This window comes from Pseudomonas salomonii, from assembly GCF_900107155.1.
Lineage (GTDB): Bacteria > Pseudomonadota > Gammaproteobacteria > Pseudomonadales > Pseudomonadaceae > Aquipseudomonas > Aquipseudomonas salomonii.
In genome coordinates, this window is the sequence record NZ_FNOX01000014.1 from 57,672 (window position 1) to 173,014 (window position 115,343).

Genomic DNA, 115,343 nt, shown 5'->3' on the forward strand with positions numbered 1-115,343 from the left:
GCAGCTGGAAACGCCACACCATCAAGTACGAAGTCACCCTCCTCCAGCACCTCACCGTTGCGCATCGGCACGTGGGCGATGATTCGTTTCTGTATATTGGCCTGCCATATACGGACAACGGCGATGCCATCACGAGGAGCATCCACCAAGCCTTCAGAGATCGCATACGGGCCAACAGCCGAACTCAGGTTGCCGCAGTTACCTGACCAGTCAATAACCGGTGTCTCGATGGCCGGAGCCCCGAACAGATAATCAACGTCGCAATCTTCACGACTTGCTTGACCGATGATCACAACCTTGCTGGTACTGGAGGTAGCACCACCCATTCCGTCGATCTGCTTGCCGTACACATCTGGACTGCCGATCACACGAAGAAGGATGGCATCCCGCTCTTGGCCAGCAGGCGGCAGATCCTTGTCGAGAAAGAACACGCCCTTACTGGAGCCGCCACGCATGTAAACAGCTGGGATACGTCTTTGAGTCATTTGATATCTCCTACGACAAATCAGCGGCGCATCAGTTGGCGGATGCGTTCTTCATGCTTTCGATCAGCAACTGCGGCAACAAACCACCGCTGCGCAAGTAACGAACGTCCTCGAAGGTATCCAGACGGCTCACGACGCTGACGCGCTCGGTTTCGCCGTTTTCGCGTTCAATCACCAGAGTGACCTTGGCGCCTGGCTGGAAGTCATCAGTGATGCCCTCTACGCTAAAGATTTCGCGGCCGTTCAGACCGAGGCTTTGACGCGAGACACCTTGCTCGAACTGCAGCGGAAGGATGCCGAGCCCTGCCAGGTTCGTGCGGTGGATACGCTCGAAGCTCTCTGCGACCACAACACGAACACCCAGCAGCCGTGGGCCTTTGGCTGCCCAGTCGCGAGAGGAACCGCTTCCATATTCCTTACCGGCAACGACGATCAGCGACTGCTTGCGATCCGCGTAGACCTCAGCAGCCTTGAAAATCGTTGTGACTTCTTTCTCGGGCAGCAGCAGTGTCCATGGGCCTTCGCGACCATCTTCGAGCAGCTCGTTCTTCAGGCGTGGACTTGCGAAGGTCGCACGCTGTGCAGCCTCATGGTTGCCCCGACGAGTGCCGTAGGAGTTGAACTCAGGCACAGCGATACCGTGGGACTGCAGGTATTGACCCGCATCACTTTCCGGCAGGATCGCACCCGATGGAGAAATGTGGTCGGTGGTGATGTTGTCTGACAGCATGGCGAGGACACGCATATTGCTGAGATCTTTGCGGGTATCCGTAGCCGTGACCGCGTCGCTCCAGTACGGGGGTTTGCGGATGTACGTACTGCTGGCCTGCCAGGCATATTGGTCGCTGACGCCTGCACGCAAGTCACTGGCAATCAAACCTGCTTCACGAGGGATATCTTCGTACGCCTTGTCGAAGAGGTCTGCGGTCAGGTTGTCCGCTTCGATCCGTGTTAGTTCTTCGTCACTTGGCCACAGCTCGTGCAGGTAAACAGGCACACCGTTGTCATCCAGGCCGAGAGCATCTTTCTCCGGATCGATCAAATAGGTGCCGGAGATGGCATAAGCAACAATCAGCGGCGGCGACATGATGAAGACTTCGCGAGCCAGTGGGTGAACCCGACCTTCGAAATTACGATTGCCGGAGGTCGCTGCCACGGTTTCCAGCTTGCGGCTACGGATCTCTGCTTCGATCTCAGGGCTCAGCAGTGGCCCCGACATACCGTTACAGGTGGTGCAGCCGTAACCGACCAGGTTGAAGCCCAATGCGTCGAGATCTTCGTTGAGCCCGGAACGTTCGAGGTAATCAGAAACGACCATCGAGCCAGGTGCAAAGGACGTCTTGACCCAAGGAGCACGCTTCAAGCCACGTTTACGTGCGTTTCGCGCGACCAACCCGGCGGCGATCACGCCGCGTGGGTTAGAAGTGTTAGTGCAGCTGGTGATAGCCGCGAGGACGACCGAGCCGTTGTCCAAGCCAACTGGAAGGTTGGTCGCTGGTGCTTTTTGACCCAATACAATTCGTTGGTGTGGTTGCTTTGGCCCCGCAATTGAACGCGCAACAGAGCTGAGATTCAGCGTTACGACGCGGTTGTACTCAGCCTCACCCAGGCTGTCATGCCACAGGCCTTGAGCGCGAGCATAAGCCTCAGTCAGGCCGGAAATCTGACCGCCACGACCCGTCATGCGCAAATAATGCAGAGTACGATCATCAATCGCGAACATCGCCGCGGTTGCGCCGAACTCAGGCGCCATGTTGGACAAAGTGCCACGATCAGCCAGCGACAGTTGTGGTACGCCAGGGCCGAAGAATTCCAGGAATGAACCGATCACGCCAGCCTTGCGCAGTTGCTCAGTGAGCGCCAGTGCGATGTCCGTTGCCAAGTAGCCTTGAGGCAACGTGCCTTCCAGACGTACGCCGACAATCTCCGGTAAACGCAGCATCAACGATTTACCCAGCATTGCCGCTTCAGCTTCGATACCGCCTACACCCCAGCCCAACACGCCAATGGCATTGATCATAGTGGTGTGGCTGTCGGTGCCGACCAATGTATCCGGGAATGCCCACAGCTCGCCGTCACGACGCTGAGTCCCCACGACCGTAGTCAGGCGCTCCAAGTTGATCTGGTGAAGGATGCCCTTGCCCGAAGGAATAATCGACAAATTGCTGAACGCCTTGTTGCACCAGTCCAGGAACTGAAAACGTTCGGCATTGCGTTCACGCTCGATGGCTTCGTTATCGGCAAGTGCGCTGGCATCCCCCCAACGCTCGACGTTGAGCGAGTGATCCACGACGAGGTGAGTTGGAGTGACAGGGTTGACCAGGCGTGGATTGCCACCTTTCTCGGCAACAGCATCACGCAGCCCGGCGAGGTCGACCAACGCAGGCGTACCGAGCAGATCCTGCAGGACAACACGGGCTGGTCGGAAAGGGATATCGAATTCTTTGGAGCGGGCGCAGATGACTTTGAGCGCGGCTTCAGGGTCAGCCTCCCCGCGCAAAACGTTCTCGGCAAGGATTCGCAGACTGTAGGGCAGCTTTGCGTAATCACCGCCCAGGTCAGTCACGACCCCACGAATGTCGCTGACACGGTACTCGATCCCGTTGGCGGAAACGATTTGACCCTTTGACTCAGGCATTGGCTAATCCTCACAGGCTGTACAAGCAATGTTTTTGTGAGGGCAATATTGCACTTTGTAATGATATAGGTCAATGTTGATTCATCCGATTCACCCCACCACCGAAATCGGACGTACCTCTTCGCGCTCAGCCAGGCAGGTACGGTTCAAAAAAATAAACATAAGAAAATGAGGCCCACCATGATCCAGCTTGCGCACACCCGATCCGTTCAACCTCCCTTGCGCATCGAGCCTGTCTCGACCTGAATCACGCCGGCTACCTTGCAGCTGTCAGGCTGCCAGGTGCCCTACAAATACAAGAAAAAAGGGAGTTCGACCGTGCTGACAATCCTTGGCTTTTCGATGGTCATCTGTTTTATGTACCTGATCATGACCAAGCGCCTTTCGGCGTTGATCGCTCTGATCCTGATCCCCATCCTGTTCGCCCTGATTGGCGGGCACTACGCAGGTTTGGGCGGGATGATGCTCGACGGCGTGAAAACGCTGGCCCCTACCGGCGTCATGCTGACGTTCTCGATCCTGTACTTCGGGATCATGATTGACGCAGGGCTTTTCGATGGGTTGGTGCGCTTCATCCTGAAGCTGGTGAAAGGCGACCCTTTGAAGGTTCTGGTCGGTACTGCCGTGCTAACCATGCTGGTGTCGCTGGACGGTGATAGCTCAACGACCTACATGATTGCGTGTGCAGCATTTCTGCCGCTTTATCAGCGACTGGGGATGAGCGTTCTGGGGATGACGTGCCTGGTCAACATCGCCAGCGGCATCATGAACATCTCCCCGTGGGGTGGCCCTACCGCGCGCGCAGCCGCTGCCTTGCATGTTGATGCCATGGACATCTTTGTTCCGATGATCCCTGGGATGCTGATCGGTGCTGCCTGCCTGGTGTTCACCGCCGTGATTCTGGGAAGAAAGGAGCGTGCGCGTCTTGGCATCATTCACCTGGACGATTTCCACGACGGATCGATGGCGCTGGGTACCGGTTCTGCTGAAGAGTGTGACGGTAACCGACGTCCGAAAATGTTCTGGCCGAACCTCATCCTGACGCTGACCCTCATCACATGCCTAGTGCTGGGCACTATGCCGATCCAGATACTGTTCATGGTCGGCTTTGCCATCGCGATCACGCTCAACTACCCAACAATCGAGGATCAAAAAGCCCGCATTGCAGCTCACGCAGCCAACGTACTGGCGGTAACGGCTGTCATCTTCGCTGCAGGTATCTTCACTGGAATCCTGTCCGGCACCGGCATGGTGGACTCAATGGCCAAAAGCCTGCTGTACGTGATTCCGCCGAGCTTCGGGCCATTTCTTGCAGTATTCACTGCCGTGGTGAGCCTGCCGTTCACCTTTTTCATGTCGAACGATGCGTTCTACTTCGGGATCCTGCCAGTCATTGCTCAGACCGCTGCCCAGTACGGCATTACACCACTGGAAATTGCGCGCGCGTCCGTTGTTGGCCAGCCGGTTCACTTATTGAGTCCTCTCGTGCCCTCGCTTTATTTGCTGGTCGCCTTGGCCAAGGTCGACCTGGGCGATCACCAGCGATTCGCGCTGAAGTGGGCGATTCTAGCAAGCTTTGGATTGTTCCTAGGGGGCGTACTGTTCGGCGCTTTCCCGTTCTATCAGGTTCGCTGAACAGATATTGCGCGTTCAAAACACATCGGCGGAGATCAGAAGAGTGGTCTCTGCCGCTGCATGGCACGACGCGCTAGAATGGCAGCTCTGTGGTTCAGCTCTTTCTGGTTCCCGATCCTATGCCTCTAAGCCCACTGCAAGCACGCATTGCGCGTGACATCGTCTCCCACGTACGTCGTGAACGCTTCCCTGTTGGTCATCACCTGGTCGAGTCCCAGCTGGCTACGACGCTCAATGTGTCGCGCACGCCGGTCAAGTTCGCCATGGGCCATCTGGTCGAAAAAGGCATGCTGACCTATGACCGCAACAGAGGTTTTTTCCTAGCCCGCGCGAGCGATGATCTGGGTGATCTCGTCTCTGAGGTCATGGGAAACAGCGACGATCCTCTTTACCTGAAACTTGCAGAGCTGCGACTGAGCAGACAGCTTCCTGAGCTGTTTACTGAGATCGAATTTATGCGCCAGTTTGACGTTTCCAGGGCAGCGCTGCGAGCCGTACTGTCCCGTATCCAGCAAGAAGGCTGGGTCGAACAGCGTGCGGGTCAGGGATGGCGTCTGCTGCCGATGATCGACTCTGTCGAAGCCTATGAAGAAAGCTACTCCTTTCGCGCCACCATTGAGCCTTCCGGCCTTCTGTCACCGACATTTCAGCTTGATCGCGAAACCCTGGCGGCCTGTCGTCGGCAGCAGGAATTCATTGCCAATGGTGGGTATCTGACGATGACGGCACAGGAGTTGTTTGAGGCCAACTCTCTGTTCCACGAGACTCTGGCGGCATGTTCAGGCAACCGCTTCCTACAGCAGACCGTACGTCGCCTCGACCAACTACGCCGGCTCGTTGAATACCGGCAGGCAAGCGCACGTACACCCCGTAAAGGCCAAGCCGAAGAACACCTGGCGATTCTGGAGTGCCTGGAACGGGGCGACCGACTGGCAGCCGCTGATCAAATGCGACGCCATCTGGAACAGGCAAGACGCCACAAAGTCGACCCCGCTCTCTTCGAATAAGCCCAACGCCTGCCCTGGAGTTGTCACGCGACCTGTCTAGGTCACGTGCGCTCTTTCCTGCCCGCCGATCGCCATCGACGCCTCACGTCAGTCGTCTGGTCCCATCTGTTTTTCAGAAAACACAGATTGACTTATATCATTACAAAGTACACTTTGAGCCCTGCAAAGAAACGAGCTCTCGCATACGTGTCCGCCTGAACACAACGCCATGCCTGAAGCTCGGTTACGCACACACCACAATCAGAATAATGGTGAACACATGTCATACCGTAGAGGCTGGATAGCCGTCTTCCTATTCTCCTTGGCCATGGTCAATTACATGGATCGCATCGCGCTTTCCATTGCGGCCAAACCCATCGCAGAAGAGTTTCATCTCACATCAGTCGGGATGGGCTACCTATTCTCGTCCTTCATCTGGAGCTATGCGCTCTTCCTGATTCCGGTCGGCCTGCTGATTGATAGGTACGGCGTGAAACGCGTCGGCGGCTTAGGTATTTTCATCTGGTCTCTGGCAACGGCACTCACAGGTGCAGCATCCAGCTTTGCCAGTCTGTTGGCTGCACGGCTAGTCATGGGCGCCGGCGAATCGGTTAGCAACCCGGTGGGTGCCAAGGTCATTCGTGAATGGATTCCGAGCACGGAGCGCGGCACCATCACCGCTATCTTCAACAGCGGCTCTTATGCGGGCCCAGCGATCTGTTCAGTGGTGCTCGCTGCATTGGTTGCAGCATTCGGCTGGCGTTTGTCTTTCGTGATAGCGGGCGCCATCGGGTTTAGTTGGCTAGTGGTGTGGTACTTCTTCTACGACAAGCCTGAGCAGGTGAAGTGGCTTGCGAAAGACGAGCGCGAACACATCGTTGCCACTCGCGCCACCACTTCAACCGGCAATACCGCAACGGCGGCCTATGGCCTCAAAAAACTGCTGAAAACTCCGACCCTTTGGGGCCTGGCTATCACTCAAGGCTGCAACGTCTACACGCAGTATCTGTTCCTGACATGGCTACCGAGCTACCTGCAAGAAGTAAAACACCTGACCATTGCCAAGAGCGGTCTGTTCACAGCCATTCCTTACGCAGCCGCCGTGGTGCTGTGCATTGTGATCGGCAAGTTGAGCGACCAGTATCTCAAGAACGGCGGTGGTGCCGCCTCTGGCAAACGTCGTAACGTCATCGCCCTGACCATGCTGATCGCAAGCTGCATTTTGCTGATCCCGTTTGCCGACAACATCGCCCTCCTGGTGTTGATTTTCTCCCTCACCTTGGCAGGCATCGCTTCGACCACATCGTTGAACTTCTCTTTGCTCAACGACATGCTCCCAAGCTCGGGCGATGTGGGCCGGGCGATGGCATTTGTCGTGGTGGGCGGTAACATTTTCGGCATGTTGGCGCCCGTTGTGACTGGCTATGTCATCAACGAAACCGGAAGCTACAACTGGGCGTTCGCCATTGCAGGTGGACTGCTAGTAACTGGTGCAATTGTGACGCTGAGCATGACCAGGACGCCGATGATTCCTGAGAACCAGCGGGCTACCGAGCTTCTAACTCCACAAATCGCTTAAGATTTCGATCTATCAGTTCTCGCACCGTTCTCATACAGCGCCTGAAGGGCGCTGGTGATGAACATCCTCCATGCCTGGATGAGCGCCCAGCGCGATCTGCTGCCCGAAGGCTCAGCCATCAGTAGAGCACTCGATTACAGCCTGAAACGCTGGGCAGCGCTATCACGCTACATCGATGACGGGGCAGTCAGTATTCCTGTCGCTATAGCATCTCTGTACGAGTTAAACAGCCGGAGAGTGACGGGGAGTACGATGACAATTCAGACACCACACGACACCGGTGACCAGAAGCGCAATCGCCGCAATTTCATGTGAGTCGGGCAGCCGATGCTCCCATAGAAATCCAAAAACCAGCGCCGCTAACGTCTCAATCACGAGCACTTGTCCGCTTAGTGCCAGTGGTAGAAGTCGGCTCGCCTGATTCCAGCACGCATTACCCACAACCGAAGATAAAAACGCTACGCCACCGGCTACCATGACAAAGTGTAGCCATTCGGAGTTGTCATGCGTTCCGACCTGCCTGCCCAGGACAGGTACCGCCAAAAGCAGTGACTGAGCGCCAGTCATGACCCCTGTCAGCAGTGCCCAGTCATGGGCGGAAACACTGGCTACCTGAACCAGCCGCCGAGCGTTGCTCACTGCGAACCAACTCCATGTCACTAACGCGCCCGCTGCGCATAGAATTCCGGCGAGGTTTGTCAGTATATCTGGCTTGTCGCCGTTGATCAGTGCGTGCCAGCTGATGAGTACGACCCCGCCCACAGCGCAGAACAGCGAGGGAGTGAGCTTGCGCAAAGAAATAGCGTTGACGTCATGACGACCTGCCAGCGTGACGAACACCGGAATGAGTCCGACGATCAGAGACGTTGTGGCAATGCCAACCAACTGCACACCGGTGCCCACCAGCGTGTAGTAAATGAGGTTTCCAATCAGGCTAAGCCAGAAGAGTGACTTCCAGTCGGCGATGGTGAGATTGGCGCAAACGCGCCTCCAGCGGGGCATAAGCAAGGCCACCGAAATCGCGCCGTAGCAGAGAAATCTCAGAACGGCGAATTGCAGGCCGCTCAGCCCCGGGGTGAGCTGGGGGCCGAGGAAGATCACTCCCCAACACAGGCCCGCGCAAACTCCGTAGACAATGCCCTTTAGCAGTAATCGGTCAGCAAACATTTCATCCGCGCTCCAAAGCGTTATGGGTAAAGTCTGGAGCAACTGATTCGGGGAGTATTGTCGGTAACTACGGGATTTTTTACCCAGACTGTTTTTGCGTTTTACGATAAACCGCCGGGGTCGTGGCCCTCACGCGCTGCATGGCACGGGTCAGCGATGCCTGGTCGCAAAAGCCGGCACGCAAGGCAATCTCGGATATGGTCAATGAGGTTCCACGCAACCATCGTTGAGCTTCTTGCAGGCGTAAATCAGTCAACCAAGCTTGCGGACTCATCTCGAACATTAGCCGGAAACGTTGGTGCATCTGGCTCATGCTCATTTTTGCTACTTGAGCCATGCTTTCATTGCTCCAGTTCGCTCCAGGATCCGCCTGAACACGAGCGATCAACTGCTTCATGGGGTCTGGAAAGCGGGAGATATCCGGATTTAGAGACGACAAAAGCAGAGGCCCCAATTGGGCGGCCGCGATGGACAATTGCGCATTGCCGATTAGCTCAGCGAACTCTATAAGCCGACGAGTAGCGGGGGAAATGGGCACATATATTTTCTGAGCAAGACGCTCGATCTGGAGCGTTTCCATAATTGTCGGCGCACAGTCCAAAACTAAGAAACGGCTATCGAGGTGAGTTTGCTGCGAATGGATCGAGCCAGGTGTCACAAGCGCTGCCAGTGACTGATCAATGCAGCCGCCGCGACCGTTTACGTCAATTTCCATTTCGCCACGAATCGGCAGTACCAATTGAGCATGCTCGTGGTAGTGGTGACGGTCTTCCCTCTCATAGCTGCGAACTTCAAGACTAAGAAACATTAGTGCACCTTCCGGCCCGTCTGGTTATCCAAGGTTGACGTCCCAAAACGCCCAATGCGCGCCCGCGTCAGGTCAGACTTGCCACTGATTCTAACATCTACGGATCAGACCGTTGATCGCACAGGCTGTATTGGCCATACGCTTACGTTTTCCCTTCGATTCACCTTAGCTTCGATTGCACTGCCAGGATATGCCTATCTGCTTGCCCCCCGAACTTTCCGCAGATGATCTTGGTTTCCGTCGAGCCTATGACCCGTACTCATAGGATAACAACACTCCTTGTTGGGATTTTTGAGCCTACCTAGAGTGGCATCCATCGCAGCGCAATAAGCGCTTGACGATCGACACACGAGCCTCGAACGCGGTCTGGTTATCGACTTCCCAATTACTCGTGGCGCTCCTGGCGCTGGCGATAGTGCTCAAGAAACCAACGACGCTCAGTTTGACGACTCAATGCTGACCCTAATCAAACTTGCACAAGGAATAAAAAGATGAAATCCAAAACGAGAATTGCCGCTCTCATCTCATCTCTGACGCTGGCTGCGCTTAGCACTGCGGCTGCTGCACAGGAAAATCCCGCCGCTGTACAGGCCGCCAAAACGGTCGTACTCGTACACGGCGCGTTCGCTGACGGTTCATCGTGGAACAAAGTGATTCCATTACTTGAGAAAGCTGGACTGAAGGTGGTCGCGGTGCAGAATTCGCTGGACTCACTGGACAGCGACGTCGCCGCTACCAACCGCGCGATCACCGATGCGCAAGGGCCTGTGGTTCTGGTTGGGCACTCATGGGCGGGCGCTGTTATCAGCGACGCCGGCGTCAACGACAAGGTCAAATCCTTGGTGTATGTGGCGGCTTACGCACCCGATGACGGCCAATCTGTGTACGACTCAGCTAAAGGCTACCCGCAAATGCCAGGGCTGGCGTCTTTCGTAAAAGATCACGATGGCTACCTAAAGGTCAGCGACGCAGGCGTCGCCAAGTTTTTCGCACCTGACCTTTCGCCTTCGGAACAAAAACTGATTGCAGCAACTCAAGGCGCGTTGAACAGCAAAGCACTGGGTCAACCAGTTCCCCATGCTGCCTGGCACAAGGTGCCTTCGTTCGCAGTTGTAGCCGCTAATGACCTGATCATTTCGCCGCAGCAGCAACGCGATCAGGCAAAGCGCATGCACGCCACTTCTATAGAAGTGCCTTCGAGCCACGTCGCAATGCTCGCTTATCCGAAAGCAGTCGCGGATCTGATTATCAAAGCCGCGCAATGATTCGAAGGTGGACGATCATTGTAATGCCGCAATTTCTCTATCAACTCTGGCACGTGAGATGACTGTCATGAACTGGTAAATAACTGAATATGCTCCACCAGGCCCGACTTAATGTCGGGCTTTTCCGTTGATGCCAGCAAGTTTTTAGCGAACTGTAGCCGACCGGAGAATTTCGCTCGCCCTGAAACACTACGGGATCCGTCCGGCGTTTAAGCGAGTCGGCGAAACAGCGTGACTTGCATTTTCGCCTGCTGCACAGGAGCACGCTAAACCTAGGTCAGGTTCAACCCCCCGTCTGACAGGAGCACCTCGCCGGTCAAATAGTCCGACTCGACCAGCATGGCGACAGCTTTTGCGATGTCGTCCGGGCTGGCGGCCCTGCGCATAGGAGCGCGAGTTCGCCACAGCTCCTGGGCCTCTGTCCACTCTGCTGTCAATGGCGTATCGACCAAGCCAGGCGCCACAGCGTTTACGCGAATTTCTGGCCCAAGCGATACCGCGAGCAAGCGGGTCATGTGATTCAGCGCAGCTTTGCTTACCGCATAGGGAATCGATGCGCCTTTAGGACGGATACCGGCATGCGAACTGATGTTCACGACGCAGCCTGCTCGACGGTAACGGGCAGCATCGCGCAATGCCGACTCGGTCAAAACGACCAGGTGAAACGGCGCCACGACATTGACCTCGTTAAGTTCGTGCCACACCGCCGAACTTGCAGACGCAAGGTCGCCGTGCGCAATGACTCTGCTAATACCAGCGTTATTGACCAATACGTCGAGCTGCCCCCACGCGGCAATAGCCTCGTCAACAAGCCTGACCCTGTCAGCTTCGACAGCAAGATCAGCTTGCACGTAAACAGTCTGCTTCATTTCGGCAACCATGGCGCGTCCCGTCTCTGCAGAATTTCGCGAATGAAGCACCACCGCATAGCCTGCACGGCTGAGTACACGTGCAATGGCTGCGCCGATACCGGAAGTCGATCCTGTCACCAATGCGACGCGTAATCCGTTGTCGATTGTCGGATTGGGTTTCATAGGGATATCTCGAATGAGTTTCCAGAGCGTAAGCAGCCAGCGTACACAACTTGCGCAGATCAGTCAGGCATTCACCGATGCGCAAGCAGAGGCTTGATCTCACTGGCTCGCTGCGCAGCGACCTGACGAATAACTCGTTCGAACCCAAGCGCGCGGCTGGGCATGTCGCTCGACTTCGTACAGCCCGACAATAGAGTGGAGCGCCTGCTTCGCTAACGGGTTTGGCTACATGCAGGCAGAACAACGGGCGGCGCGCATGGGCCACGGCACGACTCGGTACGTCACGCCCCGACGCCCTATAGACGTGAATCAGCTCTAAGCTGTGCCAATCCTTGGGAACGAAGTCTTTATATTCGGGCATGGAAAAGCCGTCGACTGGCGACGGCTTTGAGGGGGGACTTCAGCTCGACGAAGGGTTTATCCCATTGCAGGCCAGTCCGAGTAACCCGTCGAATCGCCACCGTACCAATAGACCTTAGGCGCTTGCGCCAAAGGCGCTCCGCTGCCCAAGCGATAAATCAGGTCGGGGTTGGCGATAAACGGGCGGCCAATGCTAAAGAAGTCCGCTTCCCCTGCCGCCAGAGTCTGCTCGGCCAGATCCAGCGTGTACTGGTTGTTGGCGATATAGGCTCCGCTGAAGCGCTGCCGCAATTGTTTAAAGTCAACGCCGTTGACCTCTTCGCGACTTAACTGAGTGACGCCCTCGATCTCATGGATATACAGCACCCCCAAGTCCGACAGCGCGGCAACATAGGCACCGAAGGTGGCCATGGTATTGCTGTCCAGTGGCGTTTCGCCGGGCGTTGTAGTCACTGGAGAGATGCGGATGCCAACACGGTCGGGGCCCCACACGCCAATGACGGCCTTGACCACATCCAGAGGAAAGCGCAGGCGATTTTCCAGCGAACCGCCGTAACGGTCTGTGCGAACATTGGTGCTGTCGCGAATGAACTGCTCAAGCAGATAGTTGTTCGCAGAATGCACTTCTACACCGTCAAAACCGGCAATCCGGGCGCTTTGGGCGGCCCGGCGATAATCCTCTACGATCAGGGGAATCTCATCGGTTTCAAGTGCCCGCGGCGTAACGAAATCTTTCATTCCTTCATGAACCCGGATCTGCCCATGAGGCTTGATCGCCGATGGCGCTACAGTAAGGCCGCCGTTGTGCATGTCAGGGTGCGACATGCGTCCTGTGTGCCAGAGTTGCAGGAAGATTTTGCCGTCATGACGGTGCACTGCCTCGGTCACACGCTTCCACGCAACGATTTGCGCCTCAGTCCAGATCCCCGGGGTTCGCGAGTAGCCCCGGGCCTGGGCCGAAATATTGGTCGCTTCAGTCACAATCAATCCGGTGCTTGCCCGCTGGCCGTAATAATCAGCTACGTAGTCAGGTTGAACACCGACATCGTCCGCGCGGCTGCGGGTCATCGGCGCCATCACAATACGGTTCTTCAGTTGCAGCTCGCCCAGTTTGGCGGGCTGCAGGACAGGGCTTGCGAAACGATCACTCATGATGTTTTTCTCTCTGCAAGTCAGGGCAATTGCGGATGCGCTCAGCCAATGGTCTTGGCCCATACGGCCTGCGCATTGGTGAATTCCCGCAAGCCGAAATGCGAGAGCTCGCGGCCGTAACCGCTCTTTTTCACGCCACCCACCGGAATACGCGCATTGGTTGCAGGGAAGCCATTGATGAAGACCCCACCGGTTTCCAGGCGACGAGAGATGCGTTGCGCCCGCGCCATGTCCTGTGTCCACAGGCTGCCGCCCAATCCGTAGTCACTGGTGTTGGTCAGGACGATGGCATGCTCGACATTGCTGGCGATGGTAATGGCGGCGACGGGGCCAAACGTTTCTTCATCGAACGCGGCCATGCCGGGCTGGACGTTGGCCAGCACAGTTGGCGCGTAGAAATTGCCTGGGCCTTCGATCTTCTTGCCACCGAGCAGCAACGTCGCGCCGGCTGCAAGGGTGCGTTGGACTTGGCCATCAAGCTCTTCGCGCAGATCGCCGCGTGCCATGGGCCCGACGTTGTTGGCGCTATCCAGGGGGTTGCCGACCTTCAATTGTTTTACTGCGGCCACGAACTTTCGGGTGAACTCTTCGGCAATCGGTTGCTCGAGGATAAAGCGCTTGGCCGCGAGACATACCTGACCTGCGTTCTGGAAACGGGCCTCGACAGCGGCCTTGACCGCCAGGTCGATATCGGCATCGGCCAGCACGATGAAAGCGTCGGAGCCGCCCAGCTCAAGAAGGCTCTTTTTCAGTGCCTTGCCAGCGGTGGCCGCCACTGCCGAACCTGCGCGCATGCTGCCCGTCAGGGTCACTGCGGCGATGCGTGGGTCTTCGATGGTGCGAGCCACGGTTTCATTGTCGGCGATGAGATTGACGAACAATCCTTTCGGGAAGCCCGCTGCTTCATAGGCGTCCTGCAGCGCGTAGGCAGAGCCCATGACATTCGGGGCATGTTTGAGCATGAACCCGTTGCCCGACAGCATGATCGGCCCTGACGCGCGAATCACCTGCCACAGGGGAAAGTTCCAGGGCATCACCGCGAGGATGGTGCCGATGGGCAAGAAGGAAACGTGAACCTGATCGTCTCCCTCTACGTTGACTGGCTCATCAGCCAGGATCGCCGGGCCATTGTCAGCAATCCAGTCGATGGTCGCGGCACACTTCTCCACCTCTGCGCGGGCTGAAGCCAGGGTCTTGCCCATTTCGGCGGTGATCAGCCCAGCAATGATTTGCGCACGCTCGCGCAGGATTGCGGACAGACGACGATAGGCCGTGACACGTTCGCGCATTGGTGTGGCACGCCACAAGCGGAAGGCAGCGGCGTTTACGTCCAGCAGTTGCTCGACTTCGCTCTGGGTCTGAAACGGGTAAGTCGCGATCAGTTCGCCGGTCGCCGGGTTACGCGAAGTGGCGAAAGCAGGGGCGGTCGAAATAGCGTTCAGGTTGGTCATCGGTATCACCTCGTTGGCGGTGGTGCAGCGCGTTGTGCGCTGCGATGGCCGTCACATTAGGTAAGCCCGAGAGAGCCAGGAAGGCGTGTTGTTATCCTATGACTGCGGGTCATAGGCAGTGTGTCGAGGGATATAGGTCACCATCGAAAGATCCGGGCGTCCCTCTGGCGTCAGGGCCACATAGGTGAAATCGATATAGCCACTGACCGGGTGCAGCAGACGCTTGCGCCCTTCGTCGAAGCCTTTGACTTCTGTGTCCTGCCACCACTCGCGGAATTCCGGGCTCAGGGCGGACAGCTCCTCGATCAGGCTGTCGAAAGGCGCCTTATCCTGCGCCAACGCACGGGAAGCGCGAAAAGCGCTGATCATCCCGCGCGCCATCTGCTCCCAATCCAGGATCAAGGTTCGATAGGGGATGTACAGGAACAGCAGGCGCAGGGTGTTGCGCTCATGGGGCTCTAACGAACCGTAGTCGACGAACAGCTCGGCGATTGCATCGTTCCAGGCCAGAATGTCCAGTCGTGAATTACGCACGTAGGCCGGAATGGGATTGATCGCACGCACGAGCATTTCCAGCCCTGCGCTGACGCCGCCGCCAGCTTCAACCGCGGGTGCTTCAAGCGCAGACAATGCAAACAGGTGGGCGGACTCGATACGGTCGAGTTTGAGCACTTTGGCGATGCGGCGCAGTGCGTCTGGTGAAGGCTGGATATCGCGGCCCTGCTCCAGCCAGGTGTACCAGCTGACGCTGACTCCGGCGAGCACTGCGACCTCCTCGCGGCGCAGCCCTTGCGTGCGACGCGGCCCTTCCGGCAGGCCGAACTCTTTGGGCTCAAGACGCGCACGTCGGCTAGAGAGAAATTTCCCGAATTCCCGGCGCTGTTCCATGGAAGGTCTTTTCGCCATAATCTTTATCTCTCCAGTCCAGTGATCGATACCGGTCGTTGAATAAGCGAGGTGCCCAGTGCCTTGTCAGCTGCTCACTGGCACCGAGGGGTGCTCCAAACAGCGTGGCGCACTGCCTTGCGACCAATCGGCAAGTCCCGCTAACGCATGCGCCTCCCACACCGGTAAATCCTGATACTACAGATAATTGAACAACGTGATGAAATCCCGTTCGACTCGCTTCATATATTTCCTTGATGGCTCGGACACATCACCGCTCTTCCGGCTCAGATGACCCACAGATTGCTCTGGAAACAGCCCGCGATACACAATTCGACTTGATCATTTCTGACATTGGGATGCCGAAAGTGAACGGCCATGAGCATCCAGCCATGCGTTCGCAAGTAAAATGACGTTTCATTAGATCGCCATGAAAATTAAACACCTTGTATAGGCAAGTTCTGTTTTCAGCCCGCCGACCTTACACTTAAAAAAACCAGTTCCTTCCGCATATCAGGACTTGTGCCGACAGACACCCGCGCCCGAAGCAGAAATTCTGCATACCTATTTGCACGCTCCGCAGGCTGAGCGGGACGCATTGCGCGTACAGCTCAACGAATTGCAAACCATCCTCCAATCTCTGAAGAGTGAATCACTGGCGAAGAGAGGACGAACGTAGTCGGCCTCTCTTCGTTTCGCACTAAACGCCTAAATGACCCGTGATGGTATCCACTGTGCCTGCGACGTTTGTTCTTGAACGTACGACCTTCCACCAGCCCAAGGCCAGCGCAGTCGCCACCAACGGAATGGAAAGAACTGTGTAAGTTCCGTTGGGATAATCCAACCCCACCAGTACCAACACCACCGCCAAGAACAGGAGGGTCAGCCATGCGGTAAATGGAGCACCGGGCATTTTAAATGAAACCATTGCCACCTCACCTCTCTTTACCGCGCGTCGGTAGTTGATCTGAGACAAGACGATAAAAGCCCACGTCGAGAGAATCCCAAGTGTCACCAAGTTTAATAACAATTCGAACAGTTGAGACGGGATCAGAAAGTTGAGTACGACACCTATGATATTAATACCCATAGTGACCAAGATCCCCATATAGGGAACGCCCTGGCTACTCATCCGTTTAAACAGCGAGGGTGCAGAGCCGCCCATTGCAAGTGATCGCAGGACGCGACCGGTAGCGTACAACCCAGAATTAAGGCTTGAGAGCGCGGCGGTCATGACGACGATGTTCATCGCAGATCCAATTCCCGGAACCCCGAGCGCCTCGAAAAATGTGACAAAAGGGCTGACGTTGGCGCTATAGGCTGTCCACGGCAAAACTGTCACCAGCAAAAACACGGAACCCACGTAGAACAGCCCGATTCTCCAGATCACGCCGTTGATGGCCTTAGGAATAACGCTTTTTGCATCCGCCGTTTCGCCGGCGGCTGTCCCCACCAACTCTATGCTTGCGTAAGCAAATATCACCCCCTGTACGATGATAATGGCCGGCAGCAGCCCGTGCGGGAATATCCCGCCGTTGTCTGAGACTAAATGGAGACCCGGAACAGTGCCGCCTACCGCGTGCCCGGTAGCGAAAAAGAACGAACCAATCACTAAAAACACACTGATCGCGGTGACTTTTATAACCGCAAACCAGAACTCCATTTCACCAAACCATTTAACGCCTGCCATGTTCATGACGGTGACGACACCCAGCGCACTCAGGGCAAATACCCACTGCGGAAAGTCTGAGAAGATATTCCAGTACTTCATGTAAATCGCGATGGCGGTTATATCTACAACACCGGTTAACGCCCACACCAGAAAATACATCCAACCGGCAACAAATGAAGCCCCCTCCCCCATAAACTCTCTGGTATAAGAAACAAAACTGCCGCTGCTTGGGCGGTGCATCACCAGTTCACCCAGCGCGCGCAAGATAAAGAACGCAAACACACCACACACCAAATACACAATCGCAAGTGACGGCCCGGCGATTTGTAACCTCGCACCTGCCCCCAAAAACAAGCCTGTACCAATTGCTCCGCCCAACGCCATCATCTGCACGTGGCGTCTTTTCAAATGTTTTGAATAGCCGTTTTCATGAGAATCGAGCCAGTCTGTTCGGGCTACCGATCTGTCATATGATGTCAGGGTATTATTCTTTTTCATATTTCACCCATGCTGTTAATGTGCTGTTCGTTATTTCTCGCACGCCACAGTATCTCGCCCACTTCCGGAAACGGGTTCGAAACAAACGCTTACCTATCTGTCGCCCATACGCCAAAACCTCCTTAGAGGATACGTTTGGTGAGACGCTCTTATTTTACGACTTAATCCCGTGAAACGTTCGAACACAAAAAAATTACCATCCACATGATTGCCTTTCAATGCTTATTTTCAACAATCAACTATTTAATTGATTTATATAGACATTTTTAAATACGCCATCCACATGGTAGACAAATAAATATTTTGATAGCTTAATCAGCCACAGCGGCTGAAATGCGCAGCCAGCCCCTCAGTACACCCTTTGGAAGGCCACATGAAAAAATACAAAACCGTACAAACCCTGCTCGCTCATGCGTCGATCGAGCCTGAGCAGCATCATGGCTTTGTGAATACACCCGTTTACCGTGGTTCAACGGTCGCGTTCCCAACGTGTGAATCCATGCGTGAAGGTCGCCAGAAATATATCTATGGGCGCTGGAATAACCCTTCGACTGAGGCACTCACCCAGGCCTTGCAGCAACTGGAGGGCGCTCAAGGCACGGTACTTTGTCCATCGGGGCTTTCAGCGTGTACGACCGCCATCCTCAGTGTGGTAGGTACCGGGGACCACCTGCTGATTGCCGATAATGTGTACGCGCCCATCAGAGCGTTTGCTGAACACGTTGGCAGCCGCCTGGGCATCGAGGTCACGTTTTATGACCCAACAATCGGTGCTGGCATCGCTGACTTTATCCTGCCTAACACAAAAGCCATTTACGCCGAGTCTCCCGGCTCTTTAACCCTGGAAATACCTGACATTCGTGCAATCGCAGAGGTTGCCCGTGACCATGACATTCTGGTTATTGCAGACAATACCTGGGGTACTCCACTCTACTTTCCGTCGCTGGAGCTTGGCGTGGATCTTTCAATCATGGCGGCAACCAAGTACATCGTGGGACACTCCGATGCAGTCCTGGGAACCGTCTCGGCTTCAGAACGAGCCTGGGAAAGCCTCAAGAAATATCACTTCAACATGGGCTTGTTTGCCAGTCCGGACGACGTGTCGCTGGCCCTTCGGGGCATGCGAACGCTTGATGTGAGGCTTGAGCGCCATTACCGAAACGCGACCCGTGTGGCCAGGTGGCTGGAAACCCGGGACGAAGTGGAAGCTGTTTATTATCCGGCCCTGGAATCTCACCCTCAGCACGACCTTTGGAAAAGAGACTTCAAGGGCGCCTCAGGCCTGCTTTCGTTCCTGACTAAGCCGTCTTCACAGGCGGCGGCAGATGCGCTTCTGGACAACTTGTCGCTGTTCTCGATTGGTTATTCCTGGGGAGGTTTTGAAAGCCTGGCAATGATTGCAGAACCCAAGGCCGTCAGAAGTGCAACGACGTGGGCAGCCGATGGGCACTTGGTCCGACTTCATATTGGCCTTGAGGACCCGGACGATCTGATTGCAGATCTGAAACAAGGATTCGAGAGGTTCAACCGCTTGCGTGAGTGATGCTCACCCGTTCATTGGCTGAGTAGCCACAGAGGCGACCAAGGATTTGCACAGAATTATTTTTCTGGCGACAACCCCCGACGACGGTACATACCTTCGATGTCGTCAATAGTGAATATCAGCAGAACAGCATTGAAAGCCTACCAACTGAATGGTAGCTTATATTAAAATTAAGCAACGCCCCCCCGCTCCTACTCATTCTGTGAGAATCGCCATGCAAGATTGGAAGCAAACCCGTAAAGACATCAACACCCGTTTGATGGAACTCAATGCGCTGACCCCGGAAACCATGAAAGGCATGGCCGCGCTCGGTGGTGCCGGTGCCAAGACCAATCATCTGGATGCCAAGACCCGTGAGCTGATCTCGCTTGCGGTCGCAGTGACCACTCGTTGTGATGGTTGCATCGCTTTCCATGCTGCCGAGGCCAAAAAAGTCGGTGTCACCAGTGAGGAAGTTGCAGAAGCATTGGGAGTCGCTATCAACATGAACGCTGGCGCCGCGTTGGTTTACAGCACCCACGTGCTGGACGCGTTCGACAAGTCATAACCCCGCCAGCCATAACCCTTACAACGACTTCGAGATGACTCATGACTAAGCTATTTGCTCCTTACGACTTACCTGGGTTGGCACTGGCCAACCGTGTGGTGATGGCACCGATGACTCGGACGCGCACCCCAGAGAACATGCCCAGCGAACTGACCGTACTGTATTACGCGCAACGCGCTTCGGCCGGCTTGATTATCACTGAAGGCCTGCCCGTCTCGGACGAGGGCCGCGGCTACCTGTATACGCCTGGCCTATACACCGATGAGCAAACCGCAGGCTGGCGCAAAGTCACTGATGCCGTGCATGCAAAAGGCGGCAAGATTTTCGCCCAACTGTGGCACGTCGGCCGGCTGTCCCACGTCTCGCTCCAGCCGGGCAATGCGGCACCTGTTTCGTCCGGGACTGTTCCCGCGACCACCACCATGGTTTATGCCTGGGTCGAGCCCGGCAAAGAAGGCCCGGTACTTCCGAGCAGCCCACGTGCGCTGACGACCAATGAAGTCCAACGCGTTATCCGGGACTTCGTGGCTTCCGCTCGTCGGGCAATGGAAGCGGGGTTCGATGGCGTCGAGTTGATGGCGGCTAACGCGTTCCTTTTCGATCAGTTCCTGAGCAGCAAGTTGAATACTCGCACTGACCAATATGGCGGCTCCATCGCCAATCGCGAGCGCCTGCTGCTTGAAACGGTTGATGCAATCGCGGCCGAGATCGGTGCAGAAAAGGTCGGCGTACGAGTCTCGCCATTCGGTCGAATCTACGACATGGAGGCCTTTGACGGTGAAGCAGAGGCCTGGATGAGCGTGGCGTCGGCACTCAACGAGCGCAACCTGGCGTATGTACACCTAAACTACCAGACCACTATCTCCGCGGCTGGCACGCCGGAGGGCTTCGGCGCAGCATTCCGTCAGGCTTATCGCGGCACCCTGATCGGCGCCGGCGGCTTCACTCAGGCGCTTGCCGATCAGGAATTGGAGAAGGGTGAACTCGACCTGATCGCGTTCGGTACCGCCTTCATCTCCAACCCGGACTTGGTAGCGCGCATGCAAAACGGCTGGCCGTTGGCCGAACCGGACTTCTCCACGTTCTACGGCGTCATCGGGGCCAGAGGCTATACGGACTACCCGGAATACGCTGCAACCTACGCTTGATATCACTTCGCAAATAAGGAGCACACCATGCCACTCGTGACCATCAAAGGCATTGAAGGCGTTTTCACCGATGAGCAAAAAGCCGAGGTTATTCGCAAAGTAACCGACGCCATGGTCTCAGTGGAAGGTGAGAACATGCGCGCCCTCACGTGGGTCATCTTCGAAGAGGTCAAGAGCGGAGATTGGGGGATTGCCGGTAAACCTATAACGGCTGAGGAGGTTTTGAAGCTGCAAGCCGGTCAGTAAACCGTTGCAGCTTTACATTCAGCGACTCTCGGCTGTTGAGCACTTGCCTGCTCAACGGCCGGGAGTTTTACCGTTCTGAAGGTCCACCTGGTTTGCTGGAGAACGCCTCCATGATTTTGATCATTTACGCCCATCCCTACCCTGAAAAATCCAAGGTCAATGCGTTGATGCTCACGTTGGCGTCCAACAATCCGAACGTCATCATCCGTTCGCTTTACGACCTGTATCCCGACTTCAACATTGATGTCGAAGCGGAGCAGCAAGCCGTCGAACAGGCGCAATTGCTGGTGCTGCAACACCCCCTCTACTGGTACAGCTACCCACCTCTGCTAAAACTTTGGATTGACAAGGTCTTCACTCAAGGATGGGCCTATGGCACAGACGCTACGGCCCTCAAAGGCAAGCGCATAATGTGGGCCGTGACCACTGGCGGTGATCACGACCATTTCAACATCGGCGGGCATCCAGGCTTTGACGTGCTGGCCCAACCCCTGCACGCAACTGCCAGCTACTGCCAGATGCGCTGGTTACCTCCCGTTGCTGTACATGGTTCATACGGCGACGACGAGAGCGCTCTACTCCCTCAAGTACGTCAATACAGCGCCCGTTTGGCCTCTTGGAAGGAAGATTGATATGGAGACGCATAGCCTGATTGCAATGCTCATTTACCTGGGCTCGGCAGCCTTGATTGTGCCGCTCGCCGTGCGCTTGGGGTTGGGGCCGGTGCTGGGTTATCTGCTGGCCGGCTGCATCATTGGTCCCTGGGGCCTGAAGCTGGTCACGGACGTGGAATCCATCCTGCACTTTGCTGAAATTGGCGTGGTGCTGATGCTGTTCATCATTGGATTGGAGCTCGATGCGAAGCGCCTTTGGGCGATGCGTCGAATGGTGTTCGGCGGGGGGGCATTGCAGATGCTGGTATGCGGGGTGGCGATTGCCGGATTTTGCGCCGCCCTGGGATTGAACTGGACCGCTGCATTGTTGGTGGGTTTGACATTAAGTCTGTCATCCACTGCGATCGCCATGCAGGCCATGAACGAACGCAACATGACATCCACCGCCGTCGGCCGCAGCAGCTTTGCCGTGCTGTTGTTTCAAGACATCGCCGCGATTCCCCTGGTGGCAATGATCCCGCTATTGGCCGCCAATGGCGGCACGCCCTCCGGTACCGAGTTGGCCCTGTCCATTGCAAAAATCGTCGGTGCGATTGGTGCGGTGGTGCTTCTGGGGCAGTACGTTTCGCGCCCGGTGCTGCGTTTCGTGGCACGCTCGGGGTTGCGTGAAATCTTCAGTGCGGTGGCATTGTTTCTGGTGTTCGGGTTCGGGTTGCTGCTTGAAGAGGCTGGTTTGTCCATGGCCATGGGCGCCTTTCTCGCCGGCGTACTGCTGGCCAGTTCGGAATACCGGCATGCCTTGGAAAGTGACATTGAGCCGTTCAAGGGTTTATTGCTCGGGTTATTCTTCATAGGTGTGGGCATGTCGATCGACTTCGGCACGCTGATCAATGCACCTTTGACCGTCATTACGCTGACCCTGGGTTTTATTCTAATCAAACTGCTGGCGATCAGACTCCTCGCCCGTTTCCTGAATGTCCCGGCAGAGCAGCGCTCATGGCAAGCGGTATTTCTCGGCCAGGGCAGCGAGTTCGCCTTCGTTGTGTTCGGGGCCGCAACGGTAGCCGGCATCCTGGTCGATCCTTGGGGTAAAAGCTTGACGTTGGCGGTGGCGTTATCCATGTGCGTGACGCCCCTGCTGATCCTCGTGCTCAATCGCCTGGAGTCCGCAAACAAACAAGGCAACCGGGAAGCAGATGTGATCGACCAGAGCAATCCTCGGGTCATCATTGCGGGCTTCGGTCGCTTCGGTCAGATCGCGGGACGCCTGTTGATGTCGTGCGGGTTTGAAGTGGTCGTGTTAGATCATGACCCCGACCACATCGAGACGTTGCGCAAGTTCGGAGTCAAGGTCTTCTACGGCGATGCTACCCGCCTCGACTTATTGCATGCCGCCGGAGCCGACAAGGCCTTGGTGCTGATCAACGCCATTGATGCTCAAGACGATAACCTGACACTCACGAAGTTGGTCCAGCAACATTTCCCGTCCTTGAAACTGGTGGTTCGTGCCCGCGACATGGGGCACATCATTATGTTGCGCCAGATGGGCATTGAAGCGGTGGAGCGGGAAACCTTTGAGAGCGCGCTGGCCCTGGGGCGCAAAGCACTGGAGCAGTTGGGTGTCGGACGTTACGAAGCTCGTGAGCGTGCGGATCGCTTTCGCCGTCTGAACTTGGCGATGCTCGAGGAAATGGCTGCGCAACCGCTGGAAGACACCGAGTACAAATACGATGCCTATAAACGCGCCAATGCGCTGCTGACGGACATCTTCAATGAAGACCTCGCCCATCCTTTTGATAACGGGCCGGGCAAATCTCAACCGACAACGCAGGCACGTCGGACAGACTGAGCGCAAAGGACAAGCGCCGGTCAGCGCGCTTGTTCACGCTACGCCTGTGCGTTTTTTTCAGGGCGCGACTGAGTGAGACCTTGGCATGCCCCCAGATGACGTCTCTGGTGGAATACCGCCAGGGGTGGTACCGCGCAATTGATTGCCTCAAATCCACTATGTTCAAACAATGACGTGTCGCAGGTGGCCTAACACATGGTTGCAGACCTCTATCGACTTTTCTCTGGAGAACACCGTGACGCCCCCATCCAAAGCGCCAAATAAATCAACCACCCGACACGTGGCGCTGCTTGCTGGGCTGGCGATGGTTGCCTTTGCCGCCAACTCCGTTTTGTGCCGACTTGCGCTTCGCTATACCGAAAATGATCCAGCTTCATTTACCCTGATTCGCTTACTCAGCGGAGCGATCATGCTCTGGTTGATCATGGCTATCAAACGCCGAACTGAACGCCCTGCCGGCACATGGCTGGGCGGTTTCACCCTGTTTATCTATGCTTTTGCCTTTTCATACGCGTACCTGAATCTGGACACGGGCACCGGCGCGCTGCTGCTGTTTGGGGCGGTCCAACTCACCATGCTGGGATTCGGGTACTGGCATGGCGAGCGGATGCAAGGTACTGCACTTGCAGGACTTGCCCTGGCAATTGGCGGCCTCATCGCGTTGTTATTACCCGGCGCAAGCGCCCCCGCACCGGGCAATGCGGCGATCATGCTGCTGTCTGGCGTTGCTTGGGCCGCATACTCGCTCATTGGCAAGCGTGCACATGACCCACTGGCCTCTACAGCCGGCAATTTCCTGCGCGCTGTACCCATATGTTGATTGCGACAGTTCCGTTTATCTCTGACACAGAGATCGACATGCCAGGGGTCATGTACGCGATAGTCTCTGGGACTCTGGCGTCAGGTGTGGGCTATGCCATCTGGTATGCAGCCCTTCGCTCACTGTCATCGTTTCGAGCGGCGACCCTGCAGTTGAGTGTGCCCATATTGGCGTCGTTGGCCGGCGTATTCATCCTGGATGAACCGCTCACATCTCGCTTGATCCTGACGTCGCTGGCCGTATTGGGAGGGATTGGACTGGTGCTAAGCGCCAGGCAGTCGGCCCGTGAATAAGTGGCCCGGGAGATAGCATTAACTGCATTGCGGGAAATCTTAGGCGTGATCAGTTTTCAGCGGTATAAAGCGCAGCTGAGACAGATACTGCCGGCTTAAACCGCTTCTTCCAGCAACTCGAGAATCGCTTTTTTCATTGAACCAATCGAGCGGGAGCCGGGCATCACCCGCAATAGCCGGCCCTCATGAAACACCGCCAAGGAAGGCACCGCGCGGATACCGTACATTTGCGCAATCGTGGGGGACACTGCGACATCAATCTTTCCAAAGGTAGACAGTGCGTGAAGCTTTTCCTCAAGCGCATGGAACACGGGTTTCATCGCTTGGCATGGCTTGCACCAGGAGGCCGAAAACAACACGACGCTGCTGCCTTTGGCAACAAAGCGGGCGAACTGTGGGGCACTCAACTCAACGATACGGTTCATCAGGATCTCATGTTTAAGGTTACGCAAGACAGCGCCCGAGAGCGCTGACTATTCAATGTTGATCAAACTTTGCAACCATCAATGCCGCAAACCTGGCCAGTAAAAACATCATCATCGACTCGCGCCTTTTCCTGCATCTTGTTCAGCGCCTCAAGAAACGCCGCCTCAGGTTGAGCGCCGGATACGGAGAATTCATTGTTGAATACAAACAGCGGCACGCCGGAACCCAATTGCGCGGCAAAATGCTCGTCTTCCTCCATCTCTACGCGCAGTTCAACGGATGACCACGCCAGCTCGATGGATGCATCCGACACACCGGCGGCGCGGGCGATTGACGCCAGGCTGCTGCGGTCGAACAGCGACTTCCCATGGGTAGTGCTCTGTTCATACAACATTTCCACGAGACGCTTTTTCACCACGGGGTCTTGAACCGCCTTGACCAGCACATGAGCATCGGCCGTATCGCCGAACGACATGGTGCCAAACCGATAATCCAGCCCGTCGGAGCGGCCATATTTAGTTACGGCATCCATCATTGCATCGGCAGAATGCGGGTTACCAAGCTTGCGCTTGAGTGCCGCGACCATAGGCTCCGGGGCGTGATTGGCGGCCAGACGATAAGCCCTGACATTGACTTGAACATTGTCTTTGCCACTGAATTGCTCCAGCGCTTTTTCAAAACGGCGCTTGGCGATCCAGCACCAAGGGCAGACAAAATCGGACCATATATCGACGACGTATTGTTTCGTAGGGGTTTGCATAACTCATCCTGCACGCATAAGTGAAGACCGCGTTGCGAGCGTTTCAAGCAAATGATTGAAGCCCGCCAACGGATCATTGGATCGGCCTAACGCCCAATCAATGAGGCTTGCGCCCTCCAGCGCCCCCAGCAGCATGAAGGCGTAGGCTTCAAGGGGGTTGTCCAACGTCCAGCCGTACTGTCGGACTGCGTCACTGAGGGTGCTTTGCAGCCAATGAAGTTGGGACTCAAAGAAGCCCCGAGTGAGCCCTTGCAGTGACAGCGGCAGCGCCGCCATTTCTGCTGCCAACGCACCACATAGTGGCAGCAGCCCATCATTTGCGCTGATCACGAAAAGCCGAGAAAAACCGCGCAGCCGCAACAGCGGATCGGCATGCACGGCCTCAATCGCTCCCAGCGTTTCTTCGAAGCGCTGGATGTAATCCTTGATCAGCTCCGCCCCCAGGCACTCCTTGGTGGGGAAGTGATGGTGAATACTGGCTTTGCGGATGCCGATCTCAGCGGCGAGGTCGGCATAGCTGAACGCTGAATAGCCTTTGGAGCGCATGTGTGCTTCCGCGGCATTCAACAACGCGGCTTTGGTCGTGATAGACATCCGAGCCTCCTGGGCCAGCGTTCAGCCATTTATCATTGGCTAGCGTTTAGTCAGGCGCGCACGGCCATGACACCCGCATCCACATCCCAAATGGCGCCGGTCACCCATGAGGTTTTGTCCGACAACAGGAACAGGATCGTGTTGGCCACATCTTCTGGCACGCCAACACGTCCCAACGGATGGAAAGCATTGAGCGACTTCATCGCTTCCGGGATCGCGTCCTTTTCCATGAAGCCCTCGTAAATCGAGGTGTGCACGATACCTGGCGAAACCGCGTTGACTCGAATTCCCGAATGTGCCAATTCAATCGCCAGGTTGCGTGTCAGTGCATGCAGGCCGGCTTTCGCCATCGAGTAGGCCGAGGCTGGCGAACCGGCCAGGGCAGCCTGTGCGCCGATGGAGCCGACATTGACAATCGAGCCTTCACGCTTGGCAGCAAGCATGTTTTTGACCACCGCCTGAGTGATAAAAAACGTCGCACGGTTGAGGGACATGTACATGTCGTACTCGGCAGCGTCGTGCTCGGTGAACGGCTTGGGAATGAAGATCCCCGCAGAGTTCACCATCAGGCTGATATCGGCGTGGTTGGCATTGATATCCTTAATAACGGTGTGCATGCCCTCCTCCGTCATCAAGTTGGCCACAATCACCGACACGTTACCCAGCGGGCTTAGCTCGTTGCGCACTGCGTCAGCCTTGTCCTGCTTGCTGCCGGTGAGGACAACACTGCCACCGGACTTGAGCACCATGCGCGCTGTTTCCAGGCCCATGCCGCTGGTGCCGCCTACTACCAACAGTTTTTTGCCTTTGAAGTAATCGTTCATTACAGACTCCGGACATCTATGTTTCGTGAGGGCGGCACCAGCGCAATAACTGTCCGTCTGGTGCACGCAAGGTTTGATATATTTGACGGGCGAATCAGCTCTCACGCACTTCCAGAGTCGGCACCATACGAATGGCTTTCGAGAAGTTGGCGTAGTTCACAGACGTTTTCAGCACCACGTTATGCAGTTCTTCAACACGCTCACGGGTGGCGTCGGTGTGCAGACGAATCACGACGCTGACTTCGTCGTAGCCAGGGTTGACGCTTTCGTCGATACCCAGAAAGCCGCGCAGATCGAGGGTGCCGTCAGTTTCAATTTCCAGGCTATGAATTTTGATCCCCATCATCGCGGCATTGGCGGCATAGCCGACCGACATGCACGCATTCAGGGCCGCCATCAGCAGTTCCTGGGGATTAGGCGCTGTGTTCTGGCCCAGCAGTTCGTTGGGCTCGTCGGCAACAATTTCGAAGTTACGGGAGTAGGTTTCGCCAGCCAGGCTGTAGCGGTTTACCTTCGCTACGGAACGAGTCTGGCCTTGCCATTGGGTTTTGACGTTAAAGCTGGCATGGCGCTTGGTCGCATCCTCGGCAACGCCTCGGGCAAACTGCTGGAGTGCGGCAACATCGATACCATTCAAGTTAGTGCTCATGTGTACATTCCTCTTCGGATGGACCGGGCAATCGCCTCGGAATACAAACAAGCCTACCAACTAGTTGGTATTCATTCAAGGATTTCGTTAACACTCACCTCTCAGCCGATTTCCATGCAAAAAAAAGCCTCGATACTCGAGGCTTTTCAACTGTTTAAGCTTTAGTGATGCGTTGATACTGTGCGCATGCCATCCAGAATGAAGTCGAAACCGGAAGCCTGTTCGTACTGATCGTTCATCGCCCACGCCACAAAGCTGCCGCCTTCCAGCGTATTCAGGATCAGCCTGGCGACCTTGTTAACGTCCAACTGAGCCTTGAGTTCCCCTTTCGACTGACCAAGAGCGATATTGGCCTGAAGCCACTCCAGATGAATTTCGAAAAAGTGCCGAGTCAGTTCCTGAAGGCTCTCCGGCAGGGCCATTAACTCAGCCGCCAGCGCACCGCACAGCGGCAACAAGCCGTTTTCACTACTCTGCGCAAACATCAACACAAAAGCATTCAGGCGCCCGACGATGTCAGGGTTTTCGTCGTTGACCTGTTCCAATTGTTTTTTGAAGCGGAACAGGTAGCTCTCGACGATGGCAATCGCAAGGCCTTCCTTGGTCGGAAAATGGTGATGAATACTCGCCTTCTTGATACCGATTTCAGCAGCCAGGTCGGCATAGCTGAAGGCTGCATAGCCCTTGGTACGCAACAGAATTTCGGCGCTGCTCAGAAGATCGGAACGTGTACTCATGATGAAGCATCCAGATTTTATCAATCGGCCATCATAAATCAGTCATCCCTGAGTTGACAGTACACAGCCCCTATGCGGACGCCCGATACAAGCATCGGGCGTACTTGGGCGTATTGATCAGCAACAACGCGTCTGACCGTTGCCTGCGCCGTAGCGGGCCTCCTGCCGCTCCCTAAAGAACGTCTCGTAGTCCATCATCGGTTTGTCCGGGTGTTTGGCCTGCATATGTTCAACATACGTGTCGTAGTCAGGCATGCCGACCATCAGCCGTGCAGCCTGACCCAGGTACTTACCCAGGCGGCTCAAGTCATTGAACATAGCGCGCTCCCGTCATGCATCGGGCACCGCCTGGTACGGAGCCTCCTTGTCGGTGCGCTCTTTCGTGCCCCAGGCGGCAATACCGACTTTGAGCGCAAAGAACAGGATGCTGAACACCACCCCCAGGAACAGCGCGGTCAAGGTCGCATTGGTGTAGGCGTTGTAGATCACATGCTGCATTTGATCCAGGTTTTTAGCCGGCGCCAGTACCTGACCGTTGGCGACCGCACCGCTGTATTTTCTGGCCAGGGCCAGGAAGCCAATTGCCGGATTGGCGTCGAACAGCTTGATGAAGCCTGCTGTGGTGGTGCAGATCAGTAGCCAGACAGCCGGCAACATGGTCACCCAGATGTAGCGTTGGCGTTTCATTTTGATCAACACAACCGTCGCCAGCATCAGTGCGATACCCGCCAGCATCTGATTGGAGATACCGAACAGCGGCCACAAGGTGTTGATACCGCCCAGCGGATCGATCACGCCTTGGTACAGCAGGTACCCCCACATGGCCACGCAACCGGCAGTCGCGATCAGGTTGGCGGTCCAGGACTCGGTGCGTTTCAGTGCCGGGACGAACGACCCCAGCAGGTCCTGCAGCATGAAGCGACCGGCACGGGTACCAGCGTCAACCGCCGTGAGGATGAACAGCGCTTCGAAAAGGATCGCAAAGTGGTACCAGAACGCCATGGTGTTTTCACCCGGCAGCAACTGGTGCAGGATCTGCGCGATGCCGACGGCCAACGTCGGCGCGCCGCCGGCTCTGGCCAGAATCGTGGTTTCACCGATGTCATGTGCAACCGCCTGAAGTGCCTCCGGTGTAATAGCGAAACCCCAGCTACTGATGGTTTGAGCGACGGTTACCGCATCCGCACCGACAACAGCAGCCGGACTGTTCATGGCGAAATACACGCCCGGCTCAATGACCGACGCTGCAACCATGGCCATGATTGCCACGAACGACTCCATCAACATGCCGCCGTAACCGATATAGCGGGCGTGCCCTTCGCTGGCAAGCAACTTGGGGGTGGTGCCCGAGGCAATAAGCGCGTGGAAGCCGGATACCGCACCGCAGGCTATGGTGATGAACAGGAACGGAAACAGGCCGCCCTTCCACACGGGTCCAGTTCCGTCGGTAAACTGCGTCAATGCCGGCATTTTCAGGTCGGGCATCGTGATCAGGATACCGATCGCCAACGCGACGATAGTGCCGATCTTGAGGAACGTCGACAGGTAGTCACGCGGCGCCAGGATCAGCCAAACCGGCAGTACCGCCGCGACGAAACCGTAACCGATCAGCATCCAGGTAATTTGAATGCCAGTGAACGTGAAGGCCTTGGCCCAGACCGGGTCAGCGGCAATCTGCCCACCCAGCCAGATCGACCCCAGCAGCAACGCCACCCCGATGATCGAGATCTCACCAATGCGGCCCGGGCGGATGTAGCGCATGTAGATGCCCATGAACATCGCGATCGGGATGGTCGCCATTACGGTGAAGATGCCCCATGGGCTCTCGGCCAGGGCCTTGACCACGATCAGCGCCAGCACTGCGAGGATGATGATCATGATCAGGAAACAACCGAACAGTGCAATGGTGCCGGGAATGCGGCCCATCTCTTCTCGCACCATGTCACCCAGCGAGCGGCCATTGCGCCGTGTCGACATGAACAACACCATGAAGTCCTGCACCGCACCGGCCAGCACCACGCCGGCAATCAGCCAGAGCGTGCCAGGCAAATAACCCATTTGCGCCGCCAGTACCGGGCCGACCAAAGGGCCCGCACCAGCAATCGCCGCAAAGTGGTGACCAAACAGTACGTGTTTATTGGTCGGAACAAAGTCCAGGCCATCGTTGTTAACGACGGCCGGCGTGGCGCGACCGGGATCGAGCTGCATCACCTTGTTGGCGATAAACAGGCTGTAGTAACGATAGGCAACCAAATAGATAGCGACTGCCGCGACGACAATCCACAGTGCGTTGATCGCTTCGCCACGGCGCAAGGCCACGACACTCAGCGCAAACGCACCCAGGACAGCCACGGCAAACCAGGCGAGGTGTTTAGCCAGACGGTTCATTGCGTGTCTCCTGTCGACAGCCATTAAGCTGCGACGATAATTTTTATAATTGTGTCCGCTACGCGGCGCTGGCTAATATCCCCGCACACCGACAACAAATACATCCGCACTACTACGCAGGCGTCTACGTAGTTTTACTGAGACGCACGGGAGTCGCGATGCAACTCAAACATAAAATCGTCGCACTCGGGATACTGCCGTTAGTGTTGGCCATCGCGGTTATTTGCGCGTTGGTCATCTCTTTGAATAGCCAGTTAGGTGACCAACAAGCCCGCCTGATTGAAGACAGCATCCTGGCCAGTAAACGTGCAGAACTGAAAAACTACGTAGCCATGGCGCAAAGTCTGATCGCGCCGCTGTATAACGACGGCGCAGGCGACGAGCAGGCGCAACGCCAAGTGCTTGAGGAACTGCGCAAGCTGAGCTTTGGCATCAATGGTTACTTCTTCGTTTACGACCGCGACGGCCGCAGCCTTATGCATGCGCGTCAGTCGGAGTTGGTGGGGCAGTACCTGTGGGACATGAAAGATCCGCACGGGCTACCGGTTATCCAGGCGCTGTTCAAAACTGCCCGATCCGGTGAGGGATTTCAGCGTTATGCCTGGAACAAGCCCTCCTCCGGCCAGGTCACCGATAAGCTTGCCTATGTCGTCATGCTCGACCGCTGGGGTTGGATGCTCGGCACCGGTATTTACCTGGAGGATGTCGAACGCGCTACCCAACAAGCACGCGACGAGGTCGCCCAGGGCATTCGCAAAACCATGCTGGCCATTGCCGCCGTGGCGTTGGTGGCGGTGCTATTGGTATTTGCCAGCGGCATGACGCTCAACGTCAGTGAGCACCGCCTGGCCGACAAGAAACTGCAACGCCTGAACCGGCGTATCGTCAGTCTGCAGGAAGAAGAGCGTGCCCGCGTTTCCCGCGAGTTGCACGATGGCATCAGTCAGTTGCTGGTCTCGATCAAATTCCAGTTCGAACTGGCCGGGCATGTACTTGAGGGGCCGGAGCCGAGCAAGGGTTTGGTGATTCTCAAGGAAGCCACGCTGCGGCTGGGGAGCGCGATTGGCGAAGTGCGCAGTATTTCCCATGACCTGCGCTCTTCACTGCTGGACACCCTGGGCCTGCCGGCCGCCATCGATCAGCTTGCCGGGGAGTTTGAACAACGCAGCGGCCTGGTAGTGAGCTGTGAATGTGAGGGCATCGATTACCCACTGCCGCAAGGGGTGGCAGACGCATTGTTTCGGATCCTGCAGGAAGGCTTGATGAATATTGAGCGGCATGCCCACGCCACGCACGTCTCGATCACCCTGCTGGCGACGGACCTGGAGTTGAAGTTGACGATCATGGATGACGGTGTCGGGTTCAACGTGCTCCAGGTTCTGCGCCGCCACAATGGCATTGGCCTGCGCAATATCCGCGAGCGCGCCGAGCATTTGGAGGGGCAGCTGCAGCTGACTTCAGCACCAGGCAGAACCACACTGGACGTCCTGTTACCGATGAAAAAACCCGGGAACAATACCGTTTGATGACGTCACCCAACAGGAAGAACACATCGATGAAAGTGCCAGGTCGCATACGTATTGGATTGGTCGACGACCACTCGCTGGTTCGCGACGGCATTAAAGCGTTGCTCGCCATCGTGGACACCGTCGAGGTGATCGGCGAGGCCGAGAACGGTCACGAGGCGCTCAATCTGGTCGAACAGTGCCAACCGGACCTGTTGCTGGTGGATATCGGTTTGAAGGACATGAACGGCCTTGAACTGACTCGCCGGCTCAAACAACATTCGCCTGCGCTCAAGATTCTAATGCTCAGCATGTACGACAATTTCGAATACGTGAGCGAATCCATTCGCTGCGGTGCCAGTGGTTATGTGCTGAAAAACTCCCCTTCAAGGGAAATCATCGCGGCCATTGAAGCCATCGCCAGTGGCGGCACCTTTTACAGTGCAGACATCGCGCAAAAGCTCATCGCCGACAAAGACACCGACAAAGAACTGACCCCTCGCGAAAGCGAGGTTTTGTACAAGATGGTTCAGGGCATGAACAACAAAGAGATGGCCCGCGATCTGGACATCAGCGTGCGCACCGTTGAAACCCATCGGCTCAGTATTCGGCGCAAACTCAACATCGACAAACCAGCGGCGCTGGCAAAATACGCACTGGACCACGGGCTCGTCTCGCGCAGTCGAGAATGAACATCGCAGCCCGAGCTACAGACCTTGCGCCGATGCGCGCACGTCGCTGGGTGTGCGCCCATAGTGCGACCTGAAGGCCCTGGCGAAATGCGCCTGGCTGGTGAACCCGTGGCGGTAGGCAACTTCGGCAATATCCAGCCCCCAACCCTGCGGCTGGCTTAGCAGACGGAACGCGCCCTGCAAGCGTTTTTCCAGAATAAACCGATGGGGTTGTGTGTCTTCCAAGGCAAATAGCCTGGCCAGGTGTCGGGTGGAAACCCCGGTTTGAAGCGCCACCCGCTCGCAGCTCAAAGCAGGGTCGGCCAGTTGTTCAAGAATGCACTGCTTGGCGGCCAACAGGTAGGACGCACTGAGGGCGTTGATTCGGCGATTACCCATCTGGCCGGCGATGATAGTGCCCAACAGGTCGAGGGCATCCTCTTGATAGCTGTCGGCCCCTTGGCTGAGCGGCCGCTCGAAAAAGCCGCCCGTGCGTTCACTCAACGTGCGCAACAGTAACCGCTGGGTGCCGGTGTGTGCGCTGATCTTCACTGCATTGTCAAAGCGGCGCAGACAATGGGAGGCAAACACGTCTTGAGGGATATCAAAGATAAACTTGTGCATCGAGCCAGAGAAACCAAACAAGTAAGGTTTGTCGGTGCGATACACCATCATCTCGCCCGGCTCCAGCAAGTGACAGTTGCCGTTCTGAAAGAAAAACGACGCGCTGCCCATGACCAGCGATACGAAGACCGACTCCTTGGGCACCGTGCGAACCATTGAGCCGTCACGCTCGATGACGTGTTGGTTACCGACAATATGCGCCACCCGCAGACGGTCCAGGCTCAGGTTGTCCTCCCGCGCGCTGAATCCGGTTTCGCTGAAGGAAGAGCACTTCAGGCCGACCAGTGTCGAGGCGTTGTACTGCTCCCAGAATGCCACGCGCTGATCCTGAGGAAGGTCGTCGGTACTGGCACGCTGAGTATCGAGCAAGGGGGCGGATCGAGGCATTTTTATTATTCTCGTTTTTATTGACCGCTCGGCCCCGCGCAAGGCGGATTACAGGCCCGCAGAGCCCCATTAACCGCCGAGCCAGGCGCCCTGTCAATCAATAGCCGATACAAAACCACGACGACCGATGAACTGAAAACATCCGTCCGATACGGACAACAATCACGTCGGTTTCGATCAAATCGCCGCGTGTTTTTCCTCCTAAAGTGGGCCCTGTATTCCAACAATCAGAGGCCCAACATGCCCGAATTAGCCGGTAACGAATTTTGGAAAGACCTGCAGCCTATCGCGAACTGCTTCAAGCCCGACGCCAAGCCTGAGGTTTACCTGCCGAATGCCGCCAGTGATGATCTGCGGCTGTACGTGCCCTTCACCGAGACCGTTTCTTCGCGTCCACTGTGGATCTCCCCCAGCGAAAACCGCTGGTGCGACATTCTGATGTCCAGCCGTGCAGGCCTGGTCAATCGCCACTACCACCCCCATGAAGTGTTCGCCTACACGCTGTCGGGCAAGTGGGGCTACCTGGAACATGAGTGGACCGCCACAGCCGGCGACTTCGTCTATGAGACGCCCGGCGAAGGTCACACCCTGGTGGCCTATGAGCACGAGGAACCCATGCGCGTGTTTTTCATCGTCAAGGGGCCGCTGATCTGGCTCGACGATCAAGGCGAGTCCACCGGCTACTTCGACGTGCACTCCTACATTGCCCTGTGCCGTGAACATTACGAAAAAGTCGGCCTGGGGGCTGATGCAGTGGACCGTCTATTCCGTTAAACCCCGTGCTACGGAGAACCACCATGGCTCACAACAATAATAAAGCCAGTTATGAAAATACCCTGCTCTGCGTGTTGTTCCTGACGTTCGGTTTTGTGTTTTTCGACCGCCTGGCGCTGTCCTTCCTGTTTCCGTTCATGGCTAAAGACCTGCAACTGAGTAACAGCCACCTCGGCATGTTGTCTTCGGTGCTCGCATTGGCTTGGGCCATTTCGGGCACATTGGTCGGTGCGTGGTCAGATCGCCGAGGGGTGCGTAAACCGCTGCTGATTGCGGCGGTTATTCTGTTTTCCCTGTGCTCGGCCCTCTCGGGGCTGGTCTCGGGATTTCTCAGTCTGTTGCTGTTTCGCGGCATCATGGGGTTGGCCGAGGGGCCGATCCTGCCGTTGTCCCAATCGATGATGGTGGAGGCGTCATCGCCGCATCGCCGGGGCCTGAACATGGGCTTGCTGCAAGGCTCGGCAGCGGGTCTGTTGGGCGCGGTGATCGGCCCGCCGGTGTTGATCGCCCTGGCCGAAGCCTATGGCTGGCGGCATGCGTTCATTGTATCGCTGCTGCCCGGGCTGCTGATTGCCTGGTTCATCTGGCGCTATGTGCGTCAGGATGAACCCCGCCAGGCTCCGGCAACTAATGCCAAACCCACCGGGCACCGGCTGGCATTGCTCAAGAGCCGCAACATCGTGCTGTGCACCTTGATCAGTTGCGTGTTTCTGACCTGGTTCGTGATCCTGATCTCCTTTACCCCGACATTTCTGGTCAGCGTCCGCGGTTACAGCGCGCCGAGCATGGGCACGATCATGAGTTGCCTGGGCGCCGCCTGGGTCGTATGGGGGTTTGTGGTGCCCAGCATTTCCGACCGTATCGGCCGTCGTCCGACGCTGGTGCTGTTCTCGCTGGTTGCTGCCTGCTGCCCGATAGCCCTGCTATTCGCGCCTTCGCCGATGATACTCGGCGTGCTGATGGTGCTCACCTTCACCGGGCTTGGCTGCTTCACGCTGTTCATGTCCACCATTCCGGCTGAAACCGTCCCGCGTGAAGTCATGGCTACGGCGCTGGGCATGATCATGGGCGTTGGCGAACTGGTGGGAGGGTTCGTGGCGCCGACCATTGCCGGGTTCGCCGCCGATCAGTTCGGGTTGTCGATTGTGATGTGGATCTCCTGCGGCGGCGCCTTGCTGGCTGCAGGGCTGTCCCTGCTGCTCAAGGAAACTGCGCCTGGCGTGCTGCAACGCCGATCAATGCAAGCCTGCACACAGCGTGCGTGATCCGGGATCACCACGCTGCTCCATTTACTCATCACAACAACAATAAAATGAGTCCCAAGACCATGCACCCTACTCTTCGTTTGTGCGCGTTTTTGTTCCTGGTGTTTACTTACTCCCCAGCTTGGGCACAAGACCGTGAAGGTCCACTGGCCGGCCTGGGCGAGCAATTGGCCGGCTACGGCATCCAGCCCCATGTGCAATTCACCAGCCTGTCGATGAAAAACCTCGACACCGGCCCGCGCCCCTACAGTTTCGGTAACAGTGGCGACCTCTATATCGGTGCCGACGTTAACCTCGCCACGCTCGGTGGCCTGGACGGCGCCGCCCTGCATGTCGAACAAACCGTCTTTATCCTCGATAACGGCACCGGCCAGCCTACCGCAAACAAATGGCAAGGTGCTGCCGGCAGCTATTTCGCAGGCGCGCCGCTGCACAACGACATCGCCAGCAACCAGCTAAGCCTGTTGACCTACGAACAGAAATCGCTCGATGGCCAGCTTGATATGCACATCGGCCGGACCAACGGCCGGCGCTACTTCTACATCTATAACTGCGAAACGGCGGTCACCTGCACCGACCCGATCCTGGACGCATCAAGCGGCATGCTGCCACCGCCCTTCGGTGCCTGGGGTGGCTACCTCAAGTATCAGGTGAGCCCAAGCGTTTACGTGCACGCCGGTGCATTCGAATCCAACCCGGTGGATTACCTGAAAAAGCGCAAAGGCTTGGATTTCAGCACCGACGACGCGAGTGGCACCAGCTTTCTGGTGGGTCTGGGCAGCAAGCCCGGCGATGACACTACCCAGTACGAATTGAATGCGTACTTCAACTCTTCCAGGCAGGTCGACCCGCTGACGGGCGCCAGTGACCACGGCACCGCGGGCGGCTTTTTCAAGTTACGCCAGACACTGTGGCGCGGCGGGCAACAAGGTCTGCAGCTGTTCGGTTCACTGTCAGCAGCAGCCGATAATAAACAACCTTTCAGTCATTTCGCCGAAGCCGGTCTGACCTACCTGGCCCCCTTCGATCGAGCGCAGGACAAGCTCAATCTCAAGACCAGCTACCTGCAAGTCAACACCCATCAGTTGCAGTTTCAGCAACGCCTGCGCACTGCGGCCGGTGGCGATCCTGAATTGGGCGAGCGCAATGTGTATGCGGTGGAAGCCAACGGCCATTTCGCCCTGACCCGCAACCTGTCCATCGAACCGAGCATCCAATACATCATCAACCCGGACAACTTCTACAACCCGGGTGCGACGCAATTGAGCAACAACGGGTTTGTGGTTGGTCTGCAAGTAACGCTGGATGTCGGCTCGGTACTGGGCCTGTGAGCATGCGGTTTGAATAACACTTTTACTCAGTTCATGAGGTAACGATGACTATGTTCAGCAGCAGGCTGTTTGAAGGCAAGGTCGCGCTCGTCAGCGGCGGGACGTCCGGGATTGGCCAGGCGACCGCCGAGTATCTGGCCAGGCATGGCGCCAGGGTGGTGGATATCGGTTTGGGCGCCGACGCGACGGTCGTCGCCGAAGGGGTTGAACTCGATCTTCGTGAGGTTAACGTCACCGACGATGATGCGCTCAAAGGTGTGATCCGGAGCCTGGACCGCCTGGATATTCTGGTACCGGCTGCGGGTGGCACGCTGGGCGAAAAGGAGATGGAGTGGGAGGCCTTCAACCAGGTGCTGTCGGTGCAACTCAACGCCGTCTACCGTCTGATCAATCTGGCGCACCCCCTGCTGGCCAGGCAAGGTGGTTCGATCATCAACATTGCGTCGATGTTCTCCTATTTCGGCGGTGGCAAACTCGTGGCCTACTCAGCTGCCAAGGGGGCCATCGTACAGATCACCAAATCGCTGGCCGAGGCGTACGCCCCCGATCGCATTCGCGTTAATGCCGTGGCACCGGGGTGGATTACCACACCATTACTGGCAAAAATTGATGATCAACCGAGGATTGACCGTCTAATGTCACGCACCCCTATGAAGCGATTTGGCAGTGCCGAAGAGGTCGCCAAGGTGATTGCGTTTTTAGCATCGGATGCGGCGTCGTTTGTGAATGGCGTGATTCTGCCCGTAGATGGGGGCTATCTCACCACGGCGATCTGAAGCTTATGGCCAGTCAAAACGCGCCTGCTTAATCAGGCGCGTTAATTCGGTGCGCTAAAGACTAGACACGACCGTTCACTCCCGAACTTCAGTTTTCAACAACGTCGTACGTCCCGCCCCCTACCGATATCATCAACCAACTGAACGGTAGACTTTTAATATACCGCAAGGCTCAAGTATTCCTATTTATTGTCGATACCAACTTCACGGATGGACACCCTCAACTTAAGGACATCGTATGCTCCTGCGAAAACTGCACCTCGCGCCCCGCTCTGCTCTGTGTTTCGGCTTCTTCTGCCTGATAATCATCGCGATGGGCTTACTCGCCTTAAGGCAAGCCGAGTTATTGAAGACCGCCGAAAAGTACGTTGAGACCAACGTCTTGCCCAGCGTAAAACTGCTGGGCCAACTAGACCGGGAGTTCGTAGGCATCAGAGGCAACAATGCTCGGGTGCGCAACCCTATCGAGCCTCAGGAGCGCAAAATCAAGGCGCTCAGCGACATCCAACAATCGCGGCAAGTCATCGATCAATACTTGCAGTCTTTGACATTATTTATTGTCACGCCTCAAGGTCGCGAAGCGTTTGAACGCCTGCGTGAAACCAAAAGTGACTATTCAAAAGCACAGGACCAGTATCTTGCCGCCGTGGCCGCGCAGCAACTGGAAAACGCAGTGTCTATCTCAAATGGGCTGATGAAAGAAGCCGCCGACCGTGTAGAAGCATCACTGAACAATCTCATCAGCGTTAACGAAGACAAAGCCAAAAAAGCGGGACGGGACGCGGATGAAATTTATCAGCAAACCCGAATAATGGTAGGCGTTTTCTTGATTGTTTCAGTGGCTGCTTCGTTACTGCTGGCTTGGCTTTACACCCGAAGTCTGACGGTACCGATTAAGGAATCATTAGTGATCGCTCGCCGTATCGCTGCGAATGATCTGAGCCAAGATGTCGATGCAACAGGCTCCGACGAGGCGGCACAACTGGTACTAGCAATCGCCGCAATGCAGTCAAACTTACGTGATGCCCTGGCGCTGATAGGGGATTCCTCCACTCAGTTGGCCGCGACCGCGGAAGAAATGCATGCCGTGATGGAAGGTGCTTCGCGCACCATTCAACGTCAAAATCATGAAATTGAAATGGCAGCCACCGCAGTGACTGAAATGAGCGCAGCCGTGGAAGAAGTCGCAGGCAATGCCGCGTCCACCTCCGAGCTGACCTCACAATCGAGCTCAGCCGCTATCGCAGGTCGTAACCAGGTTAACGAAACAGTCGCGGCCATCAACCTCATGGTCTCCAACGTCCAAAGCACCTCAGTTGAAGTACAAGCCTTGGCAACCATGGCAACCGATATCAGCAAGGTGCTGGATGTCATCCGAGGGATTGCAGAGCAGACCAATTTATTGGCCTTGAATGCGGCCATTGAAGCGGCGCGTGCCGGCGAAGCCGGTCGTGGCTTTGCGGTCGTCGCTGATGAAGTCAGAGCCTTGGCCCATCGCACTCAAAAATCCACACAGGAAATTGAGCACATGGTCGATTCAATCCAGGCAGGCACAGGCAACGCGGTGACATCGATGAGTCAAACAAGCCTCCAAGCCAGGCAGACACTCGAAATGGCCAATAGCGCAGGTAAGGTGCTCGGCGAAATTACCGACTCTTTGAGCCAAATCAACGAGCGAAACCTGATGATAGCCACGGCGGCAGAGGAACAGGCCCAAGTCGCGCGCGAAGTGGATCGCAACCTCGTCAGTATTCGGGATTTGTCCAGCGAAGCATCGGAAGGATCAAGTCAGACGGCAATTGCCACCGCTGAACTGACGAAGCTGGCCAACGATCTCAGCCATCTAACCAAGCAGTTCAAGCTCTAGACACCCAGATGAGGAGTCCCATCGACGTGCGCTGCGGCATCGACGGGACGCTCGCAGCGCGTCAATGATTGTCGGGTTTAAACGGCCGATACAACCCTTTGCCGCTGCTCGCCAAGCCCATCAATCCACAGGTGGATTTCATCACCCGGTGACAGCCACTGCGGCAGCGGCTTCATGCCCATTCCTACACCCGGTGGCGTGCCCGTACAGATCAGATCGCCCGGCTGCAATGTCATGTAGCGGCTGCAGTACGCCACGATTTGAGACACGGTAAAAATCATGGTTTTCGAATTCCCGGTCTGACGTCGCTCACCGTTGATCTCCAGCCACATATCCAGGTTTTGCGGGTCGGGGACTTCGTCGCGGGTCACCAGCCAAGGCCCAACCGGGCCGAAGGTGTCACACCCCTTGCCTTTGTCCCATTGTGAACTTTGCATTTGGAATGCCCGCTCCGATACGTCGTTGACGACGCAGTAACCTGCAACGTAGTTCAAGGCATCCGCTTCGGACACATAACGGGCTTCACTGCCGATCACTACGCCCAGCTCCAGCTCCCAATCCAGTTGGGTAGCGCCACGCGGCTGCTGGATTTCATCATCCGGGCCGTTCAGGCAACTGATGGCCTTATGAAAAATGATCGGCTCGCTCGGAATCGCCATTTGCGCCTCTTCGGCGTGGTCGCGGTAATTGAGCCCGATGGCGATGAATTTGCGCACCTGCGCCACGGGTACTCCATAACGAACCCCGCGTTCGACCAAGGGCAAACTGGCGATATCCAGCATCGACAACTGCGCCAGCGATGACGGTGCCAGCACCGCGGCCGTGATATCGCCGACATGCGCGGAGAGATCGCGCACGCGTCCGTTGGCATCTATGACGCCCGGGCGCTCTTCACCGCGCGGGCCAAAACGACACAGTTTCATGTGTACCTCGATTGTCTGTCTGTGGAGAAAATCCATCCTCAAACGCGAAGGCAATGCCCACGCTGGCGAAGCGAACCCGCCGATTTGAATAAATCCATCATAAAGACTAAAATATATTTTTATCAATAAAATATATTTTTAGAGATTCGCCTGCCATGAAAGTTCAGCCCGCCAAGAGCCTCACGCAAGCGACCTACGAACGCCTGCGCCGTGATGTTCTATCCTGTATTTTGCGCCCAGGAGACCGCGTCAACGTAAAAGTCGTGGCCGAACGTTATGAGGCCAGTACGGGAGCGGTGAGAGAGGCGTTGTCGCGTATGGTCTCCGAGGGGTTGGTGATTGCCGAGCCCCAGAAAGGCTTTCGCATTTCTGCCGTTTCGCTGGCAGACCTCAACCACCTCACACTCGCCCGCATGGAGATAGAATCAAGCTGCCTTAGGCACGCCCTGGATAGCGGCACTCTTGAATGGGAAGCAAACCTGATCGTCGCGCATCACCGCCTCATACGAGTTGATCAACATGATACGGATGAATGGACGGGCGCTCATCATGCTTTCCATGAGGCGTTGGTCAGTGCCTGTCCCAACACCTGGCTATTGCGCATTCGCTCGATGTTGTTCGAGCAAACCGCTCGCTATCGCGCGATGTCTATAGCCATGACCGCCACGCAGCGGGACATTGATGGCGAACATCAAGCACTGTTTGACGCAGCCATGGCCAGGGATACAACCCAAGCCAGTGAGCTGTTGCAGCAGCATATCCAGACCACCTCGGTCATGCTGGTTAACGGCCTGCAAACGCTTGCACAGTTTGCAGAGCCTGTTTGATGACGCTCTCGACCGCTCTTGAAGCCTCATACGATCCTGGCATATTGACTGGATTGCGACGAAAATCGAGCGCTGGCAAACGGTCTTGTCCGACCAGACACGCCAGACTAGCCACTCCAAACCAAGAGGAGTCGGTATGAAAAACTCATATGTCGCCGCGGGCCTTTTTGCCCTTTCACTCATCGCAACCACTGCACAAGCCCAGTCGTTCACGGTGCAAAGCAGCAGTGTCCAGGACGGACATTTTCAACAGCGTCAATTTGCCAATGTGTTCGGCTGCACCGGCAAGAACCTCTCCCCTGAAATTTCCTGGAGTGGTGCCCCGCCGGACACCCAGAGCTTCGTGGTGACCCTGTACGATCCAGACGCACCGACGGGCTCGGGCTGGTGGCATTGGGTGCTGGCTAACGTGCCTGCGACAGTCAACGAACTCAAGGAAGGCGCGGGTAGCGTCGGTGGCACATTACCCGCCGGTACGCTGCAGGTACGCGGTGACAGTGGTATGCCTGGCTATCTGGGTGCCTGCCCTCCCGAAGGGCAAACCCACCACTACGTGATCAGCGTCTATGCCATGAAAGCCGCCACCTTGACGCTCCCACCGACGGCGACACCGGCGATGCTTGGCTTCATGGTGCCTGCCGGTTCGCTTGCCAAAGCCACGCTGACGGTACAGGGCGGCCGCTGATGTCATTCGCGAACGCTTACGACGCTTTGCGCATCACCCAGCGGCCTGGGGTTGGGACCACGGGCATCGTTCTTCAGCATGGAAACCTGGAGTTCAAGCGTTTGTATATCGAGAGCCCTGTCTTGATCTATGTTGAGCGGGGTTCGAAAATCGTGCGCTGGTCAGGGGGTGAATACCTGATCAGCCCAGGCGAGGCGATTGCCGTGGCGGGTGGGCAACCCATGGATATCATCAACCGGCTGGCCCAGGACGGCAGTTACCAGGCCCACTGGCTGGTGTGGGACGAAGCGTTGATCCAATCGAACGCTGAAGCCAATACCCACCTGGCGGCCATTCGATACGCTCAACCGATCACAGGTGAAGGTGGGCATTTTGCCGAGTCGTTCAAGCGCGCCATTGAAGCGGTAATAGACAGCACGCTGCCAGACCCTGTCGCTCGGCATCGCGTACAGGAATTGCTGACCTGGGTTGGTGTGACGGGTGGGCGGTTCGAACCGCCGCGCCTGCCGACGATGGCGATCAAAGTGCGGCGACTGATCGCCAGCGACCTGGCAAACGATTGGAGTGTGCCGGACGTCGCCTCCACTTTTGCGCTTAGCGAGGCTACGCTGCGGCGCAGGCTGGCGGAAGAAGGCACCACGTTCAGTCGCTTATTGATCGATGCGCGCATGACCCTTGCCCTGCAACTGCTGCAATCATCTGCGCAGACTGTCATGCAGATAGCGCTTTGCGTCGGCTACCAGACGCCGTCGCAATTTGCCGTGCGTTTTCGAGACAGGTTCGGTTTCCCACCCACTGCGGTCAGAGGGCATCGACGCTGATGTTGCAGACCACCAATTCAACAGGTCGGCGCGATAGCAGGCTTGAGCCCGCACAGCACGCCGAACTCAGAATGCCAGTGGCGGCGACCCACAACGAGAGCGTTGCCAAATCGCACCTACAGGCCTCGTTTCGTGACAGGCGCCAAAGCGAATGGCCCTGCATCAGTCCAGAATCTGATGCCCCGCCACGCGGAGCACAGCAAGCCCTTCGGCAAACTGATCAGCCTTGAGCAGCAGGAAGTCGCCGTCGAATGTCGACACCACAAAAACCCCAAAACCGGCTTCACTGAGAGGGCGCACCACTGACAGCACGATACCGGTTTCGTCGAAGGCGAAAGGGCCGACAAATTGCACACAATTCCAGTCCCGGTCGATTTTGACACCTTCAGGCACTCGGCTCTGATGGCAGACAATCGACAGTTCATCGGCAGAGCGGGCAATGTTTACAAACCCGTCACCATCGGCCCAGGTCGGGATCGGGGCTTTACTGTCCAACCTGGAAATTGAGTAGCGTTCGGGTAGGACTTTAAGGCGGATGCTTTTGACCAGTTTCATAAAATCTCCAGTTAGATAAGGTTAACGCTATTTCAAGTGGGTAATGGCAGACAGGCCTCTGCCAGACGAACCCAATAGGTCGCGCCGATCGGCAGAATATCGTCGTTGAAATCAAAGCTCGCATTGTGCAGCACACACGGCCCGGGACCATGGCCGACGTTGCGATGCCCGCCCTCACCGTTGCCGATAAATACATAGCAACCCGGTTTATGTTCGAGCATGTGGGCGAAGTCTTCGGCGGCCATGGTGGGCTTGCCATTGGTGAGGACTTGCTCTTCACCGACCAATTTGCGTAGAAGCTCGATACAGATGTTTGTTTCGCGTGGATGATTGATCAGTGGTGGGTAGTCCGATTTAAACGAGGTTTCAACGCGGCAACCGAAAGCATCGGCAATGTTGTTGGCAATTTCCGTCATGCGCATTTCAATCAAACTCATGGCTTCTCTTGAAAACGCCCTGAACGTGCCTCCCAGGCACGCGTCATCTGGAATAACAGTGAGACTGACATCACTGCCTGCATGCATGTTTGTGACGGATATGACCGCCGGTTCCTGAGTGTCCACATTGCGCGTGATGATGCTCTGAAACGCTTGGGCAATATGCACCAACGGCTGCAAAGGATCAGTGCACTGATGCGGCAGGGCGGCGTGCCCGCCCTTGCCGAACACGCGAATTCGAAACTCCGTGTCGGAGGCCATCATCGCGCCCGGATGAACAGCAAACTGTCCGGCCTCCAGACCGGGCCAATTATGCATGCCAAACACCGCACCCATGGGAAACAGCTCGAACAGGCCATCTTCGATCATGCGCCTGGCCCCGGCATCACATTCCTCAGCGGGCTGAAATATAAAATACAGCGTGCCATCGAACTGGCGGGTACGCGCAAGCTCGAACGCCGCCGCCAACAACATTGCACAGTGCCCATCATGGCCACAGGCATGCATTTTTCCGGCATGGACGGAGGCATGCTCGAACTGATTAAGCTCCTGCACAGGCAGCGCGTCCATGTCGGCGCGCAAGCCGATAGACGCATCGCCTGTACCACAGCGCAAAATCCCGACCACTCCGGTCCCCGCCAGCCCGCGGTGAACCGTCAAGCCCCATGACTCTAGCTGGCTCTCGATCAGGTCTGCGGTCCGGCGCTCTTCGAAGGCCAATTCCGGATGCCGGTGGATATCCCGTCTCAGGGCGTAAATGGCTTCGGGCACCTGGATCAAGGCAGCGTTTTTCATTGGCACTCTCCGCGAAAAAGATCGTTTGTCACTTGAGGTCCAACGCCAGAAACTGGCGTAACCGCTCACTTTGCGGGTTGTCAAAGACCTGCTCGGGCCTGCCCTGCTCCTCAATCTTGCCACCGTGTAGAAACACCACCTGGGTAGAGGCATGACGCGCGAAACCCATTTCATGGGTAACGACAATCATCGTGCGCCCCTCCTGCGCGAGATCCTGCATGATCTTCAGCACCTCACCGACCAGCTCCGGGTCGAGGGCAGAGGTCGGCTCATCAAACAGCATCACCTGCGGCTCCACCGCCAGGGCTCGCGCTATGGCCACGCGTTGCTGTTGCCCACCGGACAGATGGGCCGGGTAGCTATCGTGGAAACGAGCGTCGAGCCCGACTTTATCCAGATACCTGATAGCGCTGGCACGCGCCTGTTCCTTGTTCATGTTGAGCGCATGCACGGGCGCCATGCTGACATTTTCCAGCACCGTCATATGCGCCCAGAGATTGAAGTGCTGAAACACCATTGCTAATCGCGTGCGCAGCGCCTGCAAGGTACGGCGCTCCGGACGCAACGTTTTGTCGACGCCCAGGTCAATCGTCAGATGGTCCAGGCTGACGCGGCCACAGTCCGGCTGTTCGAGAAAGTTGATACAGCGCAAAAACGTACTTTTGCCCGAGCCGCTGGAACCAATGATGCTGATGACCTCACCGCGCTTGGCGCTCAAAGAGACCCCGTGCAAGACTTTATGATTACCATAGGATTTGTGGATGTTTTCAACGGTCAGGGCATTCATACCAGGCTGCCTTCTTTTATCGTGAGTATGGAGTGCTCAACGGTGGCTTTGGCCATACGCGGCTTGAGATGTCTCAGCCAACGTTTTTCAGCACGATTGAAGCCGGCGATGATGCAGAACGAGATCATCAGGTAGAGCAAGGACGCCAGGCCATAGGTAGTGAACGTCGCATAGGTTTCAGCGTTGACGTCACGGGCAACCTTGAGGATGTCCGGCACCGTGGCGGTAAACGCGAGTGTCGTGCCGTGGAGCATGAAGATCACCTCGTTGCTGTAGGCAGGTAGCGCTCGACGCAACGCACTGGGCAGAATCACTTTGAAGTTGAGTACCGTCGCGCTCAAGCCGAAGGCCCTGCCCGCCTCGACTTCCCCACGACTGCTGGCACGAATCGAACCGACCAGGATCTCGGTCATGTAGGCGCACTCGTTGAGCACGAACGCAAACAGCGTGCAGCAATAGGCATCGCGAAAAAAACTGTTGAGCAGCGCCGTGTTCTGGATGAACGCGAGGCTGTACAAGCCGCTGTAGATAATCAACAGCTGTACGTAGAGCGGCGTAGTGCGGAACGTGTAGGTGTACAGCCAGATAAGGGCACTCAAGGTACGCGAAGAGGATACGCGCCCCAGTGCCAGCGGGATCGACAGCACAAACCCACCGAGTGTCGCGACGATCAGCAGCATTAGCGTGACGACTACCCCGCTCCACTGCTGCCCATCGGTCCAGAGAAAACTCTGCCAATAGGTCTGGAAGAGATCGATCATAGCTGCGCCTCCCGAACCCAGCCGGCCGAGCGGTGCTTAAGCCAGTACAGCAACAGGCTGGAAAACCCCGAAAGACAAAAATAAACCGCACCGGCCAACACCATGAACATCAGCGTGTTGTGGGTGCTGCGCCCCGCCTCTTGAGCCGCCATCACCAGATCGCTCAGACCTATGATCGACACCAGCGCAGTCGCCTTGACCAGCACCTGCCAATTGTTACTGATGCCGGGCAACGCAAACCGGATCAGTTGCGGCAACACAACCTTATGGAAGGTTTGCCAGGCCGATAGGCCATAGGCGCTGGCAGCTTCGGCCTGGCCCGGGTCAATGGCCAGAAACGCACCGCGCAAGGTTTCGGCGAAATAGGCGCCGTAGATAAAACCCAATGTCATGACACCGGCCACAAAGGGATCAATCTCGAAACGCCCGAGTCCGAGTTTGTCGGTGATCTGGTTCACGCCGATCTGGATGGTGTAGAAAATCAGCAGCATCAACGCCAGATCCGGAATGCCGCGAATCACGGTGGTGTAGCACTGGGCAGGCAGGATCAGCCAGGGTTTGCCCGACAGCTTCGCCAGTGCGGTCAGCAGCCCCAGAAACAGGGCCAGTACCAGCGCCACCAACGCCAGTTCGACCGTGCTCAAGGCACCTTTGGCAATCAAGGGTAAATATTCAAGCCATTGCATGGCGCATCACTCGCAATAGGTGGACGTGTAGAAGCCGCACGATATCGGCCATGACTGCAATACACAGTCATGACCGGCTCAGCACCCGCCATCAGCCGCCGTAGATGTCGAAGTCGAAATACTTGGCGGCGATCTTCCGATAGGTACCATCGGCCAGCATGGCGGCGATGGCAGCGTCGATGCGCAGCTTGAGTGCCTGATCTTCCTTGCGAACACCTATTGCGGTGCCGCTGCCCAGCACTTTTTCGTCGACAATGATCGGTCCGGCAAACGCATAGCCTTTACCCTGATCAGTGCGTAAAAAGGCATAGGTGGCCTGCACTTCATCCTGCAACGAAGCGTCAATACGCCCATTGAGCAGGTCGGCGTAGACCTGGTCCTGGCTCGCATAAGCCTGCAACTTGATGCCAGGGACTTTCCAGTAGGTACGCGCGTAAGACTCTTGGATAGTGCCTTGCTGATACCCCACGGTCTTGCCCTTGAGCCCCGCCGCTGTCGGCGCAATGCCGGAGCCGTCGCGCGCCACCAGGCGTGTAGAGGGGTTGGAAAGTTTGCTGCTGAAGTCAATCTGCTTCAGGCGTTGCTCTGTAATGGACAGGCTCGATAACACCCCGTCGAACTTGCGTGCAAGCAACCCTGGGATCAGCCCGTCGAAGCTGCTTTGGACGTACTCACATTTGACCGCCATGCGCTTGCAGATTTCGTCACCCAGATCGATATCGAAACCGATCATTTTGCCTTGCGGGTCGCGGTATTCAAGGGGTGGATACGTCGGGTCAACCCCCAGGCGCAGCACCTCCTCGGCGTTTGCCCACGTTGAACTCAGGAGCAACACTACGCAAGCTACAACGAGATTCTTGTTCATGACTATTTCTCTATGTGGTAGTTGGCAGATTTCAGGGAGTAGCGATGTGATTGTTATTGTTCAGCGCCGGTCGAGCACCGACCAGCGCTGGGTGGAGCACTTAGAACAGGTTGAGCAAATCAGGGCATTCTTTGACCAGTTCACGATTACGGATCAACTCGGCGACGCTGGCCATGTCCGGAGCGATCGGTCGGTCCACATTCATCGCCGGCACGCTGGCGCGAATGCACTCGACCGCTGGTGCCAGGCGCGCGCTGTACAACTCGCCGCCGCGCAGGTCCAGGCCCTGGGCCGCGCACAACGCCTCGATAGCGAGAATCCCGCGCAATGTGCACGTCATTTCCAGCAAGCGGCGTGCGCCATGGGTGGCCATTGACACATGGTCCTCCTGGTTACCCGCCGTAGGGATGGTGTCGATGGAGGCCGGGGTTGCGCGCTGTTTATTTTCCGAAGCCATGGCAGCGGCCGAGATGTGCGCCGTCATGTAGCCCGAATGCAAACCGGCATCGACCGTCAACATGGGCGGTAGCCCGGAAAATCCTGGGTCCAGCAGCAGGTTGCAACGACGCTCGGACAGGTTGCCGATCTCGGTAATAGCGATCGCCAACATGTCGGCGGCAAATGCGACCGGTTCAGCATGGAAATTACCGCCGGAGATGACTTCACCGGTCTCCACGAAGATCAGCGGGTTGTCGGAGGCTGCGTTGCTCTCGATCTCCAGGGTGACACTGGCGTTGCGAATCAGGTCCAGGCACGCGCCGAGCACCTGTGGCTGGCAACGAATGCTGTAGGGGTCCTGAACCTTGCCGGACGCTTGTGAAATGGCGCGCATCGGGCTGTCATCCAACAACCGCTTGAACGCAGCGCCCACCGCGATCTGGCCCGGGTGGCCACGCAGCGCCTGAATACGTGGATCGAACGGACTGGCAATACCCGCCAGCGCCTCGGTGGTCATGGTGCCGATTGCAATGGCTGCCATAAATGCGTTTTCCAGGGCAAACAGGCCGGTCAGCGCGAGTGCCGTCGATACCTGGGTGCCATTCATCAGTGCCAAGCCTTCCTTTGGCGCCAACACAATAGGCGTAAGGCCTGCTCGCGCCAACGCCTCAGCACCCGACAGCAACTCGCCCTCATACCAAGCCTCGCCCATGCCGATCATCACCGCCGTCATGTGCGCCAATGGCGCCAGATCGCCGCTGGCACCGACCGAGCCCTGGGCAGGAATAAACGGGATCACGCCACGTTCGCGCATGTCTTCCAGCAGCGCGACGGTGCCGTATTGCGCCCCCGAAGCACCGCGCCCCAGGCTGGCGACTTTTAAGGCCATGACCAGGCGAACCACATCGGCCTCCAATGCCGGGCCATAGCCTGTCATGTGCGACATCACCAGGTTTTTTTGCAGCTGGCACAGGTCGGCATCACTGATGCGTACATTCGCCAGCTTGCCGAATCCGGTGTTCAGGCCGTACACCGCGCGACCGCTGTCGACCAGCGTATCAACCATCTTTGCCGCCGCCTCGATACCGGCCCGGGCGCTCTCGCACAGGCGCGCCGGCGCACCGTTGTAAATCGCACGCCAGGTGGCGATACGGGTTTCACCGGGAACGATTTTTTGTACTGTGCTCATGGTTTTTCTCTCTGTTCGTAAATGAGTTGAAGTGGATCAGACCGGTCAGGCGCCGCGTCTGGATCGCTCGAATTGGTTGATCGAATAGCGCAGACCTCGCATTTGCGGATCAGCCAGGCAGTCGTTGTAAGCCCCCACCAGATAGGGTCGCAGCGTATCGCTCGCGCCCTGGCCACCTTGAATCCGCCCTTGCAGCGTGGGCATTCGCTCCGTTAATTCAAGCATCAGCGCCTCTTCATCGATGCGCGTGATCCGGCCGTGATCCACCAGCTTGCGTCCGCCAACGTAGACATCACGCACAGCGCTGCCCTGTTCGCAAAAAACCAACTGCGTCAACGCATCATTGAGGGGTGTAAAGGCACTGGTCTTGAGGTCGATCAGGCAGAAATCCGCCTGTTTGCCGACCTCGATGGATCCGGTCTGCGCACCGCGCCCGATGGCCTTGGCGCCGCCGAGCGTGGCCATGTTGAACGCCTGCAGTGCCCCCACCGGGCAAACCTCGTCCTGATCGAGCAGCGCGTTGGAAAGCGCCGCCAGGCGCATCGCGTCAAACATCGAGTTCAAGTCGTTGCCGTTGTTGTTGTCGGTACCCAGGCCGACGTTCACCTCACGGCGCAACATCTGCGCAATCGGCGCCACACCACTGCCCAACTTCAAATTGCAGGCGGGGTTGTGCACCACGCTGGCGCCTCGTTCGGCAATCAGATCGAGTTCCGCCGCCGACAGCCAAACGCCATGTGCGAGCACGCTGCGGGGTGTTAACAGTCCCAAGTCGTCCATGTACGCGGCCATGGGTTTGCCATAAAACTTGGCCGCCGTGAGCGCTTGTATACGGGTTTCCAGCAAATGGATCAGTACCGGGCGGTCGTAATGTTCGGCGAGCGCCCAGGTTTTTTGCAGAAAGTCGGCACTGCAGCGTTGCGGGCCGGAGGGCGAGAAAACAAAGCGTACCCGGCCATTCCAACTGCGCGCCAGCTCCTGCCACTGCTCCAGCACACGCGCTGCGGCGTGGGCCGATACCGTGCCCTTGAGTGTATCGGGCAGCCGCTCGGCCAGGTAAGGAATCCCCTCCTGAAACGGTTTGTCGGACCACGCCACGCTGACGTCGGCGCGAATTCCCAGGTCGGAATAAGCCTGAAACGCCGCATGCACGACTTCAGGCTCAAAGAGGCCACCGAAGTGAATATCATCGACCACTGTGGTTATGCCATTGCGCAACATCTCGATGCCGTTGAGCAAGGTGCGCAGGTACACCTCACGCGCCGTCCAGCCACGGCGATAGGACGGTGGATTGTACAAGCCCATCCAGATCTCCAGAGGGATGCCGGAGAAACGTCCTTTGTCGAAACGGTCGTGAGAGTGATGATGGGCGTTGATTAGCCCCGGTATCAGCAGTTTGCCGCGCCCATCGGTACGCTCGTCGAGGTTGACCGTGGACAAATCGATTTTGGGTGCGAGACCGACGAAGCGATCACCGTCGATCAGTACGTCCATGACTTGGGCGGTCGAGCCGCCCATGCCGACGACGCTGACCTGTTCGATCAAATGCAGAAGGGCCATGAGGCTTTCCTTACGCGCGGTACTGGGTGGCCTGAGGCGACCACCACAGCGGTATTTGAATCGCGTTGTCTGTCAACGGCCCCTCACCCATGGACACGGTCTTGGCCATCGGATAACCGGCTTGTGCGTGGCGCACCACACCAATCCCGGCGTCAGTGGTCAGGCATGCATCCAGGCGCAGGTCAGCCTCCTCCGAGCCGTCGGCGATCATCGTGACGCCGGTGTGGGCTGAGATGCCCATGGTGCCGTTGGACTGAATCGCCACCAGGTCTGCCATGGCCGAAACGTTGAGCAGCGCGTTCAGGTAAGGCCAATCGGAAATCGCGTCGGAGCCATCGAGCATGTTTTCGGTTTCAAACGCCGGGTTGGCGATCGAACCGGTGTCCAGGTTGTCTCTGGAGAATGCCACCGGCCCCGCCAGCTCACCCGAGCGCACCAACGCATTGACCGCAAGACCGAAGGCGCGACGCTGGCCAAAACCGAGAAAACAGATACGTGCCGGCAGGCCTTCCACAGGCAAGCGATGACGGGATGTGGTGATCCACCGGGTGACGAGGCTGTCGTCCTTGAACATCTCCAGCGCCAGATCATCCAGGCGCCTCTGGTCTGAGACCTCGCCGGACACACAGGTCCAGCGGAACGGGCCTCGCCCAAGGAAAAACAGCGGCCGCACGTATTCAGCGATGCAGCCCGGATAGGCAAAGGCTTCCTCTTTGGACATCCCCGCGTCCACCGCCTCCTTGCGCACGAAGGTGCCATATTCGAATACGATCGAACCGGCTGCCTGCAAGCGCGTCATCGCCCGTACTATGCGGATCATTGATTGACGCGAAGCGGCCATGTAGGCGTCGCGGTCGGTCTCCAGCAACGCCGCGGCCTGCTCCAGCGTCAGCCCGCAGGGAATCAGCGCGAACGGGTCATGGCACGGGCACATTTCAGTCACAATGTCCGGCTTCCAACCGCAGTCGAGCGCCTGTTCCAGGGCATCGACCATATTGCCCTGCACCACAATCGAGAGTGCGCGCCCTTCCCGCTTGGCGCACTCAGCCATGTCAATCGCATCCTGCAAGGACGCCGCCTGAACATCCGCGTACCCAGCAGCCAGGCGGTCCACAATGCTTTGCTGGCGGACTTCCACGGTGACACTCACACCGCCATGCATGCTCATTGCCAAGGGTTGCGAGCGGCCCATGCCGCCGAGGCCGGCCGTGAAGAAAATACGACCCTTCAATTTCCCATCGAAATGCCGATCGGCAACCAGCGCGAGCGTTTCAAACGTGCCTTCGATCACACCCTGGCTGCCAATGTACTGCCAGGGCCCGGCGGTGTAGGAGGCAAACGCCGTCAGGTTCTGCGCGCTCAGGTCATAGAACTTCGGCCAATCAGCCTTGATGACGTTGCTGTTGGCCATGACCACCCGTGGCGCCAAGCGGTGAGTTTTGAAGACCGCAACCGGCATGCCCGACTGGATCGCCAGGGTTTCATTGTTTTCCAGGTTTTTGAGTGACTCGACGATCGCGTCATAACTTTCCCAGTTACGCGCAGCCTTGCCGATGCCGCCATAGACAGTCAGACGCGAGGCGTCCTCAGCGTTTTCAAGGTTGTTTTCCAGCATACGCAGGATGGTTTCCTGCTTCCATCCTTTACACCGCAGGGTACCGCCACGCGCAGCCATGATTGGTTTGGCTTTTTGCTGAGTCATTTAAGGCCACTCTTGCTGAGGTTAACGCGAAAGCCTGTCGGCAGGCTTTCCCTGGTATGGGCCGAATTATTCGAACCTGCTGCGTGAAGAACCATGCAAAAAACTGCAAGTGAAGTTGTCATTCGCTGCATGGATGGCTCGACACGCCCTGCTGATACTCACTGCCTGCTGATTGACCCGATGACGAGGATGACAAATGAGTGATTTCGATCTGGTGGTGCGGGGACGTATCGTCGACAGTGAACAAACCCTTGAGAATGGCTGGCTCGGTATAAGTGAGGGGCGCATCGCCGCGCGAGGCACCGGTGAGCCGCCTGCCGCCAAAACCACGCGCGATGAACGCGGGCACTGGATCTTGCCCGGTGTCATCGACGGTCAGGTCCACGCGGGAAGCCAGGCCAACCAGGAAGGACTGGGATGGGCCAGCCGTGCCGCCGCTGCGGGAGGCATCACCGTGATGGTGGACATGCCTTACGACGACCCGGAACCGGTGGCCTGCGCCGAGCAACTGCTGCGCAAGGCCCAGGAAGTCGAAGACACTTGCCACGTTGATGTCGGATTGTTTGCAACCGTCAATGAAACTCAAGGCCTGGCGGCGATTCCGGGGCTGATCGAGGCCGGCGCCTGTGCGTTCAAGTTTTCGACCTTTGAAGCAGCGCCGGGCCGCTTTCCGCGCATTGAGGAGGACCTGCTGGCAGAACTGTTCGCCCTGATCAAGCCGTCGGGCCTGGTCTGCGGTGTCCACAACCAGATGCAGGAATTGACGCGTAAAAATATCAACCGCTTGATCGAAGCCGGTGATACCGGCTGGGATGCATTCCTGCGCGCCCATCCACCGCTGGTGGAGGACCTGGCAACCGCGTTGATTTATGAGATCGGTGCACAAACCGGCGCACGCGCCCATCCGGTTCACGTCTCGACCAGCCGTGGGTTTGAGCTGTGCGAAATGTATCGCCGGGCCGGGCACGACGTGAGCATCGAGACGTGCATTCAGTACCTGATGCTCAACCATGAAGAACACACACGGCGCTTTGGCGCCAAAACCAAGCATTACCCACCGATCAGACCCAAAGCCGAATCCGACAAGCTCTGGGCGCACATCGCCCAGGAACGCTGCACCTTTGTGTCTTCCGACCACGTCAGTTGGGGGCTGGAGCGTAAAGGTAGTCCCAACGTGTTCCGTAACGCTTCAGGCGGACCGGGCCTGGAGACGCTGCTGCCCGCGTTCTGGACCGGTGCCATGGCGCGCGGCCTGTCGCCCTCGCTGGTGGTTCGACAGCTGAGTCGCAACCCGGCCAGACATTTTCTGCTCGATAACCGCAAAGGAGACTTCGTACTCGGCCTGGACGCTGACTTCATGGTGCTGGCCGACGAGCAATATTGCTACGACCCCTCTACCAGCCTGAGCGCGGTGAAGTGGAGTTCGTTCGAAGGCATGCCCTTTACGGGCCGGGTCAAGACCACTTACTGCCGTGGCCAGTGTGTATTCGATCAAGGCAGGATTCTCAATGAGCCAGGCTACGGCCATTTTTTGCGCCCTCGCGCACTGACAACAGGTACGTATTGAAATGAGCGTCCCCTTGCTGCAACTGAACATTGAACGTCTGTGGGATCGAGTCCAGACGTTGTCAAGCTTTACCCTGCCGGACATACCCTGGACCCGACGCGCCTTTTCGCCCGAGTTTGAGCAGGCAAGACTGTGGTTAAGGTCTGAGTTCGAGTCTGCCGGGCTGAGCGTCACGCTGGATGCCGGCGGCAATCTGATCGGTCAGCTCAACGGCAGCGAACCTGACCTGAAACCGCTGATCAGCGGCTCACATTGCGATACGGTAGTCGGTGGCGGCCGGTTCGACGGCATTATCGGAGTGTTGGCAGCGCTGGAAGTCGCCCATGCCTTGAAAGACGCTGGCCGGTGCTTGCGCCATCCGCTCCAGGTGATCGACTTTCTCTCCGAGGAGCCCAGTGACTATGGCATCTCCTGCGTCGGTAGTCGCGCATTCGCAGGGCTGTTGACCTCGGAAATGCTCGCCTCGCCAAACCGCACAGGTGAAAGCCTGGCACAGGCTATCACGCGTATTGGAGGTGCCCCAGGGCTCCTCGGCCAGGCTTTACGGGAATCCGGCAGCACCGCAGCGTTTGTTGAACTGCACATTGAGCAGGGCCCGGTTCTGGAGAGTCGGGGATTACCCATCGGCTCCGTCACCAACATCGTCGGCATCCGACGCGTCGGAATCACCGTGCATGGCTTACCGGACCATGCCGGTACGACCCCCATGGATCTGCGGCGTGACGCGTTGGTTGGCGCGGCAGAGTTAATCCGCGAAGCACGGCGTATGGCTGCCGACATGAGTGGTCATCCTCACTATGTCGTCGCGACGGTGGGTCGGTTGGATGTAAGCCCAAACGTGCCCAACGCCGTACCCGGCAAGGTCGACATGGTGCTCGAGGTGCGCAGCGATTCCAAACAGGTGCTGCTCGACTTCCCTGAACACCTGCTGGCGCACTGCAACGCGGTACTGTCAGACCTGAGGCTGACCGTCGAATCGGTGCCATTGACGTATGCCGCCCCTACGGACTGCTCCCCCATTGTGATTGAGGCCATCAGCAAAGTGGCTGAACAGCTGGGCTTGCCGCACATGACCTTGCCCAGTGGTGCCGGGCATGACGCGGTCTACGTCGGGGCCACCGGACCGATGGGCATGGTGTTCGTTCCCTGCCTCAATGGTCGTAGCCACTGCGCCGAAGAATGGCTGGAACCCCAACAGTTGCTTGACGGCACTCAAGTGCTGGCCCACACCTTGATTTATTTGGATGGTCAACTGCGCTGATCGACGAACTTGGTGTAAAACATTTCAACAACCGAGCGCGTAAGGTAAGACGGACTTACGCGCTTTACTCCCCACACCCGGAGTCGCCCATTGAACACACCCTCTGTTCCCCCCTTGCACGACATCGACTTGAAACACTGGCGACTGTTCAAGGCCGTTGTCGAGTGCGGGGGGCTGTCGGCCGCCGAGGAGGCCACGGGGATGGGTATTTCGGCCATCAGCCGGCAGTTGTCCGATCTGGAGAGTCGTTTCGGCAGTCAACTCTGCCATCGCGGCCGAAGCGGTTTCCAGCTGACCGAGGAAGGACACGTCGCCTATACGGCAGTGCTTCGCCTGCTCGACTCCATCGATGAGTTTCGCGACACCCTGGCCAGTTCGAAAGCAGAGGTCAAAGGCGATCTAAGCCTGTGGCTGATTGATCACTGTACTTTCACGCCCAGTAACCCCATCGCCACCGCACTGAAACACTTTCGTCGCGATTATCCATTGGTCAATCTCAGTGTCGGGGTCGCTCCGCCGGATGCAGTAGAGCGCGCTGTTGCCGAAAAAAAAGCTGGCGTAGGCGTGACGATTTGCAAGTCTGACCTGCCCGCACTCAGCTATCAGGTGATCGGCTCCGAAGCCTCCGCCTTGTACTGTGGACGAGACCATGATGCATTCGGCAAAAGCGAAGCGCAGGCGCGCCGGATCGTTGAACAGAGCGGGCAATACGTGCGTCGTGGCTACTTGGTGCAGGACACCGCACCGGCGAGTTTTCTGCAAAGCGCCGTTACCCTCGCCCATCATGTAGAAGGGACGGTCCAGTTGCTGCTCAGCGGCGGCTTTGTCGGCATCGTGCCCGACCATATCGCCCAACCCTGGGTGGACAGCGGCGCCTTGTTTCGTCTGCCGTTGCAGGAATTCATTGTGGAGCGACCGGTGTTTGTGGTTTCGCGGGAATCGCAAGGCGCCAATCGAACAGCCAGTTTGATGCTTGAGGCGATTATCAGGTCATTTCAGGAGGCTGGGGGTTGACCGCAACGGCAGTTCCCGCTGGATCAACCCGCCGCATCGGCTGTCAAAATAGATCAAGAGGTACATTGGCCACTAAACGAAACTCATCATAACTACCATCGATTTGCCCCGCCTCGGCTCGGTGGTGATAAATGATCGTTCGCAGCGCAGTATTTTTAAATTGACCTGACTGCACGATGTAACCCGCCGTCAGCCCCAGTTCCCAGTGCGTGATGCTGTCCAAGCCGCGTACGTTATAGCCTGTATGTGCACCGTTGCGGTCTCCATCATAATGCGTACCGTCTATCCCCCAACCGCGCGCATACCAAAGGCCTGTAGTCAGCCCCGCTACTCCATAGGCGGCAAAATCAACGTCATATTTCGCCATCCAAGATGGTCTCGTTTGGCCCGTTATAGTCAGAGTAAAGCGAGATGGCATTGAAGTTGGCCGTTGTCTCCCACGGGTAGTCGAAGTACTCATTGCCAAAAACTTTTTGGTAGGCAAGTGTGAAGCTATGCGCACCGTGTGTGACTGTTGAGGCATAGCTGGCGATGGTGTTATCGATATAACCCAGCTCCCTGCTACCTTGATCGCGCGTATGGTAGGAGGTCAGTACGTTTTCCCAAGCGATTGTTTCAGCCGTGCCGGTGCGATGGGTAATGCCCACGTAATAACGATCCCACACATTTTCAAAGCGGCTGGCATACACGCTGGTCGAAATCCCATACCAAGGTTGGATATTGACGCCGGCATAACTGATGCGATCACCTCGATACAGACGATTGCCAAAGGTGCTCACAAACTTGGTCGCATCGGTCCCGGTACGCGGCACTGCTCTGTCCGCATAGCCAGCTTGCACTGCAACAGTGTCAAACTCATTAATCACAAGACTCACCCCTTCGAACGTAGAAGGCAGTGATCGATTATCTTTTGAGCGCAGCATGGGATTGTCTGCCATGAAACGCCCGGCGTTCAACTCGGTGTTTGAAACCCTGAAACGCACGTCCGCCACGGCCATTCGGCTCCACGTCGATACCGCGTCTCCGTTGCTATGGACCAACGTACGATCACTGCCATTGGCCAGGCGTCCTTTGCCCCGCTCAAGATTCGCAGCACTCCACAGCGATGCATCCACACCAAAGCCCAGCGTGCCCTGAGTGTAACCGGAACGGTAATCGAGCATCGCCGCTTGGATCCAGGTGCTGCGCAGATCGGTCTTCTCAGTTCTTCCAGACTTTTGGATAACAAGATTGGTTGTACGGTGTGTGGTCTGACGCGCGTAGAAATTACGAAGCGTTAGCTTCGCATGACTTCCGTCGATAAAACCATCTGCCTTATTTTGATCGCCGACTATTTTAATGGGTTGAATAACTGGCACCATCTTGTTTTTGGGGCTGGCTACCCCTAACTTTACCCCTAAAACGATCGGATTTCTGAAGACCGGACGAGAATTCGACGGAACGCAAAAACAAAAAAACCCGCCAGAAGGCAGGTTTTTCAAGGCTTCCAAGGAACTGAACAGCTTCCAGTGGAATGTAAAATGGTGCCCGAACCCGGAATCGAACCGGGACGCCCTTACGGGCGGGGGATTTTAAGTCCCATGCGTCTACCAGTTTCGCCATTCGGGCGGTAGCGCGGTGTTGCAGGGTTGGGAATATATAGACCCCGGCGCTTGGACGCAAGGTCGAAGCGTACCTTTATGGTGCTCATTGCAAGCTGAAAAAGCTCGGCAGATCAGTGATCTACGCAGTAAACCCGGCATTGCATCAAGCCGGTGGGCTGACTGTCCTGGGCCGATACCACGGGTTAAATACAGCACTAGTTTTCCAGGATCAGCTAAGTTGAAGACTTTGGCGACAACAAAACCCATGATCAAACAGGAATGATCCCAATGCGCACCTTTTCAATCCAACATATAGATCATGTTGTTTTACGCGTGAAGGACATCACCCGCAGCCTGGCGTTTTACACCTCGGTACTGGGCTGTGACGTCAAAAAGCGCCGTGACGACCTCGGCATGATCCACCTGAGTGCCGGCACGTCCCTGATTGACTTGGTCGATGTGAACGGGTCGATCGGTCGTGAAGGTGGGGAGCCGGCGGGCAAGCAGAGGCATAACGTCGATCACGTCTGCCTCAGGGTTGAGCCTTTTGATGAGTCCGCCATTCTCAACCACCTGGCTGAGGCGGGTGTGTTTGCTGAGAAGGCGCAGCAGCGCTATGGCGCAGACGGGACTGGCTGGTCGATTTATTTCAACGATCCGGATGATAACCGGATCGAGTTGAAGGGCCCTGCCATTTAGTCTGGCTGCATAGAGGACGGCGAACGATACCTTTATCGTGCGCCATATCGTGCGCCATCAATCGCCTTCAAAGCACTAATCAAAAGCGCCGTTAAGCACTTCGTAGATGATCCCGGAAGCAATAGCCACAAGGATCAAATCCGTGCCTGCCTGCTGCCATTCGTAGCCGTCGTAATGAGGCAGCCTGCCGAGTAGTCGACCATCGAGTTTTTTCGCAATCCCTGGAGGCAGCGGCTTTCCTCGAGCGAGGTTCTTCTGTATGCCAGGGGGCAGTGATGGGCCAGGCTGCCAATAATCCCGATAGCCACCGAGCACGCCCAGCACGCTGCCTCGATCAACGCTGGGACCATAGTGCGAATCGCCGCCTTTGCCCTTCTTGCCCTGCCCGCCTTGGCCGTTGCCGTTGCCGTTGCCATGGCCTTGCCCCTTCCCGTTACCAGGATCAGCCAACGCCGTCGCCGAGCCCGCGACCAGGGCTATGCAAGTGAAGACGACTACCAACGAGCGAGATTTGAACATGATCATTCACTCCAGAAGGGACTGCCCTATTGAATATAGATCCGATTGCCGAAATCAGTAGCGCTCGCCCATTACGGAGCGCTCAAATGTAGCTCGCTCAACTTTATAAAAACGATAGCAATTGCATCACTGTTCTCCAGGCGCTGACGGTGCCGGATCCTCGCGCATGGGATATGGCACTCGCAAGCACATGGGCAGCGCAGTACCGCTCAGGCGACCAGTTCGCCCTTACGCGCCAACGCCCACGGCGCCATCAACCGTTGCGGCGTCTGGCAGGTTTTGTGCTTGAACACGAAGTTGCGGCACTTCTCGGCAAATTGCTGGCGGTTGTGCACCATGTCCAACGTCATCTGGGCCAACTCGTTTTGGCGGCAGCGTTCCATTGCCTCAAGGTCGATATTGGCTTTGCGCGCGCGTTGCGCGGCGTATTTCTCATCGCTCAGCGCGCCTTGGGCCGCTTGCAGCAACCAGGCACTGAAATCATTTGGGCAACGTGGGCCAATGTCCTGCACCATGCCCCACTGCTGGGCCTGAATGGCGCTGATCGGCAGGCACTCTTGCGTGAGCTTATGGGCAATTTCGCTGCCCACCGCACGCGGCAGGCTATAGGTCCAGTATTCGGAGCCATACAGCCCCATGCCCTTGTAATGCGGGTTAAGCACCACACCGGCGCGGGCGAAAACAATATCGGCGGCCAGGGCCAGCATTACACCGCCGGCGCCGGCGCTGCCGGTCAGGCCACTGACCACCAGTTGCCGGGCGCTCAGCAGTTGCTGGCACACATCGTCGATCGCCTGGATATTTGCCCAGGCCTCCAGCCCCGGCACGGGGGCGGCCTGGATGACGTTGAGGTGTACGCCATTGGAAAAGCTGCCGCGCCCACCTTTGATCAGCAGCACCTGGGTGCTGCGCGCCTTGGCCCAACTCAGTGCAGCAACCAGCCGTTGGCATTGTTCGGTGCTCATGGCGCCGTTGTAGAACTCGAAGGTCAACTCACCGACGTGGCCGCATTCGCGGTAGCGAATCGGTTGATAGGCCTGTTCATTGAAGGCTTGATGGGCAATTGAGCTGTCCAGCACGGGCACACCCGCCAGGCGCTCGGCCAACACGTGACGGGCCGGCAACTTGAAGGTCTCCTCGCCTGGCCGGGCCTTGCGTTTGAGCGAGCCGACCCACACGCTCTGATCACCGGCCGCGACCAATACGGCATCATCCTGTACCGCGAGCATTGCACCCGGCAGGCCCCGGCGGGCATCCAGGTGCGCGTCATACAAGTAATACTGCTCGCCGTGAATGCTGGCCAACACACCCGGCTGGCCGTCGGCGGCGTCGATGCTGCGTTTGATGAAGCGCGCGCAGTCGTGCCAGCTGAAAGCCCGGTCTACCTGCTTCATGTTCGGCTGCAAGCGCCCGATAACGTTGGGCTGCGTGTAATCCAGCGGCGTAGGGAGCACACCACGGGTGAATTTTTCCACCACGTCGCGAATACAGCTGATCGCCGCATCACTCACCAGGCCGTTGTACAACTCGGACTTGCGCACCTCGGCGGGCATGTCGAATTCGCAGGTCGACCAGACCGGCCCCGCGTCCATCTCCTCCACCGCCTGCAGCGCGGTGACGCCCCAACGACGCGCCTGCTGGGTGATGGCCCAGTCCAGCGCGCTGGCGCCACGGTCACCGACAATCCCCGGATGAATGATCACCACCGGGCGGTCGAGGTTGCTCCACAGCTGCTGCGGTACGCGATCCTTGAGGAACGGGCAGATCACCAGGTCAGCGTCCGACGCCTCGATTTGCCGGCACACCGAGGCTTCATCCGTGAACAGCACCACGCTGGGGTCAAACCCCGACTGGCGCAAGTCCAGCCAGGCCCGTTGGGTCAGGCCGTTGAATGCAGAGGACAACAAGATGATCTTCAATGATCGCATGGCAGACTCTTCCTTGAGGTGCACGGCCACAGGCTCGCATTGAGCCGTCCCTGGCCTTTGATGGAAGCACAAGGTTAAAAGGCCTGCCAGGCGGGGCACCTGATCGAGATCAATGTTCGGTCAGCCAGGGCAAATTGCGTCGCAAGAACCGGAGTTTCAGCGACTTGGCGCGCGCCTACACTGGCGCAAATGCACCGTGACCGAGGCTTTCATGACCACCGTTGCCGCCACCCTCGAACGCCTGGATTCGCTTCACCGCATTCGCGAGCAAGCCCGCTCCCACACGATGAGTGCAGCCCTTGGAATTGGCGCCTATAACTGCTGTAGTGAAAAACCACCTGACGGAGCATCACTATGAACCCGACGAAAACCGCATTGGTCCTGATTGAATTCCAAAACGACTTCACCACTGCAGGTGGCGTGTTTCACGACGCCGTCAAAGGCGTCATGCACAGCACCGACATGCTGGCAAACACTGCAACCACCGTTGAACAAGCACGAAAGCTCGGTGTGAAGATCATCCATATGCCGATTCAATTTGCCGACGGCTACCCCGAACTGACGCACCGCTCCTACGGCATTCTCAAGGGTGTGGCAGACGGCAGCGCCTTTCGGGCCGGCAGTTGGGGCGCCGACATCAGCGAGGCACTGAGCCGTGAGCCGGCTGACATCCTCATAGAAGGCAAACGTGGCCTGGATGCGTTTGCTACCACCGGCCTGGACCTGGTGCTGCGCAACAACGGCATCCAGAACCTGGTTGTCGCAGGCTTTTTGACCAATTGCTGCGTTGAAGGCACGGTTCGTTCGGGTTATGAGAAAGGCTACGACGTGGTGACGTTGACCGACTGCACCGCCACCTTCAGTGATGAGCAACAACACGCCGCCGAGAACTTCACCTTGCCGATGTTCTCGCAAACGCTGAAACACACCCAGTTTCTACAAGCGTTGAACGCCCAATAAAAACAACGGCGACTCATCACTGAGTCGCCGCCTGCTTGCGGGCCTGCCTCACTCGTCAGGCACGTACTGCATCTCACCGTTGCCAAACGACCAATCCTCGCGTTTCACATCCACCAGGTTGATCCACACATCTTCTTTGCGCAGCCCGGTTTTGGCGTGGATGCCCTCAGCGATAAATTTATAAAAAGCCTTTTTCACCGCGATGCTACGCCCGGCGCTCCAGGTCACCTGGATAAACACAATGTTCGGCGTGTAGGTAATCCCCAGATAACCCGCTGCCGGATACACCAACTCATCCTTGGCGTGACGATTGATGATCTGGAATTTGTCGTGCTCAGGCACATTGGCCACGCTGGTCATGGCGGCGTAGATCACGTCACCAATCGCAGCGGCGGTTTCAGTGGAGGTGTCGGCGGCCAGGTCGATTCGAACTAAAGGCATGGGAAATTCCTCGGCAGGTCAGTGGCCGGTACTCGAACGTGGCCATTGAGGCTACGCTAGCTCGAACGACAAAATTCATCAAGCGCATATTTATTTATTCAATAATGCGCAAATTGCATGTTATCAGCGCTCCCGGCAAACTCACAATCAGCGCTGATCGACCAGGCGATCAGCGCCTCGCGCCCCTAGAGCATCGGCGACAGGCTGACCACCCGCAGCGCCAGCCCCTCATACGCGTCCAGCGTGATAGTGAACTCACCTTCAGCAGTCAGATCGCCCTCGACCCGCTCATTGATAATGTCCACCACCGGCCCCGGCGCAATGTCGGGCAGGTGCAGGGTTTCGGTCAGCGGCGTACTGCCGAAGTTAAGCGCGGTGATTTGCGTGCCCTTCCCGGCCGGCAACTCGTGAACCATGATCAGCAGCCCCGGATGCTCCACATCCGGCACCAGAATCTGGCGGCTGGCGGCGATTCCGTAGGCGTTGCGCACGGCGAGAATTTTCTGCAACTGGGACGCGAACGACTCCGGGTCCTGCAACTGGCTGTTGAGGCTGCCGTACAAGGTTTGCGCGCGCGGCATCTGGCCGGCGGACAGCTCAGCATTCGGGTTCAAATCCACCAGGTCATAGGCGCCGCGATGAATCCAGCGGGTGTCGCCATCGCCCATCAAGTGGGCAACCGCATCGGCCGCCAACGGCAACGCGCCGACCAGGTCCCAGCCAGACAGGGCAAACACCCCAGGCTGCATGGCGTTGTACATCACCAGCAGCACATGGATCCGGCGGATCTGCTCGATATCGGCCGGCGTGATCGCCTCCAGGTCACGGATGCCCAGGGCCGCCGTGATAATGCTGGCGGTGGTGCACGACACGCCATTGGTGACGAACTTGAGGTTATACGGCGCATGCTCGCCGGCCAGGCGCTCGTACATCTGCTCGCGGATATGCTCGCGCAGGCTGTTGCCGGGGAAGGTCTGGCCTTGGTAGAGGTAACTGTCGTGGGCGTGCAGGGTCCAGAAGTGCACCAGCTCCAGGGTCAGTTCATCGTGGTTTTGCAGCGCATGAATCAAGGAACCGGGGTCGATGCCCTGGCTGTGCATCTCGCGCAACATCAGGCGCAAAAATTCGGTGTCGCCCATCAGCAAGGCATGCTGATACGCCGGGCGCGTGATGAAGTCGTAGGACAGGTCGGCACCGCCGTGGGACATGGCGGCGATATCGTCGACGGTGAGGTTCAACTCCTGAAAACTGAACCCGCCCGCCTTACGAATCGCCCCGCCGAGCAGTTGGTTGCCGGTGATCGACAGAGGATGGCTTTCCGACCAGGCAGTGCCGTCCAGCTTGCGTTCCACGCCGAGGAAGCCGTTGGCGTCCAGGCGCAGGATCTTGGCGCCCATCACATCAATGGCATGCAGGGCGTCGCCGATGATCATCTGCTGCGCGGCAAACGAAGGGTCCAGCCAGTTCAGCGACGGCTGGCCTTCCTTGAAGTAATGCAGGTACACCCAGCGACGCGGTTTGGCGTCCACGCCAACGACCACCGGGGTCGCGCTCCAGTCGGTTTCCTTGACGCCGGGTTCGAAGAAGATCACCCGCTGCAACTGGCCGACGATGTAATGCTTGTCACGCAGCGCATCCACCTGCGCGGGGCTGAGGTTCTGCGCATCCCGTCCTTCGGCGACGTCAGGTAACAGCGGCCAGTCTTCCTCGCGGATCTCGACCATGTGGTAAAGCCCCGGATAATCCTCATACGCCATCTCGGCCAGGCGGAAGTCTGCGCCCTTGCCGGTGTGGGACGGGATCACATCGTCGATGATCACCGCATTGTGCGCGGCGGCCATGCGCGTCAGGGCCTGCAACTGCGCTTCGGTGCCCAGCTGTGGGTCAATTTCGAAGCTGATACGGTCGAAATTGCCGTCGATGGTCGGCGTATGCCGCGTACCGTCGAGCCCGCCGGACTTTTTCAGCGGGCCGTTGTGAATGCCCTGGATGCCGATCTTCGACAAGGCCTGCCACAGGCTTTCGTCGCCCAGGGCTTCGAGCACCGTGCCGTTTTCACGGGTCACGATCGAGGCCGGGTACGCGGTGAACCACACGGATGACAGCGCAGAAGCATCACGCGGCCGGGTCTGCGCATACGGCTGCTGCCACAAGCGCCCTTGCCCGCTATAGAGCTTGGCCCGCTGGCGCGCCGCATTGAGCATGGATTGTTGCACCAGCCAGTTCACATGATCGTTATCCGCCGCCGTCATAAGCCTGTTTCCTATTGCCGTGAAAAGGTTATTCGTAAGCATAGGAGCGGCGGATGCCTTGATTCGTTGCATTTAGTCCAATTGCCGATACTGCCTGGGCGTAAACCCGGTCAAGGCCTTGAACTGGCGAGTAAACGCGCTGTGGTCGGTATAGCCGCATTGCAGCGCCACCTCGGTGATCGGCAGTTCGGAGTGCAACAGCCGACGCGCATGCTCCAGGCGCACCTTCTGAATCATCTGCCGGGGCGTGAGGTGGAAGACGCGTTTGCAGTAGCGCTCCAGTTGCGCGACGGAAATCCCGGCAATGCGGGTCAGCTCGCCAAGGGTGACGCGTCGGTTGAAATGCTGGCGAATGTGTTCATCCACGGCAGCCAGGCGCTGGTAGGCCGGGTGCGTTTCGCTGGCCGATTGCAGGTCCACCGAAATACCCGCCAGGCCGATGATCGTACCCTTGTCGTTGTACAGCGGCCATTTGTGCGTCAGGCACCAGCCCGGTTCGCGGCTGCCATACAGGTGCAGCTCAAGCTGGTCTTCGAGCACAAAACCCTGCTCCAGCACGCGCCGGTCCTGCTCGGTGTAGCCCGGCCCCAATTGCGCGGGGAACACTTCGGCGCTGGTCTTGCCCAGCAGCGGATGCAGCTGTTTAAGGCCGCAGCGTTGCACCAGAGTGTGGTTGGCGAGCACGTAACGGGCGTCGATATCCTTGATGAAAATCGCGGCATTGGGGATTACGTCAAGCAAGGGCAACAACTGCGCGACCCCGGCCAATAGTTGCTCGATGCTGTGGGGGCGATTGGCCTGTAGAACGCTCGCAAATGCACTGGGCAACATGGCCTGGACTCCGGTTTTTTTAGGCAGATTGCACTATGCCAGCAGGAGTATCTATAAAGTTTTCGGGGCCTTTTGGCCAACACTCGGTCGAATGTGGGAGCGGGCTTGCTCGCGAATGCGGTATGTCAGTCGCCAGATGTATTGGCTGATCCACCGCATTCGCGAGCAAGCCCGCTCCCACATTTGGCCCATGAATTACCCGGACCGAACGCAGCAAACTGTGCCGAATTCGTCATCCACATCAACGCAAAACATCAATCGCAGCGCCCCTTGATCGGTTCAGGATATCGCCACTGCATGCCTATCCAATAACTCACAAGAAGGCGCCGCCATGTCTGCTCAAGGCAAGTTCAAGAAACAACTTTCACTGATGGACCTGACCTTTATCGGGTTAGGCGCCATCTTCGGTTCGGGCTGGTTATTTGCAGCCAGCCACGTGTCCGCCATCGCCGGCCCGGCGGGGATTATTTCCTGGTTGATCGGCGGGTTCGCCGTGCTGCTGCTCGGGATCGTGTACTGCGAACTCGGCGCCGCCCTGCCCCGCGCCGGTGGCGTGGTGCGTTACCCGGTGTACTCTCATGGCCCGCTGCTGGGCTACCTGATGGGCTTTATCACGCTCATCGCGTTTTCAAGCCTGGTGGCCATCGAAGTGGTCGCCTCGCGCCAATACGCCGCGGCCTGGTTTCCCGAACTGACCAAGGTCGATTCCAGCGACCCGTCCACCCTGGGCTGGCTGGTGCAGTTCGCCCTGCTGTGCCTGTTCTTTGTGCTCAATTACCGCAGCGTCAAGACCTTCGCCATCGCCAATAACCTGGTGAGCGTGTTCAAGTTCATCGTGCCGTTGCTGGTGATTGGTGTGCTGTTCACCTTCTTCAAACCGGCGAATTTCCAGACCCAGGGTTTTGCCCCGTTCGGCCTGTCGGGCATCGAGATGGCGGTGTCGGCTGGCGGAGTGATTTTTGCCTACCTGGGCCTCACGCCGATCATCTCGGTGGCCAGTGAAGTGAAGAACCCGCAACGCACGATCCCGATTGCCTTGATCCTCTCGGTGCTGCTGTCGACCGCCATCTATGTGCTGCTGCAAACCGCCTTCCTCGGTGGCGTGCCGACCGAGATGCTGGCCGATGGCTGGGCCGGTATCAGCAAGCAACTGGCGCTGCCGTATCGCGATATCGCCCTGGCACTGGGCGTGGGCTGGCTGGCCTATCTGGTGGTAGCCGACGCCGTGATCTCACCCAGCGGCTGCGGCAATATCTACATGAACGCCACGCCGCGTGTGGTGTACGGCTGGGCGCAGACCGGCACGTTTTTCAAGATCTTTACGCGCATTGATGAGAAGTCCGGCATCCCGCGTCCGGCGCTGTGGTTGACCTTTGGTTTGTCGGTGTTCTGGACCCTGCCGTTTCCGTCCTGGGAAGCGCTGATCAATGTGGTGTCGGCGGCGCTGATTCTCAGCTACGCGGTGGCCCCGGTCACCGTCGCCGCGCTGCGCCGCAATGCACCGGACATGGCGCGGCCGTTCCGGGTCAAGGGCATGGCGGTGCTCGGCCCGCTGTCGTTCATCATCGCCGCGCTGATCGTTTACTGGTCGGGCTGGAGCACCGTGTCGTGGTTGCTGGGCCTGCAAATCCTGATGTTTGTGGTGTACCTGCTGTGCGCACGCTGGGTACCGACCGCGCACCTGAATCTCAAGCAGCAAGTGCGCTCGTCGGCCTGGCTGATCGGCTTCTACGCGGTGACCATCCTGCTGTCCAAGCTCGGCAGTTTCGGCGGCATCGGCGTGATCAGCCATCCGTTTGACACCCTGGTCGTCGCCCTCTGTGCCCTGGGCATCTACTACTGGGGCGCCGCCACTGGTGTGCCCGCGCACCTGGTGCGCCTGGAACACGAAGACGACGAAAGCGAAGCCGTCAGCGATGCGCATTACAGCGCGCCACTGTCCCCAGCCACTCACTGATGGAGCCTGTTATGAAGCGCCTGCATGTTATCGACTCCCACACCGGCGGCGAACCGACGCGCCTGATAATGGACGGCTTCCCTGCGCTCGCCGGCGCAACCATTGCCGAGCAGTTGCACACCTTGCGCAGCGAACACGATCAATGGCGCCGCGCCTGCCTGCTGGAGCCGCGTGGCAATGACGTGCTGGTCGGTGCGCTGTACTGCGCGCCGGTCACGCCCGGCGCCACCTGCGGGGTGATCTTCTTCAACAATGCCGGCTATCTGGGCATGTGCGGCCACGGCACCATCGGCCTGGTTGCCTCCTTGCACCACCTGGGCCGCATTGGGCCTGGCGTGCACACCATCGACACGCCGGTGGGTCCGGTAGCGGCCACCTTGCACGACGACGGCGCCGTGACCTTGCGCAACGTGCCCGCCTACCGGCATCGCCAGCAGGTGCCGGTGGACGTGCCGGGCTATGGCGTGGTGCATGGCGATATCGCCTGGGGCGGCAACTGGTTTTTCCTGGTGTCGCAGCACGGCCACAGGCTGGCGATGGACAACGTCGACACCCTCACCGACTACACCTGGGCGATGCTCAAGGCCCTGGAAACCCAAGGCATTCACGGTGCAGACGGTGCGTTGATCGACCATATCGAACTGTTCGCCGACGACGCCCACGCCGACAGCCGCAACTTCGTGATGTGCCCCGGCAAAGCCTACGACCGCTCACCGTGCGGCACCGGCACCAGCGCCAAACTGGCGTGCCTGGCGGCTGACGACAAACTCGCGCCCGGCGCCACCTGGGTGCAGGCCAGCATCACCGGCAGCCGATTCGAAGGCCGTTATGAATGGGATGGCGAGCGCATTCGCCCCTTCATCACCGGCCGCGCCTACATGACCGCCGACAGCACGTTGCTGATCGACGAGCAGGACCCTTTTGCCTGGGGCATCTGAGCCCGGGCCTTATTTAACTGAACGCTGGAGTTAGAACAATGAGCGACAACATCTTTACCGGTTGCATCCCTGCACTGATGACCCCGTGCACGCCTGAACGCACACCGGACTTCGACGCCCTGGTCGCCAAGGGCCGTGAACTGGTCGATATCGGCATGAGCGCCGTGGTGTATTGCGGCTCCATGGGTGACTGGCCGCTGTTGACCGAAGCCGAACGCCAGGAAGGTGTGGCCCGCTTGGTCGCCGCTGGTGTGCCGACCATCGTCGGCACCGGCGCGGTCAACAGCCGTGAAGCGGTGGCCCACGCCGCCCACGCGGCCAAGGTCGGCGCCCATGGTTTGATGGTAATCCCGCGCGTGCTGTCCCGTGGCGCTTCGGCCACCGCGCAAAAGGCGCACTTCTCGGCGATCCTCAAGGCCGCGCCGAACTTGCCGGCAGTGATCTACAACAGCCCGTATTACGGCTTCGCTACCCGCGCAGACCTGTTCTTTGAGCTGCGCCGTGAACACCCTAACCTGATCGGCTTCAAGGAATTCGGCGGCGGCGCCGACCTGCGCTACGCGGCGGAAAACATTACCTCCCAGGACGATGCCGTAACCCTGATGGTCGGCGTCGACACCCAAGTGGTGCACGGTTTCGTCAATTGCAACGCCACCGGCGCCATCACCGGTATCGGCAACGCGCTGCCGCGCGAAGTGCTGCAACTGGTGGCCCTGAGCAAAAAAGCCGCCACAGGCGACGCCAAGGCCCGGCGCCTGGCCCGTGAGCTGGAAGCCGCGCTGGCCGTGCTGTCGTCCTTCGACGAGGGTTGCGACCTGGTGCTGTATTACAAGCACTTGATGGTGCTCAACGGCGACCAGGGCTACGCCCTGCACTTCAACGAAACCGACGTACTCAGCACCGCCCAACAGCGTTATGCCGAGCACCAGTACGCGTTGTTCCGCCAGTGGTACGCCAACTGGTCGGCTGAACAGAACGTCGCCTGACACCCTCGCGCGCCGCTGTGGTTCTCACAGCGGCCAACCCTCACTTTTCAAGGACTCCCCATGACTCTGACGGGCAAGATGCTGATCGGTCAGCACGCAACTCTCGGCCATCGAGAAGCAATCCAGGCGATTAATCCCGCCACCGACCTGGCCATGGCGCCTGCCTACCCAGGCGGCGATGGCGAGCACGTCGACCAAGCCTGTGCCTTGGCCTGGGCTGCGTTTGACACCTATCGCGACACCTCGCTGGCAGTGCGCGCAGCGCTTCTAGAAGCGATTGCCGACAACATTGAAGCGCTTGGCGATGAACTGATCGAACGCGCCTTAGCCGAAACCGGCCTGCCGCGCGCGCGGATCCAGGGCGAACGCGGCCGCACCTGCGGGCAATTGCGCACATTCGCCCGCACGGTGCGCGCCGGTGAATGGCTGGATGTACGCGTCGACACCGCGCAACCGACGCGTCAGCCATTGCCACGTGCAGACCTGCGCCAGCGGCATATTGCGTTGGGGCCGGTGGCAGTGTTTGGCGCGAGCAATTTCCCCTTGGCCTTCTCCGTGGCGGGCGGCGATACCGCCTCTGCGCTCGCCGCCGGTTGCCCGGTGATCGTCAAGGCCCATGGTGCGCATCCCGGCACCAGTGAACTGGTCGGCCGTGCGCTGGCCAAGGCAGTTCAGGACTGTGATTTGCCCGACGGGGTGTTTTCGCTGTTGTATGGCTCGGGTCGTGAAGTCGGCATGGCATTGGTCACCGACCCGCGTATCAAAGCGGTGGGGTTTACCGGCTCACGCAGCGGCGGTATCGCCCTGACCCAGGCGGCCCAAGCGCGGCCGGAGCCGATTCCGGTGTATGCGGAAATGAGTTCGATCAACCCGGTGTACCTGTTTCCTGCGGCGTTGCACACGCGTGCAGAGGTGTTGGCCCGGGGTTTTGTCGCCTCGTTGACCCAAGGCGCCGGGCAGTTTTGCACCAACCCTGGCGTGGTGATTGCGGTCGCAGGCCCGGCACTCGAGCGCTTTGTCGCCACGGTGAGTGAATTGCTCCCGGCGTGCGCCGCCCAGACCATGCTGACGCCAGGTATTTTCCAGGCCTATGAAGCGGGCGTCGGCCGCTTGACCGAACACGCCCAAATCGCCGCCCAAGGCATGGCGGCGCAAGGCCCGAATCAAGGCCAGGCACGGCTGTTTGTGGCCCAGGCCAGCGCGTTTTTGCGCAATGAGCATCTGCAAGCGGAAGTCTTCGGCGCGGCCTCCCTGGTGGTGGTGTGTGCCGACGACGAGCAAGTGCGTCAGGTTTCCGAGCATTTGGAAGGCCAATTGACCGCCACACTGCACCTGGACGACGCTGACCTGGCACGCGCCCAAGCCCTGCTGCCGGTATTGGAACGCAAGGCCGGGCGCCTGCTGGTCAACGGCTGGCCGACCGGTGTGGAAGTGTGCGACGCCATGGTCCACGGCGGCCCGTTCCCGGCCACCAGCGACTCACGCAGCACCTCGGTCGGCACCGCAGCGATCCTGCGCTTTCTGCGTCCGGTGTGTTACCAGGACTTCCCGGACAGCTTGCTGCCCGCTGCGCTGCAACACGCCAACCCGCTGCTGTTGCGGCGCTTGCTCGACGGCCACAGAGAGGCCTGAACCATGAGTGACAGCAACCGTGCTGATATCGCTGTGATCGGCGCCGGCATCATTGGCGTCGCCTGCGCCCTGCAATTGGCCCGGCAAGGCCAGCGCGTGGTGGTTATCGACCCACAGGCGCCGGGCATGGGCGCCTCCTATGGCAACGCTGGGCATTTGGCCACCGAGCAAGTGTTCCCGATTGCCGACGTGTCGATCCTCAAGCGCCTTCCCGCCATGCTGATGGACCCCATGGGCCCGCTGCGCCTGGACTGGAAGTACCTGCCACGCGCCCTGCCCTGGTTTGCACGGCTGTTGCTCAACCTGCGCCCGGCAAGCTACCAGCGCACCGTGGCGGGCATTCGTGCACTGAACGAGGCCAGCCTGGGCGCGTGGCAGCGGCTGCTGCTGTCCATTGAGCAGCCGCAGCTGTTGCATACGGACGGTTCGTTGTTAGTGTTCGAGCGTGCTGAGTCCGGGGAAGCCATCGACGCGTTGCGTCAACGCATGCAGCAGCAGCATGTGCCGGTGGAATTCTGGCCCCGCGAGGCCATATGCAAGGCCGCACCGCAACTGAGCGAGGCGATCCAGGGCGGCCTGTTCTTCCCTGCTACAGGGCATTTTATCGACCCATACAGCGTGGTGGGCGCACTGGTGAGCGCGGCCAAGGCGTGCGGTGTGCAGTTTGTGCAGCAACGCGTACTGGATGGGCGCCTGGAGTCGGACGGCGTATCACTGCTGACCGATCAAGGCAGCCTGAGCGCTCGCCAGGTATTGATCGCCTGCGGCGCCCATTCGGCCAAACTCACCGCTGCACTCACCGGCACATCGGTCCCGCTGGACACCGAGCGCGGCTATCACCTGATGCTGCCCCATGAGCACCAGCGCCTGCCCTTTGCCGTGACCTCGTTCGAGCGCAAATTCATCATGACGCCCATGCGCGATGGCTTGCGCCTGGCCGGCACGGTCGAGTTCGCAGGCTTGGCGCGCCCCGCCAATATGCAACGCGCCTGGCAGTTGCACCGCTTGAGCCAGGGCTTGTTTCGTCAGGACTTGAGCACCCGTGACGCAACCCCTTGGATGGGCTTTCGCCCGTCGCTGCCGGACTCGCTGCCGATCATTGATCGGGTGGCGGATGGCAAGGTATTGCTTGCGTTTGGGCATCAGCACTTGGGGTTGACGCAGGCGGCGGTGACGGCGGAGATGATCGTGCAACTGGCCGCGCCGGGTAAGCGCATGGCGTTGCCGGACCTGGCCCCTTACCGCTTGGCGCGTTTTTAGGCTTTGTGGCGAGCAGGCTTGCCACAGTGACAATCACAGTGACAGTGCTCGCCCCCAACGCTACTTGACCAAGCGCTTCTCTTTGGACGGCCGATAGCCGAAATACGCGCTATAGCACTTACTGAAATGGCTCGGCGACACAAACCCGCACGCCACAAGCACATCCACCTGTGACAGCTCGGTGTGCTGCAACAGGCGCCGCGCCTCGGTGACGCGCAGCTCCATGTAATAGCGTTGCGGCGTGGTGCCCAGTTGCTCCTTGAACAGGCGTTCGAGCTGGCGCCGCGAACGGCCGGCGTAGACCGCCAATTGGTCCAGTTCCAAGGGTTCTTCGAGATTGGCGTCCATCAGCTTCACCACTTCACGCAGTGGCGCGCTGACGCTGATGTTCTCTGTGGGTTTGATACGCCGGTAGCGCGACTCTTCAAACGCCAGGATGTCCTCGATGCCTTCGACCAGGGCTTTGCCATGCAGGCTTTTGATCCAGTCCAGGGCCATGTGGAACGCGCCCGAAGGGCTGGAGGCCGTAAGGCGATCGCGGTCGATCACGAAGGGTTCGCTGGTGACCTCGGCGGCCTTGGACACTTCCGACAGCGCCGGCCGATGCTCCGGGTGGATCGCACAGCGATAGCCCTGCAACAGCCCGGCGCGGCCCAGGAACCAGGCGCCGTTCCACAGGCCGGCGAGGCTCACGCCTTGTTCGGCGGCGCTGCGCAACAGCTGGGTGAACTCATCGCCGGCTTTGAGCTCGGTGCGAAAACCACCACAGATCACCAACAAATCCAGGTCTGGCAATGCCGACGCCTCCAGCCGCGCATCCGGGCGGATCACCAGGCCCAGGTCGCTGATGACTTCACCCTCGTCACAGCCGAACGTGCGCGTGGCAAACAGATCGGGGCGTAGCAGGTTGGCAGTGATCAGGGTGTCGAGGGTCTGGGTGAATGCCGGCAGGGAAAAGTGTTCGAGCAGCAAAAAACCGACGCGGGTGACCGGCGACGGCTGTTGGAAGTTTTCATTGAGGTAGCGCAGGTTCTTGCCTTTCATGCCACCGCTGAACTGGCGTCTTTCCATCGAGGCTTGGCCCACTCTTATTATTGATGCAGTGGGCGCTATCTTAGGGGCAAATGCGCCGGCTGTCGTGCCGCATTCCCACGAAGAATAATTCCGCTGCTGCGCGCCGCTCTACTGGCCGCCACCCCGATGAAGGATGCTTGCTTGGTGATAGTCAACAGGGCCTTCAAGCCTGATCTTTACTAAATCGCCCGCCTCCCAGGCCCTTGGCCTGGCCGCTGCGGGCCCATCTGATACGGTTTTTTCTTTACTATCTGCGTCTGTATCGAAACGCCAGTGAAGCGGACAATGGGCGCCATCCCGACACTCCTGTCGACTCCCTTCCCTTCGGAGGCCTTATGACCAAGATGGCACTTTTCCTGTTCGGTTTTCTGGTGCTGACCATCGGCATCGGCTTGCTGGCAACCATCTCGCCGGTGTGAGGCACTGCTTCACGCAAAAAGCATCGGGTACAACGACAGTACCAACAGCGCCGCCATCGACCCGTTGAATACCCGCAACCAACGCGGGTCGCGCAGCACGTTGCGCAAGCCACTGCCACAGCCCACCCACACGCACACACTGGGCAGGTTGACCACGGCAAATACCAGTGCGATCACCAACACATTGGTCACGTAGCCTTCGGCCGGCGTGTAGGTGGTGATCGCCCCCAGCGCCATGATCCACGCCTTGGGGTTGACCCATTGAAACGCGGCCGCGCCCAGAAAGGTCATGGGTTTGCCACGCTCGTCAGGGTTCTCGGACATGCCGCCAGCCGTGGCGATCTTCCACGCCAGGTAAAGCAAATAGGTCGCGCCCACATAGCGCAAAACCGTGTAGGCCCACGGAAATACCTTGAACACCTCACCCAGGCCCAGACCTACCGAAATCACCAACAGCATGAAGCCGATGCTGATCCCCAGCGCGTGGGGCATCGAACGGCGAAAGCCAAAGTTCACCCCCGAGGCGAGCAACATGGTGTTGTTCGGGCCGGGCGTGATCGAGGACACGAAGGCAAACAGTACAAAAGCGGACAACAGGCTGGTGGACATGAACATGGCGCGGCATCCAAACGGTAGTGGTATGCCTGCGACAGTAGTGGGTTACAGCCCTAGTCGCCCCGTACAGCTAGGGGCGGATCGAGGCGTACACTTTGGCGTTATCGAGCAGTTGGCGACAGTGTGCGGCGCTGGCTTGTGTGCCTCGACCATCAAAGCCGGAGTTGCGCGGCTGTCGAGCTGTTGGAGGATTTTGCATGGCTGTGTAAGGCGCATGGGTTAGGCTGGAAGCGGTAAGAGGTTCTACGCGCAAAGACCAAGGAAGAGCATGATCACCATTCATAAAGCGACAACAGCTGATATCGAGACGCTGCGCGAGGTCGGCTGCCAGACCTATCGCGAGCATTTTTCGACGTTATGGTCGCCTGCCGGTATGCAGGGTTTTCTTGAGCAGGATTTTTCACCCACTGCGCTGCGCCAGTCACTCGAGCTGCCAGGCAGGCATACGTGGTTTATTGCTTGCGATGAACAAGGCAAAGCCGTCGGGTTTGCCAAAGTGAATTGGGCAGTGCCTGCGCCGTTAACCGGTGAAGTGGGCGCAGAGCTGCAGAAAATCTACCTGCTTAAATCCGCCGCCGGGTTGGGTTACGGCAAGCAACTGTTGCAGTGTGTTCGCGATGAAGTGGCGCAACGTGGTGAACAGTTATTGTGGCTGGACGTGCTCAAAACCAACGTCAGTGCACAGGGTTTTTACGAGGCATTCGGGTTTCGGCGCATTGGCGAGATCCCCTTCAGCACGGATCTTGTCGACATCGGGATGGTCGTCATGGCGCTTGAACTCAAACCGCAGGTGCAGAGATAAATGGCAGAACTGATACAGGGCCTCGACGGGCCCAGAACCGCGCAACAAGAATTGTTTTACGACCTTGACGATGCACAGGCAGTTATCGGCTGGTCGGTGGTTGAGCTGACAGCGATGGCCGCGAACGGCAGAACACCCGATGAAGCGGTGGCGCTGATGAAAATGTGCGAACTACTGGCTGCGCAACAGGCAAAGCTTGGCGTATACGCCGAAGAAGTGAAGGCGCAACGGATTGTCCGCACTGAGGCCTAGTGAGCAATAAAAAGGAATTTACACATGCCGTTTTCATTGGAAGAAAAAACCGCTTTGCTCGCCCTCAAGGGCGTAGGCCCCACAGTGCTTACACGGCTGGAGCAGTTGGGCATTAACTCATTGGAGGTGCTTGGAAAGTCGGACGTGGGCGACATACTTGCGCAAGCATCGGCAGCAGTCGGGTCGACCTGCTGGAAAAACAGCCCCCAGGCGCGGGCGGCAATTACTGCGGCTGTGGCGCTTGCGAGGGCGACCAAGCCACCCATGCCCACCACTCGCAGCGGAACGATATTATCAGGGGAGCACACGGGCTGGACGATAACGATCCAGGATGACACCACAGGCGAAACCGGAGGCTATTACCTCTACCTGGCCGACGACCAGTTCAACGGTTTCGATGCATGGTTTGAAGCCAGGGAGCCGTTGGAAAGGGAGATTTCTGAACTGGAAGTTCGCTGGGATTAATGTGCTCGAGAGCCGTCAGTCAATGATCACATCCAGACCTTGTGCCTTCAAACGGGCAAGGTTGTCCTTCATCTGCTGCAACCGCTCAGGCGCATGCCCCTGCCACTTCGTCACCTCAGCCACCACCCGCAGCGGCTCCAGCGAGCGATACGACAGCGTTGGGTTGCCGGCAAATTTCTTATCCGTCACGTTGGGGTCGTCCACGATAGGCCCGGTAGGCTCAACTACATAAATCCGCTCTGCCCCCTCGCCCAGCGCCAGCTCCGCGCCCCAGATTGCAGCGTCCAACGTGCCCGCGAAATACACCCAGGACAGTGGCTTGCCCGTTGTGAGGTTGGAGGGGTAGCCGACGCGGATGGTGTCGCCTGGCTCCAGGTCAGCCCGGGTGCCGTGGAAGAACTGGCGGGTGAATACGCCAGCAGTAGTGGACATGGGCTGGTGATCCTTGGAGGAAGGGAGTTGGCTTAATTGTCTAGTCCTGAAATAGGTTTACACCTGTTTCACCCCAACGCCCGATGTATTGCAGGCGTTTTGGACCACCTCAGCGTCAACCCCCTATTTCCAGCTATTTCTCGGCCCCCTATTTCCCGAAATGGCCGGAACTTATAACCGCGACCGGAGGGCTTTTGCGGTTCCTCGGTTCCCCTGCTCGGAGTACAGCGAAAGGTCAGGTAGTCCAGGATCACAGGCTTCAACATTCCAGCGGTCCTGAACAAACTCCAACTTGACCAAGCGTAGCAAGTTGTCGCGATGTTTCAACAGGCAAAAATAGGCCATATAGCCAAAAGTCGGGTCACGGGCGTCGGGCTTATCGACATCGACAAAGGCGGTGTACACCCGGCCCGTTTGCAATGGGATAGGGCCGTGTACGTCCGCCGCCTGCGCAGGTGTTTGGCCATACGTGATACACGACAACAACGACTGCACCGTCCTGGCTTGACCGGTCAAATAAAATGACCAGACCTCTGTGTAGGGAGCGGTTGTGGTGTCACTGACAATCACCGCGCTAAGCTGGATTGGTCCCTTTGAGTAGTCCAGCTCACCAACGCCTGGGGAGAAACACGGACTCTCATTTACCAGCCTCACATCCAGCTCGCCCAGGCGCGAACGGGCCTGCGCTGGATTGTCCGCGCTGCTGATTAGCAGCGCCACCACAATCAGCCACCCCGCCAGTAGCTCGGACAAACTAAACAAACGGGGGTAAGTTATCAGGTGAAGAAGGATCTTTGAGAAAATCACTTAATACATCCTCATACAGCGTTAAGCTGGTTGCGTATTTTTTCATCGACATCGCGGCGGGGGCCGCTTTGAACTTTAAGATAAAATAGTCGGCCAACACATCGCCTTGTGCCTCCATATTAAAATCTCTCAGACGGCGGCCTTCTTTCAGGGTATAGCTATAGTCCAGGCCGAGACGTACTGCGCCGCGGGTTTTAACCGGATAACCTAGCTGATATTGCCAGACATGCACCATTTCATGCATAAACCAATGCAAGACTGAATTGCTGGCTGCGGTGTAGTCCTGCCGATAATGTTTCGGATTAAAGTACAGCTCACCATTCGGAGTCATGGCGGTATCATCAGGTTGCAAACCAAATAATAGATATTCTCTGCCATGAACTTTAACTTTCTCATAATTAACAGCTTTGCCAAACAGTAAGTTGCAGGCGGCTATTTCTGCGCTGGTTAATCCGCGCACGTCATTCTTCAGCACGACCTTTTTCGACGACAGACCAAAGTCTTCCTGCGAGGTCTGCACGGTGCGTAGGCTGACGTTGCGAGCGCTGATGCCCTCTTCTTCCTCCTCTTCCTCTTCCTCTTCCTCTTCCTCTTCCTCAACCCCTACCCCAGCACAGCCCCTGGCGAAGGCGGTGTTCCGGTAAAAGGTGATGTTGTCCAGAGTGGTAGCCGTGTGGCTGCGAATGCGCTCAGTGTAACCGTTGGCATCGGTCGCCCCGCGAATCACCTGTCCGGTGGACAGGGTGAGGCGATAGCGGGTATTCGATAAACACTCATCGATGTCCGAGACAAACTGCAACTGTTCGTCAAAGGTCCGGCAGTGACACATCCATCCCCGGCCCAAGGCATCGTTTAATTCACAACCGTTGCTGATGTTGCGCAACTCACGACCATACACTAGGATTTCTGATACACACGAATACACAATGTCATCAAAACGCTCGGCAAATACGGCACGATGCTTCGTGAACACTTCAAATGTGGTTGTGCAGGAAGTTACTTCGGGACGTTTCACAACACCACTCCTTAGTCCATTAGAGTTCATCACACCAATGAAAGTCCTGGCACCATCACTGATTCAAAACAAGGTCAACTTAATTAGCTAAAAAATTGTGGTTTACCGCATACTAGTCACAAACCTATTATCACTTAGATTTAACGTCGTAGGATTTTTTCTTCGCGAAGACACCCCCCACCACCGTCGGCTCAATGAATATCACTTTTCGTTTAGTCGCACCCACACCGTAGGGCTGCATTCGAAAATGTCCTTTTCTCCAATGCGTTTTTTTTGGCTGGACGTCCCGTGCATGATTGTGACCTAGAGAGCTTTCGTACACAACACTGTCTTCAGGCTTAATAATGATCCGGTCATAAACCTTACGTAGCTTACTTTCATACTTTTTGATTTTTGGTAAAGACTTGAGCGCGACGACCTTCTTCAGCATTTCCTTTTTTTCGTTAAACGCGACATCACGGTATTGCTTGCAATTGATAAACAGCAACACCTTGGCCATATGATTCAGTGCTTCAGAGACATAGTTCATATCCCCAGCAAAGTCTTCATCCGCACCATACCTTTCTTCCACCCGCTTCAATTCCTCCTTGATGGTCAGCGCATTATCCTGAATGTAGAACCCTTGAACTCTCAACGCATCATCTGTGTTATGACTCTTACCGAGCGGAGAGCCTGTAAACATGAGTTCAAGAATTCTTAATGTCTGAGTGGTATCTACCAACGGATGCGCGACATAGCGCTGCATACCTTCGGTTCCGGGTTCTATTTGCGTCTCGGATATGTAGACGCCCTCAAGTATATGCTCATGCGTCTGCTCATTGAATACCCTGAGCGATGAGCTTCTATCTTCGGTAAACTCGATATAACAATTTTTAAACGGAGGCCTCAGGTATGAAATAGGAATATCATCGCCTATCTCAGTTTCTTCAAGAAGTTGATCAATGACATTGGAGGTCGTGAGTATGTTGCCATCCTGATTCTTGAATTTATATGGAAACAGCGTTGAACTCATTATAACGCCGGCCAAATGGTCAGTCGTACTGTTCACCCGAAACGACTCAAAAACGTCAGGACGCGTTGTCGCAAGCACGTTATTCAGAAAGTCGATTGAGCACGTTTCAATATCCAGCGGGCCGAATACCAAATCATAAAACCTGTCTATCGCCTGGGAATTTCGCTCTCCAAACTCAGTACAATTAACCCTTACAGGATGGGGTAATTTATAGGTGATATCCAAATCAGCTTCCTTACTAAAAAAAGATCATAAATCTATCGTATCGTGCTCAGGCACTCTTGGCTTGCCGAGGTAGATTATCTTTCCCTGCGCCGTTGGAAAATTCTACTCTTTAAAAAAAGACCTTTCGTACAGGCTACCTAGCCAAAATCTGAAAGTACGAACGCATCCAAGTTTCTATCACGCAACGACTTCAGGATAAGAAGTCTCCAGCCCAGCGTGAAGCGCTTATACGCGCAACGCTTCGGCATGCCCTTCTTTCCTGCGCCCAATAAAAAACCCCGTAGACGTTAATCTACGGGGCTTCTAAGAGTGGAGGCCGAGGTCGGAATCGAACCGGCGTAGGCGGATTTGCAATCCGCTGCATAACCATTTTGCTACTCGGCCTCAAACGATCAATGCCCTGACTGCTGACATTCACCGCATAAAAACTTGAGTGGGCTATAAAACCCTGCCTCTACTCTAACTTATTGAATACATTGAAGTTTTAAATGCTTCGTTGCGTTCGATGGGCGCCATTATGTACGTATTTGCTTTTACCTGCAACCCCTTGATTTCAAAAATATTTCGTATAGCCATCAAGGGGTTGCGGGCCTGCCCTACTCCTGGATGCGTTGCTGCTGATAGTGCGGGTCGGCCTTGATCTGGGCTTCGGTGAAGGGCAGCGCGCGCAGTTTTTTCTCGGAGAAGGCTTGGGTCTGGTCGTTGGCGTGTTTGGATGCAGGGTTGCTGGATTCGGAGAACGCCAACACGCCCAGCGCCTGGGGGCCTTGGTCGTCGAAGGTGACGATTTGCAAGTAGCTGGTGCCGCTGACGACTTCGCGTTTGCCGTCGGCGCGGGGCACGGTTTGCATGGCGTTGTAGATGCCCAGTTGTTGCGGGCCGCCGTGCAGGGGGGTTTGGCCGCTGACCTGGATGTCGCCCCAGCGCGTGGCCTTGAGTGTATTGACCTCGGCACTGGAGGCCAGCATGGCTTCGCGCAGGGCGTTGGCCACCTCGATGCGGTCGATCGCCAGGCCACGCGGCGTGGTCAAGGGCTGCGCCGAGTCGAAAGGCACGCGCCAGGCGTCGGGGATTTGCTGCAGGTGCTCGACCAGGTTGATGAAGTGCACCAGGCCGATGCCGCTGTCGAGGTTGGCGTGCTGGTCCCAGGCTTTCAGGCTGGTGCACAGCGGTTGCAGAGCGGCGGCGTCGGCGCCGAGGTGTTTGGCGCAGAACTCCAGCAGGTCGGGCATGACCTGGCCGGCGAGGTACACCTCGTTGTCCATGACCATGTTTTGCAGGTCGGCCACGCTGATCGGTTGCTTCTCCAGGGATTGCAGGCGTTGCACGGCAAAACGTGCGCGGGGGCCGAGGCCGATGTGGTCCTGGCTGATCACCGGGGAGAAGCCGGTGAGTGGCGCCTTGGGATTGGCCAGCCACGCCGAGTCGTTGGAGTGTTGCACGTAGTCGGTGCGCTGCAGTTGCGGCAGTTGGTCGGCCGCGAAGATGCCAGGCTGCGCCGCACGCGGGTCAACCTCCCAGGCACAAGCGCTGTGGGCGCCGTCAAGCATGATCATTTGCAGGCCGGCGCGTGGGTCGCTGCATTGCGCCAGTTTGGCGGCGCTGACGTTGGGCACCACCGACAGGTTCATGTACAGGCTCTGGCCCTGGTCGTCGGCGGCCACGGTATTGACCCACGGTATGCCTTGCAGGGTGTGCACCGAGGTTTGCAGTTCTTTAAGGCTGGTCGCGCGGTTCATCGCGTACCACTGCTGCAACACGCGGTCGTTACCCAGGTTGGCGTCGCGCAGGCTGAAAGCGTAGTGGCTGTCCCAGTCGAGTTTGCCGGGCCATTGCACCACCGGGCCGAATTGCGAGCTGTACACCGTATGTGTGACCTCTTTGAGGCTGCCATCGGGCTGTTTGACTTGGACCTTCACCGCACGCTGCTCCATAGCGATGGATTTCCCATCCAGCAGATAACGCGTGGAATCCTTGGGATCGAGGGTGAGCCGATACAGGGTGAAATGCTTGGACGTGTCCACCGTGTGGGTCCAGGCCACGTGCTGGTTAAAGCCGATATTGATCACCGGCAAACCCGGCAGTGCTGCGCCCATCACGTCCAGTTGGCCCGGGATGGTCAGGTGCATCTCATAAAAACGCATGCCACCGACCCACGGAAAATGCGGATTGGCCAGCAGCATGCCACGGCCATTAAACGAACGATCACGGCCCACGGCCACGGCGTTGCTGCCACGGTCGAGGCTGAAGCGTTGCTGATTGGCTGCGGCCAGTTCAAAGGCCCTCATGCTCGACGGCACAGCGGCAGTGGCGTTAGGCGGCGTGGCGCCGACCAGGGCTTCAGCGAATTGGCCGACACCGCCTTCCACCAGCAGCCTGCGCGTCAGCTTGACCAGGTCTTCCACTACCAGCGGGCGCACCCATGTGGCGTGGCACTGGGTCGGCGCGCCCTGCTCTTTCAGATAACGGTTGTAGCCGGCGACATAGCCTTCGATGCGCTGCTGCATCTGCGGGGTTTGCGCCTTCCAGAATGCGGCAACGGCCTGGGGCGTATTCAGCCACTTGAAAAACACATCACTGGCCAGGTTGTTGCGCTCTTCGAGGGTCGCCTGGTCCGGGCCGAAAAACCGCGCGCGCTCGCCGTTCACCGTGACCACTTCATTGGCCAGCAGGCACAGGTTGTCTTGCGCGTAAGCGTAACCAATACCGTAGCCCAGGCCACGCTCATCATTAGCCCGGATGTGCGGGACGCCGAAGCTGGTGCGACGGATATCTGCAGCAGCCTGTGTCACCTGTTCACGCGCTGAAGCATTCAGGCTCAGCCCCAGCAACAGCCCTGCCACGCATGCCTTGGACAACCGGTTGGAAATAATCACGCAAGCTCCACAGTCAAATGAACACCCTTACAAGGGGCAACGACCCCACCGTAAGAACGCAGGCAACCGGGAATAATTTAGCCGCTGCGGGTGTTTATTAAACGGCAGTTGAAGTGTGACAAAGCGGATACCGACAAAATTTCTACATCCGGGACTTCATGATTTCGCTCGCTCGTTCGTCTTATTCAAATAAGAGCGCCATCATTTTCCTGATCAGGCTCTGATAAGGAGTTTTTGCATGTACAACCCGCAATCGCCCACGGATGGACATTCACCGGCTGCCGACGCCAATTACGGCGGCAGCGCACAAGCATTCGGCAAAGCGCCCGAGCACGGCAACCAGCGTATCCGCCATTTGCTCAAGTGCTTCGGTTTGCGCACCAGCCTGATCCGGCTGAAGGTCATTGATGCCCTGCTCACCGCCGCCGACAACCAGCGCACACTGGGCGTGCGCGGCGTTCACAGCCATTTGCTGGAGCTGGGCATCCCGCTGTCGTTTCTCAGCGTGCGTGAGGTGCTCAAGCGCCTGTGCAGCGAGGGCGTGATCACCCTCAATGCCGATAAAAGCTACAGCCTCCATGCAGAGGCTGCCAAAGTGCTGGACGGTCGCGCCTGACGCTTTGGCCTGGCGCTCCAGCAGGTATCAGAAGTGAGGTTTGACCTTGCGCCGCATGATGCCGTTGATCACCACCACCACGACGGCAATCGCAATCGCCAGGTACTGGAACGTTTTTTCGCTGATCACGCCGGTGTTCTGCAGATAAGACAGGCCAAACATCGACGCCAGTACTGCCAGGGCGATCAGAATCGAATATTTCAAACGTTGCTTTTGGGTCATGACGGGTTCCTGAACCTTAAGAATGTATCCACTTTGTACCGCCGAGCATGCCAAGCACATACCCGGTTACGGGGATGGCACGGGTTCGGCAGGGTCATATGTTACAGGCGCTGAGAAATTTTGGCTTGTTCCGCGCCGGTTTGAACCTGTCGGTACTTTAGAGGATTTGAAAATGCTCCGTCGAATCACATTGCTGATTCCATTGCTGATCATGCTGACCATGAGCGGCTGCTTCTTTTTCCCACGCGGCGGCGGTGGCGGCTGGCACGACCACCGCTACGATGGCGGCCCTGGCTACGAGCGTCGCTGATACCGGGCGCCTCTCGCTTTCCAGGATGGAAGACGAGAGGCGCGCCATTCAACCAGCATGCACCCAGCGCTGATGCAACCACCGCGCACACCCATCCAGCGCAAACCCCAGCAACCCGATCACCACCACCATCGCCATCAACTCCGAATACGCCAGCCGATCGCGGGTGTCGAGGATGTAATAGCCCAGCCCCGCACTGACCCCGAGCATCTCGCACGGCACCAGCACGATCCACAAGATGCCGATGGCCAGGCGCACGCCGGTCAGCACATGCCCGACGACGCCGGGAATGATCACCCGACGCAGGGTTTCCCAGCGCGTGGCGCTCAGGCTTTTACTCAGTTGCAACCAGCGCGGGTCCAACTGGCGTACGCCCGCGGCGGTGTTGAGCATGATCGGCCACACCGCGGCAAACGCCAGCAGGAAGTAGATGGGCTGGTCGCCCACGCCCATCAGCATCACCACAATGGGCATCCAGGACAGTGGCGATATCATCCGCAGAAACTGGAACGCCGGTGTGGTGGCCGCCTCCAGGTTGCGCGAACTGCCCACCAGCAGCCCCAATGGCACACCGACCAACAAGGCCAGCAACAGCCCGACGAAAATACGCTTCAAGCTTACGGCGATGTGCAAGTAGAACTCGCTGCGCCCCAGCAATTCCCACAGGCTGCTGGCGGTTGCTGCGAGCGAAAAGCGCGCCGATAAACCCTCGGCGTCGCCAAACACCTTCACGCCCAACCACCACAGCAGCAACAAGCCCGCCAAACCACTCAGCCCCAGACACCAGCCAGGGATTCTGCCGTTGTTCAAACGCCGATCTCCTCGTGCCGTTCATAACCGTCGGGCAAGCCGAAGGTTTTCATGCCGCCCACGGATTCGATGGCATTGCGCACAAAGCGGTCGTCCACCAGGTCCTTGGCCACGAAGGCTGGGTCCAGGTCGGCGAGGAATTTTTTGTCGCCTTCGATCAAGGTGTCCTTCAGGCGTCGCACCAACTCCTCGGTGTAGCTGGGGAATGGGTATGGTTGGAAGTCGATGCGATGCTCGTCCCAATTGGCGTGCCGGATCGCGCCGTCGGCCAGGTACGCGGCACGGTCGGCGGCGGCCGGGGCCAAGACCTTGCTCAACACCGGCTCGGCATGCGGCGTATAGCGGTTGGGGCCGTCCTTGGACAAGAGCTTGACCGCCTCTTCGCGGTTATCACGGGTCCACACCTGCGCCTTGACGATGGCGTTGACCACCTTCTGCGACCACTCCGGGCGGTTGGTCAGGTCATGTTCGTGCATGAACACCACGCAGCACGCGTGATTGCGCCACACATCGCCGGTAAAGCGCTGCACGCGGCCGACCTTGAGGTTCTCTGCCAGGGCGTTGAACGGCTCGGCGACGATATAGCCATCGATGCGCTTGCTGGCCAATGCAGGCGGCATGTCCGACGGCGGCAACACGATCAGGTTGACCTCATTGGCCGCAATCGCAGAGCCGGCGGCACGCGCCACGGGCGTAAGGCCATTGTCGCGGAACAGTTGCTGCACCACCACGTTGTGGATCGAGTACCAGAACGGAATCGCCACCGACTTGCCGCCCAATTGCTTCACATCGGTAATGCCTGGCGACACGGTCAGGCCCGAACCGCCGACATGGTTCCAGGCCACGACCTTGGCCGGTACCTTGCTGCCGTAGCGCGCCCAAACCGTCATCGGCGACAGCAGGTGAATCACGTTGACCTGCCCGGAAATAAACGCCTCGATGACCTGCGCCCAACTGCGCAACAGCACCGGGCGCTCGGCCTTGATGCCTTCGGCCTCGAACAAGCCGTTGTTATGCGCGACCAGCAAGGGCGTGGCGTCGGTGATCGGTAAATAGCCGATGCGCACCGGTGCGTCCGGCTCACTGGCGGCGCGGGCCTGCAGGCTGCTGAGCAACGGCAAGGCACCGGCGGCACTGAGCACCGCCGAGAGTTTGAGAAAGTCACGGCGCGAGTGCGTGAGGTCATCCAGACACATGTGAAAACTCCTGTTGAGCAATGGGGTGGGGTTGAGGGCGGCTCGCCTGCCGTAAGGTTTTCAGAATCTCGATACGCAACGCGCCGATGGCTTCAACCTGCTCTTCGCGCGGTTGCGGCAACTCGATGTGCCATTCGCCCAAGGTCCGCGCCGGGCGGTTGCCCAGTAGCAGGATGCGGTCGGACAGCAGCAGCGCTTCGTCAATATCGTGGGTGATCAACACCGCCGCCGACCCTTGCTCGCGGTTGACCTTGAGCAGCAGGTGCTGCATGTCGGCGCGGGTGACTTCATCCAGTGCGCCAAACGGCTCATCCAGCAGCAACACCTGCGGCTGGCGGGCCAGGCAACGGGCCAACGCGGTGCGCTGGGCCATGCCGCCGGACAACTGCGCTGGAAACTGCTGACGCGCATGTTCCAGGCCGACCGCCGCAATGGCGTGGTCGACGCGCTGGCGGCGCGCCTCAGGGCTCAAGTGCGGCTGACGGGCGAAATCCAGGCCGAAGGCGACGTTCTTTTCCAGGTTCAGCCAGGGCAACAGGCTGGGGTCTTGAAACGCCACGGCCACCCGTGGATGCGGCCCGGCCAGTGGCTCGCCCAGCACCTGCACGCTACCGCCCCAGGGCGCCTGCAAACCGGCAAGCACCCGCAGCAAACTGGATTTACCCACGCCGCTGGGGCCGAGGATCGACACCACTTCACCCGCCTGCACTTGCAAGTCAAAGCCTTGCAACACCGGCCCGCTGGCATAGCCCAGGCAAATGCCCTGGGCGTTCAATACCGCCTGACTCATAGGTTGGCCTGGCGGTGCAGCTCGGTGCGCAGTTGCACCAGGCTGGGCGTCACGATCGGCACAAAGGCCGACTCGCGCCAGCGCCGTGCAAAGCCGCTGCCATGGGCGGTGAGGTAGGCTTTGCCGCCGCTGGCTTGCAGTTCCAGTTGCACCGCGCTGGCGGCGGTTTCGGCCAGGGCGATACGCAGTTTGAACAAGGGCACCGGCTCGGCGGCGAAACGCCCGGCGAGCAGGCCGCTTTTCAGTTCTGTGACCAGATGATCCAGGGTTACCCGCAGGGCCTCGAGCTCGTCACGCAGCACCGTACGTGAGGCGCCGAGGTGGTTGGCGACTTCCGCCAGGGAGCGCCGCGCCAGGCCGATGGACATGCCGCACTGCAAGCCCAGGAACGCCGGGCGCACCGCCGGTAGAAACTTGCGCGCATCCTCATGCAGCAACCAGTCGCGGCTCAGCTCCACGCCTTCCAGGCCCAGGGCCGCCGTGTTGCTCGATTGCAGGCCCATCAGCTCCAGGTCACGCGAACGCTGCAGGCCTGCGACCGAATCCGGGATCGCCAGGATAAACGGCGCGCCACCGCCGGCATGCTCGATCGCCGCCGCCGCGACGAAACCGTTCTTGCGCAGGTTAGTCACCCAGTGCAGGCGACCGTTGAGGGTCCAGCCATCATCGGTCGGCTGCGCGCTGATTTGCAGGGTTTCGATGCCGGACAAAAACTTCATGGCGTTCGACAGCCCGGTGGCCCCGGCCAGCTTGCCGCTGAGCAAGTCCGGCAGCAGTTGCTCGCGCAACCGCTCGTTCGGGCTCTGCAACAAATATTCGATAAAAGAGCGCTGGCCCCAACACACAAACGCCGCCGCCAGGGAATGGCTGGCCACATTGGCGATGGCTTCCACCGCGCCGGTCACATCACCGCCCAGCCCGCCCAGCGCCTTGGGCACGCCGATGCTTAATACATTTGACTCTGCCAGCCGTGGCAGCACTTCCTGTGGATCGCAACTGCCCACATCCAGGGCCTGCGCTTGAACATCGAGCCAACGGCTCAAGATTGGGTCAAGCATTCAATTCTCCTTTTCACAGCAGGTGGACCATCGCCGATTCAGCTTGCCGGTTTTTCCCAACGGTACTGCGCCAGTTCCGGGTTCAGCGGGGTACGGGCAAACACGTTAGCGAAGTTGCACAGGGTTGCCAGGCTGACGCCCAAAATAACTTCCAGCGCCTGGCCATCGGTATAGCCGGCGGCGCGGAACGCTTCAAAACCCGCGTCGCTGACATCGCCACGGGTGGCGATCACTTCGCGGGTGAAGGCGGCGAGTGTCTCATAACGGGCGTTGGGCAATTCACCGCGCTGGCGCAAGGCGTCAATCACGTCTTCGGGCAACTTGGCTTTATTGCGCGCCACGGCGGTGTGGCCGGCCACACAGAAATCGCAGCCGTGGGTGGTGGCGGCAATCAACTGCACCACTTCGCGGTCGGCGAGGCTCAGCTGCGACTTGGCGTTGAGCCCGGACACGGTGATGTAGGTTTCCAGCGCCGCCGGTGCATTGGCCAACACGGCGAGCAGGTTAGGGATGAAACCCGAGGCTTTGAGGGCGTTTTCCAGGAAGGGCTTGGCCGCTTCCGGGGCGGTTTCAGGGGTGAGCAACGGTACACGGGACATGGAGTGGTCTCCTGATGGGGTCTTCACCTAAGTCTGTTGGTTATAAAAAAACGCCTCAATAGGCTAAAGTAGCGATTACTTGCTCTAGAGTCTTTCCGTTAGATGAATTCGTCCAGTGCACTCGTTGATTGGTTATTAGACAGCCTCGAACTCAACACCAGCCTGTTCCATGTCGGCCGCTATTGCGGCGCGTGGCATGCCAGCACCCATGGCCTGGCCAGCGCGAGTTTCCATCTGATTGTGCAGGGCCAATGCTGGTTGCATATTGACGGCGAACCCCTTCCCCAACACCTGAATAATGGTGATGCGGTGTTTCTGCTGCGTGACCTCGAGTATCGGTTGTCCGGCGAGGCGACGGCCGCTGCCGCGCAGCAATGCCCGCGCCGACCGATGCTGGCACTGGACAGCAACGCCGACGATGGCGTCGGCCTGGTCTGCGGTTTTTTTCACTTCCATTCCGGTTTGTCGGCAATGATCGTCGACGGCTTGCCCGCCTGGATCATCCTGCGCGCCGGCGACCCATCGCTGACCGCTGCGCGCAACCTCTTCGAATTGATCCTGCAAGAGTGCGAGCGCGTCCCGGCGCCCTCCTCGGCACTGCTCGAACGTCTGTGCCATTTGTTGTTTCTTTATGTGTTGCGTCAGCAGGTCATCGATAACCCCGAACTGGGCGGTTTGGCAGCGCTGGGCCGGCAACCGGCGTTCTCCGAACTGTTGGAGCAATTGATCGCCCGCCCGGCAGACCCATGGACCCTGGAAAGCATGGCCGCCTGCACCGGCTTGTCGCGCTCGGCGTTCTTCAAACGCTTCAGCGAATTGTGCGGGCAATCGCCGGGGCATGTGCTGTTGATGATGCGCATGCGCCATGCGTGCCGTCTGTTCAAGGAAAACATGACCGTGGCCGATGTGTCGCTGGCCGTGGGTTATCAGTCGGTGGCGGCGTTTACCCGAGCGTTCCACAAAACCACCGGCCAGCAGCCTGGGGCTTATCGCAAAGGGCAATTGCAGAGGTGACGCTGAAGCCACTGAGCGGCGCCATTGCTGGGACCCCCTTTATCCGGAAGCGCCACGTCAGAGCAGTCCTGGCATCTTGTCAGGTGTCTACTTCGCTCAATCGTATGGACGCCCTCCTGTTCAACTCAAGCACCCGCAAGGCCGCCGTCAATTACCTGGCCACTTTGCACCATCGTACCTAAAGCTCCAGCGCACCTAGCCGATAGCCCTACGAAGCTCTAACAAAGCCGCGTCGATAATAACGCTTCGTAAGGACGACCCCCATGCCTCCACTGCGCTCCATCCAAACCCGCTACACCCTGTTTCTGGTGCTGTTCGTCCTGCTGATATTGGTGTTGACCGTCGTCGGGATCGGCCAGTTGGTGGCCCCCACGCTGCGCCATACCGAAGAACAGGTGGTGCTCAACCGCGTCGCCGAAGTGGCTGAGCGCATTCAGGGCGAACTGAACAAGGTTCAAGCCCAGCAACGCAGCATCACCCAAACCATTCCCCTGCTCGACAGCGATGCCATCGACAAAGTGCTGCCCGGCCTGGTGGATCAATATGGCGAGCTGAAGGTGTTCGGCGGCGGTATCTGGCCACTGCCCAACCAGCGCGCCCCAGGGCGCAACAAGTTCAGCACCTTCTGGCACCGCGATGCGTCGGGCAAATTGGCGGTCAACACGTTCTGGAACAGCGACGCTGCGCCCAACTACTATGACCAGAGCTGGTACAAAGGCGGCCTCGCCTCGCCGCGCGGCCAGTGCGCCTGGGCCGCCGCCTACAAGGACGACGCCAGCCAGGAGCCACGCACCAACTGTGCCATGGCCATTCAGCGTGACGGCGCGGCGTATGGCGTGGCCACCATTGACGTAACCCTGGGGTTCTTCAATGAGCTGGTGGCCAGCAAGGAAAAAGACATCGGCGGCCAGATGCTGATCGTCGAAGGCGACGGCAAGATCATCAGCAACAGCTCGCGCTTCAGCGGCCCGGTGGTGTTGAAGAATATCAGCGAACTGGCCGGCACCTCGGCGTTTGCCGCCCAGGTGAGTAAAGCCCTGGCCCACCGCGACCAAGGGCTTGTACGCGCCGAGTTCGACAACCAGGGCGTGGCCAGCACCTTCTACCTGCGCCCGATCGAGGGCACGCCGTGGTTCCTCGCCACCGCCCTGCCCACCTCGTTGATCACCGCCCAGCGTGATGACGTACTCGGCAGCCTGGCCCTGATACAAATCCCCATGGTGTTGCTGCTGGTGCTGCTGGCCGCTTATGCGATCCGCCAACTGGTGCAGCGCATGAAGTCGTTGAAGACCAATATCGATGCCTTGTCCGCCGGCGATGCCGACCTGACGCGGCGCATCACCATTCGCGCCGAAGACGAACTGGGCGCCATCGGCCATTCGGTCAACCATTTTATCGTCTACTTGCAGAACATGATTGGTGAAGTGACCCAGGCTACGGGCGCCATGTCGTCGAGCCTGGCGCAACTGCAGCAGACATCGGCCCACACCAACCAGATCCTGGTGCGCCACGCCTCGGAGACCGACCAGACCGTCACCGCCATCACGCAAATGAGCTCGACTGCCGACACCGTGGCGCAAAACGCGGCGGAAACCGCCTCGTTCACCCAACGCGCCAACGAACATGCCGACCGCTCGCGCGTGGTGGTGGGCGAAGCGTCCACCAGTGTCAGCGCATTGATCGGCGAAGTCGCCAGCGCCACCCACACCGTGGAGGCCATGCGCCAGGACGCTGCACGCATCACCGAGACCCTCGGGGTGATCGGCGCGATTGCCGGCCAGACCAACCTGCTGGCCCTCAACGCGGCAATTGAAGCGGCGCGGGCCGGCGAGCAAGGCCGTGGTTTTGCGGTGGTGGCCGATGAAGTGCGGGCGCTGGCGGCACGCACCCAGGCCAGCACCTCGCAGATCAACGAGATGCTCGCGCGCCTGACCACCGGCGTGAGTTCGTCGGTGGCAGCCATGGAAAACACCCAGGCCAGTTGCCAATCGGCGGCCGACGCCACGGCACGGGTGAACACCGGGCTGGACGAGATGGCCGGCTCCGTCAGCCATATCAATAACCTCAGCACCCAGATCGCCACGGCGGCCGAGCAGCAAAGCGCGGTGACCGAGGAGATCAACCGCAGCATGGTGCAGATCCGACAAATGGTCGATGAGTTGGTAGAAAGTGGCCACGCCACGCAAACCAACACCCAGAGCCTGTTGGATGCCAATGGCCGGGTCATTGCGTTGATGGGCCGCTTCAAGGTGCGCTGATAAAAGACTGAGACACTCCCGTGCAATGCGCGGGAGTGGGGCTATTCTGACAGTTCTCAGGACAAACTCTCGCCACACAGGAGGTGTGTCATGCATGCAACTGAGCATTCGGTCCGCTTGGAGCGGATCAGTCAGGAGCGCTTCATCCAGGCACCTATCGAGGTCATCTACGACTACGTGACCCAGCCGGATCGCTGGCACGAGTGGCACCCCACCTCCCTGAGTGCCGACACCGGCACCACCGGCTCACTGCCGGCCGGCACGCGCTTTACCGAAATCATCGACCTGCTGGGCGTGCGCGTTCCCTTGAGCTATCGCGTGCAGATCGCCCGCTGCCCCGGTGAATTCAAAACCGTGTTCACCTCCCTGGCGGTAGACGGTTCGATTCACTACTTCCTGCAACCCCATCGTGGCGGCACGCTGTTCAAACGGGTGCTCACCTACGAGACCGAGTTGCAACTGGCCACCTTGCACGCGCGCATGGTCGAGCTGTCGGCCATTGCCCTGGATCAGCTCAAACACCGCCTTGAAAACGCGGCCTTCGTATAAGATACATTACTGACGCCCTATCACCCTGCGGGAGCTGGCTTGCCTGGGATGACGTCGTCATGATCGCCGCAAAATTCCGACGCCGTCCTCTTGCCCACGAGACCCGCATGAAAATCCCCTTGCCACTGGCCTTACTCTGCGCCCTGTTCACCACCACCCTGGCCCACTGATTAATGTTCGCCGGTTACCTGGGGCTGTTTTTCGCCGCCTTCGGCGCAGCCACCCTGCTACCGCTGCAATCGGAAGCCGTGCTGGTAGGCTTGCTGTTCAGCGGGCACTACAGCCTGTGGCTGCTGCTGGGTATTGCGACCTTGGGCAATGTGCTGGGGTCGGTGGTTAATTGGTGGCTGGGGTTTTCGATTGAACGCTTCAAGGGACGGCGCTGGTTTCCGGTCGGTCCCAAGCATCTGGAAAAAGTCCGTCGCAATTATCAGCGCTGGGGATACTGGACATTGTTGCTCAGTTGGGTGCCGATCATTGGTGACCCCTTGACCTTGGTCGCTGGTGTGATGCGCGAACCGCTGTGGCGGTTTTTGCTGCTGGTCACCCTGGCCAAGAGCCTGCGCTATGGCGTACTGGCGGCGCTGACCTTGCAGTGGGTGTTAATCCCCACTTAATCCCCTCGCAACAGCATCCGGGCATTCCCATCGGAGCCCTTCCATGTCGCTAATTCGCGCCTTCTGCATCGCCGGCCTGCTGACGGCAAGCGCCACTCCCGCCCTCGCCGCTACGGCCCTCGCCACTGCCTATGGCCCCGAGCTGCAAGGCTTTCAATACCCTTACCCGGTCGAACATTTCAGTTTCCAGTCCCAAGGCAAAACCCTGCAAATGGGCTATATGGACGTGCCCGCCAAGGGCCGTGCCAATGGCCGCAGCGTGGTGTTGATGCACGGCAAGAACTTCTGCGGCGCGACCTGGGAAGATTCGATCAAGGCCTTGAGCGCAGCGGGTTACCGCGTGATCGCGCCGGACCAGATCGGGTTTTGCACCTCCAGCAAACCCGACCACTACCAGTACAGCTTCCAGCAGCTGGCGATCAACACCCATCAACTGCTGGAAAAACTCGGCATTCAAAAGGCCACCCTCATCGGCCATTCCACCGGCGGCATGCTTGCCACCCGTTATGCACTGCTGTATCCGCAACAAACCGAGCAGTTGGCGCTGGTCAATCCCATCGGCCTGGAAGACTGGAAAGCCTTGGGCGTGCCCTATCGCAGCGTCGACCAATGGTATGAGCGCGAGCTGAAACTCAGCGCCGACGGCATTCGCCAGTATGAACTCAACACTTACTACGTCGGGCGCTGGAAGCCGGAATACGAGCGTTGGGTCGACATGCTTGCCGGCCTGAATAAAGGCCCCGGCCACACCCAGGTCGCATGGAACTCGGCGCTGATTTACGACATGATCTTCACGCAGCCGGTGTACTACGAGTTCAAGGACTTGCAGATGCCCACGCTGCTGCTGATCGGCACTGCCGACACCACCGCCATCGGCAGCGATATCGCGCCGCCGGCGGTCAAGGCCAGGCTCGGTCACTACGACGTGCTGGGCAAACAGGCGGCCAAGCTGATCCCCCATGCGACCCTGGTGGAATTCCCGGGCCTGGGCCATGCACCGCAGATGGAAGAACCGGCGCAGTTTCATCAGGCACTGTTGCAGGGGTTGAACGCCCTTTAATCCAACCTTTTTCGAGGCACTCGTGAATGTCGGTACAGATCGCAGTCATTGATGATTGGCAAAATGTAGCCAGTGGTGTGGTGGATTGGTCGGCACTGGCGGCGGTGGGCCAGGTGCACTTTCTGCACGATTACCCCGCCGATACCGCCACGATGGTTGAACGTTTGCAGGGGTTCGACGTGATTTGCCTGATGCGCGAGCGCTCGACCTTCGATCAGGCTCTGTTGCAAGGCCTGCCCAAGCTGAAACTGCTGGTGACCGGCGGCATGCGCAACGCGGCCATCGACATTGCCGCCGCTAAAGCCCTGGGCATCCAGGTGTGCGGCACCGACAGCTACAAGCAGGCGGCGCCGGAATTGACCTGGGCGCTGATCATGGCCTCGACCCGCAACCTGCTGGCCGAAGCCAACTCACTGCGCGCCGGCGGTTGGCAGATCGGGCTGGGCGGCGACCTGTATGGCAAAACCCTGGGGGTTCTCGGGCTGGGCAGCATCGGCCAGAAAGTCGCGCAGTTTGGCCAGGCATTCGGCATGCGCGTGATTGCCTGGAGCGAGAACCTCACGCCGGAGCGCGCCGCCGAGGCGGGTGTGAGCTGGGTCAGCAAGCGTGAGTTGTTTGAACAGGCGGATATTCTGAGCGTGCACCTGGTGCTCAGCGAGCGCAGTCGCGGCCTGGTAGATGCCCAGGCGCTGAGCTGGATGAAGGCCAGTGCGCGTTTGGTCAATACATCACGTGGGCCGATTGTGGATGAACAGGCGCTGATCGAGGCGTTAACAGCTAGGCGACTGGCGGGGGCCGCGCTGGACGTGTATAGCGAAGAGCCACTACCGGTTGATCATCCCTTCCGGCGTCTGCCGAACGTGTTGGCCACGCCCCATGTCGGGTATGTGAGTGAACAGAATTATCGGCAGTTCTATCAGCAGATGATCGAAGACATCCAAGCCTGGGCCAGCGGGACGCCGATTCGCAGCCTGTAAGCGGTATGGCATGCAGGCCTGTTGTGGCAAGCAGGCCATTGTGGCGAGCAGGCTTGCCCTGCGTTGGGTTGCGCAGCAGCCCCATAATGAACACACCCCATCTATCTGACGCACCGAGTGGGCCATTTGGGAGCGCTGCGCGCTCCAACGCAGGGCAAGCCTGCTCGCCACAACAAGCCTGCTCACAACATCTAGGCAATTCGCCACCATTCCTCAGCGGTTCTCGCAAAATCACAGCAATTGCGAACTGTGCATATGGTTACAAGTTTTTTGTCCTACAAAAAACGCCTATAAACCATACGGGCTCTGGGATCTGTCCTAGACTCATGACCGATGGGTCCGTTCCAAAACAAAAACCCCGCAAAAAATCGAAACTTTACAACTCTGCCGCAGGTCAAGTTTTTAAGGGAGGCGAGCGCAGGCGATTCAGCCGAATGCCCGTCCATCCACTCTTTTTTCGCAATGAGTGCAACTGGCATACGCCTTGCCAGTTTGTACTGTGCTTGTGCGCCTGGCCGCAGGATGTGGCCAATCGGAGCCGATGGCAGCGGGCCATCAGCCGACCCAATATGTAGGAGAGAACGATGATCAGTGCTGCAGTCGATACTCAGGGAGAGCGTTTTAGTCAGCCGGCAGGGGGACCGACTTCGTTGGCCGACCTGCCCAACACTGTGCGGCCGATCGTGAGTCAGAACCCTAATCGAAAGAAAGTCCTGTTTGTGACGTCCGAATTCGCCGACCTGGTGAAAACCGGCGGCCTGGGCGACGTCTCCGCCGCCCTGCCCCGTGCCATGGCGCACCTGCATGATGTGCGCGTGCTGATCCCCGGCTACCCGCAGGTGATGGAAAGCGACAACCCGATCCATATCATCGGCGAACTGGGCGGCCACGCGGCGCTGCCGCCGTGCAAGATCGGGCGCATGGACCTCAAGGATGGCCTGGTCATCTATGTGCTGATCTGCCCCGAGCTCTACGAGCGTGAAGGCACGCCGTACGGCGCCAACAACGGCCGCGACTGGCCGGACAACCATATTCGCTTCGCCCGCCTGGGCCTGGCCGCCGCCGACATGGCCGCCAACCTCGCACAAATCCACTGGTGCCCGGACCTGGTGCACGCCCACGACTGGCCCGCAGGCCTGGCGCCGGCTTATATGCACTGGCGTGGGTCGCGCACCCCCACGCTGTTCACCATTCATAACCTCGCCTACCAGGGTGTGGTCAGCCTGGCCTCGACCCCTGAGTTGGGCATTCCACCCCACGCCCTGCAACAGGAAGGCATGGAGTTCTACGGCAAGATGTCGTTCCTTAAGGCGGGCATGGCGTATTCCAGCCATATCACCACCGTGAGTGCGACCTACGCCCAGGAAATCACTACGCCGGAATTCGGCTGTGGCCTCGATGGCTTCCTCGCCAGCAAGACCCAGCAAGGCCTGCTCAGTGGGATCCCCAACGGCATCGATGAAAGCTGGGAAACCTCCACCGACACGCACCTGACCCATAACTTCAATATCGGCGATTGGGAAGGCAAGGCGGTCAACGCCGCCCATGTACGTGAACTGTTTGGCCTGCACGATTCCACCGGCCCGCTGTTCGCGGTGGTCTCGCGGCTGGTGTACCAGAAAGGCCTGGACCTGACCGAAGCGGTCAGTCGTTACATCGTTGAAAACGGCGGCCAGATCGCGATTATCGGCCGCGGCGAGCCGGAAGAAGAACACGCCATGCGCGAACTGGCCCTGCGCTTTCCGGGCCAGGTGGGTGTGCGCATCGGCTTCAATGAAACCGATGCACGGCGCATGTTCGCCGGCAGCGATTTCCTGCTGATGCCGTCGCGCTACGAGCCGTGTGGTCTGAGCCAGATGTACGCCCAGCGTTTCGGCTCACTGCCGGTGGCGCGCAATACTGGCGGCTTGGCGGACACCATCGAAAATGGCGTCACCGGCTTTCTGTTCAATGAGTCCACCGTCGAGAGCTATGAAGAAGCGCTGAGCCGCGCGTTCAGGGTATTTGCCAATAAAGGCCTGCTTAACGCCATGCGCAGCCGCGCCATGACCCAGCCGTTCAACTGGAGCCAGGCGGTGGAACCCTACGCTGAACTGTATGAACAGCTGGTGGCCAATGCCCTGGGGAAACCCACGAAGTAATTTTTAGTTGTTGTTTTAAAAAAAGGGAGGTCTTCATAGATGCCGTCACGGACTCTGGAAACCTGGCCCCACGGCGCAATCATGCTGGACGCGCAACACACGCGTTTTGCCTTGTGGGCGCCAGACGCATTTTATGTCAGCGTTGAATTGCAAGACGGCAAGTCCATCGCCATGCTGCCCCAGGCAGATGGCTGGTTCGAGGTAGAAACCAAGTGCCCGGCGGGCACTTGTTACCGCTACAACATCGACGGCGAACAGGACGTGCCGGACCCGGCATCCCGGGCCCAGGCGACTGACGTACACGGCTGGAGCGTGGTCGTCGATCCCCTCGCCTATCAATGGCGACACAGCCAGTGGCAAGGTCGCCCTTGGCACGAGGCCGTTATCTACGAGCTGCATGTCGGCGCAATGGGCGGTTATGCAGCCGTTGAAAAACAGCTACCCCGCCTGGCCGAGCTTGGGGTGACCGCCATTGAACTGATGCCGCTGGCGCAATTTCCCGGCGAGCGCAATTGGGGCTACGACGGCGTACTGCCCTACGCCCCGCAAGCCTCCTATGGCTCCCCCGAACAACTCAAGGCCCTGATCGACAGTGCCCACGAACACGGTTTGGCGGTGATCCTGGATGTGGTCTACAACCACTTCGGCCCCGACGGCAATTACCTGGGCCAGTACGCCCAAGGCTTCTTTGAAGAAGACGTGCACACGCCCTGGGGCGCCGGGATTGATTTCGATCGCCGCGAGGTGCGCGACTTTTTCCTCGACAACGCGCTGATGTGGTTGCTCGAGTACCGCTTCGACGGCCTGCGCCTGGACGCGGTGCACGCCATCGACAACCCCGGTTTTCTAAAAGAACTCGCGCATCGGGTACGCCAGCAGGTGGACACCGGCCGGCACGTGTGGCTGGTACTGGAAAACGAACTCAACCAGGCCAGCCTGCTCACGCACGACTTTGATGCGCAGTGGAACGACGACTTCCACAACGTCCTGCACGTGCTGCTCACGGGCGAAACGGATGCGTATTACAGTGACTTCGCGCAAGGCCCCACCGAGAAACTTGCGCGCTGCCTGGGCGAAGGTTTTGTCTACCAAGGCCATACCACCCGCCACGGCCACACACGCGGCGAGCCCAGCGGCGACCTGCCACCCAGCGCCTTCGTGGCGTTTTTGCAGAACCACGACCAGGTCGGCAACCGTGCCTTGGGCGAGCGCCTGCACCAACTGTGCTCGCCCCAGGCGCTGAAAGCAGCCACCACCTTACTGCTGATGTCGCCGATGATTCCGCTGATGTTCATGGGCGATGAAGTCAACGCCGAGCAGCCGTTCCTGTTTTTCACCGATCACCACGGTGAACTGGCCGAAGCTGTGCGTGAGGGTCGGCGTAACGAATTCGCCGACTTCGCAGCGTTCAAGGACCCTGAGCGGCGCGAACATATTCCCGACCCCAACGCGCTGCCGACCTTTCTACAGTCGGCGCCCCGCTTCACCGAGAACGAACACGCGCAGCTATACCGCCAGCTGCTGAGCCTGCGCCATCGGCATATCGTGCCGCACTTGCCGGGCAGCGTGGCCCTGGGCGCGCAGGTACTGGCCGACGGCGCCGTCACCGCGCGCTGGCGCCTGGGCAACGGCAGCGTGTTGCAGATCGACCTGAACCTGGGCGCCACGCCGCTGGATCACCCGGCGCCGCCACACCTGCTATTCGAGACGTCTGCCCATGGAGGCGCGCAACTGGCGCCCTTGAGTGCACGCGTCGCCTTATCCCCTGTTGGAGATCACCTTTGAGCGAAGCGAACCTGGAAATACTCGCCAGCCGCGCGGGCCTGGCCGTCGATTGGATCGACGCAAACGGCCGCCCGCAACATGTCAAACCCGCCGCCTTGCGTGCCGTCCTCAAAGGCCTGGGCCACCCGGCCGATACCGACGCCGAGATCGATGCCAGCCTGCTCGAAATGGAACGGGTGCAACAAGACAAGCACCTGCCGCCACTGATGACTGTGGATACCGGCGTAGGTCTGGACCTCGCGCGTTACTTCGCCCCGGACACACTCTGCCGCGTCAGCCTGGAACAGGGCGAAACCCTCGAATTGCGCCTGGATGGCAATGCCGAATTGCCCGGCGTGATCGCACTGGGTTATCACCAGGTGCATATCGACGACCAGACTTTCACCCTGGCCGTGGCCCCGACCCATTGCTACAGCGTCGGTGAAGCGGTCGACAGCCAATCGGCCCGCGCCTGGGGCCTGAGTGCGCAGCTGTATGCACTGCGCCGCCTGGGTGACGGCGGCTTCGGTGACACGTTGGCGTTGGAGCACCTGGCCCGCAGCGCCGCCGAGCGCGGTGCCGATGCCTTGGCCATCAGCCCGATGCACGCCATGTTCAGCGCCGACACCGAGCGCTACAGCCCCTATTCACCCTCCAGCCGTTTGTTCCTCAACAGCCTGTATGCCTCGCCCGCCTGCATCCTTGGCGAGCGCGAAGTGCGCAACGCCATCGAAGCACTGGACCTCACCGATGAGCTGCACGAACTGGAGCAGCTCAGCCTGATCGACTGGCCCACCGCCGCCCGCGCCAAGCAGCGCCTGTTGCGCGCCTTGTATGAAGACTTCCGCCACGGCCAGCATCCGCAACACGCCGACTTCCTGAGCTTTCGCCAGGCCGGCGGCGAAGCCCTGGAAAACCACTGTCGCTTCGAAGCCGTGCAAGCCCTGCGCGCCGCCGCCGGTGAAGACCTCGACTGGCGCCACTGGCCCGAAGCCTGGCGCTCGCCACAGAGCCCGGCGCTGGCGCAATTTGCCGCCGAGCATGCGCAAGAAATCGGTTATTTCGCCTTTTGCCAATGGCTGATCGCCCGCTGCCTGGAGCGCGCGCAACAAGCCGCGCGTGGCAGTGGCATGGGCATCGGCCTGATCGCAGACCTGGCCGTGGGCGCCGACGGCGGCGGCAGCCAGGCCTGGAGCCGGCAGGACGAGTTGCTGGCCAACCTTACCGTCGGCGCGCCGCCCGACATTCTCAACCGCGCGGGCCAAGGTTGGGGCATTTCGGCGTTTTCCCCCGAAGGCCTCAAGCGCAACGGTTTTCGCGCCTTTATCGAAATGCTGCGGGCCAACTTCGCCCACGCCGGCGGCCTGCGCATCGACCATGTGATGGGCCTGCAACGCCTGTGGGTCATCCCCATGGACGCTACGCCGCGCGACGGCGCCTACCTGTATTACCCGGTGGATGACCTGCTGCGCCTGCTGGCGCTGGAATCCCACCGCCACCAGGCCATCGTGCTCGGTGAAGACCTCGGCACCGTGCCCGATGGCCTGCGTGAAAAACTCAGCGGCCGCTCGATCCTGGGCATGCGCGTGTTGCTGTTTGAACAAAACCACGAGGGCCACTTCACGCCGATCCTCGACTGGCCGGACAACGCCCTGGCCACCACCAGCACCCACGACCTGCCGACCCTCAACGGCTGGTGGCACAGCCGCGATATCGAATGGAATATCCAGCTGGGCCTGATCGATGCGCCCACCGTGGAGCAGTGGAGCGAACACCGCCTGCGCGAGCGCCAGGCGCTGCGCCAGGCCTTGAGCCAGGACCCGCAGAACTTCGTCGATGAAATCCGCAACGACACCGACCATATGATCGACGCCAGCGTGCGCTACCTGGGCCATACCCGCGCGCCGTTGGTGCTGTTACCGCTGGAAGACGCGCTGGGCATCGAGGAACAAGCCAACCTGCCCGGCACCACCGACACCCACCCCAATTGGCGCCGCCGCCTGCCGGGTGAGGCCGCCAGCCTGCTCGACAACAACGGCGCCGCCCGTCGTCTGGAGTTGCTGGCCGTGGCGCGCAACCAAGCCCATGAGCGTGACCGATGAATGCGTTAACCTTGCGCGCGACCCAGCGCCTGCAATTTCATAAAGGCTTTACCCTGGATGATGCCGTGCCGCTGGTGCCCTACTTTGCCCAGCTCGGCATCAGCCACCTGTACGCCTCGCCGCTGCTCGCCGCCCGCGCCGGCTCCATGCACGGCTACGACGTGGTTGACCCGACCCGCGTCAACCCCGAGCTTGGCGGCGAGCCGGCCTTGCACAGGCTGGTTGCGGCGCTGCGTGCGCACGGGATGGGGCTGATCCTCGATATCGTCTCCAACCATATGGCCGTCGGCGGCGCGGACAACCCGTGGTGGCTGGACCTGTTGGAATGGGGCCGCCTGAGCCCCTACAGTGAGTTTTTCGATATCCAGTGGCACTCGCCGGACCCGCTGCTCAAGGGCCAGTTGCTGATGCCGTTTCTGGGCAGCGACTACGGTGAAGCGCTGCAAAGCGGCAACCTGGCGCTCCAGTTCGATGCCGAACAAGGCGGGTTTTACGTCGAGCATTACGAGCACCGCTTCCCGATTTGCCCGCGTGACTACGCCATGATCCTGGGCAGCGATGAGCCGTTAAAGCCCCTGGCCGAGCGTTTCAGCGCCCTTGCCTGCCAGGATGACGCTTACACCGAAGCCGGCTGGCTCAAACACGTGCTGGCCGAACGGGCCACCGAAGCCTCAGTGCTGCACGCTATCAAGCACCGGCTGGCCGAATTTGATGGGCGCCAGCCGGACGGCTTCAATCACTTGCACGCCTTGCTGGAACAACAGGTGTATCGGCTGGCCAGCTGGCGCACCGCAGCGGACGATATCAACTGGCGGCGCTTCTTCGACGTCAACGAACTGGGCGGCCTGCGCGTAGAACGCAGCGCCGTGTTCGAAGCCACCCACGGCAAGATTTTCGAGCTGATCAGCCAAGGTCTGGTGGACGGCCTGCGCATCGACCATATTGACGGGTTGGCCGACCCACGCGGGTATTGCCGCAAGTTGCGTCGGCGCGTGGACGCCCTTTCGCCCAACCGGCATTTGCCGATCTTCGTGGAAAAAATCCTCGGTGAAGGCGAAACCCTGCGCGAAGATTGGCAGGTAGACGGCACCACCGGCTATGAATTCATGAACCAGCTGTCGCTGTTGCAACACGACCCGGCAGGCTTCGGGCCGTTGGCTGAGCTGTGGACGCGCCACAGCGAACGGCCTGCTGCCTTTATCGAAGAGGCCTGGCTGGCGCGCCAGCAGATCCTTAACGGCTCGCTGGCCGGTGACTTCGAGAGCGTGGCCCAGGCGCTGCTGCAAGTGGCCCGCGATGACGTCATGACCCGCGACCTGACCCTGGGCGCGATCCGCCGTGCCTTGCAGGCGCTGATCGTGCACTTTCCGGTGTACCGCACCTACATCAGCGCCCGTGGGCGCAGTGCGCACGATGATGTGTTTTTCCTGCAAGCCTTGGCCGGTGCCCGCAGTACCTTGAGCGAAGGCGACTGGCCAGTGCTCGACCACCTGGAAAAATGGCTGGGCGGCCAGCCGTGGCGCAATCGCCCGGTGGGCCGTGAGCGCAAGATGCTCAAGCATGCCTGCGTGCGCTTCCAGCAGCTCACGTCGCCGGCGGCCGCCAAAGCGGTGGAAGACACCGCGTTCTATCGCTCGGCAGTGCTGCTGTCGCGTAACGATGTGGGCTTCAGCACCGAACAGTTCAGCGCACCGCTGGCGGACTTTCATGCGGCCAATCAACAGCGCCTGCAGACCTTCCCCGACAACCTGCTGGCCACTGCCACCCACGACCACAAGCGCGGCGAAGACACGCGGGCACGCCTGGCGGTACTGAGTGAATGTGCGCCGTGGTATGTCGAACAGGTCGAGCAGTGGCGGCGCCTCGCCGCACCGTTGCGCGATGATGCACACAGCCCGTCGGCGGGCGATGAGCTGATCCTTTACCAGGTGCTGCTCGGCAGTTGGCCGCTGGATACCCACCCGGACCTGCAGTCTTACCAGCAACGCCTGTGGCAATGGCAGCAAAAAGCCCTGCGCGAAGCCAAGTTGCAAAGCAGTTGGAGCGCGCCCAACGACGCCTATGAACAGGCGGTCGAAGCCTTCCTGTCACGCCTGCTGCTCAGCGATGCCGGCGCCACGCTACGCAACGCCATCGCCAGCGCCGCCCAGGCCATCGCCACGGCGGGTGCACTCAACGGGCTGGCGCAATCCTTGCTTCGTATCACCGTGCCGGGTGTACCGGACCTGTACCAGGGCGATGAGTTCTGGGACTTCAGCCTGGTGGACCCGGACAACCGCCGCCCGGTGGATTTCAACGCACGGCAACGCGCGCTGGATACCCCACCGAACATCGGCGAGCTGTTGTCCCACTGGCGCGACGGGCGTATCAAACAGGCGCTGATTGCCCAGGTGCTGGCCGTGCGCAAGGCCAATGCCGAACTCTTCCGACGCGGCAGCTATACCCCGCTGGAAGTGCTGGGCAAACACGCCGATCACGTCGTCGCATTTTGCCGCGCGTATCAGGGCAAACACCTGCTGGTGGTGGTGCCACGCTGGCCCCATCGCTTGCTGGAAAACGGTGAACAGCCCCATATCAATGCGCAGGTTTGGGGCGATACGCGGGTGAAATTACCGTTCGCCACCACAACACAAAACTGGAAGGGACTTTTTCATACAGGCGCAGTCACACCAAACAAGGAGCTGTTGATCAGCGCTGCCCTGGGGGATTTCCCGGTCAATGTCTTTATCAATTCCGATGATCAAGAAAGCTGAAAATTTTCTGTGAGGAGTATTGCGATGAGTACTGAAGACAAACGCATACGCGAGTTGGCGCATCAGATCTGGGAGTCCGAAGGCAAGCCCCACGGTGAAGATGCACGCCACTGGGAGATGGCGCGCAAGTTGGCCGAAGCCGAAGCGCTGACCCCGAGCAAACCCAAGGCTGCGGCCAAGCCCAAGACCGCGCCCAAGCCTGCGCCAAAAGCCAAGCCGCCGGCCCCGGCAGCCAGCAAGCCCGCACCGCCGGCGGCCAAGAAGCCTGCGGCGCCGAAAAAGCCCAAGCCTTAACAGCCCACGCGCCGCCTGCCGACACTGTCGGCAGGCGGCCCTTTTTACTTTTTATTGCGTCAGCTGAGCAACCGTCGGCACGGTAGCGCTCGGCCCGAAAAAGACCCTTGCAGGAGCAATTTAATGAGCAAACCCGATAACAACCCAGCCACGCCGGAAAATGAGCCGTCGCGGATTCGTGAAGGTTTGCCCTTCCCTCTAGGCGCCACCTGGGACGGCCTGGGCGTCAACTTTGCGCTGTTCTCAGCCAATGCCACCAAGGTCGAGCTGTGCCTGTTCGATGACACCGGCGAGGTCGAGCTTGAACGGATCGAACTGCCCGAATACACCGACGAAACCTTCCACGGTTACCTGCCCGACGCCCACCCAGGGCTGATTTACGGCTACCGCGTGTACGGTGCGTATGACCCGGCCAATGGTCACCGCTTCAACCACAACAAATTGTTGATCGACCCCTATGCCAAACAGCTGGTGGGTGAACTCAAATGGTCCGAGGCGCTGTTCGGCTACACCATCGGCCACCCGGACGACGACCTCAGTTTCGACGAACGCGACAGCGCGCCCTTCGTGCCCAAGTGCAAGGTCATCGACCCGGCGCACACCTGGGGCAACGACCAGCCGGTGCGGGTGCCATGGGACCGCACGATCATCTACGAAACCCACCTGCGTGGCATCAGCATGCGTCACCCGTCGGTGGGCGAGTCGGTGCGCGGCACCTGTGCCGGGCTGATGGAAGATGACGTGCTCAAGCACATCCGCCAGCTCGGCGTGTCATCCGTTGAACTGCTGCCGGTGCATGCCTTCGTCAACGACCAGCACCTGCTGCAAAAAGGCATGACCAACTATTGGGGCTACAACAGCATCGCGTTTTTTGCGCCCGACCCGCGCTACCTGGCCAGCGGCAAGATCGCCGAGTTCAAGGAGATGGTCGCGCACCTGCATGAACAGAAGCTCGAAGTGATCCTCGACGTGGTCTACAACCACACCGCCGAGGGCAATGAGCGCGGCCCTACCCTGTCGATGCGGGGCATCGACAACGCCTCGTACTATCGGCTGATGCCCGACGACAAGCGCTTCTACATCAACGATTCCGGCACCGGCAATACCCTGGACCTGAGCCACCCCTGCGTGCTGCAAATGGTCACCGACTCCCTGCGTTACTGGGCCACCGAGATGCACGTGGACGGTTTCCGCTTTGACCTGGCGACCATTCTGGGGCGCTACCGCGACGGTTTCGACGAGCGCCACAGCTTCCTCGTGGCCTGCCGCCAAGACCCGGTGCTGCGCCAGCTGAAAATGATCGCCGAGCCCTGGGACTGCGGCCCCGGCGGCTATCAAGTGGGCAACTTCCCACCGGGTTGGGTGGAATGGAACGACCGCTTCCGCGACACCGTGCGCGCCTTCTGGAAAGGCGATGACGGCCAGTTGGCGGACTTTGCCGGGCGCATGACCGCCTCGGGCGAGATGTTCAACCACCGGGGGCGCAGGCCCTACAGCTCGGTGAACTTCATCACCGCCCACGATGGTTTCACCCTGCACGACCTGGTGTCGTACAACGACAAGCACAACGAGGCCAACGACGAGAACAACCAGGACGGCAGCAACAACAACCTGTCCTGGAACCACGGCGTCGAAGGCCCCACCGAAGACCCGGAAATCAACGCCCTGCGCCTGCGCCAGATGCGCAATTTCTTCGCCACGTTGCTGTTGGCCCAAGGCACGCCGATGATCGTGGCCGGTGACGAGTTCGCGCGCACCCAGCACGGCAACAACAATGCCTATTGCCAGGACAGCGAGATCGGCTGGGTCAACTGGGACCTGGACGACGACGGCAAGGCACTGCTCAAGTTCGTCAAACGCCTGATCAAGTTGCGCCTGGCCTACCCGATCCTGCGCCGTGGGCGCTTCCTGGTGGGCGACTACAACGAAGATCTCGGCGTAAAAGACGTGACCTGGCTGGCGCCGGATGGCAACGAGATGAGCACCGAACAGTGGGAAGACAGCCACGGCCGCTGCCTGGGCATGCTGATGGACGGCCGCGCCCAGGAAACCGGGATTCGTCGCCCAGGCGGTGACGCGACCCTGTTGCTGGTGGTCAACGCCCACCACGACATGGTGAATTTCCGCCTGCCGCCGGTGCCCCAGGGGGAATTCTGGACCTGTATGCTCGACACCAATGCCCCGGCAGTGCGTGGGCAGGAACGTTTTGATTTCGAGCACGAATACGCGGTGACGGGCCGTTCCCTGCTGCTGTTCGAACTGCAACGAGATGATGAGGTGTGACATGGCCCTGCATGGATTCCTTCAAGGCAACCGCAGCTACGCCGACACTCAGGCGCTGGGCGTTGCACTGAAGGCACTTCAGGAAGAAGGCCTGGACCAACTGCCATTGCCCGGCAGCGGCCAGACGCTCGAGCGCTTCAGCCGGCTGGCACAGGTGGCAGGTCATGACCTGCGCCTGTGCAAGCTGTTCGAAGGCCACACGGATGCCCTGGCGATCATCGCCGAGCTCGACAGCCCCTTGCCGCCCTTGGGCAGCGTTTGGGGCATGTGGGCCGCCGAACCGCCGACCGCCAAGGTGCGTGTGCGCCGTGACGGTCAGCGCTTGATCGTCGATGGGCGCAAAGCCTGGTGCTCGGGCGCTGCGGTGGTCAGCCATGGTTTGCTGACGGCTTGGGACGAAGACGACCGCCAGCAGTTGGTGGCTGTCGAGATGAACCAGCCCGGCGTCACCGTCACCCACGACGGCTGGAACGCCGTGGGTATGGCGGCCACCGGCAGTGTCGAAATCCTCTTCGATGAGGCCCATGGCATTGCGGTTGGCAAGCCGGGCGACTACCTGTCACGGCCGGGCTTCTGGCACGGCGGCGTCGGTATCGCCGCCTGTTGGTATGGCGGTGCACAACGCCTGGCGGAAGTGCTGCGCGCGCAGTGCAGCCAACGTCCTGAACCCCATGCGTTAGCGCATTTGGGCGCGGTCGACAGCGTGCTCAACAGCGCCGCCTGTGTGCTGCGCGACGCCGCTGAGCAGATTGACCGCGACCCTCGCACCAATGCGCAGCTGTTGGCCCAACAGGCACGGGCGTGTATCGAGGAAACGGTCGAACAGGTCATGCACCATGTCGGTCGCGCGGTGGGTGCCGGGCCTTATTGCAAGGATCCGCACTTCGCCCAGTTGATGGCGGACTTACCCGTGTATGTACGCCAAAGCCACGCCGAGCGCGACCTGGCGGCGTTGGGAAAGCTGGTGGCAGACGAACCCACAGGGAGGTGGCTGTTATGAAACCCAACCCCATCGTTGGCCAGGGCACGCCACTGCACCAGTGGCAAGCTTCCTCCCTGATGGCTCAGTTGCCGCAGATCAGTGTCGAGCAGCTGGTGCCGGCAGGGCATCGCGCTGTCATCATTGCTCCGCACCCGGATGACGAAGTGCTGGGCTGCGGTGGCCTGTTGCAAGGCCTGGCCCTGCTGGGCCGGCCGATCCAGCTGATTTCCGTCACCGATGGCAGCGCCAGTCACCCAGGTTCCAGGCGCTGGCCGGTCCAGCGTTTGAGCGTGGTGCGCCCGCAGGAATCGGCCCAGGCCCTGCACCGCCTCGGCTTGCCGTTGCACAGCTTGAAATGGCTGCGTGCAGGTTTTGCCGACAGCCAGGTGGCGGCCCGTGAAGATGAGTTGAGCGCATTCATAGAGCGTTATCTCAAGCCCACCGACGTGGTGTTCACCACATGGCGCGAAGACGGGCATTGCGACCATGAAGCCGTTGGCCGCGCCAGCGCCAAGGCGGCGCAGGCGGTCGGTGCCACCCTTTACGAGCTGCCCGTGTGGACCTGGCATTGGGCAACGCCCGAAGACAGTCAGGTGCCGTGGCACCGTGCGCGCAAGATCGCGCTGACACCTGAAGCCGTGGCGCGTAAACGTCACGCCATTCATGCCTTTGCCAGCCAGTTGGAGGGCGACCCGCAAGTAGGCCTGGCACCGGTGCTGGCACCCTATGTGGTGGAACGTTTGCTGCAACCTTTTGAAGTGGTGTTTGTATGAGTGTGGCCACGCCGTATTTTGATCAGTTGTTCGCCGGCAATGACGACCCATGGGCCTTTCGCCAGCGCTGGTACGAACAGCGCAAGCGCGCGTTGACCCTGGCCGTGCTGACCCGCCCCCATTACACGTCGATCTTTGAACCCGGTTGCGCCAACGGTGAGCTGAGTGCCGAGTTGGCAGCGCGCTGCGACCGCCTCGTGTGTTGCGACACCGCCGCCGCGGCCGTGGCGCTGGCGCAGACCCGCTTGATGGCGTTTCCCCATGCCCAAGTCCGGCAAAGCCGCCTGCCTCAGGAGTGGCCGCCCGGCCAGTTCGAACTGATCGTGTTGAGCGAGCTTTGCTACTACCTCGATGCCGAAGACTTACAGCGCCTGATCGACTGCGCGCTCAACGCACTGACCGACAACGGCCAACTGCTCGCCTGCCACTGGCGCCCCCGCATCGACGGCTGCCCGCAAACGGCTGAACAGGTGCACGAAATGCTCGCGCAACGCCTGAGCATGGCCCACCTCGTCCAGCATCACGACACTGACTTTCTACTGGACCTGTGGAGCCGTGACGGCACCTCGGTCGCCAGCCATGAGGGCTTGCGATGATCGGCATTCTGATCCCGGTGCATAACGAGGAGGCGCTGTTGGGCGAGTGCCTCAAAGCCGCAATGATTGCAGCCGGCCACCCGGACTTGCTCGGCGAACCGGTGCAGATCCTGGCCGTGCTCGACAGTTGCAGCGATGGCAGCGCGGCGATTGCCCAAGCGTATCCGGTGCAGTGTTTGCAGGTGCAGGCACGTAACGTCGGGCATGTGCGTGGAGTGGGTGCGCGGCACTTGTTGAACCAGGGGGCGCGCTGGATTTCGTGCACCGACGCCGACAGCCGTGTCGCCCCCGACTGGTTGGTGGCGCAACTGGCCTTGGGCGCCGATGCCGTGTGCGGCACGGTAACGGTGGATGCCTGGAGCGAAGGCTTCGATGCCGCCGCCCAGATCCGCTACACCCAAGCCTACGAGGCCGGCGACGGCCATCGGCATATTCACGGTGCCAACCTGGGCGTGAGCGCCGCTGCCTATGTGCAATCCGGTGGTTTCGAGCCGCTGGCCTGCCACGAGGATGTGCAGTTGGTGCGCAACCTGGAACGCTGCGGCGCCTCAATCGCCTGGAGCCACACACCGCAGGTGATCACCAGCGCGCGCCTGAACTGCCGTGCACAGGGCGGTTTTGGTGATTACCTCAAAAGCCTGATGCAGGCCACCTGAAAATTTCCGCCGTGCACGATGTAAAAACGCTGAATCCTTGACTATGCTGAAATCGCCTTGCTGGTCATCCAGGGTTGGATGGCCGCAGTTCATCGCAGCGGAGCCTGTGCTGAGTACAAGAGCGTCGTCCCGTCAACGGGGTACGACCCGGCATCATTCGACAAGGACGTGACACCCATGAAATCTGCCTCATTGAGCGAGGGCCGTCGCGGCCCTGCGCAAATCTGGAACAGTGCGCCGCAGTTGGCGCACATCCCCGTTATCAAGCCCTCCTCCCTGGTGCCACGCGGTGCGCGTGTGGTGGTCATTGCGCCTCACCCCGGCGATGAGGTCCTGGCGTGTGGCGGTTTATTGCAACTGCTCAGCACCCTCAACCACCCACTGCAGTTGATCTCGATCACCGACGGCAGCGCCAGCCACCCAGGCTCGAATGCCTGGCCGGCAAGCCGCCTGAGTGTGATCCGCCCACAGGAAAGCGCCGAAGCGTTGCGGCGCCTGGGCATGCCGCTGCACAGCCTGAAGTGGATTCGCGGCGGGTTTTGTGACAACGCCCTCGCCGCCCGCGAGCAGCCCATGAGCCAGTTCATTGCGCGCTACCTGCAACCGGGCGACGTGGTGTTCACCACCTGGCGCCACGACGGCAACGACGACCATGACGCCGTCGGCCGCGCCAGCGCCAAAGCGTGCATGCTCACCGGCGCGCGCCTGTATGAGCTGCCGATATGGGCCTGGCACTGGCCGCTGCGCGAAGGCTCGGTAATCCCCTGGCAACGCGCGCGCAAAGTGCGCCTGGACAGCTGGAGCGTCGCGCGCAAACTTCACGCCGCCCACGCGTATGCCAGCCAATTGCTCGGCGACCCGGAGATCGGCCTGGCGCCGATGCTTGCCCAGGAATTGCTGGAGCGGATGCGTGAGCCCTATGAGATCGTGTTTGCCTAGGGCAGCACTGGTCTGTACCTGTCAGTTCTCACAGTAGCGTCCGGTTGACTCTGCGACTAAGGTGCAAAAAAACCTGCACAGCTTGATGTGCAGTCGAGAAAGCCATGCCAACTCGTTGCACTAGCCGGGGTTTTCGCCGAACAGGTAAACCGCCGTCCCCGCTCCGTATCGCACGTTTGCTTGCCATGGCTTGAACTGCACCTGTTTGCCCAGGTGCAGGCACTTCCCTTGGACAAGGACACGCCATGCGCACACTGCCGATTTTTTTGACTTCCCTGGGTATCACGTTGATGGCGGCTTGGCCGCTGCCGTCGCTTGGCGCCTGCACGATCAACCTCACCGCCGGCAATGACACCTCAACCTGCGACAGCGGCGGCGCGCCGGGCTTTACCGACACGGCCGGCAACAACACGCTGAACCTCAGCGGCAGCGGCACCCTTAATGGCGATGTCACCTTCGGTGCCGGCAACGACTCGGTAGAGATCAACGGTGCGACAGCTGCAATCAATGGGATGCTGAACCAGGGTGACGGTGAGAATACTTTTCGCCTGACCCTGGGCACTGTCACGGGGTCCATCACCCAAGGAGATGGCGCTGATCGGGTACAGATCAGCGGTGGGCAGGCGGGGGCGATCATCCAGGGCGGGGGTATCGACAATTTTGTCATGAGCGGTGGAACCATCGAATCCTTGGCCCAAGGCGATGGACATGACACTTTTACCCTGACCGGAGGCACCATCAAGGGCGCCTTTGAAGACGGCGATCAAGCCTTGATGACCGGCGGCACCATCGGCCGAGTCGACATGAAACTCGATAACAACGTCTTCGATATGCGCGGCGGAACCATCGTCGGCAACCTGGTCACAGGGCTTGGCCGGGACACCATTCTCGTGTCGGGCACCAGCACCATCGGTGGCAACATCAGCACCAGCGCCGGCGTAGATCTGATTCAGATCAGTGGTGGCAGGGTCAACGGCCAGATCCTCACCAGCTTCGGCGCCGATCAGTTCATCTGGACCGATGGGGGAACCCTCAACGGGGCAGTTCTCATGGGCGCCGACGATGATACCGCTCTGCTGAAAAACCTCAGCGAAACCGTGTTGGCCTCCAACCCCCAGCTGGACGGTGGCCTGGGTAACGACACCCTGACCTTTGACGCCACACAAACCCGTGCCCCGAACCGCTACACCGGCTGGGAACGGGTGTTGTTAGTCAATAGATCAGCCCTGACATTAGGCGGCGTATTTGTGTTGGGAGGCAGCGACACCGGTACCGGCGCAATGAGCATCGATGCAACGAGCCGGTTGAACGTGACCACCGGCACCCTCTCACCCTTCACGGCCGGGCAATTGGCGAGCTTGAACAACGCCGGACTGATCGACATGACCAGCGACAGTTCCAGCGCCGCCGACAGTTTGACGGTCAACGGCAATTACCTGGGCACGGGTGGCCGACTTGCACTGCAAACGGTGTTGGGCGCGGATAACTCCGCCAGCGACAAACTGGTGGTCAGCCACGGCACCCTGCAAGGCACCACGGCGATCAGCATCACCAACCTGGGCGGTGCAGGGGCATTGACCGTGCAGGATGGCATTGAGGTGGTGCAGGCAACCCAGGGCGCCACCAGCAGCGTCGGTGCCTTCTCGCTGGCAGGCCCCGTGTCTGCCGGTGCATTTGACTATCACTTGTTTAAAGGCGGCGTGACCGCAGGTACCGAGCAAAATTACTACCTGCGCTCTACTGTGCCTGCCATCCCCACACCCGGTGCGGTGATAGCGGCGCCCGCCCCAGCGCCTGGCACACCGGCATTGCCACCCAGCTCGGGCAGCGCTGCCATCCCCCTCTACCGCGCCGAAGTGCCGGTTTACTCGGTGCTCTTTGAGGCCGCCGAGCAAATCGTGCAAGGCATGCTGGGGACTTACCACGAACGCGTGGGCGATCAGCGCCAGCAGCAACAAACCGGAGTTTTCCCCACGGGCTGGGCCAGGGTGTATGGCGGCAACAGTCGCCAAAGCTTCGCCGGAACGGTCAGCCCGACGCTGGACAGCTCAGTGTCGGCGTTTCAGGTGGGCAGCGACCTGTACGCCACCACCACGGACAGCGGCCAGGCTCATCGAGTCGGCTTTTTTGTCGGTTACAGCCGTTTGCAAGGTGACGTCAAGGGTTTCAACGGTGGCTTCCAGGGCAAGGATGCGGGCAGCCTCACCTTGCGCGGCGACAGCCTGGGCGTCTACTGGACACTGATCGGCGCCAACCGCGCTTATCTGGACCTGGTGGTGATGGGCACTCGTTTCACAGGCAACAATGAGTCCGACCGGGGCATCAAGATGAAAACCAAAGGCAGCAATGCACTGGCGTCCGCCGAGGTGGGCTGGCCATCTACCGTGAGCGCACACTGGGAACTGGAGCCACAAGCCCAGCTCATCGTCGACCGCACCCGACTGGACAGCCAGCAAGACCGGATCTCCGCCGTCACCTACGACGCCGACACCCACCTCACCACCCGCCTGGGTGCCCGCCTGCGCGGCAGTTATGAGCTGCGTGGCATGCCGCTGCAGCCGTATGTGCGCGCCAACGTCTGGCATGCCCGCGCCGGCACCAACACCCTAAGATTCGACGATGCTACCGACATAGACACCGAGCAAAAATCGACCACGCTGGACCTCAACCTCGGCGCCACCTTGACCGTTGCCCAAGGCATCAGCCTGTACGGCCAACTGGGCTACAACCGCAACCTGGACAGCAACGCGCTGAATGGTCGCCAAGGCACACTGGGGCTTCGAATGGATTTCTGATCCGCGTAGGTGTATCGCACTGTGTACAGAACGCGTTGCGATACACAGTGTTTAACCCATGCCACTTCCTGAAACACAGCCGACACAGCACGACGTTCAACTGAGCACAAGGCACACATCAAGCCCAAGGAGGCTCGCCATGCACGCTCAGTTGAAACGCCGTCCACTTTTCCTCGCCTTTGCCCTGTTGCCCTTCGCTGCCGTGGGCATGGCCCATGCCGAGATGCCCGAGCCGCAACCCGCGGCAGCGCAGTACCCAGCCGGTTTCGGCACGCTCAAGCACATCAGGGCCGGCCTGCTGGATGTAGCCTACGCCGAGGTCGGCCCGGCCAATGGCCAAGTGGTGATTCTGCTGCATGGCTGGCCCTACGATATCGACAGCTACGCCAACGTCGCGCCGCTGTTGGCCGCCAAGGGCTATCGCGTGTTGATCCCGTATGCCCGTGGTTATGGCGACACGCGTTTTCTGTCGGATAAGACCCCGCGCAACGGTGAACCGGCAGCGTTGGCCCAGGATGTGATCGACTTCATGGACGCGCTGAAGATCCGGCAAGCGGTGCTGGGCGGTTATGACTGGGGTGCACGTTCGGCGGATATTGTCTCGGCGCTGTGGCCCGAACGCGTGAAGGCGTTGGTGTCCGTCAGTGGCTACCTGATCGGTAACCAGGCCGCCGGCAAAAAACCGCTGCCACCCACAGCGGAATTGCAGTGGTGGTACCAGTTCTACTTCGCCACCGAACGCGGCGCCGCCGGTTACCAGAAAAACACCCACGATTTCGCCAAGCTGATCTGGCAGACCGCCTCGCCGAAGTGGGCCTTTGACGACGCCACCTTCGAGCGCAGCGCCAAAGGCCTGGACAACCCCGATCACGTGGCCATCACGGTGTTCAACTACCGCTGGCGCCTCGGCCTGGTGCAGGGCGAAGCGCAATACGCGGCCCTGCAGCGAACACTGGCGCAGTCGCCGAGCATCGGCGTGCCGACCATCACCCTTGAAGGCGACGCCAACGGTGCGCCGCACCCGCTACCCGAGGACTACGCCAAACGTTTTACCGGCAAGTACCAGTTCCGTCTGGTCAGCGGCGGCATCGGCCATAACCTGCCGCAAGAAGCGCCGGCAGCGTTTGCCAAGGCCGTGATAGACGCCGACCAGCTGTGACGGTTCTAGCCATATGCCACTCTGGAAAATGTGAAATTTTTGTTAACTATGCCTCCCCAAAGGCTTTTTTGCTTCGCACCGATCCGCCACACTAATGCGAATAATTATCAACAGATTTATTATTAGCCAGGGACGGCGTTCAGGGGAGACTCCGTTTCATGTCTGTACAACTTCATGGTGGCAAAGCTTTTACACCCAGTTTGATGGCGTTGGCGGTTTGTCTTGCCACCTCACCTGCGGCCTTCGCCGCCGACGCGCAACAGCCGCCAGAGGTGGTTGAGCTGGGTGCGACGCAGATCAACACTGAGCAAGTCCTCGGTGCGACGACCGAAGGCAGCCAGTCCTACACCACCGGCTCGATGGCAACCGCGACCAAACTGCCGCTTACCCTGCGTGAAACCCCGCAAGCGGTCACGGTCATTACCCGTCAGCGGATGGACGACCAGGCGATGACCAGCATCAACGACGTGGTAAAAGCCACGCCAGGTCTGTTCCTGAATTTCTCCAGTGGCCCTGGGCGGGAATCCTATACCTCACGTGGTTTCGACATCGACAACCTGATGTATGACGGCATCCCCACCGGCTATAACGGCGTTTCAGTCGGCGCCCAGCCGAACCTGGCAATGTTCGACCGCGTCGAGATCGTGCGCGGCGCCACCGGTTTGGTGACTGGCGCAGGCAACCCTTCGGCGGCCATCAACCTGATACGCAAGCGACCACTGGACGAGCAGAAGGTCACCCTCACCGGCGCCGCCGGCAGCTGGGACGACTACCGTGGCGAGCTGGACGCCTCCAGCCCACTCAATGACAGCGGCACTTGGCGCGGCCGGGTTGTGACTTCTTACCGTGATGCCAATGGTTTTATCGACAAAGCCAAGGAAGACCATGGCCTGTTCTATGCCGTCACCGAGGCAGACCTCAGCG

The 115,343-nt window shown here is 59.0% G+C and carries 103 protein-coding genes, 2 tRNA genes and 3 pseudogenes (2 of these 108 cut by a window edge); 58 read left to right on the top strand and 50 right to left on the bottom strand.

Annotation, left to right across the window (positions count from 1 at the left end):
* Both prpF and BLV67_RS27110 read right to left on the bottom strand, forming a co-directional pair.
* A protein-coding gene (prpF, locus tag BLV67_RS27105) for a 2-methylaconitate cis-trans isomerase PrpF (RefSeq protein WP_069787431.1) crosses the window boundary here: on the bottom strand, window positions 1-485 show its 5' portion. 664 nt of this gene lie to the left of the window's left edge; 485 of the gene's 1,149 nt are visible here — the first part of the coding sequence; the start codon lies at window positions 483-485; its stop codon lies off the left edge, out of view.
* 31 nt (window positions 486-516) lie between these two features.
* A complete protein-coding gene (locus tag BLV67_RS27110; RefSeq protein WP_069787430.1) occupies window positions 517-3,123 on the bottom strand; it encodes an aconitate hydratase in 2,607 nt (868 codons plus the stop codon).
* A gap of 318 nt (window positions 3,124-3,441) precedes the next feature.
* Here BLV67_RS27110 and BLV67_RS27115 point away from each other — a divergent pair, with 318 nt between their 5' ends.
* The 4 genes and pseudogenes from BLV67_RS27115 to BLV67_RS32745 form a co-directional block, all read left to right on the top strand.
* The gene (locus tag BLV67_RS27115; protein WP_069787429.1) at window positions 3,442-4,758 is read left to right on the top strand and encodes a CitMHS family transporter; all 1,317 of its coding nucleotides are present in this window, start codon (window positions 3,442-3,444) and stop codon (window positions 4,756-4,758) included.
* A gap of 89 nt (window positions 4,759-4,847) precedes the next feature.
* Entirely contained in the window at window positions 4,848-5,765 is a 918-nt protein-coding gene (locus BLV67_RS27120; protein WP_239694307.1) for a GntR family transcriptional regulator, read from the top strand.
* A gap of 259 nt (window positions 5,766-6,024) precedes the next feature.
* Window positions 6,025-7,323, top strand: coding sequence for an MFS transporter (locus BLV67_RS27125; RefSeq protein WP_065931195.1), 1,299 nt, complete (start codon window positions 6,025-6,027; stop codon window positions 7,321-7,323).
* Window positions 7,324-7,389: 66 nt separating this feature from the next.
* Window positions 7,390-7,518: pseudogene (locus BLV67_RS32745) on the top strand (IS66 family transposase); the annotation flags it as partial.
* Window positions 7,519-7,545: 27 nt separating this feature from the next.
* On the opposite strand, the gene BLV67_RS27135 reads toward BLV67_RS32745, so the two are convergent.
* Together BLV67_RS27135 and BLV67_RS27140 are read right to left on the bottom strand one after the other, a co-directional pair.
* On the bottom strand, window positions 7,546-8,490 hold the full coding sequence (locus BLV67_RS27135; protein WP_069787428.1) for a DMT family transporter: 945 nt from the start codon (window positions 8,488-8,490) through the stop codon (window positions 7,546-7,548).
* A gap of 79 nt (window positions 8,491-8,569) precedes the next feature.
* Entirely contained in the window at window positions 8,570-9,298 is a 729-nt protein-coding gene (locus BLV67_RS27140; protein ID WP_069787427.1) for an AraC family transcriptional regulator, read from the bottom strand.
* 491 nt (window positions 9,299-9,789) lie between these two features.
* Here BLV67_RS27140 and BLV67_RS27145 point away from each other — a divergent pair, with 491 nt between their 5' ends.
* Entirely contained in the window at window positions 9,790-10,563 is a 774-nt protein-coding gene (locus BLV67_RS27145; RefSeq protein WP_069787426.1) for an alpha/beta fold hydrolase, read from the top strand.
* A gap of 272 nt (window positions 10,564-10,835) precedes the next feature.
* On the opposite strand, the gene BLV67_RS27150 is transcribed toward BLV67_RS27145, so the two are convergent.
* From BLV67_RS27150 to BLV67_RS27175, 5 genes are all read right to left on the bottom strand, one after another.
* Window positions 10,836-11,597 (bottom strand): SDR family NAD(P)-dependent oxidoreductase, encoded by a 762-nt coding sequence (locus BLV67_RS27150; protein WP_074854555.1) that lies wholly within the window; start codon window positions 11,595-11,597, stop codon window positions 10,836-10,838.
* Between the two features lie 417 nt (window positions 11,598-12,014).
* The gene (locus tag BLV67_RS27155; RefSeq protein WP_069787525.1) at window positions 12,015-13,109 is read right to left on the bottom strand and encodes an alkene reductase; all 1,095 of its coding nucleotides are present in this window, start codon (window positions 13,107-13,109) and stop codon (window positions 12,015-12,017) included.
* Window positions 13,110-13,150: 41 nt separating this feature from the next.
* The gene (locus tag BLV67_RS27160; RefSeq protein WP_083269388.1) at window positions 13,151-14,560 is read right to left on the bottom strand and encodes an NAD-dependent succinate-semialdehyde dehydrogenase; all 1,410 of its coding nucleotides are present in this window, start codon (window positions 14,558-14,560) and stop codon (window positions 13,151-13,153) included.
* Window positions 14,561-14,656: 96 nt separating this feature from the next.
* Window positions 14,657-15,466, bottom strand: coding sequence for a helix-turn-helix transcriptional regulator (locus BLV67_RS27165; RefSeq protein ID WP_065931539.1), 810 nt, complete (start codon window positions 15,464-15,466; stop codon window positions 14,657-14,659).
* A gap of 679 nt (window positions 15,467-16,145) precedes the next feature.
* Window positions 16,146-17,615: an amino acid permease gene (locus BLV67_RS27175; RefSeq protein WP_083269386.1), complete on the bottom strand. Its 1,470-nt coding sequence runs from the start codon at window positions 17,613-17,615 to the stop codon at window positions 16,146-16,148.
* Between the two features lie 373 nt (window positions 17,616-17,988).
* Between BLV67_RS27175 and metC the strand changes: the two genes are divergently transcribed.
* The 7 genes and pseudogenes from metC (at window position 17,989) to BLV67_RS27210 (ending at window position 24,675) form a co-directional block, all read left to right on the top strand.
* Window positions 17,989-19,158 (top strand): cystathionine beta-lyase, encoded by a 1,170-nt coding sequence (gene metC / locus BLV67_RS27180; RefSeq protein WP_069787425.1) that lies wholly within the window; start codon window positions 17,989-17,991, stop codon window positions 19,156-19,158.
* 214 nt (window positions 19,159-19,372) lie between these two features.
* A complete protein-coding gene (locus BLV67_RS27185) occupies window positions 19,373-19,705 on the top strand; it encodes a carboxymuconolactone decarboxylase family protein (RefSeq protein WP_069787424.1) in 333 nt (110 codons plus the stop codon).
* A gap of 41 nt (window positions 19,706-19,746) precedes the next feature.
* The gene (locus tag BLV67_RS27190) at window positions 19,747-20,853 is read left to right on the top strand and encodes an alkene reductase (protein WP_069787423.1); all 1,107 of its coding nucleotides are present in this window, start codon (window positions 19,747-19,749) and stop codon (window positions 20,851-20,853) included.
* Window positions 20,854-20,880: 27 nt separating this feature from the next.
* Complete coding sequence (locus tag BLV67_RS27195; RefSeq protein WP_069787422.1) at window positions 20,881-21,099, top strand: tautomerase family protein; 219 nt, start codon at window positions 20,881-20,883, stop codon at window positions 21,097-21,099.
* Between the two features lie 110 nt (window positions 21,100-21,209).
* Window positions 21,210-21,731, top strand: a complete 522-nt coding sequence (kefF, locus tag BLV67_RS27200) for a glutathione-regulated potassium-efflux system oxidoreductase KefF (RefSeq protein WP_069787421.1) — start codon at window positions 21,210-21,212, stop codon at window positions 21,729-21,731.
* A gap of 1 nt (window position 21,732) precedes the next feature.
* Window positions 21,733-23,562: a glutathione-regulated potassium-efflux system protein KefC gene (kefC, locus tag BLV67_RS27205; RefSeq protein WP_069787420.1), complete on the top strand. Its 1,830-nt coding sequence runs from the start codon at window positions 21,733-21,735 to the stop codon at window positions 23,560-23,562.
* 304 nt (window positions 23,563-23,866) lie between these two features.
* Window positions 23,867-24,675 (top strand): annotated as a pseudogene (locus BLV67_RS27210) (DMT family transporter).
* A gap of 95 nt (window positions 24,676-24,770) precedes the next feature.
* Here BLV67_RS27210 and BLV67_RS27215 read toward each other — a convergent pair.
* The 8 genes from BLV67_RS27215 to BLV67_RS27250 all read right to left on the bottom strand — a co-directional run bounded on the left by BLV67_RS27215 (window position 24,771) and on the right by BLV67_RS27250 (window position 31,053).
* A complete protein-coding gene (locus BLV67_RS27215; RefSeq protein WP_069787419.1) occupies window positions 24,771-25,100 on the bottom strand; it encodes a thioredoxin family protein in 330 nt (109 codons plus the stop codon).
* 62 nt (window positions 25,101-25,162) lie between these two features.
* A complete protein-coding gene (locus BLV67_RS27220) occupies window positions 25,163-25,861 on the bottom strand; it encodes a DsbA family oxidoreductase (RefSeq protein WP_069787418.1) in 699 nt (232 codons plus the stop codon).
* Between the two features lie 3 nt (window positions 25,862-25,864).
* Window positions 25,865-26,455: a TetR/AcrR family transcriptional regulator gene (locus tag BLV67_RS27225; RefSeq protein ID WP_069787417.1), complete on the bottom strand. Its 591-nt coding sequence runs from the start codon at window positions 26,453-26,455 to the stop codon at window positions 25,865-25,867.
* 50 nt (window positions 26,456-26,505) lie between these two features.
* Window positions 26,506-27,279 carry an SDR family NAD(P)-dependent oxidoreductase gene (locus BLV67_RS27230; protein ID WP_069787416.1) on the bottom strand — a complete coding sequence of 258 codons (774 nt, stop codon included), beginning with the start codon at window positions 27,277-27,279 and terminating at the stop codon, window positions 26,506-26,508.
* Between the two features lie 94 nt (window positions 27,280-27,373).
* Window positions 27,374-27,928 carry an OsmC family protein gene (locus BLV67_RS27235; RefSeq protein WP_069787415.1) on the bottom strand — a complete coding sequence of 185 codons (555 nt, stop codon included), beginning with the start codon at window positions 27,926-27,928 and terminating at the stop codon, window positions 27,374-27,376.
* 161 nt (window positions 27,929-28,089) lie between these two features.
* Window positions 28,090-28,665, bottom strand: coding sequence for a TetR/AcrR family transcriptional regulator (locus BLV67_RS27240; RefSeq protein WP_069787414.1), 576 nt, complete (start codon window positions 28,663-28,665; stop codon window positions 28,090-28,092).
* 117 nt (window positions 28,666-28,782) lie between these two features.
* On the bottom strand, window positions 28,783-28,983 hold the full coding sequence (locus tag BLV67_RS27245; RefSeq protein ID WP_069787413.1) for a YbdD/YjiX family protein: 201 nt from the start codon (window positions 28,981-28,983) through the stop codon (window positions 28,783-28,785).
* Between the two features lie 12 nt (window positions 28,984-28,995).
* On the bottom strand, window positions 28,996-31,053 hold the full coding sequence (locus BLV67_RS27250) for a carbon starvation CstA family protein (RefSeq protein WP_069787412.1): 2,058 nt from the start codon (window positions 31,051-31,053) through the stop codon (window positions 28,996-28,998).
* Between the two features lie 158 nt (window positions 31,054-31,211).
* On the opposite strand from BLV67_RS27250, the gene BLV67_RS27255 reads away from it, so the two are divergent.
* Together BLV67_RS27255 and BLV67_RS27260 are read left to right on the top strand one after the other, a co-directional pair.
* Window positions 31,212-32,579, top strand: a complete 1,368-nt coding sequence (locus tag BLV67_RS27255) for a cache domain-containing protein (RefSeq protein ID WP_069787411.1) — start codon at window positions 31,212-31,214, stop codon at window positions 32,577-32,579.
* A gap of 29 nt (window positions 32,580-32,608) precedes the next feature.
* Window positions 32,609-33,250: a response regulator gene (locus BLV67_RS27260; protein WP_069787410.1), complete on the top strand. Its 642-nt coding sequence runs from the start codon at window positions 32,609-32,611 to the stop codon at window positions 33,248-33,250.
* A gap of 15 nt (window positions 33,251-33,265) precedes the next feature.
* Here the strand turns inward: BLV67_RS27260 and BLV67_RS27265 are convergent, their stop codons facing one another.
* Window positions 33,266-34,240 carry a helix-turn-helix domain-containing protein gene (locus BLV67_RS27265; protein WP_069787409.1) on the bottom strand — a complete coding sequence of 325 codons (975 nt, stop codon included), beginning with the start codon at window positions 34,238-34,240 and terminating at the stop codon, window positions 33,266-33,268.
* 240 nt (window positions 34,241-34,480) lie between these two features.
* Here BLV67_RS27265 and BLV67_RS27270 point away from each other — a divergent pair, with 240 nt between their 5' ends.
* The 5 genes from BLV67_RS27270 to BLV67_RS27290 all read left to right on the top strand — a co-directional run bounded on the left by BLV67_RS27270 (window position 34,481) and on the right by BLV67_RS27290 (window position 40,253).
* Entirely contained in the window at window positions 34,481-35,014 is a 534-nt protein-coding gene (locus tag BLV67_RS27270) for a 2,4'-dihydroxyacetophenone dioxygenase family protein (protein ID WP_069787408.1), read from the top strand.
* 23 nt (window positions 35,015-35,037) lie between these two features.
* Window positions 35,038-36,279, top strand: coding sequence for an MFS transporter (locus BLV67_RS27275; protein ID WP_069787407.1), 1,242 nt, complete (start codon window positions 35,038-35,040; stop codon window positions 36,277-36,279).
* Window positions 36,280-36,341: 62 nt separating this feature from the next.
* A complete protein-coding gene (locus tag BLV67_RS27280) occupies window positions 36,342-37,610 on the top strand; it encodes a carbohydrate porin (RefSeq protein WP_069787406.1) in 1,269 nt (422 codons plus the stop codon).
* Between the two features lie 44 nt (window positions 37,611-37,654).
* Window positions 37,655-38,386: an SDR family NAD(P)-dependent oxidoreductase gene (locus BLV67_RS27285; protein WP_069787405.1), complete on the top strand. Its 732-nt coding sequence runs from the start codon at window positions 37,655-37,657 to the stop codon at window positions 38,384-38,386.
* A gap of 238 nt (window positions 38,387-38,624) precedes the next feature.
* On the top strand, window positions 38,625-40,253 hold the full coding sequence (locus BLV67_RS27290; RefSeq protein WP_069787404.1) for a methyl-accepting chemotaxis protein: 1,629 nt from the start codon (window positions 38,625-38,627) through the stop codon (window positions 40,251-40,253).
* A 77-nt stretch (window positions 40,254-40,330) separates the two neighbouring features.
* Here the strand turns inward: BLV67_RS27290 and BLV67_RS27295 are convergent, their stop codons facing one another.
* Window positions 40,331-41,176, bottom strand: coding sequence for a fumarylacetoacetate hydrolase family protein (locus tag BLV67_RS27295; RefSeq protein WP_069787403.1), 846 nt, complete (start codon window positions 41,174-41,176; stop codon window positions 40,331-40,333).
* Between the two features lie 155 nt (window positions 41,177-41,331).
* Between BLV67_RS27295 and BLV67_RS27300 the strand changes: the two genes are divergently transcribed.
* The 3 genes from BLV67_RS27300 to BLV67_RS27310 all read left to right on the top strand — a co-directional run bounded on the left by BLV67_RS27300 (window position 41,332) and on the right by BLV67_RS27310 (window position 43,509).
* Window positions 41,332-42,003 (top strand): GntR family transcriptional regulator, encoded by a 672-nt coding sequence (locus BLV67_RS27300; RefSeq protein ID WP_069787402.1) that lies wholly within the window; start codon window positions 41,332-41,334, stop codon window positions 42,001-42,003.
* A 136-nt stretch (window positions 42,004-42,139) separates the two neighbouring features.
* Window positions 42,140-42,688, top strand: a complete 549-nt coding sequence (locus BLV67_RS27305; protein ID WP_069787401.1) for a YbhB/YbcL family Raf kinase inhibitor-like protein — start codon at window positions 42,140-42,142, stop codon at window positions 42,686-42,688.
* Window positions 42,688-43,509, top strand: a complete 822-nt coding sequence (locus tag BLV67_RS27310; RefSeq protein ID WP_069787400.1) for a helix-turn-helix transcriptional regulator — start codon at window positions 42,688-42,690, stop codon at window positions 43,507-43,509. Before BLV67_RS27305 ends, BLV67_RS27310 begins: the two co-directional genes overlap by 1 nt.
* A 162-nt stretch (window positions 43,510-43,671) precedes the next feature.
* On the opposite strand, the gene BLV67_RS27315 is transcribed toward BLV67_RS27310, so the two are convergent.
* From BLV67_RS27315 to BLV67_RS27355, 9 genes are all read right to left on the bottom strand, one after another.
* On the bottom strand, window positions 43,672-44,064 hold the full coding sequence (locus BLV67_RS27315; RefSeq protein WP_069787399.1) for an ACT domain-containing protein: 393 nt from the start codon (window positions 44,062-44,064) through the stop codon (window positions 43,672-43,674).
* A 32-nt stretch (window positions 44,065-44,096) separates the two neighbouring features.
* Window positions 44,097-45,296, bottom strand: coding sequence for a M20 aminoacylase family protein (locus BLV67_RS27320; protein WP_069787398.1), 1,200 nt, complete (start codon window positions 45,294-45,296; stop codon window positions 44,097-44,099).
* A gap of 28 nt (window positions 45,297-45,324) precedes the next feature.
* Window positions 45,325-46,083, bottom strand: a complete 759-nt coding sequence (locus BLV67_RS27325; protein ID WP_069787397.1) for an ATP-binding cassette domain-containing protein — start codon at window positions 46,081-46,083, stop codon at window positions 45,325-45,327.
* Window positions 46,080-46,844 (bottom strand): histidine ABC transporter permease HisM, encoded by a 765-nt coding sequence (hisM, locus tag BLV67_RS27330; RefSeq protein ID WP_069787396.1) that lies wholly within the window; start codon window positions 46,842-46,844, stop codon window positions 46,080-46,082. The genes BLV67_RS27325 and hisM overlap by 4 nt, the downstream gene beginning before the upstream one ends.
* Window positions 46,841-47,530 (bottom strand): ABC transporter permease, encoded by a 690-nt coding sequence (locus tag BLV67_RS27335; RefSeq protein WP_069787395.1) that lies wholly within the window; start codon window positions 47,528-47,530, stop codon window positions 46,841-46,843. The genes hisM and BLV67_RS27335 overlap by 4 nt, the downstream gene beginning before the upstream one ends.
* A gap of 91 nt (window positions 47,531-47,621) precedes the next feature.
* The gene (locus BLV67_RS27340; RefSeq protein WP_069787394.1) at window positions 47,622-48,395 is read right to left on the bottom strand and encodes an ABC transporter substrate-binding protein; all 774 of its coding nucleotides are present in this window, start codon (window positions 48,393-48,395) and stop codon (window positions 47,622-47,624) included.
* A 100-nt stretch (window positions 48,396-48,495) separates the two neighbouring features.
* Window positions 48,496-50,022, bottom strand: a complete 1,527-nt coding sequence (hutH, locus tag BLV67_RS27345; protein WP_069787393.1) for a histidine ammonia-lyase — start codon at window positions 50,020-50,022, stop codon at window positions 48,496-48,498.
* A 45-nt stretch (window positions 50,023-50,067) separates the two neighbouring features.
* The gene (locus tag BLV67_RS27350) at window positions 50,068-51,582 is read right to left on the bottom strand and encodes an amidohydrolase family protein (RefSeq protein ID WP_069787392.1); all 1,515 of its coding nucleotides are present in this window, start codon (window positions 51,580-51,582) and stop codon (window positions 50,068-50,070) included.
* A gap of 10 nt (window positions 51,583-51,592) precedes the next feature.
* Window positions 51,593-53,284 (bottom strand): urocanate hydratase, encoded by a 1,692-nt coding sequence (locus BLV67_RS27355; RefSeq protein WP_069787391.1) that lies wholly within the window; start codon window positions 53,282-53,284, stop codon window positions 51,593-51,595.
* Between the two features lie 196 nt (window positions 53,285-53,480).
* Between BLV67_RS27355 and BLV67_RS27360 the strand changes: the two genes are divergently transcribed.
* From BLV67_RS27360 to BLV67_RS27370, 3 genes are all read left to right on the top strand, one after another.
* Window positions 53,481-54,851, top strand: a complete 1,371-nt coding sequence (locus tag BLV67_RS27360) for a dihydroorotase (RefSeq protein WP_069787390.1) — start codon at window positions 53,481-53,483, stop codon at window positions 54,849-54,851.
* Between the two features lies 1 nt (window position 54,852).
* Window positions 54,853-56,112, top strand: a complete 1,260-nt coding sequence (locus BLV67_RS27365; protein ID WP_069787389.1) for a Zn-dependent hydrolase — start codon at window positions 54,853-54,855, stop codon at window positions 56,110-56,112.
* A gap of 90 nt (window positions 56,113-56,202) precedes the next feature.
* Window positions 56,203-57,126, top strand: coding sequence for a LysR family transcriptional regulator (locus BLV67_RS27370; protein WP_083269384.1), 924 nt, complete (start codon window positions 56,203-56,205; stop codon window positions 57,124-57,126).
* Between the two features lie 43 nt (window positions 57,127-57,169).
* Here BLV67_RS27370 and BLV67_RS33430 read toward each other — a convergent pair whose 3' ends face one another.
* From BLV67_RS33430 to BLV67_RS27380, 3 genes are all read right to left on the bottom strand, one after another.
* A complete protein-coding gene (locus tag BLV67_RS33430) occupies window positions 57,170-57,493 on the bottom strand; it encodes an OprD family outer membrane porin (RefSeq protein ID WP_244160785.1) in 324 nt (107 codons plus the stop codon).
* Window positions 57,480-58,616, bottom strand: a complete 1,137-nt coding sequence (locus tag BLV67_RS27375) for an OprD family outer membrane porin (RefSeq protein ID WP_244160787.1) — start codon at window positions 58,614-58,616, stop codon at window positions 57,480-57,482. Before BLV67_RS27375 ends, BLV67_RS33430 begins: the two co-directional genes overlap by 14 nt.
* 31 nt (window positions 58,617-58,647) lie before the next feature.
* A tRNA-Leu gene (locus BLV67_RS27380) sits at window positions 58,648-58,734 on the bottom strand.
* Between the two features lie 263 nt (window positions 58,735-58,997).
* On the opposite strand from BLV67_RS27380, the gene BLV67_RS27385 reads away from it, so the two are divergent.
* Complete coding sequence (locus BLV67_RS27385; protein WP_069787387.1) at window positions 58,998-59,408, top strand: VOC family protein; 411 nt, start codon at window positions 58,998-59,000, stop codon at window positions 59,406-59,408.
* Between the two features lie 75 nt (window positions 59,409-59,483).
* Here the strand turns inward: BLV67_RS27385 and BLV67_RS27390 are convergent, their stop codons facing one another.
* Both BLV67_RS27390 and BLV67_RS27395 read right to left on the bottom strand, forming a co-directional pair.
* Window positions 59,484-59,927 carry an anti-virulence regulator CigR family protein gene (locus BLV67_RS27390; RefSeq protein ID WP_065931625.1) on the bottom strand — a complete coding sequence of 148 codons (444 nt, stop codon included), beginning with the start codon at window positions 59,925-59,927 and terminating at the stop codon, window positions 59,484-59,486.
* 209 nt (window positions 59,928-60,136) lie between these two features.
* Window positions 60,137-61,855, bottom strand: coding sequence for a hydrogenase maturation protein (locus tag BLV67_RS27395; RefSeq protein WP_069787386.1), 1,719 nt, complete (start codon window positions 61,853-61,855; stop codon window positions 60,137-60,139).
* A gap of 354 nt (window positions 61,856-62,209) precedes the next feature.
* Between BLV67_RS27395 and BLV67_RS27400 the strand changes: the two genes are divergently transcribed.
* On the top strand, window positions 62,210-62,815 hold the full coding sequence (locus BLV67_RS27400) for a cysteine hydrolase family protein (protein ID WP_017138867.1): 606 nt from the start codon (window positions 62,210-62,212) through the stop codon (window positions 62,813-62,815).
* Window positions 62,816-62,863: 48 nt separating this feature from the next.
* On the opposite strand, the gene BLV67_RS27405 is transcribed toward BLV67_RS27400, so the two are convergent.
* The 3 genes from BLV67_RS27405 to BLV67_RS27415 all read right to left on the bottom strand — a co-directional run bounded on the left by BLV67_RS27405 (window position 62,864) and on the right by BLV67_RS27415 (window position 66,339).
* Window positions 62,864-63,256, bottom strand: a complete 393-nt coding sequence (locus tag BLV67_RS27405) for a tautomerase family protein (protein ID WP_065931542.1) — start codon at window positions 63,254-63,256, stop codon at window positions 62,864-62,866.
* A 185-nt stretch (window positions 63,257-63,441) separates the two neighbouring features.
* Window positions 63,442-65,508 (bottom strand): maltose alpha-D-glucosyltransferase, encoded by a 2,067-nt coding sequence (treS, locus tag BLV67_RS27410; RefSeq protein WP_065931543.1) that lies wholly within the window; start codon window positions 65,506-65,508, stop codon window positions 63,442-63,444.
* A 72-nt stretch (window positions 65,509-65,580) separates the two neighbouring features.
* The gene (locus BLV67_RS27415; protein WP_069787385.1) at window positions 65,581-66,339 is read right to left on the bottom strand and encodes an AraC family transcriptional regulator; all 759 of its coding nucleotides are present in this window, start codon (window positions 66,337-66,339) and stop codon (window positions 65,581-65,583) included.
* Window positions 66,340-66,670: 331 nt separating this feature from the next.
* Here BLV67_RS27415 and BLV67_RS27420 point away from each other — a divergent pair, with 331 nt between their 5' ends.
* Genes BLV67_RS27420 through BLV67_RS27440 form a run of 5 tightly spaced genes read left to right on the top strand, consistent with a single transcriptional unit; the run spans window position 66,671 to window position 73,112 of the window.
* Entirely contained in the window at window positions 66,671-68,296 is a 1,626-nt protein-coding gene (locus BLV67_RS27420; RefSeq protein ID WP_069787384.1) for an APC family permease, read from the top strand.
* Between the two features lie 11 nt (window positions 68,297-68,307).
* A complete protein-coding gene (locus BLV67_RS27425) occupies window positions 68,308-69,234 on the top strand; it encodes a 4-hydroxyproline epimerase (RefSeq protein ID WP_069787383.1) in 927 nt (308 codons plus the stop codon).
* Between the two features lie 38 nt (window positions 69,235-69,272).
* Window positions 69,273-70,220, top strand: a complete 948-nt coding sequence (locus tag BLV67_RS27430; protein ID WP_069787382.1) for a dihydrodipicolinate synthase family protein — start codon at window positions 69,273-69,275, stop codon at window positions 70,218-70,220.
* Window positions 70,221-70,280: 60 nt separating this feature from the next.
* Window positions 70,281-71,852, top strand: a complete 1,572-nt coding sequence (locus tag BLV67_RS27435; protein WP_069787381.1) for an aldehyde dehydrogenase (NADP(+)) — start codon at window positions 70,281-70,283, stop codon at window positions 71,850-71,852.
* A gap of 3 nt (window positions 71,853-71,855) precedes the next feature.
* Complete coding sequence (locus tag BLV67_RS27440) at window positions 71,856-73,112, top strand: NAD(P)/FAD-dependent oxidoreductase (RefSeq protein ID WP_069787380.1); 1,257 nt, start codon at window positions 71,856-71,858, stop codon at window positions 73,110-73,112.
* Between the two features lie 60 nt (window positions 73,113-73,172).
* Here BLV67_RS27440 and BLV67_RS27445 read toward each other — a convergent pair whose 3' ends face one another.
* Window positions 73,173-74,156 carry a GlxA family transcriptional regulator gene (locus BLV67_RS27445; RefSeq protein WP_069787379.1) on the bottom strand — a complete coding sequence of 328 codons (984 nt, stop codon included), beginning with the start codon at window positions 74,154-74,156 and terminating at the stop codon, window positions 73,173-73,175.
* Window positions 74,157-74,389: 233 nt separating this feature from the next.
* On the opposite strand from BLV67_RS27445, the gene BLV67_RS32750 reads away from it, so the two are divergent.
* On the top strand, window positions 74,390-74,605 hold the full coding sequence (locus tag BLV67_RS32750) for a hypothetical protein (protein ID WP_139114119.1): 216 nt from the start codon (window positions 74,390-74,392) through the stop codon (window positions 74,603-74,605).
* 9 nt (window positions 74,606-74,614) lie between these two features.
* Here the strand turns inward: BLV67_RS32750 and BLV67_RS27450 are convergent, their stop codons facing one another.
* On the bottom strand, window positions 74,615-75,220 hold the full coding sequence (locus BLV67_RS27450; protein WP_065931550.1) for a LysE family translocator: 606 nt from the start codon (window positions 75,218-75,220) through the stop codon (window positions 74,615-74,617).
* Between the two features lie 268 nt (window positions 75,221-75,488).
* Between BLV67_RS27450 and BLV67_RS27455 the strand changes: the two genes are divergently transcribed.
* The 3 genes and pseudogenes from BLV67_RS27455 to BLV67_RS27465 form a co-directional block, all read left to right on the top strand.
* Window positions 75,489-76,022, top strand: a complete 534-nt coding sequence (locus BLV67_RS27455; RefSeq protein WP_069787378.1) for a GNAT family N-acetyltransferase — start codon at window positions 75,489-75,491, stop codon at window positions 76,020-76,022.
* On the top strand, window positions 76,023-76,274 hold the full coding sequence (locus BLV67_RS27460) for a hypothetical protein (protein WP_069787377.1): 252 nt from the start codon (window positions 76,023-76,025) through the stop codon (window positions 76,272-76,274). It begins immediately after the preceding gene.
* Between the two features lie 24 nt (window positions 76,275-76,298).
* Window positions 76,299-76,523 (top strand): annotated as a pseudogene (locus tag BLV67_RS27465) (helix-hairpin-helix domain-containing protein); the annotation flags it as partial.
* A gap of 231 nt (window positions 76,524-76,754) precedes the next feature.
* On the opposite strand, the gene arr reads toward BLV67_RS27465, so the two are convergent.
* The 6 genes from arr to pvdQ form a co-directional block, all read right to left on the bottom strand.
* Window positions 76,755-77,171, bottom strand: coding sequence for an NAD(+)--rifampin ADP-ribosyltransferase (gene arr / locus BLV67_RS27470; protein WP_065931553.1), 417 nt, complete (start codon window positions 77,169-77,171; stop codon window positions 76,755-76,757).
* 171 nt (window positions 77,172-77,342) lie between these two features.
* Complete coding sequence (locus tag BLV67_RS27475) at window positions 77,343-77,978, bottom strand: hypothetical protein (protein WP_139114120.1); 636 nt, start codon at window positions 77,976-77,978, stop codon at window positions 77,343-77,345.
* Complete coding sequence (locus BLV67_RS33175) at window positions 77,926-78,993, bottom strand: hypothetical protein (RefSeq protein ID WP_208604508.1); 1,068 nt, start codon at window positions 78,991-78,993, stop codon at window positions 77,926-77,928. Before BLV67_RS33175 ends, BLV67_RS27475 begins: the two co-directional genes overlap by 53 nt.
* A 130-nt stretch (window positions 78,994-79,123) precedes the next feature.
* Window positions 79,124-80,230, bottom strand: coding sequence for an AcrVA2 family anti-CRISPR protein (locus BLV67_RS27485; protein ID WP_069787375.1), 1,107 nt, complete (start codon window positions 80,228-80,230; stop codon window positions 79,124-79,126).
* 310 nt (window positions 80,231-80,540) lie between these two features.
* Window positions 80,541-80,614: transfer RNA gene (locus BLV67_RS27490), tRNA-Cys, on the bottom strand.
* Window positions 80,615-80,826: 212 nt separating this feature from the next.
* Window positions 80,827-83,106 carry a bifunctional acylase PvdQ gene (pvdQ, locus tag BLV67_RS27495; protein ID WP_069787374.1) on the bottom strand — a complete coding sequence of 760 codons (2,280 nt, stop codon included), beginning with the start codon at window positions 83,104-83,106 and terminating at the stop codon, window positions 80,827-80,829.
* Between the two features lie 238 nt (window positions 83,107-83,344).
* Here pvdQ and BLV67_RS27500 point away from each other — a divergent pair, with 238 nt between their 5' ends.
* The gene (locus BLV67_RS27500; RefSeq protein ID WP_069787373.1) at window positions 83,345-83,722 is read left to right on the top strand and encodes a fe2+ zn2+ uptake regulation protein; all 378 of its coding nucleotides are present in this window, start codon (window positions 83,345-83,347) and stop codon (window positions 83,720-83,722) included.
* A 27-nt stretch (window positions 83,723-83,749) separates the two neighbouring features.
* Here the strand turns inward: BLV67_RS27500 and BLV67_RS27505 are convergent, their stop codons facing one another.
* Entirely contained in the window at window positions 83,750-83,944 is a 195-nt protein-coding gene (locus BLV67_RS27505; RefSeq protein WP_065931559.1) for a hypothetical protein, read from the bottom strand.
* A 172-nt stretch (window positions 83,945-84,116) separates the two neighbouring features.
* Here BLV67_RS27505 and BLV67_RS33045 point away from each other — a divergent pair, with 172 nt between their 5' ends.
* Window positions 84,117-84,254, top strand: a complete 138-nt coding sequence (locus BLV67_RS33045; RefSeq protein ID WP_162843025.1) for a hypothetical protein — start codon at window positions 84,117-84,119, stop codon at window positions 84,252-84,254.
* Between the two features lie 48 nt (window positions 84,255-84,302).
* On the opposite strand, the gene BLV67_RS27510 is transcribed toward BLV67_RS33045, so the two are convergent.
* The 5 genes from BLV67_RS27510 to BLV67_RS27530 are packed head-to-tail and all read right to left on the bottom strand — an operon-like array spanning window position 84,303 to window position 88,707.
* Window positions 84,303-85,064, bottom strand: a complete 762-nt coding sequence (locus BLV67_RS27510) for an ABC transporter permease (RefSeq protein ID WP_065931560.1) — start codon at window positions 85,062-85,064, stop codon at window positions 84,303-84,305.
* Entirely contained in the window at window positions 85,061-86,260 is a 1,200-nt protein-coding gene (locus tag BLV67_RS27515) for an ABC transporter substrate-binding protein (RefSeq protein ID WP_065931561.1), read from the bottom strand. Before BLV67_RS27515 ends, BLV67_RS27510 begins: the two co-directional genes overlap by 4 nt.
* The gene (locus BLV67_RS27520; protein ID WP_069787372.1) at window positions 86,247-87,050 is read right to left on the bottom strand and encodes an ABC transporter ATP-binding protein; all 804 of its coding nucleotides are present in this window, start codon (window positions 87,048-87,050) and stop codon (window positions 86,247-86,249) included. The genes BLV67_RS27515 and BLV67_RS27520 overlap by 14 nt, the downstream gene beginning before the upstream one ends.
* Complete coding sequence (locus tag BLV67_RS27525; RefSeq protein WP_065931563.1) at window positions 87,047-88,108, bottom strand: acyl-CoA dehydrogenase family protein; 1,062 nt, start codon at window positions 88,106-88,108, stop codon at window positions 87,047-87,049. The genes BLV67_RS27520 and BLV67_RS27525 overlap by 4 nt, the downstream gene beginning before the upstream one ends.
* A gap of 38 nt (window positions 88,109-88,146) precedes the next feature.
* Window positions 88,147-88,707 (bottom strand): carboxymuconolactone decarboxylase family protein, encoded by a 561-nt coding sequence (locus BLV67_RS27530; protein ID WP_065931564.1) that lies wholly within the window; start codon window positions 88,705-88,707, stop codon window positions 88,147-88,149.
* Between the two features lie 102 nt (window positions 88,708-88,809).
* Here BLV67_RS27530 and BLV67_RS27535 point away from each other — a divergent pair, with 102 nt between their 5' ends.
* The 20 genes from BLV67_RS27535 to BLV67_RS27630 all read left to right on the top strand — a co-directional run.
* On the top strand, window positions 88,810-89,721 hold the full coding sequence (locus tag BLV67_RS27535; protein WP_069787371.1) for an AraC family transcriptional regulator: 912 nt from the start codon (window positions 88,810-88,812) through the stop codon (window positions 89,719-89,721).
* A 263-nt stretch (window positions 89,722-89,984) separates the two neighbouring features.
* Entirely contained in the window at window positions 89,985-91,979 is a 1,995-nt protein-coding gene (locus tag BLV67_RS27540) for a methyl-accepting chemotaxis protein (protein ID WP_069787370.1), read from the top strand.
* Window positions 91,980-92,069: 90 nt separating this feature from the next.
* The gene (locus tag BLV67_RS27545) at window positions 92,070-92,528 is read left to right on the top strand and encodes an SRPBCC family protein (protein WP_069787369.1); all 459 of its coding nucleotides are present in this window, start codon (window positions 92,070-92,072) and stop codon (window positions 92,526-92,528) included.
* A 173-nt stretch (window positions 92,529-92,701) separates the two neighbouring features.
* Window positions 92,702-93,145: a YqaA family protein gene (locus BLV67_RS27550; protein ID WP_065931568.1), complete on the top strand. Its 444-nt coding sequence runs from the start codon at window positions 92,702-92,704 to the stop codon at window positions 93,143-93,145.
* Window positions 93,146-93,188: 43 nt separating this feature from the next.
* Window positions 93,189-94,205 (top strand): alpha/beta fold hydrolase, encoded by a 1,017-nt coding sequence (locus BLV67_RS27555; protein ID WP_065931569.1) that lies wholly within the window; start codon window positions 93,189-93,191, stop codon window positions 94,203-94,205.
* Between the two features lie 26 nt (window positions 94,206-94,231).
* Window positions 94,232-95,182, top strand: coding sequence for a D-2-hydroxyacid dehydrogenase family protein (locus BLV67_RS27560; RefSeq protein WP_069787368.1), 951 nt, complete (start codon window positions 94,232-94,234; stop codon window positions 95,180-95,182).
* Window positions 95,183-95,766: 584 nt separating this feature from the next.
* Complete coding sequence (gene glgA / locus BLV67_RS27565) at window positions 95,767-97,323, top strand: glycogen synthase GlgA (RefSeq protein ID WP_074854557.1); 1,557 nt, start codon at window positions 95,767-95,769, stop codon at window positions 97,321-97,323.
* Window positions 97,324-97,362: 39 nt separating this feature from the next.
* Window positions 97,363-99,108: a malto-oligosyltrehalose trehalohydrolase gene (treZ, locus tag BLV67_RS27570; protein ID WP_069787366.1), complete on the top strand. Its 1,746-nt coding sequence runs from the start codon at window positions 97,363-97,365 to the stop codon at window positions 99,106-99,108.
* Window positions 99,105-101,189 (top strand): 4-alpha-glucanotransferase, encoded by a 2,085-nt coding sequence (gene malQ, locus BLV67_RS27575; RefSeq protein WP_069787365.1) that lies wholly within the window; start codon window positions 99,105-99,107, stop codon window positions 101,187-101,189. The genes treZ and malQ overlap by 4 nt, the downstream gene beginning before the upstream one ends.
* Window positions 101,186-103,942, top strand: a complete 2,757-nt coding sequence (locus tag BLV67_RS27580; RefSeq protein ID WP_069787364.1) for a malto-oligosyltrehalose synthase — start codon at window positions 101,186-101,188, stop codon at window positions 103,940-103,942. The genes malQ and BLV67_RS27580 overlap by 4 nt, the downstream gene beginning before the upstream one ends.
* 24 nt (window positions 103,943-103,966) lie before the next feature.
* Complete coding sequence (locus tag BLV67_RS27585; protein ID WP_017138916.1) at window positions 103,967-104,236, top strand: DUF2934 domain-containing protein; 270 nt, start codon at window positions 103,967-103,969, stop codon at window positions 104,234-104,236.
* A gap of 123 nt (window positions 104,237-104,359) precedes the next feature.
* Window positions 104,360-106,519: a glycogen debranching protein GlgX gene (gene glgX, locus BLV67_RS27590; protein ID WP_065931574.1), complete on the top strand. Its 2,160-nt coding sequence runs from the start codon at window positions 104,360-104,362 to the stop codon at window positions 106,517-106,519.
* A gap of 1 nt (window position 106,520) precedes the next feature.
* Window positions 106,521-107,519, top strand: a complete 999-nt coding sequence (locus BLV67_RS27595; RefSeq protein WP_069787363.1) for an acyl-CoA dehydrogenase family protein — start codon at window positions 106,521-106,523, stop codon at window positions 107,517-107,519.
* The gene (locus BLV67_RS27600) at window positions 107,516-108,274 is read left to right on the top strand and encodes a PIG-L deacetylase family protein (protein ID WP_069787362.1); all 759 of its coding nucleotides are present in this window, start codon (window positions 107,516-107,518) and stop codon (window positions 108,272-108,274) included. The genes BLV67_RS27595 and BLV67_RS27600 overlap by 4 nt, the downstream gene beginning before the upstream one ends.
* Window positions 108,271-108,870 carry an SAM-dependent methyltransferase gene (locus BLV67_RS27605; RefSeq protein WP_069787361.1) on the top strand — a complete coding sequence of 200 codons (600 nt, stop codon included), beginning with the start codon at window positions 108,271-108,273 and terminating at the stop codon, window positions 108,868-108,870. Before BLV67_RS27600 ends, BLV67_RS27605 begins: the two co-directional genes overlap by 4 nt.
* Complete coding sequence (locus BLV67_RS27610; protein WP_069787360.1) at window positions 108,867-109,526, top strand: glycosyltransferase family 2 protein; 660 nt, start codon at window positions 108,867-108,869, stop codon at window positions 109,524-109,526. The genes BLV67_RS27605 and BLV67_RS27610 overlap by 4 nt, the downstream gene beginning before the upstream one ends.
* A 177-nt stretch (window positions 109,527-109,703) precedes the next feature.
* Window positions 109,704-110,465, top strand: coding sequence for a PIG-L deacetylase family protein (locus tag BLV67_RS27615; RefSeq protein WP_069787359.1), 762 nt, complete (start codon window positions 109,704-109,706; stop codon window positions 110,463-110,465).
* Between the two features lie 245 nt (window positions 110,466-110,710).
* Complete coding sequence (locus BLV67_RS27620) at window positions 110,711-113,260, top strand: autotransporter family protein (protein WP_069787358.1); 2,550 nt, start codon at window positions 110,711-110,713, stop codon at window positions 113,258-113,260.
* 139 nt (window positions 113,261-113,399) lie between these two features.
* Window positions 113,400-114,419, top strand: coding sequence for an alpha/beta fold hydrolase (locus tag BLV67_RS27625; RefSeq protein ID WP_069787357.1), 1,020 nt, complete (start codon window positions 113,400-113,402; stop codon window positions 114,417-114,419).
* Between the two features lie 158 nt (window positions 114,420-114,577).
* Window positions 114,578-115,343: the start of a TonB-dependent siderophore receptor gene (locus tag BLV67_RS27630; RefSeq protein ID WP_065931582.1), read on the top strand. 1,397 nt of this gene lie beyond the right edge of the window; 766 of the gene's 2,163 nt are visible here — the first part of the coding sequence; it begins with the start codon at window positions 114,578-114,580; the stop codon falls past the right edge of the window.

Coding starts and splice junctions, on each gene's coding strand:
- BLV67_RS27110 (WP_069787430.1), bottom strand. CDS start 3,123: ATGCCTGAGTCAAAGGGTCAAATCGTTTCCGCCAACGGGATCGAGTAC.
- BLV67_RS27125 (WP_065931195.1), top strand. CDS start 6,025: ATGTCATACCGTAGAGGCTGGATAGCCGTCTTCCTATTCTCCTTGGCC.
- BLV67_RS27135 (WP_069787428.1), bottom strand. CDS start 8,490: ATGTTTGCTGACCGATTACTGCTAAAGGGCATTGTCTACGGAGTTTGC.
- BLV67_RS27140 (WP_069787427.1), bottom strand. CDS start 9,298: ATGTTTCTTAGTCTTGAAGTTCGCAGCTATGAGAGGGAAGACCGTCAC.
- BLV67_RS27145 (WP_069787426.1), top strand. CDS start 9,790: ATGAAATCCAAAACGAGAATTGCCGCTCTCATCTCATCTCTGACGCTG.
- BLV67_RS27150 (WP_074854555.1), bottom strand. CDS start 11,597: ATGAAACCCAATCCGACAATCGACAACGGATTACGCGTCGCATTGGTG.
- BLV67_RS27155 (WP_069787525.1), bottom strand. CDS start 13,109: ATGAGTGATCGTTTCGCAAGCCCTGTCCTGCAGCCCGCCAAACTGGGC.
- BLV67_RS27160 (WP_083269388.1), bottom strand. CDS start 14,560: ATGACCAACCTGAACGCTATTTCGACCGCCCCTGCTTTCGCCACTTCG.
- BLV67_RS27165 (WP_065931539.1), bottom strand. CDS start 15,466: ATGGCGAAAAGACCTTCCATGGAACAGCGCCGGGAATTCGGGAAATTT.
- BLV67_RS27175 (WP_083269386.1), bottom strand. CDS start 17,615: ATGAAAAAGAATAATACCCTGACATCATATGACAGATCGGTAGCCCGA.
- metC (WP_069787425.1), top strand. CDS start 17,989: ATGAAAAAATACAAAACCGTACAAACCCTGCTCGCTCATGCGTCGATC.
- BLV67_RS27185 (WP_069787424.1), top strand. CDS start 19,373: ATGCAAGATTGGAAGCAAACCCGTAAAGACATCAACACCCGTTTGATG.
- BLV67_RS27190 (WP_069787423.1), top strand. CDS start 19,747: ATGACTAAGCTATTTGCTCCTTACGACTTACCTGGGTTGGCACTGGCC.
- BLV67_RS27195 (WP_069787422.1), top strand. CDS start 20,881: ATGCCACTCGTGACCATCAAAGGCATTGAAGGCGTTTTCACCGATGAG.
- kefF (WP_069787421.1), top strand. CDS start 21,210: ATGATTTTGATCATTTACGCCCATCCCTACCCTGAAAAATCCAAGGTC.
- kefC (WP_069787420.1), top strand. CDS start 21,733: ATGGAGACGCATAGCCTGATTGCAATGCTCATTTACCTGGGCTCGGCA.
- BLV67_RS27215 (WP_069787419.1), bottom strand. CDS start 25,100: ATGAACCGTATCGTTGAGTTGAGTGCCCCACAGTTCGCCCGCTTTGTT.
- BLV67_RS27220 (WP_069787418.1), bottom strand. CDS start 25,861: ATGCAAACCCCTACGAAACAATACGTCGTCGATATATGGTCCGATTTT.
- BLV67_RS27225 (WP_069787417.1), bottom strand. CDS start 26,455: ATGTCTATCACGACCAAAGCCGCGTTGTTGAATGCCGCGGAAGCACAC.
- BLV67_RS27230 (WP_069787416.1), bottom strand. CDS start 27,279: ATGAACGATTACTTCAAAGGCAAAAAACTGTTGGTAGTAGGCGGCACC.
- BLV67_RS27235 (WP_069787415.1), bottom strand. CDS start 27,928: ATGAGCACTAACTTGAATGGTATCGATGTTGCCGCACTCCAGCAGTTT.
- BLV67_RS27240 (WP_069787414.1), bottom strand. CDS start 28,665: ATGAGTACACGTTCCGATCTTCTGAGCAGCGCCGAAATTCTGTTGCGT.
- BLV67_RS27245 (WP_069787413.1), bottom strand. CDS start 28,983: ATGTTCAATGACTTGAGCCGCCTGGGTAAGTACCTGGGTCAGGCTGCA.
- BLV67_RS27250 (WP_069787412.1), bottom strand. CDS start 31,053: ATGAACCGTCTGGCTAAACACCTCGCCTGGTTTGCCGTGGCTGTCCTG.
- BLV67_RS27255 (WP_069787411.1), top strand. CDS start 31,212: ATGCAACTCAAACATAAAATCGTCGCACTCGGGATACTGCCGTTAGTG.
- BLV67_RS27260 (WP_069787410.1), top strand. CDS start 32,609: ATGAAAGTGCCAGGTCGCATACGTATTGGATTGGTCGACGACCACTCG.
- BLV67_RS27265 (WP_069787409.1), bottom strand. CDS start 34,240: ATGCCTCGATCCGCCCCCTTGCTCGATACTCAGCGTGCCAGTACCGAC.
- BLV67_RS27270 (WP_069787408.1), top strand. CDS start 34,481: ATGCCCGAATTAGCCGGTAACGAATTTTGGAAAGACCTGCAGCCTATC.
- BLV67_RS27275 (WP_069787407.1), top strand. CDS start 35,038: ATGGCTCACAACAATAATAAAGCCAGTTATGAAAATACCCTGCTCTGC.
- BLV67_RS27280 (WP_069787406.1), top strand. CDS start 36,342: ATGCACCCTACTCTTCGTTTGTGCGCGTTTTTGTTCCTGGTGTTTACT.
- BLV67_RS27285 (WP_069787405.1), top strand. CDS start 37,655: ATGACTATGTTCAGCAGCAGGCTGTTTGAAGGCAAGGTCGCGCTCGTC.
- BLV67_RS27290 (WP_069787404.1), top strand. CDS start 38,625: ATGCTCCTGCGAAAACTGCACCTCGCGCCCCGCTCTGCTCTGTGTTTC.
- BLV67_RS27295 (WP_069787403.1), bottom strand. CDS start 41,176: ATGAAACTGTGTCGTTTTGGCCCGCGCGGTGAAGAGCGCCCGGGCGTC.
- BLV67_RS27300 (WP_069787402.1), top strand. CDS start 41,332: ATGAAAGTTCAGCCCGCCAAGAGCCTCACGCAAGCGACCTACGAACGC.
- BLV67_RS27305 (WP_069787401.1), top strand. CDS start 42,140: ATGAAAAACTCATATGTCGCCGCGGGCCTTTTTGCCCTTTCACTCATC.
- BLV67_RS27310 (WP_069787400.1), top strand. CDS start 42,688: ATGTCATTCGCGAACGCTTACGACGCTTTGCGCATCACCCAGCGGCCT.
- BLV67_RS27315 (WP_069787399.1), bottom strand. CDS start 44,064: ATGAAACTGGTCAAAAGCATCCGCCTTAAAGTCCTACCCGAACGCTAC.
- BLV67_RS27320 (WP_069787398.1), bottom strand. CDS start 45,296: ATGAAAAACGCTGCCTTGATCCAGGTGCCCGAAGCCATTTACGCCCTG.
- BLV67_RS27325 (WP_069787397.1), bottom strand. CDS start 46,083: ATGAATGCCCTGACCGTTGAAAACATCCACAAATCCTATGGTAATCAT.
- hisM (WP_069787396.1), bottom strand. CDS start 46,844: ATGATCGATCTCTTCCAGACCTATTGGCAGAGTTTTCTCTGGACCGAT.
- BLV67_RS27335 (WP_069787395.1), bottom strand. CDS start 47,530: ATGCAATGGCTTGAATATTTACCCTTGATTGCCAAAGGTGCCTTGAGC.
- BLV67_RS27340 (WP_069787394.1), bottom strand. CDS start 48,395: ATGAACAAGAATCTCGTTGTAGCTTGCGTAGTGTTGCTCCTGAGTTCA.
- hutH (WP_069787393.1), bottom strand. CDS start 50,022: ATGAGCACAGTACAAAAAATCGTTCCCGGTGAAACCCGTATCGCCACC.
- BLV67_RS27350 (WP_069787392.1), bottom strand. CDS start 51,582: ATGGCCCTTCTGCATTTGATCGAACAGGTCAGCGTCGTCGGCATGGGC.
- BLV67_RS27355 (WP_069787391.1), bottom strand. CDS start 53,284: ATGACTCAGCAAAAAGCCAAACCAATCATGGCTGCGCGTGGCGGTACC.
- BLV67_RS27360 (WP_069787390.1), top strand. CDS start 53,481: ATGAGTGATTTCGATCTGGTGGTGCGGGGACGTATCGTCGACAGTGAA.
- BLV67_RS27365 (WP_069787389.1), top strand. CDS start 54,853: ATGAGCGTCCCCTTGCTGCAACTGAACATTGAACGTCTGTGGGATCGA.
- BLV67_RS33430 (WP_244160785.1), bottom strand. CDS start 57,493: ATGGCGAAATATGACGTTGATTTTGCCGCCTATGGAGTAGCGGGGCTG.
- BLV67_RS27385 (WP_069787387.1), top strand. CDS start 58,998: ATGCGCACCTTTTCAATCCAACATATAGATCATGTTGTTTTACGCGTG.
- BLV67_RS27390 (WP_065931625.1), bottom strand. CDS start 59,927: ATGTTCAAATCTCGCTCGTTGGTAGTCGTCTTCACTTGCATAGCCCTG.
- BLV67_RS27395 (WP_069787386.1), bottom strand. CDS start 61,855: ATGCGATCATTGAAGATCATCTTGTTGTCCTCTGCATTCAACGGCCTG.
- BLV67_RS27400 (WP_017138867.1), top strand. CDS start 62,210: ATGAACCCGACGAAAACCGCATTGGTCCTGATTGAATTCCAAAACGAC.
- BLV67_RS27405 (WP_065931542.1), bottom strand. CDS start 63,256: ATGCCTTTAGTTCGAATCGACCTGGCCGCCGACACCTCCACTGAAACC.
- treS (WP_065931543.1), bottom strand. CDS start 65,508: ATGACGGCGGCGGATAACGATCATGTGAACTGGCTGGTGCAACAATCC.
- BLV67_RS27415 (WP_069787385.1), bottom strand. CDS start 66,339: ATGTTGCCCAGTGCATTTGCGAGCGTTCTACAGGCCAATCGCCCCCAC.
- BLV67_RS27420 (WP_069787384.1), top strand. CDS start 66,671: ATGTCTGCTCAAGGCAAGTTCAAGAAACAACTTTCACTGATGGACCTG.
- BLV67_RS27425 (WP_069787383.1), top strand. CDS start 68,308: ATGAAGCGCCTGCATGTTATCGACTCCCACACCGGCGGCGAACCGACG.
- BLV67_RS27430 (WP_069787382.1), top strand. CDS start 69,273: ATGAGCGACAACATCTTTACCGGTTGCATCCCTGCACTGATGACCCCG.
- BLV67_RS27435 (WP_069787381.1), top strand. CDS start 70,281: ATGACTCTGACGGGCAAGATGCTGATCGGTCAGCACGCAACTCTCGGC.
- BLV67_RS27440 (WP_069787380.1), top strand. CDS start 71,856: ATGAGTGACAGCAACCGTGCTGATATCGCTGTGATCGGCGCCGGCATC.
- BLV67_RS27445 (WP_069787379.1), bottom strand. CDS start 74,156: ATGAAAGGCAAGAACCTGCGCTACCTCAATGAAAACTTCCAACAGCCG.
- BLV67_RS27450 (WP_065931550.1), bottom strand. CDS start 75,220: ATGTTCATGTCCACCAGCCTGTTGTCCGCTTTTGTACTGTTTGCCTTC.
- BLV67_RS27455 (WP_069787378.1), top strand. CDS start 75,489: ATGATCACCATTCATAAAGCGACAACAGCTGATATCGAGACGCTGCGC.
- BLV67_RS27460 (WP_069787377.1), top strand. CDS start 76,023: ATGGCAGAACTGATACAGGGCCTCGACGGGCCCAGAACCGCGCAACAA.
- arr (WP_065931553.1), bottom strand. CDS start 77,171: ATGTCCACTACTGCTGGCGTATTCACCCGCCAGTTCTTCCACGGCACC.
- BLV67_RS27500 (WP_069787373.1), top strand. CDS start 83,345: ATGTACAACCCGCAATCGCCCACGGATGGACATTCACCGGCTGCCGAC.
- BLV67_RS27505 (WP_065931559.1), bottom strand. CDS start 83,944: ATGACCCAAAAGCAACGTTTGAAATATTCGATTCTGATCGCCCTGGCA.
- BLV67_RS33045 (WP_162843025.1), top strand. CDS start 84,117: ATGCTCCGTCGAATCACATTGCTGATTCCATTGCTGATCATGCTGACC.
- BLV67_RS27515 (WP_065931561.1), bottom strand. CDS start 86,260: ATGTGTCTGGATGACCTCACGCACTCGCGCCGTGACTTTCTCAAACTC.
- BLV67_RS27520 (WP_069787372.1), bottom strand. CDS start 87,050: ATGAGTCAGGCGGTATTGAACGCCCAGGGCATTTGCCTGGGCTATGCC.
- BLV67_RS27525 (WP_065931563.1), bottom strand. CDS start 88,108: ATGCTTGACCCAATCTTGAGCCGTTGGCTCGATGTTCAAGCGCAGGCC.
- BLV67_RS27530 (WP_065931564.1), bottom strand. CDS start 88,707: ATGTCCCGTGTACCGTTGCTCACCCCTGAAACCGCCCCGGAAGCGGCC.
- BLV67_RS27535 (WP_069787371.1), top strand. CDS start 88,810: ATGAATTCGTCCAGTGCACTCGTTGATTGGTTATTAGACAGCCTCGAA.
- BLV67_RS27540 (WP_069787370.1), top strand. CDS start 89,985: ATGCCTCCACTGCGCTCCATCCAAACCCGCTACACCCTGTTTCTGGTG.
- BLV67_RS27545 (WP_069787369.1), top strand. CDS start 92,070: ATGCATGCAACTGAGCATTCGGTCCGCTTGGAGCGGATCAGTCAGGAG.
- BLV67_RS27550 (WP_065931568.1), top strand. CDS start 92,702: ATGTTCGCCGGTTACCTGGGGCTGTTTTTCGCCGCCTTCGGCGCAGCC.
- BLV67_RS27555 (WP_065931569.1), top strand. CDS start 93,189: ATGTCGCTAATTCGCGCCTTCTGCATCGCCGGCCTGCTGACGGCAAGC.
- BLV67_RS27560 (WP_069787368.1), top strand. CDS start 94,232: ATGTCGGTACAGATCGCAGTCATTGATGATTGGCAAAATGTAGCCAGT.
- glgA (WP_074854557.1), top strand. CDS start 95,767: ATGATCAGTGCTGCAGTCGATACTCAGGGAGAGCGTTTTAGTCAGCCG.
- treZ (WP_069787366.1), top strand. CDS start 97,363: ATGCCGTCACGGACTCTGGAAACCTGGCCCCACGGCGCAATCATGCTG.
- BLV67_RS27580 (WP_069787364.1), top strand. CDS start 101,186: ATGAATGCGTTAACCTTGCGCGCGACCCAGCGCCTGCAATTTCATAAA.
- BLV67_RS27585 (WP_017138916.1), top strand. CDS start 103,967: ATGAGTACTGAAGACAAACGCATACGCGAGTTGGCGCATCAGATCTGG.
- glgX (WP_065931574.1), top strand. CDS start 104,360: ATGAGCAAACCCGATAACAACCCAGCCACGCCGGAAAATGAGCCGTCG.
- BLV67_RS27595 (WP_069787363.1), top strand. CDS start 106,521: ATGGCCCTGCATGGATTCCTTCAAGGCAACCGCAGCTACGCCGACACT.
- BLV67_RS27600 (WP_069787362.1), top strand. CDS start 107,516: ATGAAACCCAACCCCATCGTTGGCCAGGGCACGCCACTGCACCAGTGG.
- BLV67_RS27605 (WP_069787361.1), top strand. CDS start 108,271: ATGAGTGTGGCCACGCCGTATTTTGATCAGTTGTTCGCCGGCAATGAC.
- BLV67_RS27610 (WP_069787360.1), top strand. CDS start 108,867: ATGATCGGCATTCTGATCCCGGTGCATAACGAGGAGGCGCTGTTGGGC.
- BLV67_RS27615 (WP_069787359.1), top strand. CDS start 109,704: ATGAAATCTGCCTCATTGAGCGAGGGCCGTCGCGGCCCTGCGCAAATC.
- BLV67_RS27620 (WP_069787358.1), top strand. CDS start 110,711: ATGCGCACACTGCCGATTTTTTTGACTTCCCTGGGTATCACGTTGATG.
- BLV67_RS27625 (WP_069787357.1), top strand. CDS start 113,400: ATGCACGCTCAGTTGAAACGCCGTCCACTTTTCCTCGCCTTTGCCCTG.